The organism is Pseudomonas sp. 43A, assembly GCF_013363935.1.
Taxonomy (GTDB): Bacteria; Pseudomonadota; Gammaproteobacteria; order Pseudomonadales; family Pseudomonadaceae; genus Aquipseudomonas; species Aquipseudomonas crudilactis.
Genome location: NZ_CP054880.1, coordinates 4582005 through 4697347 on the forward strand (window position 1 = coordinate 4582005; position 115343 = coordinate 4697347).

Annotated in this window: 106 protein-coding genes and 3 pseudogenes (2 of these 109 cut by a window edge); 72 read left to right on the forward strand and 37 right to left on the reverse strand. The window is 59.4% G+C overall.

Annotated elements, in window-relative coordinates; all coding sequences use genetic code 11:
* The 3 genes in view from HUW52_RS20010 to HUW52_RS20020 are tightly spaced (at most 6 nt apart) and all read right to left on the reverse strand, a layout consistent with a single transcriptional unit that may run on beyond the window.
* Positions 1 to 398, reverse strand: the 5' portion of a protein-coding gene (locus HUW52_RS20010; protein WP_175554673.1) for a LysR substrate-binding domain-containing protein. It extends 496 nt beyond the left edge of the window; only the first 398 of its 894 coding nucleotides appear in the window; it begins with the start codon at positions 396 to 398; the stop codon falls past the left edge of the window.
* A 6-nt stretch (positions 399 to 404) separates the two neighbouring features.
* The gene (locus HUW52_RS20015) at positions 405 to 2618 is read right to left on the reverse strand and encodes a molybdopterin cofactor-binding domain-containing protein (RefSeq protein ID WP_175554674.1); all 2214 of its coding nucleotides are present in this window, start codon (positions 2616 to 2618) and stop codon (positions 405 to 407) included.
* A complete protein-coding gene (locus tag HUW52_RS20020; RefSeq protein ID WP_175554675.1) occupies positions 2618 to 3082 on the reverse strand; it encodes a (2Fe-2S)-binding protein in 465 nt (154 codons plus the stop codon). Before HUW52_RS20020 ends, HUW52_RS20015 begins: the two co-directional genes overlap by 1 nt.
* Positions 3083 to 3200: 118 nt before the next feature.
* Between HUW52_RS20020 and HUW52_RS20025 the strand changes: the two genes are divergently transcribed.
* The 9 genes from HUW52_RS20025 to HUW52_RS20065 all read left to right on the forward strand — a co-directional run bounded on the left by HUW52_RS20025 (position 3201) and on the right by HUW52_RS20065 (position 13140).
* Positions 3201 to 4124: a LysR substrate-binding domain-containing protein gene (locus HUW52_RS20025; RefSeq protein ID WP_175554676.1), complete on the forward strand. Its 924-nt coding sequence runs from the start codon at positions 3201 to 3203 to the stop codon at positions 4122 to 4124.
* A 374-nt stretch (positions 4125 to 4498) separates the two neighbouring features.
* The gene (locus HUW52_RS20030) at positions 4499 to 5428 is read left to right on the forward strand and encodes an amidohydrolase family protein (RefSeq protein WP_099758662.1); all 930 of its coding nucleotides are present in this window, start codon (positions 4499 to 4501) and stop codon (positions 5426 to 5428) included.
* A gap of 4 nt (positions 5429 to 5432) precedes the next feature.
* The gene (locus HUW52_RS20035) at positions 5433 to 6338 is read left to right on the forward strand and encodes an amidohydrolase family protein (RefSeq protein ID WP_003224037.1); all 906 of its coding nucleotides are present in this window, start codon (positions 5433 to 5435) and stop codon (positions 6336 to 6338) included.
* A 243-nt stretch (positions 6339 to 6581) separates the two neighbouring features.
* The gene (locus HUW52_RS20040; protein ID WP_175554677.1) at positions 6582 to 7967 is read left to right on the forward strand and encodes a UbiD family decarboxylase; all 1386 of its coding nucleotides are present in this window, start codon (positions 6582 to 6584) and stop codon (positions 7965 to 7967) included.
* On the forward strand, positions 7964 to 8593 hold the full coding sequence (locus tag HUW52_RS20045) for a UbiX family flavin prenyltransferase (protein ID WP_175554678.1): 630 nt from the start codon (positions 7964 to 7966) through the stop codon (positions 8591 to 8593). Before HUW52_RS20040 ends, HUW52_RS20045 begins: the two co-directional genes overlap by 4 nt.
* Positions 8594 to 8681: 88 nt before the next feature.
* The gene (locus tag HUW52_RS20050; protein ID WP_175554679.1) at positions 8682 to 9725 is read left to right on the forward strand and encodes a GTP-binding protein; all 1044 of its coding nucleotides are present in this window, start codon (positions 8682 to 8684) and stop codon (positions 9723 to 9725) included.
* A gap of 251 nt (positions 9726 to 9976) precedes the next feature.
* Positions 9977 to 11344 (forward strand): nucleobase:cation symporter-2 family protein, encoded by a 1368-nt coding sequence (locus HUW52_RS20055; protein WP_175554680.1) that lies wholly within the window; start codon positions 9977 to 9979, stop codon positions 11342 to 11344.
* A 13-nt stretch (positions 11345 to 11357) separates the two neighbouring features.
* Entirely contained in the window at positions 11358 to 12746 is a 1389-nt protein-coding gene (locus HUW52_RS20060; RefSeq protein ID WP_175554681.1) for an amidohydrolase family protein, read from the forward strand.
* Between the two features lie 202 nt (positions 12747 to 12948).
* Positions 12949 to 13140 carry a hypothetical protein gene (locus HUW52_RS20065; RefSeq protein ID WP_016983288.1) on the forward strand — a complete coding sequence of 64 codons (192 nt, stop codon included), beginning with the start codon at positions 12949 to 12951 and terminating at the stop codon, positions 13138 to 13140.
* 122 nt (positions 13141 to 13262) lie between these two features.
* Here the strand turns inward: HUW52_RS20065 and HUW52_RS20070 are convergent, their stop codons facing one another.
* The 3 genes from HUW52_RS20070 to HUW52_RS20080 form a co-directional block, all read right to left on the reverse strand.
* The gene (locus HUW52_RS20070; protein WP_175554682.1) at positions 13263 to 13895 is read right to left on the reverse strand and encodes a PQQ-binding-like beta-propeller repeat protein; all 633 of its coding nucleotides are present in this window, start codon (positions 13893 to 13895) and stop codon (positions 13263 to 13265) included.
* A gap of 31 nt (positions 13896 to 13926) precedes the next feature.
* A complete protein-coding gene (locus HUW52_RS20075) occupies positions 13927 to 15138 on the reverse strand; it encodes a helix-turn-helix domain-containing protein (protein WP_175554683.1) in 1212 nt (403 codons plus the stop codon).
* A gap of 121 nt (positions 15139 to 15259) precedes the next feature.
* Entirely contained in the window at positions 15260 to 15706 is a 447-nt protein-coding gene (locus tag HUW52_RS20080; protein ID WP_026000463.1) for an NUDIX hydrolase, read from the reverse strand.
* 438 nt (positions 15707 to 16144) lie between these two features.
* Here HUW52_RS20080 and HUW52_RS20090 point away from each other — a divergent pair, with 438 nt between their 5' ends.
* Positions 16145 to 16573, forward strand: a complete 429-nt coding sequence (locus HUW52_RS20090; RefSeq protein WP_175554684.1) for a nuclear transport factor 2 family protein — start codon at positions 16145 to 16147, stop codon at positions 16571 to 16573.
* Positions 16574 to 16750: 177 nt separating this feature from the next.
* On the opposite strand, the gene mqo is transcribed toward HUW52_RS20090, so the two are convergent.
* Positions 16751 to 18397, reverse strand: a complete 1647-nt coding sequence (mqo, locus tag HUW52_RS20095; RefSeq protein WP_016983283.1) for a malate dehydrogenase (quinone) — start codon at positions 18395 to 18397, stop codon at positions 16751 to 16753.
* A gap of 521 nt (positions 18398 to 18918) precedes the next feature.
* Here mqo and HUW52_RS20100 point away from each other — a divergent pair.
* Positions 18919 to 19350, forward strand: a complete 432-nt coding sequence (locus HUW52_RS20100; protein WP_095120253.1) for a nuclear transport factor 2 family protein — start codon at positions 18919 to 18921, stop codon at positions 19348 to 19350.
* 147 nt (positions 19351 to 19497) lie between these two features.
* Here the strand turns inward: HUW52_RS20100 and HUW52_RS30830 are convergent, their stop codons facing one another.
* Both HUW52_RS30830 and HUW52_RS30835 read right to left on the reverse strand, forming a co-directional pair.
* Complete coding sequence (locus HUW52_RS30830) at positions 19498 to 20361, reverse strand: methyl-accepting chemotaxis protein (protein WP_371929263.1); 864 nt, start codon at positions 20359 to 20361, stop codon at positions 19498 to 19500.
* Positions 20356 to 21132: pseudogene (locus HUW52_RS30835) on the reverse strand (MCP four helix bundle domain-containing protein); the annotation flags it as partial. The gene HUW52_RS30830 and the pseudogene HUW52_RS30835, both read right to left, overlap by 6 nt.
* Before the next feature lie 224 nt (positions 21133 to 21356).
* On the opposite strand from HUW52_RS30835, the gene sodC reads away from it, so the two are divergent.
* The 3 genes from sodC to HUW52_RS20120 all read left to right on the forward strand — a co-directional run bounded on the left by sodC (position 21357) and on the right by HUW52_RS20120 (position 22834).
* Positions 21357 to 21878 (forward strand): superoxide dismutase family protein, encoded by a 522-nt coding sequence (sodC, locus tag HUW52_RS20110; protein ID WP_175554685.1) that lies wholly within the window; start codon positions 21357 to 21359, stop codon positions 21876 to 21878.
* Positions 21879 to 22037: 159 nt separating this feature from the next.
* Positions 22038 to 22352, forward strand: a complete 315-nt coding sequence (locus HUW52_RS20115; RefSeq protein ID WP_016983279.1) for a DUF2388 domain-containing protein — start codon at positions 22038 to 22040, stop codon at positions 22350 to 22352.
* A gap of 80 nt (positions 22353 to 22432) precedes the next feature.
* Positions 22433 to 22834 (forward strand): hypothetical protein, encoded by a 402-nt coding sequence (locus HUW52_RS20120; protein WP_175554686.1) that lies wholly within the window; start codon positions 22433 to 22435, stop codon positions 22832 to 22834.
* Here HUW52_RS20120 and ligD read toward each other — a convergent pair whose 3' ends face one another.
* The 4 genes from ligD to HUW52_RS20140 all read right to left on the reverse strand — a co-directional run bounded on the left by ligD (position 22835) and on the right by HUW52_RS20140 (position 28719).
* Positions 22835 to 25426 carry a DNA ligase D gene (ligD, locus tag HUW52_RS20125; RefSeq protein ID WP_175554687.1) on the reverse strand — a complete coding sequence of 864 codons (2592 nt, stop codon included), beginning with the start codon at positions 25424 to 25426 and terminating at the stop codon, positions 22835 to 22837. It lies immediately after the preceding gene.
* 17 nt (positions 25427 to 25443) lie between these two features.
* Positions 25444 to 26397 (reverse strand): class I SAM-dependent methyltransferase, encoded by a 954-nt coding sequence (locus HUW52_RS20130; protein WP_175554688.1) that lies wholly within the window; start codon positions 26395 to 26397, stop codon positions 25444 to 25446.
* A gap of 11 nt (positions 26398 to 26408) precedes the next feature.
* On the reverse strand, positions 26409 to 27785 hold the full coding sequence (locus tag HUW52_RS20135) for an iron-containing redox enzyme family protein (protein WP_175554689.1): 1377 nt from the start codon (positions 27783 to 27785) through the stop codon (positions 26409 to 26411).
* A gap of 163 nt (positions 27786 to 27948) precedes the next feature.
* Positions 27949 to 28719: a tellurite resistance TerB family protein gene (locus HUW52_RS20140; RefSeq protein WP_175555715.1), complete on the reverse strand. Its 771-nt coding sequence runs from the start codon at positions 28717 to 28719 to the stop codon at positions 27949 to 27951.
* 260 nt (positions 28720 to 28979) lie between these two features.
* On the opposite strand from HUW52_RS20140, the gene pcsA reads away from it, so the two are divergent.
* Complete coding sequence (gene pcsA / locus HUW52_RS20145; protein ID WP_016983273.1) at positions 28980 to 29702, forward strand: phosphatidylcholine synthase; 723 nt, start codon at positions 28980 to 28982, stop codon at positions 29700 to 29702.
* A 124-nt stretch (positions 29703 to 29826) separates the two neighbouring features.
* Here pcsA and HUW52_RS20150 read toward each other — a convergent pair whose 3' ends face one another.
* Positions 29827 to 30639 carry a class I SAM-dependent methyltransferase gene (locus tag HUW52_RS20150; protein ID WP_016983272.1) on the reverse strand — a complete coding sequence of 271 codons (813 nt, stop codon included), beginning with the start codon at positions 30637 to 30639 and terminating at the stop codon, positions 29827 to 29829.
* Positions 30640 to 30672: 33 nt separating this feature from the next.
* Positions 30673 to 30945, reverse strand: a complete 273-nt coding sequence (locus HUW52_RS20155; protein WP_175554690.1) for a DUF4242 domain-containing protein — start codon at positions 30943 to 30945, stop codon at positions 30673 to 30675.
* A gap of 225 nt (positions 30946 to 31170) precedes the next feature.
* On the opposite strand from HUW52_RS20155, the gene HUW52_RS20160 reads away from it, so the two are divergent.
* Positions 31171 to 31632, forward strand: coding sequence for a GNAT family N-acetyltransferase (locus tag HUW52_RS20160; protein WP_175554691.1), 462 nt, complete (start codon positions 31171 to 31173; stop codon positions 31630 to 31632).
* Positions 31633 to 31649: 17 nt separating this feature from the next.
* On the opposite strand, the gene HUW52_RS20165 is transcribed toward HUW52_RS20160, so the two are convergent.
* From HUW52_RS20165 to HUW52_RS20175, 3 genes are read right to left on the reverse strand one after another with little or no spacing between them, the layout of a single operon-like run.
* Positions 31650 to 32861 (reverse strand): cytochrome c biogenesis protein DipZ, encoded by a 1212-nt coding sequence (locus tag HUW52_RS20165; RefSeq protein ID WP_175554692.1) that lies wholly within the window; start codon positions 32859 to 32861, stop codon positions 31650 to 31652.
* A gap of 37 nt (positions 32862 to 32898) precedes the next feature.
* Complete coding sequence (locus HUW52_RS20170) at positions 32899 to 33195, reverse strand: hypothetical protein (protein ID WP_175554693.1); 297 nt, start codon at positions 33193 to 33195, stop codon at positions 32899 to 32901.
* A 29-nt stretch (positions 33196 to 33224) separates the two neighbouring features.
* A complete protein-coding gene (locus HUW52_RS20175) occupies positions 33225 to 33488 on the reverse strand; it encodes a DUF2790 domain-containing protein (protein WP_175554694.1) in 264 nt (87 codons plus the stop codon).
* Between the two features lie 297 nt (positions 33489 to 33785).
* Between HUW52_RS20175 and HUW52_RS20180 the strand changes: the two genes are divergently transcribed.
* The 4 genes from HUW52_RS20180 to HUW52_RS20195 all read left to right on the forward strand — a co-directional run bounded on the left by HUW52_RS20180 (position 33786) and on the right by HUW52_RS20195 (position 39270).
* On the forward strand, positions 33786 to 34526 hold the full coding sequence (locus HUW52_RS20180) for a response regulator (RefSeq protein ID WP_016983266.1): 741 nt from the start codon (positions 33786 to 33788) through the stop codon (positions 34524 to 34526).
* A complete protein-coding gene (locus HUW52_RS20185; RefSeq protein WP_016983265.1) occupies positions 34523 to 35830 on the forward strand; it encodes a HAMP domain-containing sensor histidine kinase in 1308 nt (435 codons plus the stop codon). The genes HUW52_RS20180 and HUW52_RS20185 overlap by 4 nt, the downstream gene beginning before the upstream one ends.
* Before the next feature lie 241 nt (positions 35831 to 36071).
* Complete coding sequence (locus tag HUW52_RS20190) at positions 36072 to 38255, forward strand: hypothetical protein (RefSeq protein WP_175554695.1); 2184 nt, start codon at positions 36072 to 36074, stop codon at positions 38253 to 38255.
* Positions 38242 to 39270, forward strand: coding sequence for an NAD(P)/FAD-dependent oxidoreductase (locus HUW52_RS20195; protein WP_175554696.1), 1029 nt, complete (start codon positions 38242 to 38244; stop codon positions 39268 to 39270). The genes HUW52_RS20190 and HUW52_RS20195 overlap by 14 nt, the downstream gene beginning before the upstream one ends.
* A gap of 1 nt (position 39271) precedes the next feature.
* Here HUW52_RS20195 and HUW52_RS20200 read toward each other — a convergent pair whose 3' ends face one another.
* Both HUW52_RS20200 and HUW52_RS20205 read right to left on the reverse strand, forming a co-directional pair.
* On the reverse strand, positions 39272 to 40012 hold the full coding sequence (locus tag HUW52_RS20200; protein ID WP_016983262.1) for a DUF2063 domain-containing protein: 741 nt from the start codon (positions 40010 to 40012) through the stop codon (positions 39272 to 39274).
* A 4-nt stretch (positions 40013 to 40016) separates the two neighbouring features.
* Positions 40017 to 40856: a DUF692 domain-containing protein gene (locus HUW52_RS20205; RefSeq protein WP_175554697.1), complete on the reverse strand. Its 840-nt coding sequence runs from the start codon at positions 40854 to 40856 to the stop codon at positions 40017 to 40019.
* A gap of 413 nt (positions 40857 to 41269) precedes the next feature.
* Between HUW52_RS20205 and HUW52_RS20210 the strand changes: the two genes are divergently transcribed.
* Positions 41270 to 42316 carry a class I SAM-dependent methyltransferase gene (locus tag HUW52_RS20210; RefSeq protein ID WP_175555716.1) on the forward strand — a complete coding sequence of 349 codons (1047 nt, stop codon included), beginning with the start codon at positions 41270 to 41272 and terminating at the stop codon, positions 42314 to 42316.
* Between the two features lie 55 nt (positions 42317 to 42371).
* Positions 42372 to 43214 carry an NAD-dependent protein deacetylase gene (locus HUW52_RS20215; protein WP_175554698.1) on the forward strand — a complete coding sequence of 281 codons (843 nt, stop codon included), beginning with the start codon at positions 42372 to 42374 and terminating at the stop codon, positions 43212 to 43214.
* Between the two features lie 116 nt (positions 43215 to 43330).
* Here the strand turns inward: HUW52_RS20215 and HUW52_RS20220 are convergent, their stop codons facing one another.
* Positions 43331 to 44227: a LysR family transcriptional regulator gene (locus HUW52_RS20220; RefSeq protein WP_175554699.1), complete on the reverse strand. Its 897-nt coding sequence runs from the start codon at positions 44225 to 44227 to the stop codon at positions 43331 to 43333.
* A gap of 184 nt (positions 44228 to 44411) precedes the next feature.
* Here HUW52_RS20220 and HUW52_RS20225 point away from each other — a divergent pair, with 184 nt between their 5' ends.
* Genes HUW52_RS20225 through HUW52_RS20235 form a run of 3 tightly spaced genes read left to right on the forward strand, consistent with a single transcriptional unit; the run spans position 44412 to position 46993 of the window.
* Entirely contained in the window at positions 44412 to 45110 is a 699-nt protein-coding gene (locus tag HUW52_RS20225; protein ID WP_016983257.1) for a CoA transferase subunit A, read from the forward strand.
* Positions 45111 to 45134: 24 nt separating this feature from the next.
* Entirely contained in the window at positions 45135 to 45800 is a 666-nt protein-coding gene (locus HUW52_RS20230; protein WP_122599988.1) for a CoA transferase subunit B, read from the forward strand.
* An 11-nt stretch (positions 45801 to 45811) separates the two neighbouring features.
* Entirely contained in the window at positions 45812 to 46993 is a 1182-nt protein-coding gene (locus tag HUW52_RS20235; protein WP_175554700.1) for an acetyl-CoA C-acetyltransferase, read from the forward strand.
* Positions 46994 to 47213: 220 nt separating this feature from the next.
* Here the strand turns inward: HUW52_RS20235 and cobF are convergent, their stop codons facing one another.
* Positions 47214 to 47969, reverse strand: coding sequence for a precorrin-6A synthase (deacetylating) (gene cobF / locus HUW52_RS20240; protein WP_175554701.1), 756 nt, complete (start codon positions 47967 to 47969; stop codon positions 47214 to 47216).
* Positions 47966 to 48538, reverse strand: coding sequence for a histidine phosphatase family protein (locus tag HUW52_RS20245; RefSeq protein ID WP_175554702.1), 573 nt, complete (start codon positions 48536 to 48538; stop codon positions 47966 to 47968). The genes cobF and HUW52_RS20245 overlap by 4 nt, the downstream gene beginning before the upstream one ends.
* A 331-nt stretch (positions 48539 to 48869) precedes the next feature.
* On the opposite strand from HUW52_RS20245, the gene HUW52_RS20250 reads away from it, so the two are divergent.
* The 8 genes from HUW52_RS20250 to HUW52_RS20285 all read left to right on the forward strand — a co-directional run bounded on the left by HUW52_RS20250 (position 48870) and on the right by HUW52_RS20285 (position 57134).
* Positions 48870 to 49724: a MurR/RpiR family transcriptional regulator gene (locus tag HUW52_RS20250; protein ID WP_016983252.1), complete on the forward strand. Its 855-nt coding sequence runs from the start codon at positions 48870 to 48872 to the stop codon at positions 49722 to 49724.
* Positions 49725 to 49726: 2 nt separating this feature from the next.
* Entirely contained in the window at positions 49727 to 50371 is a 645-nt protein-coding gene (locus HUW52_RS20255) for an isochorismatase family cysteine hydrolase (RefSeq protein WP_175554703.1), read from the forward strand.
* Positions 50368 to 51699, forward strand: a complete 1332-nt coding sequence (locus tag HUW52_RS20260; RefSeq protein WP_175554704.1) for a glutamine synthetase — start codon at positions 50368 to 50370, stop codon at positions 51697 to 51699. Before HUW52_RS20255 ends, HUW52_RS20260 begins: the two co-directional genes overlap by 4 nt.
* Complete coding sequence (locus tag HUW52_RS20265) at positions 51683 to 52435, forward strand: N-formylglutamate amidohydrolase (protein ID WP_175554705.1); 753 nt, start codon at positions 51683 to 51685, stop codon at positions 52433 to 52435. The genes HUW52_RS20260 and HUW52_RS20265 overlap by 17 nt, the downstream gene beginning before the upstream one ends.
* Before the next feature lie 81 nt (positions 52436 to 52516).
* The gene (locus HUW52_RS20270; protein ID WP_016983248.1) at positions 52517 to 53866 is read left to right on the forward strand and encodes an APC family permease; all 1350 of its coding nucleotides are present in this window, start codon (positions 52517 to 52519) and stop codon (positions 53864 to 53866) included.
* 118 nt (positions 53867 to 53984) lie between these two features.
* Complete coding sequence (locus tag HUW52_RS20275; RefSeq protein WP_175554706.1) at positions 53985 to 55001, forward strand: arginine N-succinyltransferase; 1017 nt, start codon at positions 53985 to 53987, stop codon at positions 54999 to 55001.
* 61 nt (positions 55002 to 55062) lie between these two features.
* Positions 55063 to 56097 carry an arginine N-succinyltransferase gene (gene astA, locus HUW52_RS20280; RefSeq protein WP_016983246.1) on the forward strand — a complete coding sequence of 345 codons (1035 nt, stop codon included), beginning with the start codon at positions 55063 to 55065 and terminating at the stop codon, positions 56095 to 56097.
* 167 nt (positions 56098 to 56264) lie between these two features.
* Positions 56265 to 57134, forward strand: coding sequence for an oxaloacetate decarboxylase (locus HUW52_RS20285; protein ID WP_175554707.1), 870 nt, complete (start codon positions 56265 to 56267; stop codon positions 57132 to 57134).
* Positions 57135 to 57267: 133 nt separating this feature from the next.
* Here HUW52_RS20285 and HUW52_RS20290 read toward each other — a convergent pair whose 3' ends face one another.
* The 3 genes from HUW52_RS20290 to HUW52_RS20300 all read right to left on the reverse strand — a co-directional run bounded on the left by HUW52_RS20290 (position 57268) and on the right by HUW52_RS20300 (position 60501).
* On the reverse strand, positions 57268 to 57570 hold the full coding sequence (locus tag HUW52_RS20290) for a hypothetical protein (protein WP_175554708.1): 303 nt from the start codon (positions 57568 to 57570) through the stop codon (positions 57268 to 57270).
* A 403-nt stretch (positions 57571 to 57973) separates the two neighbouring features.
* Positions 57974 to 59212, reverse strand: a complete 1239-nt coding sequence (locus HUW52_RS20295; RefSeq protein WP_016983309.1) for a M20/M25/M40 family metallo-hydrolase — start codon at positions 59210 to 59212, stop codon at positions 57974 to 57976.
* Positions 59213 to 59427: 215 nt separating this feature from the next.
* Entirely contained in the window at positions 59428 to 60501 is a 1074-nt protein-coding gene (locus HUW52_RS20300; RefSeq protein ID WP_016983310.1) for a diguanylate cyclase, read from the reverse strand.
* 177 nt (positions 60502 to 60678) lie between these two features.
* Between HUW52_RS20300 and HUW52_RS20305 the strand changes: the two genes are divergently transcribed.
* The 19 genes and pseudogenes from HUW52_RS20305 (at position 60679) to HUW52_RS20395 (ending at position 82428) form a co-directional block, all read left to right on the forward strand.
* Positions 60679 to 62133 (forward strand): NAD(P)/FAD-dependent oxidoreductase, encoded by a 1455-nt coding sequence (locus HUW52_RS20305; RefSeq protein ID WP_175554709.1) that lies wholly within the window; start codon positions 60679 to 60681, stop codon positions 62131 to 62133.
* 21 nt (positions 62134 to 62154) lie between these two features.
* Positions 62155 to 63081: an alpha/beta fold hydrolase gene (locus HUW52_RS20310; protein WP_175554710.1), complete on the forward strand. Its 927-nt coding sequence runs from the start codon at positions 62155 to 62157 to the stop codon at positions 63079 to 63081.
* Positions 63082 to 63213: 132 nt separating this feature from the next.
* The gene (glcD, locus tag HUW52_RS20315; RefSeq protein WP_175554711.1) at positions 63214 to 64713 is read left to right on the forward strand and encodes a glycolate oxidase subunit GlcD; all 1500 of its coding nucleotides are present in this window, start codon (positions 63214 to 63216) and stop codon (positions 64711 to 64713) included.
* Positions 64713 to 65762 (forward strand): glycolate oxidase subunit GlcE, encoded by a 1050-nt coding sequence (gene glcE / locus HUW52_RS20320; protein ID WP_175554712.1) that lies wholly within the window; start codon positions 64713 to 64715, stop codon positions 65760 to 65762. Before glcD ends, glcE begins: the two co-directional genes overlap by 1 nt.
* A 2-nt stretch (positions 65763 to 65764) precedes the next feature.
* Positions 65765 to 66985 carry a glycolate oxidase subunit GlcF gene (gene glcF, locus HUW52_RS20325; protein WP_016983315.1) on the forward strand — a complete coding sequence of 407 codons (1221 nt, stop codon included), beginning with the start codon at positions 65765 to 65767 and terminating at the stop codon, positions 66983 to 66985.
* 88 nt (positions 66986 to 67073) lie between these two features.
* Positions 67074 to 68453, forward strand: coding sequence for a VOC family protein (locus HUW52_RS20330; protein ID WP_016983316.1), 1380 nt, complete (start codon positions 67074 to 67076; stop codon positions 68451 to 68453).
* 431 nt (positions 68454 to 68884) lie between these two features.
* A complete protein-coding gene (locus tag HUW52_RS20335) occupies positions 68885 to 69400 on the forward strand; it encodes an Hcp family type VI secretion system effector (protein ID WP_007919523.1) in 516 nt (171 codons plus the stop codon).
* Positions 69401 to 69530: 130 nt separating this feature from the next.
* A complete protein-coding gene (gene tssI, locus HUW52_RS20340) occupies positions 69531 to 71573 on the forward strand; it encodes a type VI secretion system tip protein TssI/VgrG (RefSeq protein WP_175554713.1) in 2043 nt (680 codons plus the stop codon).
* Positions 71563 to 72300, forward strand: coding sequence for a DUF4123 domain-containing protein (locus HUW52_RS20345; protein ID WP_175554714.1), 738 nt, complete (start codon positions 71563 to 71565; stop codon positions 72298 to 72300). Before tssI ends, HUW52_RS20345 begins: the two co-directional genes overlap by 11 nt.
* On the forward strand, positions 72300 to 76985 hold the full coding sequence (locus tag HUW52_RS20350; protein WP_175554715.1) for an RHS repeat-associated core domain-containing protein: 4686 nt from the start codon (positions 72300 to 72302) through the stop codon (positions 76983 to 76985). The genes HUW52_RS20345 and HUW52_RS20350 overlap by 1 nt, the downstream gene beginning before the upstream one ends.
* A 6-nt stretch (positions 76986 to 76991) precedes the next feature.
* A complete protein-coding gene (locus tag HUW52_RS20355) occupies positions 76992 to 77279 on the forward strand; it encodes a barstar family protein (protein ID WP_175554716.1) in 288 nt (95 codons plus the stop codon).
* Between the two features lie 64 nt (positions 77280 to 77343).
* Positions 77344 to 78273, forward strand: a pseudogene (locus tag HUW52_RS20360) (RHS repeat-associated core domain-containing protein); the annotation flags it as partial.
* Entirely contained in the window at positions 78270 to 78701 is a 432-nt protein-coding gene (locus HUW52_RS20365) for a hypothetical protein (protein WP_175554717.1), read from the forward strand. The pseudogene HUW52_RS20360 and the gene HUW52_RS20365, both read left to right, overlap by 4 nt.
* A gap of 162 nt (positions 78702 to 78863) precedes the next feature.
* Positions 78864 to 79265, forward strand: a complete 402-nt coding sequence (locus HUW52_RS20370) for a hypothetical protein (RefSeq protein ID WP_016983321.1) — start codon at positions 78864 to 78866, stop codon at positions 79263 to 79265.
* 157 nt (positions 79266 to 79422) lie between these two features.
* Positions 79423 to 79845: a HEAT repeat domain-containing protein gene (locus tag HUW52_RS20375; RefSeq protein ID WP_016983322.1), complete on the forward strand. Its 423-nt coding sequence runs from the start codon at positions 79423 to 79425 to the stop codon at positions 79843 to 79845.
* 250 nt (positions 79846 to 80095) lie between these two features.
* On the forward strand, positions 80096 to 80533 hold the full coding sequence (locus HUW52_RS20380) for an immunity 22 family protein (protein ID WP_256667858.1): 438 nt from the start codon (positions 80096 to 80098) through the stop codon (positions 80531 to 80533).
* A gap of 187 nt (positions 80534 to 80720) precedes the next feature.
* Entirely contained in the window at positions 80721 to 81248 is a 528-nt protein-coding gene (locus HUW52_RS20385; protein WP_175554718.1) for an SMI1/KNR4 family protein, read from the forward strand.
* A gap of 152 nt (positions 81249 to 81400) precedes the next feature.
* A complete protein-coding gene (locus tag HUW52_RS20390; RefSeq protein WP_175554719.1) occupies positions 81401 to 81871 on the forward strand; it encodes a hypothetical protein in 471 nt (156 codons plus the stop codon).
* 59 nt (positions 81872 to 81930) lie between these two features.
* The gene (locus tag HUW52_RS20395) at positions 81931 to 82428 is read left to right on the forward strand and encodes a hypothetical protein (protein WP_064392907.1); all 498 of its coding nucleotides are present in this window, start codon (positions 81931 to 81933) and stop codon (positions 82426 to 82428) included.
* Between the two features lie 39 nt (positions 82429 to 82467).
* On the opposite strand, the gene HUW52_RS20400 is transcribed toward HUW52_RS20395, so the two are convergent.
* A complete protein-coding gene (locus tag HUW52_RS20400) occupies positions 82468 to 83280 on the reverse strand; it encodes a VanW family protein (RefSeq protein WP_016983327.1) in 813 nt (270 codons plus the stop codon).
* A gap of 224 nt (positions 83281 to 83504) precedes the next feature.
* Between HUW52_RS20400 and HUW52_RS20405 the strand changes: the two genes are divergently transcribed.
* Positions 83505 to 84308 carry a glycosyltransferase family 2 protein gene (locus tag HUW52_RS20405; protein WP_016983328.1) on the forward strand — a complete coding sequence of 268 codons (804 nt, stop codon included), beginning with the start codon at positions 83505 to 83507 and terminating at the stop codon, positions 84306 to 84308.
* 340 nt (positions 84309 to 84648) lie between these two features.
* Here the strand turns inward: HUW52_RS20405 and HUW52_RS20410 are convergent, their stop codons facing one another.
* The 7 genes from HUW52_RS20410 to HUW52_RS20440 form a co-directional block, all read right to left on the reverse strand.
* Positions 84649 to 85233, reverse strand: a complete 585-nt coding sequence (locus HUW52_RS20410) for a hypothetical protein (protein WP_016983329.1) — start codon at positions 85231 to 85233, stop codon at positions 84649 to 84651.
* 85 nt (positions 85234 to 85318) lie between these two features.
* A complete protein-coding gene (locus tag HUW52_RS20415) occupies positions 85319 to 85516 on the reverse strand; it encodes a hypothetical protein (protein ID WP_175554720.1) in 198 nt (65 codons plus the stop codon).
* Between the two features lie 10 nt (positions 85517 to 85526).
* On the reverse strand, positions 85527 to 85769 hold the full coding sequence (locus HUW52_RS20420; RefSeq protein ID WP_116031342.1) for a hypothetical protein: 243 nt from the start codon (positions 85767 to 85769) through the stop codon (positions 85527 to 85529).
* 85 nt (positions 85770 to 85854) lie between these two features.
* Positions 85855 to 86922: a lipocalin-like domain-containing protein gene (locus tag HUW52_RS20425; protein WP_175554721.1), complete on the reverse strand. Its 1068-nt coding sequence runs from the start codon at positions 86920 to 86922 to the stop codon at positions 85855 to 85857.
* Positions 86912 to 89383, reverse strand: coding sequence for an FtsX-like permease family protein (locus HUW52_RS20430; RefSeq protein ID WP_175554722.1), 2472 nt, complete (start codon positions 89381 to 89383; stop codon positions 86912 to 86914). Before HUW52_RS20430 ends, HUW52_RS20425 begins: the two co-directional genes overlap by 11 nt.
* Positions 89380 to 90033 (reverse strand): ABC transporter ATP-binding protein, encoded by a 654-nt coding sequence (locus HUW52_RS20435; protein WP_175554723.1) that lies wholly within the window; start codon positions 90031 to 90033, stop codon positions 89380 to 89382. The genes HUW52_RS20430 and HUW52_RS20435 overlap by 4 nt, the downstream gene beginning before the upstream one ends.
* A 174-nt stretch (positions 90034 to 90207) precedes the next feature.
* Entirely contained in the window at positions 90208 to 91905 is a 1698-nt protein-coding gene (locus HUW52_RS20440; RefSeq protein WP_175554724.1) for a sulfatase-like hydrolase/transferase, read from the reverse strand.
* Between the two features lie 391 nt (positions 91906 to 92296).
* On the opposite strand from HUW52_RS20440, the gene HUW52_RS20445 reads away from it, so the two are divergent.
* From HUW52_RS20445 to HUW52_RS20525, 17 genes are all read left to right on the forward strand, one after another.
* Entirely contained in the window at positions 92297 to 93649 is a 1353-nt protein-coding gene (locus HUW52_RS20445) for a UDP-glucose/GDP-mannose dehydrogenase family protein (RefSeq protein ID WP_175554725.1), read from the forward strand.
* Positions 93646 to 94683 (forward strand): NAD-dependent epimerase, encoded by a 1038-nt coding sequence (locus tag HUW52_RS20450; protein WP_175554726.1) that lies wholly within the window; start codon positions 93646 to 93648, stop codon positions 94681 to 94683. Before HUW52_RS20445 ends, HUW52_RS20450 begins: the two co-directional genes overlap by 4 nt.
* Positions 94684 to 94701: 18 nt before the next feature.
* Positions 94702 to 95448 carry a sugar transferase gene (locus tag HUW52_RS20455; protein WP_175554727.1) on the forward strand — a complete coding sequence of 249 codons (747 nt, stop codon included), beginning with the start codon at positions 94702 to 94704 and terminating at the stop codon, positions 95446 to 95448.
* Positions 95448 to 96095 (forward strand): CpsD/CapB family tyrosine-protein kinase, encoded by a 648-nt coding sequence (locus tag HUW52_RS20460; RefSeq protein WP_008084477.1) that lies wholly within the window; start codon positions 95448 to 95450, stop codon positions 96093 to 96095. Before HUW52_RS20455 ends, HUW52_RS20460 begins: the two co-directional genes overlap by 1 nt.
* A gap of 21 nt (positions 96096 to 96116) precedes the next feature.
* Positions 96117 to 97142, forward strand: coding sequence for a polysaccharide biosynthesis/export family protein (locus HUW52_RS20465; protein WP_034152566.1), 1026 nt, complete (start codon positions 96117 to 96119; stop codon positions 97140 to 97142).
* A 16-nt stretch (positions 97143 to 97158) separates the two neighbouring features.
* Entirely contained in the window at positions 97159 to 98751 is a 1593-nt protein-coding gene (locus HUW52_RS20470; RefSeq protein ID WP_175554728.1) for a Wzz/FepE/Etk N-terminal domain-containing protein, read from the forward strand.
* Positions 98748 to 99839, forward strand: a complete 1092-nt coding sequence (locus tag HUW52_RS20475; RefSeq protein WP_175554729.1) for a glycosyltransferase family 4 protein — start codon at positions 98748 to 98750, stop codon at positions 99837 to 99839. The genes HUW52_RS20470 and HUW52_RS20475 overlap by 4 nt, the downstream gene beginning before the upstream one ends.
* On the forward strand, positions 99836 to 101209 hold the full coding sequence (locus HUW52_RS20480; protein WP_175554730.1) for an O-antigen ligase: 1374 nt from the start codon (positions 99836 to 99838) through the stop codon (positions 101207 to 101209). The genes HUW52_RS20475 and HUW52_RS20480 overlap by 4 nt, the downstream gene beginning before the upstream one ends.
* Positions 101206 to 102174: a glycosyltransferase gene (locus tag HUW52_RS20485; RefSeq protein ID WP_175554731.1), complete on the forward strand. Its 969-nt coding sequence runs from the start codon at positions 101206 to 101208 to the stop codon at positions 102172 to 102174. The genes HUW52_RS20480 and HUW52_RS20485 overlap by 4 nt, the downstream gene beginning before the upstream one ends.
* The gene (locus tag HUW52_RS20490) at positions 102167 to 103303 is read left to right on the forward strand and encodes a glycosyltransferase (RefSeq protein WP_175554732.1); all 1137 of its coding nucleotides are present in this window, start codon (positions 102167 to 102169) and stop codon (positions 103301 to 103303) included. The genes HUW52_RS20485 and HUW52_RS20490 overlap by 8 nt, the downstream gene beginning before the upstream one ends.
* A gap of 13 nt (positions 103304 to 103316) precedes the next feature.
* Positions 103317 to 104318: a polysaccharide deacetylase family protein gene (locus tag HUW52_RS20495; RefSeq protein ID WP_175554733.1), complete on the forward strand. Its 1002-nt coding sequence runs from the start codon at positions 103317 to 103319 to the stop codon at positions 104316 to 104318.
* Positions 104315 to 105622, forward strand: a complete 1308-nt coding sequence (locus tag HUW52_RS20500; protein WP_175554734.1) for a lipopolysaccharide biosynthesis protein — start codon at positions 104315 to 104317, stop codon at positions 105620 to 105622. The genes HUW52_RS20495 and HUW52_RS20500 overlap by 4 nt, the downstream gene beginning before the upstream one ends.
* Positions 105619 to 107541: a hypothetical protein gene (locus HUW52_RS20505; protein ID WP_175554735.1), complete on the forward strand. Its 1923-nt coding sequence runs from the start codon at positions 105619 to 105621 to the stop codon at positions 107539 to 107541. The genes HUW52_RS20500 and HUW52_RS20505 overlap by 4 nt, the downstream gene beginning before the upstream one ends.
* Before the next feature lie 68 nt (positions 107542 to 107609).
* Complete coding sequence (locus HUW52_RS20510) at positions 107610 to 108299, forward strand: N-acetyltransferase (RefSeq protein ID WP_175555718.1); 690 nt, start codon at positions 107610 to 107612, stop codon at positions 108297 to 108299.
* A gap of 4 nt (positions 108300 to 108303) precedes the next feature.
* On the forward strand, positions 108304 to 109488 hold the full coding sequence (locus tag HUW52_RS20515; protein WP_175554736.1) for a GNAT family N-acetyltransferase: 1185 nt from the start codon (positions 108304 to 108306) through the stop codon (positions 109486 to 109488).
* On the forward strand, positions 109460 to 110251 hold the full coding sequence (locus tag HUW52_RS20520; RefSeq protein ID WP_026000470.1) for a ChbG/HpnK family deacetylase: 792 nt from the start codon (positions 109460 to 109462) through the stop codon (positions 110249 to 110251). Before HUW52_RS20515 ends, HUW52_RS20520 begins: the two co-directional genes overlap by 29 nt.
* A 114-nt stretch (positions 110252 to 110365) precedes the next feature.
* Positions 110366 to 111058, forward strand: a complete 693-nt coding sequence (locus HUW52_RS20525) for a GNAT family N-acetyltransferase (RefSeq protein ID WP_016983349.1) — start codon at positions 110366 to 110368, stop codon at positions 111056 to 111058.
* Positions 111059 to 111185: 127 nt separating this feature from the next.
* Here HUW52_RS20525 and HUW52_RS20530 read toward each other — a convergent pair whose 3' ends face one another.
* A complete protein-coding gene (locus tag HUW52_RS20530) occupies positions 111186 to 111983 on the reverse strand; it encodes a class I SAM-dependent methyltransferase (RefSeq protein WP_175554737.1) in 798 nt (265 codons plus the stop codon).
* Between the two features lie 233 nt (positions 111984 to 112216).
* On the opposite strand from HUW52_RS20530, the pseudogene HUW52_RS20535 reads away from it, so the two are divergent.
* Positions 112217 to 112354 (forward strand): annotated as a pseudogene (locus tag HUW52_RS20535) (DNA-binding protein); the annotation flags it as partial.
* Positions 112355 to 112452: 98 nt separating this feature from the next.
* Entirely contained in the window at positions 112453 to 112800 is a 348-nt protein-coding gene (locus HUW52_RS20540) for a hypothetical protein (RefSeq protein WP_016983352.1), read from the forward strand.
* Between the two features lie 149 nt (positions 112801 to 112949).
* Here the strand turns inward: HUW52_RS20540 and HUW52_RS20545 are convergent, their stop codons facing one another.
* Complete coding sequence (locus tag HUW52_RS20545) at positions 112950 to 114380, reverse strand: sigma-54 dependent transcriptional regulator (protein WP_016983353.1); 1431 nt, start codon at positions 114378 to 114380, stop codon at positions 112950 to 112952.
* Positions 114349 to 115343 carry the 3' portion of a HAMP domain-containing sensor histidine kinase gene (locus tag HUW52_RS20550; protein WP_175554738.1) on the reverse strand. The gene runs 496 nt beyond the window's last position, so 995 of the gene's 1491 nt are visible here — the last part of the coding sequence; its start codon lies off the right edge, out of view; the stop codon is at positions 114349 to 114351. Before HUW52_RS20550 ends, HUW52_RS20545 begins: the two co-directional genes overlap by 32 nt.

The following is a 115343-nucleotide window of genomic DNA, read 5'->3' on the forward strand; positions in this document are numbered from 1 at the left end:
ACCTGTGCCGCCGGGGTCATTTCATGCAGACGCCAGTTGACCTGCGGATAGCGCTCACGAAACAGATGCAGGGCCTTGGGCAGCACGCCGACCATTACCGAACTGATCATGCCGATTTCCAGCTCGCCCAACTGTCCCCGTCCGGTCTGCCGCGTCAGGTCCAGCGCCCGCTCTAGCTGTTCAAATACCAGCGGCGCCTGCTCCTTGAGCATCTGCCCCGCCACTGTCAGCTCGACCCGATGATGGCTGCGCTCGAACAGCGGCGTGCCCAGTTCCTCCTCCAGCAAACGAATCTGCTGGCTCAGCGGCGGCTGGCAGATGTGCAGGCGTTCGGCAGCGCGACCGAAGTGCAACTCATCGGCCAACGCCATGAAATACCGCAGCAGACGCAAATCCATGGCGACTTACCCCAGGCTCAATGGCGTCGAACGCTGGCGCACGCCGGTCAGCGCGAACAGGGCATTGGCGATGGCCGGCACCACCGATGGACTGCCCAACTCACCGACGCCACCAGGTTTGCTCGGTTCACCGTCCAGTACGAGGATGTCGGTGGCCGGCATGTCCGACATGCGCGTGACGCGGTAGTCGTGGAAGTTGCTCTGCACCACCCTGCCCTGTTTGATGTCGAGCCGGTCGAACAACGCGTGACCAAAGCCCCACATCAGGCCGCCGTATATCTGTTCCTCGACACCGCCCGGCGAGACCGCCAAACCGCAATCGACCACGCAGGTGAGTTTCTCGACTTTCGGCTTGCCGTCGACCGTTGTCACCCGCGCGACCACCGCAATAAAACTGGTGTAACCCTGATTGGTCGCGATCCCCAGTGCCGTGCCAGGTGGCAGCGGTTTACCCCAACCGGCGCGCACGGCAGCTTGCTTGAGCACTGCCACGTGCCGTGGCCGCTCCTGCATATTGGCCAGCCTGAACGCCAATGGATCTTCACCGGCGGCATGAGCCAGTTCATCCATGAAACTTTCCACGGCGAACACATTGGGGATGAAACTCACCGAGCGATACCAACCACTGGGCACGTTGCTTTCGTGCTTGACCCAGTTCAATTCCAGATGCGGCGGACGGTAGGCGAAGTCCCACGCAGTGATCGCCTCGGTGGTGCTGTAATCCATTTTGTCTGGACGTTCGAAATAACCCGGTTCCCACTGTTCCGGCGAGGCTGGCGACACCGCGTGCAGTTGCAGCGCGCTGAGTTTGCCCTGAGCGTCGAGCGCACCTTTGACCCGATGCAAAGTGGCCGGATGATTGAACAGCGCGTGCATTTCATCTTCGCGGCTATTGAGCAATTTCACCGGCACACCGGTTTTCTGCGCCAGATACGCGACTTCAAACAACCAGTATTTGGCCTCCCGCGCACCGAAGCTGCCGCCGGAGACCAACTCATGAATGGTCACGTTGGCCTTGTCGATCCCGCACACGGTTTGCGCCGCCTCGAGTGCCGAGGACGGCACCTGCACACCGCCCCAATACGTGATTGCCTTGCCCTTGACCTGCGCGGTGATGCAGATCGGTTCCAGCGGGTTTTGCACCTTGTAGGGCATGGTGTAATCGGCTTCGATCAACTGCGCCGCGCCCGCCCATTGCCCGGCGACATCACCTTGGGTCATCGCTTTGACGGTTTGAGCTTCAGGATCACCGATGGCTAGGGCCTGAGCGCTGGCCAGTTGCTCGCTGTCAAACCCGGCCAGCGGCGAATCGCTCCACTTGATCTCCAACACTTGGCGGCCCTGCTGCGCCGCCCAGAACGTATCCGCCAATACGGCGACACCTTCCAGATTGCCGCCGAGCACATCGGGCCGCCCCGCAATCGCCAGCACTTTGCGCACGCCCGGCACTTTTAGAGCCGCAGCAGAATCGACGCTGAGCACTTTCGCCCCGACCACTGGCGCACGCTGAATCACCGCCACCAGCATGTCCGGCAATTGCACGTCGATGCTGTATTTGAAACGCCCGCAGACCTTGGCCGCCGCATCACGTTTGTGACGCAGTTTGCCGATGTACTTGAATTGCGTCGGATCCTTCAGCGTAACGTTGGTCGGCGCCGGCAGATTCGCCGCCACTGCGACCAGTTCACCATAACCGAGCCTGCGCTGGCTCGCGGTGTGAACGACCCGCCCTTCTTCGGTGACGCAACTGTCGGGGCTGACTTTCCACTGCTTGGCTGCCGCCGTAATCAACAGCGCCCGCGCCGTAGCTCCGGCCATACGCAAGCGGTCGTATTCAAGGGAAACGCTGGTGCTGCCGCCCGTTGAAAAGACCTTCCAGACCGGATGAATGTAGGTTTCGAAAAACGGATCTTCCGGGGTGATCACCTGCACGGTCATCGGGTTGACGTCCAGCTCTTCAGCCACGCACGCGGCCAGCACCGTTTGTGTGCCGGTGCCGGAATCGTGCTTGTGCACCACCAGTTTCACCGTGCCGTCAGGAAAGATGCGCACCCAGGCATTCGGTTCGAACTCGCTGGCCGGTGCCGGGGCTTTCGGGTCAGTCGCGGCGATGCCGCTCGGCAGATAGAGAGCAATCGCCAAACCGGAAGCGACTGTTGCCGCTTGCTTGAGAAAAACCCGGCGCGGCAGTTCGATGCGGGTGTCGTCGACGAGGCTCATCAGGCCTCCTTCGGCGCATTCGCCGCACGTTTGATCGCCTTGTTGATGCGCCCGTAGGTGCCGCAGCGGCAGATATTCCCGGACATCGCATTGCGGATCGAATCGTCGGTCACCGCCGCGCCAGTGTTGAGCAATGCGGCGGCGGACATGATCTGCCCGGATTGACAGTAACCGCATTGCGGCACATCTTCGGCGATCCAGGCCAGTTGCAGAGGATGAGTTTCCGTCGGCGACAGGCCTTCGATGGTGGTGATGCTGTGGCCCGCGACGGCGGCCGCCGGCAACTGGCAGGAACGCACCGCGACGCCATCCAGGTGCACGGTGCAGGCACCGCACAGGCCCATGCCGCAACCGAATTTGGTGCCGGTGAGTTTCAGTCGATCACGCAGTACCCATAACAAGGGCATGGAGGAGGACGCTTCATCCAGCTCACGTCGTTCGCCGTTAACCGTGAATGCAATCATTGTCAGGCTCCAAAAGAGCGGCCCGTCTTTGTGCGGGCCTGGTGACCGATTATTGGAACCCCGGGCAAAACGCGGCCAGCGACGATTTCTGCCAACCGCTGTAAGCAGGACTAACAACATGTACAAGCGATACCCGTCGGTGCAGTCCATGAGCGCGTTTATCCACGCGGCGCGCAGCGGCAGTTTCTCCAGTGCTGCGCGTAAGCTCGACCTCACGCACAGTGCGATCAGTCAGCAGATCCGCGCGCTGGAAGATTTCATCGGCCAGCCGCTGTTCGTGCGTGAAGGTGGCGGCAGCAATCTGACCGACGCCGGGCAGTTGTTTGCCAGTGTGCTGTCGGACGGTCTGGCGCAGATTGATCGCGCCTTGTCCTCGGTGAAAAACCGCAGCATGGCGCAACGCCTGACCCTCGACGTCGACAGTGAACTGGCGCAGAGCTGGCTCAATCCGCGCCTGCCGCAGCTGCTCGATGAACTGCCGGATTACGAGGTGACGCTGCTGTCGATGCCGCGCAGTGATCGCAGTACGTTTGAGCGAGTGGATCTGGCGTTGCGTTATGGCTATGGCGATTGGGACGACTGCGAGATGACGCAGATTTGTGGCGATCGGGTATTGGCGGTGGCTTCGCCAGAGTTGCTTGAACGCTATGGTTTGCAAGTGCCGCTTAGCCCGGCGCAGATCCTGCAGTTGCCGCTATTGGGGTATACGCGGCGGTCGTGGATTCCATGGCTGGATGCGGCCGGGATGACACCGACCGAACCGTCAGCGCGGGTGATTTTTGATAATGCGGCGAATCTGATTGCGGCGGCTGAGGCCGGCGTTGGCGCAGGGTTGGTGCGTGGATTACTGGCGGCTGATGCGTTGCGCAGTGGGCGATTGGTGGCGTTGAACGAGGCGCAGATTGCGGCGCATTACAACCTTTATGCGGTATGGCCGCATGGGCAGGCCGAACGTGTGGCGCCGGTGGTTGATGCGGTTAGGCAGTTAGTCCTGTGTACGCTTGAGAACCCTGCCCTCACCCGAGCCCTCTCCCAGAGGTAGAGGGGACCGATCGGGGAATATTGGCGAATGACACCGACGTGCACCTCCTGCTGTGAATCCATAATCGACTGGTTCTTTCAGGTCGATGTACAAGGCAAGTCACCTCCGTCGGCTCCCTCTCCCTCCGGGAGAGGGCTGGGGTGAGGGTAGCTCTTGATCTGCCCATATCGCCCAAGTATCACCACCGCGCTCAATTAATATTGTACGAACCCAACCCCCCTTTCCAATACTCGCCCTCAGCAGCCACCCACCCGGGCCGGATGCGAACAGGCGAGGGAATGCGCGTGTCTTGCGCATAGAAACGGCCGATTGCCCGGGACGTGGATGCCGAGAGCCGCAAGGCTCCCTTCCCCGCTATCAGGAGATCGACTGCAATGATCATCGATATCAGCTGCTATCCCACGGATCTCGTGGACCTCGCCTGGAGGCATGACGGTGACCCGTTCACCGGCGAGCGTCTGCTGGAGATGATGGATGGCCCGTACATGGTCAACGGCAAGCCTCGCCGTATCGACAAAGCCTTCATCCAGCCGCCGCAGGGCAACACGATTTACACCTGGACCGACGGCGACCTGACCGGCCGTGAATCCATCGACGCCTACATGGCCTACACCCTGAAAATGGTCCAGACCTACCCGGATCGTTTCATCGGTTGCTTCGTCTACAACCCGCGCTGCGGCGTGGAAAACGGCGTCGAGGCGATCGAGCGTTACGTCAAGGAACACGGTTTCGGCATGGTGCAGATGCAGGCCAACATGCACGCCTACCGTCCTGACCGCGCCCTCGACTGGGTGCGCCCATGCTTCGAGAAATGCGCCGAGCTGGGCATTCCGGTCAAGCTGCACACCGGCGACGGGCCTTACAGCATCCCGTCGGAATGGGTGCCGATGATCAAGGAATTCCCCAACGTCAATTTCATCATGGCCCACTTCGGTGTGCAGACCGGCGGCGTTTACGTCTTCGAACCGATGCAATGGGCGATGGAATTGCCCAACGTCTACTGCGAATCCGGCTGGTGCCTGCAATCGCGGATCGTCGAATTCGCCAAGGTCTTGCCGACGCACAAGATCCTCTTCGGCACCGACACGCCGCCGAACGAACCGGGCATGTGGCTGCGTCTGCTCGAAGTGCTCTGCCACGAACCGCCGCAAGGCCTGAACCTCGACGAGGACACTCTCGAAGAGTACCTGGGCAACAACACCGCGCGGATGATCGGCCTCGAGCCAACCCCGCCACCGCGTTCCGTTTCCGAAGCAGAGGCGCAACTCAAGCGCCCCGTCACCACTCAACTGGCCAGGAGCTGAACCGATGATCATCGACACCCATCTGCATCCCACCAACCTGGTCGACGAGGCCTGGCGCCACACCGGCGAACCGTTCACCGGCGAGCGCATGCTCAAGTTGATGGACGGCCCGTACATGATCAACGGCAAACCACGCCGTATCGACATGGGTTTCATCCAGCCGCCACCGGGCAACACCGGTTATCGCGACGGCAACCGCCGCGGCCGCGAGGGCGTGCGCGACTACATGTCCTACGTCGCTGAACTCTGCGTGAAGTACCCGGATCGCTTCATCGGCAACTTCAATTTCAACCCGCGCTGGGGACCGGAAAACGGTGCGGCGGAGCTGGAATTCCACATCAAGGAATACGGCTTCAAGATGCTCAAGCTGCACGCCAACATGCACGGCTATCGCCCTGATCGCGCACTCGACTGGCTGCGCCCGGCGATGAAAGTCTGCGCCAAGTACAACATCGTTGTGCTGATCCACACCGGCGACGGCCCGTACACGATTCCGACGATGTTCTACCCGATCATCCGCGAGTTTCCGATGGTCAATTTCATCATCGGCCACTTCGGTATCCAGACCGGCGGCAACTACTCGTTCGAAGCGTTCTGGATGGCCATGGACACGCCGAACGTGTACTGCGAATCGGGCTGGTGCTTCCAGTCGCGGATCGTCGAATTCGCCAAGGAGCTGCCGCGCAACAAGATCGTGTTCGGCACCGATTCGCCGCCGAACGAACCGGGCATGTGGCTGCGCGAACTTGAGGTGTTGTGCTCACCGGCGCCGCAAGGTCTGGGCATCGATGAGGATCATCTCGAAGACTACCTGGGCAACAACATCGCCCGGTTGTGCGGGATCGAACCGACGCCACCGCCCAAGGATCTGGTCGAGGCCGACATACGCCTGACCACCACATACCTGTAGCCATACACAAAACCTGTGGGAGCGAGCTTGCTCGCGAATGCGATGTGTCATTCAACAACGATGGTGACTGAATCAATGCCTTCGCGAGCAAGCTCGCTCCCACAGGGTTCGTTGCCAGAATTTAAAAGCACAGCGACTTTACAGGCACGAAGATGACCCGGCGTTCGTTCGTCCGGCAGGCCAACGGCTGGCCGCGCGATCGCCCTCTCACCCCTGCGTGCCTGCTTTTTACGAGGTGACACCATGACCCGTTCGACGCTCGGCGATTCCCAGGACTTTCACGTGTTTATCGACGCCTATCGCCGTGAGTACCCGGACGATGTGCTGACTGTCACCCAAGCGATTTCCGCCGATCAGGACGTCACCGCCCTGGTCGATGCCCTCGCCGCCCAAGGCCGCGATCCACTGCTGATCTGCGAACACGTCGGCCATCTCGGTGTGCCGGTGGCGACCAATCTGTTTGCCTCCCGAACCCGCATTGCCCGGCTGTTCGGCGTCACTGCGGCGCAACTGCACGAAACCTTCCAGACCCGCGCCAACCAGCCCATCGCACCACGCTATGTGGAGAGCGGTCCGATCCTCGATGAGGTCTTCGAAGGCGAAGCGCTGGACCTGGCGCTGCTGCCGATGCTCAAGCATTTCGCCAGCGATCGCGGCCCATACATCACTAACGCCATCATCATTGCCGAGGACCCGCTGACCGGCATCGCCAACATGAGCTATCACCGCTCGATGCGCCACGCCCGGCAAGCACTTGCGACCAGCCTGCATTCACGCGGGCATCTGTGGCGGATGTTGCAGACCGCTCGCGAGCGTGGCGAAGAACTGCGCGTGGCGATGGTCGTCGGTGCGCATCCGTTGTTCATGCTCGCCGCCGCTGCACGTTTGCCCTACGGCAGCGATGAACGCGCTGTGGCTGGCGGACTGTTCGGCGCACCGCTGGAGCTGGTGAAAACCCCGCGCTACGGCATCGGTGTACCAGCGTATGCCGAGTTCGTGTTGGAAGGTGCGATCGACCCGGCGGCCTACGCCGAGGAAGGCCCGTTCGGTGAGTTCAGCGGTTACTCCTCGGATCGTTCGACCAACAACGTGCTGCGCGTGGATACGCTGTTAAAGCGCAAAGACGCCTGGCTGGTCGACGTCATGGGCGGCCGCTACGCCGAGCACCTGACCCTCGCCCGCCTGCCGCGCGAAGCGGAAATGAGCGAGAAACTGAAAGCGCGTTTCCCCGCCGTCACCGCCGTGCATTACCCCAATTCCGGCACGCACTTTCACTGTTACGTGGCTCTGGATCAGAGTCGCGACGGCGAGGCGCGGCAGATCATGCTGGCCTTGCTCGGCTGGGATCCGTACCTGAAAACCGTGATTGCGGTGGACAGCGATATCGACATCAGCGACGACAGCCAGGTGTTGTGGGCGCTGGCCACGCACTTCCAGCCGCATCTGGATATTTTTACCGTTGATGGTTTGCCTGGCAGTCCGCTCGATCCTTCGTCGTCGGTCAACGGCACCACTTCGCGGATGGGCCTCGATGCAACTCGCGGTTCAGGGTTTGACGGGATCAAGGCGCAGCTCGATCAAGAGGTACTCGAACGCGCGCGGGTTCTGCTCAAGGGACTTCAATCATGAACCGCCAGCGGATGGTGGTAGGCATCAGCGGCGCGTCCGGCTTCATCTATGGCGTGCGACTCCTGCAATTGCTCGCCGAGCTGAACATCGAAAGCCACCTGATCATCAGCCGTGCCGCGCTGCTGACCATGGCCCACGAAACCGACTACAAATTGGCCGACGTGACCGCGCTGGCCAGCCATTATCACCGCGCCGATGACGTCGCTGCCGGAATTGCCAGTGGCTCGTTTCGTTGCCTGGGCATGGTCGTCGCGCCGTGTTCGATGCGCACCTTGGCGGAAATCGCCACCGGCACGTCATCAGGACTGATCGGCCGCGCCGCCGACGTCACGCTCAAGGAACGCCGCACGCTGGTGTTGATGGCCCGGGAAACCCCGCTGACCCTCGCCCATCTGCGCAACATGACCGCCGTCACCGAGATGGGCGGGATCATCGCGCCGCCGGTGCCCGCCTTCTATGCCCGCCCGGAAAGCCTTGCGCAAATGGTCGACCACAGCCTCGGTCGCGTGCTCGACCTGTTTGGTCTCGACTCTGGCACCGCACAACGATGGCGAGAACACCAGGGATCCTGTGGGAGCGAGCTTGCTCGCGAAAGCGTTGGAACAGTCGCCATCACTGCTGAATGACACACCGCATTCGCGAGCAGGCTCGCTCCCACAATGAAGCAGCATCACCCGAATTCAGTGTGCACCGGTCAATCAAAGGAGCCTCACCATGAACACCCCCTTCAACGCCCCAACCCGCAACACCAAAATCCCCGTGACCATCCTCACCGGCTTCCTCGGTGCCGGTAAAACCACCCTGCTCAATTACATCCTCAAGGAAAACCACGGCCGCAAAATCGCCGTGATCGAAAACGAATTCGGTGAAGTCGGCATCGACGGCGACCTCGTCCTCAGCTCGGAAACCGAAGAAATCTACGAAATGGTCAACGGCTGCGTGTGCTGCACCGCCGAGGTTCGCGAGGATCTGGTGCGCATCGTCCGCGAACTTGTCGCACGTCCCGTGCGCCTCGATCACATCCTTATCGAGACCAGTGGCCTCGCTGACCCGTACCCGGTGGCGCAGAGCTTTTTCATCAATGACCCGATCGCCGATGAAGTCGAACTCGACGCGATCGTCACCATGGTCGACGCCAAGCACATCGCCCAGCACCTGGAGGATTTGCAACTCGACGGCGTCGACAATCAGGCGGTGGATCAGATTGTTTGCGCCGACCGGATCGTCATCAACAAGGTCGATCTGGTCAGCAGAGACGAGGTGGAAGTTCTGCGCGGCAAGATCCGTGGCTTGAATGCCACAGCGGATCTGGTGACCTCGACCCATGCGCAAATCGACCTGACAAAAATCCTCGGCATCGGCGCATTTGAATGCACGCAGAAGCTGATGGAGATCGGCGCGGAACCCGAGCATCACGACCATCACGAACACCATCATGAAGAGCCGGATCACGAGCACGACCCAAGCGTGTCATCGGTGGGCATCGCCGTGGACGGCGAGGTCAACCTTATGGCCTTCCATCGCTGGATCAGCGAGCTGCGTTTCTCTCAGGCCGACAACCTGTACCGCATGAAAGGCGTGCTCGCGGTGGCCAACGAAGACCAGCGCTACGTGCTGCAAGGCGTGCACAGCCTGGTGGAATTCCGCGCCTCGACCGCGTGGGGCACGGAGCCCCGCTCAAGCAAGATCGTGTTCATCGGCCGCGACCTGGATCGCGCGGCGCTGAACCAAGGCTTCGCCGCCTGCCTGGCAGGCTGAAACAAGGCATCGGAGCCGGTGGATGGCGGCTTCGCAGCACGAATGACTGATGTTCGCCACTTGGGGCTGCACAAGTCCCTGTGGGAGCGAGCTTGCTCGCGAAGAGGCCGTCACATTCAACCTCTCAGTTGACTGACATATTGCCTTCGCGAGCAAGCTCGCTCCCACAGGGTTCCACTGTGTCCTTGAGCTGATCGGCATCAGACGAATACCCCTCTCTACCGCATAAAAACAGCCAGAGGTGTTTCCCCATGTCGTCAGCCCCATCTCCAACGCAATCCGCCGCCACCGTGCATCCCGTCGACCGCATTTTACCGGTGCGACAGATGCTCACCCTCGGCCTGCAACACATGGCCGTGTCGTACATCGGCGCCATCGCCGTGCCGTTGATTGTCGCCAGTGCCTTGAAAATGTCTCATGCCGACACGGTGGTGCTGATCAGCACCACGCTGTTCTGCTCGGGCATCGCCACCCTTTTGCAAACCGTCGGCTTCTGGAAGTTCGGCGTGCGCCTGCCGATTCTGCAAGGCGTGGCGTTCAGCAGCGTTGGCCCGGTAATCGCCATCGGCAGCAACCCGGAGGTGGGATTCGCCGGGGTTTGCGGGGCGGTGATCGGCGCGGGGATTTTCACCATGTTGATCGCGCCGTTCGTGGGCCGATTGCGGCGATTCTTCCCGCCGGTGGTGACCGGGTGCATCGTCACCGTGATCGGTTTGCAGCTGTTCCCGATTGCCTATGAATGGGTTGGCGGCGGACGCAATGCGAGCAACTTTGGCGCGCCGGCGTTTCTCGGCGTGGCGGTGGTGGTGTTGCTGACCATTTTGCTGGTCAACCGTTATGGCAGCCCTTTGCTACGCAACATGGCTGTGTTGATCGGCATGCTGATCGGCGCCGGTCTGGCCTACGGTCTGGGCATGGGCAGTTTTCACAGCGTCGAAGAAGCGCCATGGCTGACCGTGCCCTACCCGTTTTATTTCGGCTTGCCGACCTTCAGCCTGATCCCCATCGCGACCATGGTGGTGGTGATGATCGTGCAGATGGTCGAGTCGATGGGGCTGTTCGTGGCCATTGGCGACATCGTCGAAAAACCAGTGGAAGACAAACAGGTCATCAACGGCCTGCGCGCCAATGGTCTGGCCAGCACCATCGCCGGGATGTTTGCCGCGTTTCCCTTTATCGCCTTCATGGAGAACGTCGGTCTGGTGATCCTCACCGGCGTACGCAGCCGTTGGGTCGTCGCGGTCAGCGGCTTGCTGATGTGCTCGATTGCCCTGGTGCCGAAAGCCGGCGCGATCATCGCTTCGATGCCGACTGCCGCCCTCGGTGGTGCCGGCATCGCCATGTTCGGCGTGGTCGCGGCGGCGGGCATTCAAACCCTCGCCAAAGTCGACTACGAGCGCAATCGCTACAACGTGCTGATCGTCGGTTTCACCATCGCCGCCGCGCTGGTGCCGGTGCTCGCACCCACCCTGTTCAAACAACTCCCCGAGTGGTCGCAGCCGTTCCTGCACAGCAGCGTGGTTATCGCTTGCCTGGTGTCGGTGCTGCTCAACGCCGCGCTGAATGGCGTCAGCGTGCCGGAAACCACCGCCAGCAAATCCGCCTCGCACATCCTTTAGTTTGGAGCTGCCCATGACTCAACTTCAGAACATCCTGATCAAGAACCCGGTCGCGGTGATGACCGGCCTGCGCGGCCCTCGCGCGCGGGCCGGCGCCGTGGACATCCGCGTGGTCAACGGTCGCATTGGCGAGATGGCCGCGAACCTTGAGCCACAACCCGGAGAACGACTGATCGACGCACGAAACTGCGTGGTCTATCCGGGCTGGATCAACACTCACCATCACCTCTTCCAGAATCTGCTCAAAGCCGTGCCCGCAGGGCTGAATCAGGATCTGCAAGGCTGGCTGGCCAGCGTGCCCTACCCGCGCCTCAACCGCTTTACTCCGCAACTGGCGCGGATCGCTGCGCGATTGGGCATGGTCGAGTTGCTGCTGTCCGGCGTCACCACCTGCGCCGATCACCACTATCTCTATCACGCCCACGGCAGCACCGAGACCGGCGACCTGTTGTTCGACATGGCCGATGAATTCGGCCTGCGTTTCGTGCTGTGCCGAGGCGGCGCGCTGGAGTCGGCGAGCGCCCACCCGGGCTTCTCGAAAACCGCGCTGCAACCGGAGAGCCTTGAGCAAATGGTCGGTGATATCGAACGGCTGAAATCGCGGTATCACCAGGACACCCCGGACGCGATGCGCCGCGTCGTCGTCGCGCCAACTACGCCGACCTTCTCGCTGCCGCCAACCCTGCTGCGCGAACTGGCACACACCGCGCGCGGCCTCGGCTTACGCCTGCACACGCACCTGTCGGAAACGCAGAACTACGTGAATTTCTGCCGCGAGAAATACAATTGCCTGCCGGTGGAGTTCGTCGCCGAACATGAATGGCTCGGCCCGGACGTCTGGTTCGCCCACGCCGTGCACCTGCAACCGGGTGAAATCCGCATGCTCGCGCAAACCGGCACCGGCATCTCGCACTGCCCGGTGAGCAACGCCCGCCTGGGCAGCGGCGTCGCACCGGTGCCGCAGATGTACGAGGCTGGCGTGCCGATTTCCCTGGGCGTGGATGGTGTGGCCTCCAATGAGTCCGGGAGCATGGTCGGCGAATCCAACACCGCGTGGCTGATCCACCGCGCCGAACAAGGCGCCTCGGCGACCACCGCTGAAGACGTCATTCACTGGGGCACGGCGGGCGGCGCGCAAGTGCTGGGCCTCGGTGCCGTTGGCACACTTGAAGTCGGTCAGGCTGCGGATCTGGTGATCTACAGCCTCGACCATCCACGGTTCTATGGTTTTCACGACAGCGCCGTCGCGCCAGTGGTGGCGGGTGAGCCGATCACGGTGAAATACAGCTTGGTGGGCGGCAGGATCGTGGTCGACAACGGTGTGATTCCGGGCCTCGACATCGAACGCATGCGCGCCGAAGCGTGGGAAGGTGTGCAGCAACTGATGGACGTCGACGACTAACCTCGCCCCCCCTGTAGGAGCTGCCGCAGGCTGCGATCTTTTGATCTTGTCTTTTAAAAAACAAAGTCAAAAGATCGCAGCCTGCGGCAGCTCCTACAGCCGGCGTGTGGATTCGCGCGTCTTGGCTTTCTCGACTAACGTTAACACCTCATCGGATTGAGCCCCTGCCCGCAACACCGGGCTCTTGATCAAGGAGAGACTGATGACGTCGCGTCGCACCATCGAACAGACTTACCGCACCTGGTCCAGCCCGATTCTGCTGGAGCTGAAAAAACGTGAGCACCAAATGAAGCCGGTAGAGCGTCAGGCCCTTGAGAATGTCTTGGTGGAAAGAAGGCTGCTGGACATCGGCAATCCGGACGGCGTCGATCGCCGTCGAAACAGCGGTGACTGACATTCCGTTATCGCGAGCAGGCTCGCTCCCACAGGGTTTGGAGTCGTTCACAAAACTTGTGTTCAGCCGCAATCACTGTGGGAGCGAGCCTGCTCGCGAAGAGGCCCGTGCAGGCACCCTCATCATTTGGGCCGACGCACCGCCCTTACCCGTCCACTGTCACCGCCACCGCAATAAAAGCGATCCGCGCCGTCAGCTTCCAAACCCGAAACTCCCTGCCCCGCCGGCATCTTCAGCGACTCAAGGACCTCGCCATCCTGCGCATCGATATGCCGCAGCTCACTCTCATCGCCTTCCCACGTGCCATGCCACAACCCGCCATCGACCCAGGTCACCCCGGTGACAAAACGGTTCGATTCCAGCGTGCGCAGGATCTTGCCGGTCTGCGGATCAATCTGATGAATCTTGCGCTCGCGATACTGCCCGACCCATAACGAGCCATCCGCCCAGGCCATGCCTGAATCTCCGCCATTGCCCGGGGCCGGGATGGTGTGGAGCACGCGCCCCGTGGCCGGATCGATCTTGTGGATGTGGCGATCAGCAATCTGGTACAGGTGCTGGCCGTCAAAAGCGGTGCCGCCGTCGGCGCCAACCTTGATCGTGCGCACGGTTTCGCCACTGGCCGGATCCAGTGCATTGAGCTGACCGTCGCTGGCGAACCAGACCTGCTGGCCATCGAACGTCACGCCGTGAATGCCTTTGATGTCATCAAAAGGGCCGTACTCGCGAAGGATTTCTGCATTTGCGTTTTTCATGGGGGCTTCCTCGTGGATGTGTGGGGCCAGCCTAGCCATTGCCCAGCGACACCGGGAGTAACAAGATCGTCGCGAAACCCGGCATCGGCGGCGTCAGCCAGCGCCGCGCCCGGCCGACGCCGAACGCCTGCACTTTGTCCGCCCGCGCCAGTGCCTCCAACGCCCGTTGCACCTGGCGCTGGCTGTTGCCCAAAGCCAGTGCCAACGCTGAACTCGACCAGGCCTCGCCGTCGGCGAGCAAGGCCAGCAATGCCGCGTATTTGTCCTCGACCGGCAGCGTCAGCAGTGCCACGTCCTCGGCCATCAGCGCAAAGCCCTTTGGCGTCGCGCTGATGTTCGCCAGCGGCGCCAGCGCTGCACGCAAGCGGCCAATTTCGACGCGCAGGCGAGCCCGGTGTGATTCATCCGTCAGGGGCAAACGGAAGGCTTGGGCGAACAGCGTTTCACGCGCCACATCGCCCGGCCAGGCTTGCGCGAGTAACCGCGCAAGATGGAACAGCACCGGCCGCGTGGCCAGCGCCACCGTCATGCCAGCGCCGCGCACGCTATAGCGGCAGGCATCGACGATCAGCGTCGACGAGTTGAATAGCGCTTCAACCTGCGCCAGATTCACAGATTGCGCCTGACCGGCAACGATCAACCGCGCTGCGGGCGCCGCGAGCAGGTGACTGGCGTGATCGACCTCGGCGCTCAGTGCGGCGATCCCGGCCTGTTGCGCCGCAGCCTGCGCCCGAGCCAGCGCCGCGCTGGCCTTGTGTGCCTGGACCCGACGCACGGCGATCCCGGCGGCGATCAACTCATGAGCGGTACGCAGCGCCGGAGGCAGCGGCGCCGGGTCCGTTTCAGCCAGCAGCGTTTCGGCCTCCTCCAGCTCGCCGATCAACAGCAATCGGCGAATCTGCAAATAACGCGCGTGCGCCGCGTTCACGCCGTCACCGTGATCCTGCAACAGCCGCCGCGCCGCCTCCAGCGCCGTCACCGGCCAGCCCAGATCCCGCGCCGCCAGCGCCACCTCAGCCTCGGCGACCACACAACGTGCCCGCGACAGCGGCTCATTGCTGCCAAACGCCTTCACCGCGCGCTGCAACAATGCCTTGGCGCGGGGTAGATCACCGAGCTGAGCCATGGCAATTGCGCGCAGGGCCAGCGCCGGCGGGTCCTCGCGCAGAGCGACGTAGTTCAACGCGCCTAGCGGGTCACCGGCGGACAGCGCTCTGCCGGCAGCGTTGATCAGCGAATCCATGGTTCATTCATACCCTGACGACCGAATCGTCAGTTGAGTCTAATACCTGGAATGACGGTCGACGTCGCGACACATTTGACAGGGGATGGGAAACGCAGGAAGTCGAGCGCGGCGCCAGCCCTCAAGCCAGCAGTCCGGCGCTCTTCAGCAGATCGTGCAAGCCTTTCGGCACCAGAGGCGACTGCTCACTGAAGCTTGAACTGGCATGCCAACGCGCGGTGAAGGGAGCGCCGTCGCTTTCATGGCCGTCGATCTGCGAATTCGCATAGACACTGGGGTCGGCAAACGTCGCGTCATACACCTGAACGATTTCGTGACCCGGTTTGCCGTTGTAGACGAAAAGGCTTTCGAGTGTGCCGAGCAGGCGCACGTCAGTCACGGACAGGCCCAACTCCTCCTGCACTTCGCGCACGATCGCTGCGGCGCTGGTCTCGCCAAATTCAATACCGCCGCCAATAGGCCGAAAGCAGGTTTGCTGGCTGACCGGGTCACGAAACTGGTTGACCAGAATTTTGCCGTTGTGATGAAAGACACAGAGTGCGAGCGCGCGGATGCGGTGTTCGGTCATGGGCTGAAGTCCGTTTACAGGTGTGGGGCGCGGCATTTGAACATGTTTTGCGCGACACACCCGTGGACGTCACTGGAAAAGGGTCGCTTCAGACCGGAGAAATCGTTGCGAGCAGGCCGATCAGAATGGTCAGTGTCAGAAAGCCACCCAGAAAAAACGCCATCTTGTTCATGTTGCTCTCCTCAATGCTGAGCTTGCGGTGCACTGGGCGCTTCGGGATGAAGGACTGCCGCGAGTGCCGAACCGTGGGGCTATTTTGAGCGGATGACTGAGCTGGTAACAGAGGCAGATAAGACGAAAAAATACGGATCAGATGCGCATCTGATCCGCATGGGCCATGGACCGATATTCAGATCGCGGCACAAGGGTTCAATTTCGGCGTGGTTGATCTAGAGTCATTGCCGTCGCGACAACAACAAGAAAAATCCTGGAGTGAACATGACCGACCTGAACCTGCAACCCAACGTCGCCGCATCGCTGGGCAAATGGCACGAAATGATCCGCACCGGCGACCTCAGCGCCTTGCCCGGCCTGCTCGACCCGCAAGCCGTGTTCCGCTCGCCGATGGCCCACACGCCTTATCCGGGCGCGCCGGTGGTGTCGATGATCCTCAATACCGTGTTCGAGGTGTTTGAAGACTTCACCTATCACCGTGAGCTGGCGACTGCCGATGGCTTGAATGTGATTCTGGAATTCAGCGCCAAGGTGGGTTCGAAGGAGCTGAAAGGTATCGACATGATTCGCTTTGACGAGCGCGGCAAGATTGTCGAGTTCGAGGTGATGGTGCGGCCGCTGAGCGGTCTGCAAGCCTTGGGCGAAGAGATGGGCCGGCGGCTCGGTGCATATCTGGCCAAGGCAAAAGCCTGAACACCTGGGCACAGATATAACCCCGTAGGAGCTGCCGAAGGCTGCGATCTTTTGACTTTTCTTCAAGATCAAGAGATCGCAGCCTTCGGCAGCTCCTACAGGGGCGGAAAGGGCACGTGCACAAAAAAGCCCACTGACCGTCGCCGGTTCAGTGGGCTTTGTGTGTCAGGCGTCTGGTTACAGTGCCATGTCACGTGCAGCGTTTTCCTTCGGAGCTTCAGCTTTTTCAGCTGCAGGCGCGGCCGGAGCAGCCACCTGACCGATCACTGGAGGTGTCGGCAGTTCGAGGATCTTGGCGGTGTACGCCCACTCTGCAGCCACTTTGGCCGGATCGCTGTTCAGCTGAGTGCCGTAGCTTGGAACGATCTGGTGCAGCTTGGTCTGCCACTCTGGCGTTGCGACTTTGTCTTTGAAAACTTTCTGCAGCACGCTCAGCATGATCGGTGCAGCGGTCGACGCGCCTGGCGATGCGCCCAGCAGGCCGGCGATGGAACCGTCTTGTGCAGCAACGATTTCGGTGCCCAGTTTCAGCACGCCGCCAGCGGCTTCATCACGCTTGATGATTTGCACGCGTTGGCCGGCTTGCCACAGGCGCCAGTCTTCGGCTTTGGCGTTCGGGAAGTATTCCTTCAGCGCGTTCAGACGGTCTTCATCCGACAGCATCAGTTGGCCAGCCAGGTACTCGACCAGCGGGTATTCCTTGATGCCGACCTTGGTCATAGGCCAGATGTTGTGGGTGGTGGTGCTGGTCAGCAGGTCCAGGTACGAACCTTCTTTCAGGAACTTGGTGCTGAAGGTCGCGAATGGGCCAAACAGGATGACGCGCTTGCCGTCCAGAACACGGGTGTCCAGGTGCGGAACGGACATCGGTGGTGCGCCAACCGAGGCTTTACCGTAGGCCTTGGCCAGGTGCTGTTCAGCGATGGCCGGGTTATCGGTTACCAGGAACGAGCCGCCAACCGGGAAGCCAGCGTATTCCTTGGCTTCAGGAATGCCCGACTTCTGCAGCAGGTGCAGTGCACCGCCGCCCGCGCCGATGAACACGAACTTGGCGTCGGTTTCGGTTTTGGTGCCGTCTTTCAGGTTTTTGTAGCTGACGCGCCAAGTGCCGTCGGCATTCTTGGTGATGTCCTGGACTTCGCTCGACAGTTTCAGATCGAAGTTAGGCTTGGTCTGCAGGTACGTGGCGAACTGGCGGGTGATTTCGCCGAAGTTCATGTCGGTACCCAGCGGGCTCCAGGTGGCCGCGATTTTCTGGCTCGGGTCACGCCCTTCCATCATCAGCGGGACCCACTTTTTGATCACAGCCGGGTCTTCGGAGTACTGCATGCCGGCGAACAGCGGGCTCGCTTGCAGGGCTTCGTAGCGCTTTTTCAGGAACTTGATGTTGTCATCACCCCACACAAAGCTCATGTGCGGCGTGGTGTTGATGAACGAGCGAGGGTTCTTCAGAACGCCTTGCTGAACCTGCCAGGCCCAGAACTGACGGGAGACCTGGAACGCTTCGTTGATCTCGACGGCTTTCGGGATCGTTACGTTGCCTTTGTCGTCTTCCGGGGTGTAGTTCAGCTCAGCGAGCGCCGAGTGACCGGTACCGGCGTTGTTCCAGCCGTTGGAGCTTTCCAGGGCGACGCCGTCGAGGCGCTCGACCATTTCCATCGACCAGCTTGGCTCCAGCTCATTGATCCACACACCGAGGGTGGTGCTCATGATGCCGCCGCCGATCAGCAGAACGTCGACTTTCTTTGCTTCGTCAGCATTGGCGGATGTCATCCCCATCGCCAAAGCCAGACCCAGCAGGGCTGTGTTCACTTTTTTAAACATCTGTTGCACCTATGATAAAACGCCTTCCGCCCGCCGCTGTTATCAGTATGCGATCCGCTTTGATGACGCTCAGGCTCGCGTCGCAGATTCCGGCACACTTCAATTTTGACGGGTGGGCACACAAGGCCGACATGCTGCATCGACCTCAGTTAATGTCCCTTCTGAACTGACTTCTTATCATTATTGGCTCAGCTACTTGAGCGACAGGGATTCCGTCGGCCCGCCCAGAGGCAAGCAAACTGAATAAGGTCAAACCAAGTTGGCGCGAAGAATATCACGTCAGGGCAAACCCGCGCGTCTGTTCCCGACTTGAGAGTCTTTTTCCGCTCAGGGACTTATCGGCCGCCAGTCGCTGAACATGACCCTCGGATGAGTGCGCCGACTCAAATCACCCTGCATTCAAGTGTAGTTTCCCAGCGATCAAGCGCTTTTCTGCAGTGCATTATTGACGAATTTTCTGCTAGGTTGTACGACGACTGACAAACAAGTCGTCAACCCATAACAACAAGGAAACAATCTCAATGACCAAGACCCGACTGCTGATCGGCTTTCTCTGTGCCTTTAACGGTTACGCCATGGCCGCGTCTGCCCCGGCAGAAAAAGATGTCGCCCAAGCGGTGGATCATCTGACCCAGGCGATGCTGCACAAGGACATCGCCGAGTTGAACGCCCTCACCGCGCCCAACCTGACCTACGGCCACTCCAGCGGCAAGATTCAGGACAAGAAGGAATTCATCGCCGACATTGAAACCGGCAAGAGCGCGTTCAAGACCCTGGAAATGCAGAATCAGACCATCACCCTGTCCGGCGATACCGCGCTGGTGCGCCACCACTTTTCCGCGCAAGCGTTGAAGGGGACCGAGGTGATACCAACGGAGATCGAGAATTTTCAGATCTGGCAGAAGCAGGATGGCAAGTGGTTGCTGGTGGGGCGGCAGGCGTTCAAGTTCTGAGTCAGATTTACCTGGCTTGAATGGATGTTGACTGGGCTGGCCTCTTCGCGAGCAAGCTCGCTCCCACAGGAGAACGCATTCCAATGTGGGAGCGAGCTTGCTCGCGAAGGCGGCAGCCCGGCTTGCACAAATCCACTGCCCTCCCCGTTATAACCGAAACCGATCCACCGACTGCGCCAACTGCCCCGCCAGACTCGACAATTCATCGGTGGTATTTGCGGTTTGCCCGATCACACGGCTATTACCCTCGGACATCCCGGCAATCATTTCCACCTGATGGGCAATCTCGTTACTCGCCTGGCTCTGCTCGCCAATCGTGCGGGTGATGTCGTTGACCAGTTGCGTCGTGCTCAACGTCGCCTCGAGGATTTCGCGAATAGCCCGCTCGACATCCGCCGTCACCGCCATACCCTTGTCAACCTGCGCGACGCCCGCCTCCATGCTGCTGACCGCCTCGCGGGTGCTGTGCTGAATGCGCGCGACCATCGCGGCGATTTCCTGGGTAGAAGCGCTGGTACGTGCCGCCAGACTGCGCACTTCATCCGCGACCACCGCAAAGCCCCTGCCCTGCTCCCCGGCCCGGGCCGCTTCAATGGCGGCATTGAGCGCCAGCAGGTTGGTCTGGTCGGCAATGCTCTTGATTACCTGAATGATGTTGAAAATGGCTTCTGACTCCTGATCCAGCGTGCGGATCACCTGTGCCGACTGTTGCGCCGAGCGCGCGATATCGTCCATGTCGCTGACCACTTGATGAATCACACCACCGCCCTCTTTCGCCAGGGTTTCGGCTTGATTGGCCATGCTCAGGGCACGCTCGGCGTGGCGAGTGATTTCCTCGATGCTCGCGGTCATCTGGCTGGCGGCTGCGGCCATGGTGCCGGCAGCCACGCTTTGCTGCTGGCTGCTGTCGGCGACCTGATGGCAGCCCTGGCTGAGTTGTTCGCTCATGCCACTGACGCCGTGAGCATTGCGCCGCACCACGTCGATCATGTTGCGCAAGTCGCGCTGCATGGTCGCTAGTGTGCGGATCAAGCCACTGGCTTCGTCCTTGCCGGACGGCTCGGCGATCGGCTCGCTGAGGTTGCCGTGGGCGATGCTTTCGGCGATGCGACTGGCGGTCTTCAACGGCCCCATAATGCTCAGAATCACCCAGCGCCCCTGAATCAACAGCAGCACGAGGCTGGCGAGCAACACCACACCGAGCGCAACGTTGGCGCTGTGGATAGCTGATTCGGTTGCAGCGCTGGTCTGCCGCGTATTGGACTCGATCAACTCGCTCAACGCGGCCATTTGTTCTTCAAGCTGACCAAACGCCGTGTTGAAGGTGCCCAGTTCCCGTTGAGCGGCATCAGGATTGTCCAGCGCCAATCCGACGATCCGCTCGCCAGTGTTGATGTAGGTATCGAGGCCAGGCTTGATCTGCTCCAGCGCCGTGCGCAATGTCGGGTTGATCGGCAACTTGAGGTTTTCCTCGAGCACCTCGCGAAAATGCCCGGCATGCTCATTGATCGAATCGCGCACCTCGCTCGCAGTGCTGGTACTTTTGCCCAGCCCGACCAGCATCGCCGAGTAGACATCGGCGCGCAGGGCGTCGTGCATCATGTCGGCTTCCATGTGGTTGCGCAGCGCGCTCATGCTGACCGCGTTGTCGCTGACCGCCGAGGCCATCCGCTGGTTGCCGACGTAACTGACCAGACTCACGATCAACGCCGTCAGCAGACTTGTCACAATCAGCAACACTAAACGCAGTTTGATCGACACCGGGTTTTCCTCTCTCGTCACGCCCGTAAGCGCTTGTCAGCCTTCAGTTAAGCCTATTTGTGCAGGTCTGCCGCGCCAGAGCGTGTCAGCAGGTGTCGGCATGCAGACAGAATGCCGTAAAACTTTCCAATTGCGCGGAAAGTCTCACTTTTCAACGCGAGCGGACACGGCCTTCATCGCCGGTTAATGCCGGCAGGCTATTGAATCCGTCGCTCTGAACATTCGTACAGCAAAAGGAAACGCCTATGAAACGCGCATTGTGGTTGGGTTTGCTCGGCACCTTCGCCATCGGTACCGCGCAGGCGGCAATGGAAAAAATCGCCATCAATCTGGTCAGTGCCGACGGCGCGCCGCAAGCGATCGGCTCGGTCACTATCAGTGAGACCGCATATGGCCTGTTGTTCACGCCCGATCTGAAATCCCTGCCGGCCGGTGTGCACGGTTTCCACGTGCATGAAAACGGTAGCTGTGAAGCCGGCATGAAGGACGGCGTAAAAGGTGCCGCACTGGCCGCAGGCGGGCACTTCGATCCGCAGAAAACCGGCAAGCACCTCGGCCCCTACGCCGACGGCCATTTGGGTGATCTGCCGGCGGTCTACGTGACGGCTGACGGCGTCGCCAACTACCCGGTACTCGCGCCGCGTCTGAAAAAGATCGCCGAAATCAAGGGTCACGCGCTGATGATCCACGCCGGTGGCGACAACCACGCTGACGTGCCCAAACCGCTGGGTGGTGGCGGTGATCGCATGGCCTGCGGGGTGATCTGACCCGCCGTAGCCTGAAGCCGGGCAACCCACAATGGCGTTGCCCGCGTCTGTCTTGCAATAGCGCAGACTTTCTACCGTCACGGAACTCCCGCCCCCCGCGCCCCTCTCACATTATGTAGTCCTTCCCTTTTTGCTTCGCGCTTGTGGAGGAACACCGTCATGCGCAAGTTAGTGCTCGTTTCTTCTTTACTCCTATGCCTGCCGGTCGGCTCGGCGTTGGCCCGTGTTGATGCGGGTGACGTCGCCACTTCGGCCGGTGTCTCCGCGTCGCTGTACTCGACCTTCAAGGATCACAAAATGGTGATTCCAGCCCGTGACGACTTGTCTGCGTTTGTCGCCAGTGGCGGGGCCATTCGTGGGGTTTATCTTGAATCGGTGCTGCAACAGGTTCGCCAGGACAATCCTGGCATCAACGCCAGCGATGAAGATCTGGCCAACGCGATTCTGGTGCATTACGAAGGGCTGAATCAGTAGCCGTCACGGATAAAGCAGCCGATGGATGGCCGCTGACGGCGCATAGGCAAAACTGTCCGACGGCCTCTATGATGGAGGCCATGACGACTTCTGTGCCCTTGCGCTCCCCCTGCCCGCCCGGCGCCTGCATTTGCGGGCGCGACCTGTTGCTGGAGACTCCAGGTTCGGATCTGCGCATCCTGCGTCTGACTCGTGAGGAAGAGAAAGTCTTGCTGGCGCGGCTGGAAAAACTCAAAGACCTCGCTGACCTCGCACACCTGCAAAAGCGCATGTTCGAGCAATTGGGCATTCGCGTGGACGTCGCTCCCGGTTTCAATGAAGTGCGGACGATGCGCGGTATCGCCATTCAGATCGACGAGTTACCGGGCCTGTGCCGCAAGACGCGGGCGGCGATTCCGGCGGCGATTCGCCGCGGACTGGAAAATCGCCCGGACATCGCCTTCGAACTGCTCAACGCCCACGACTTGCTGCGCGACACCTGATCACTTTTTCAGACCCAAGCGTTTACGCATCTCGGCGGTAATGCTCTGGCGGGTTTTCTTCATATCAGCCCATGGCTCGTCGCCAACCTCCGCCAACCGCTCATGAACGTTGTGCACATTCCACTGATTGCCGCCCTTGATCTCGGCGACCTCCTCACGAAACAGCGGCACCGACACCGGCAATCCTTCGCGGGTGCGCGCCGCATAGGCGCAAATGGTGGTGGCGCCCAGACCGTTGCGCAGGTAATCGATAAAGATCCGCCCGACGCGGTTTTTCGGCCCGGACACTGCAGAAAAGCGGTCCGGCAACAGCTTGGCGATATGACTGACGATAGCGTGGCTGAAGTCCTTGACCTCGTCCCAGCCAAGTTTGCGGGTCAGCGGCACGACCAGGTGAATACCCTTGCCACCGCTGGTTTTGAGGAACGCCTTGAGGCCCAGCTCATCGAGCACGGTCAAGGTCAGCGCCGTCGCTTCGACCATGCTTTTCCACGGCAATGCCGGATCCGGGTCAAGGTCGAGTACGAAGCGGTCAGGCTTGTCCAGATCGACCGTGGTTGCGTTCCAGGTGTGCAGTTCGACGGTGCTCATCTGCACTGCGCCGATCAGCGCTTCGGCATTGTTGATCAACATTACCGGTTGCCCGGTGACGTCCTTGTCCAGCGTGGTGATGCCGGGGATCGCCAGGCGTTCGGCATTTTTCTGGAAGAACAATTCGCCGGCGATGCCGTCCGGGGCGCGCACCAAGGCGACCGGGCGCTCCTTGAGTTGCGGCAGGATCCACTCGGCGACGCTGGCGTAGTACTCGGCCAGTTGCATCTTGGTGGTGCCGCTGGCGGCATCGATGACTCGATCGGGGTGAGTAATGCGCACCTTGCCGTTGGCCAGTCTGAGCTGCGACGGCGCCGTGTCGGCGTTGCTCGCCGAGGCCTTTTTCGGCGGTTTCTTCGTAGACGTTTTCTTCTCTGCAGTTTTCACCGGTTTCGCTCGCTCCTCAATGATGTCCTTGGCTGGCTTATCGTCGCGCAAGCCATGGAACACGGCGTGGCGCACTGAACCGTCCTTGGTCATTTCGGCAAACGCCACCTCTGCCAAGAGCTTCGGTTTCAACCAATGCACGCCTTTGACCTCGAACCCGCTGGGTGGATTGACCACCGCCGCCTTCTTCACTTGCAAGGGTTTGAGTTGGGCCAGAATGCTTTTCAACGTCGACTCGTTGAAACCGGTGCCGACCTTGCCGGCGTAGCGTAATTCGCCACTGTCGCGATCGTGCAGCCCCAGCAACAATGCACCGAAGGCACTGCGCGAGCCCTTCGGATCGGTGTATCCGACGATCACAAACTCCTGGCGGTGTTTGCACTTGAGCTTGATCCAGTCGCCACTGCGCCGCGACACATAGGGAGAGCCGAGGCGTTTGCCGATCAGCCCCTCCATCTGCATCTGGCAGGCACTGTTGAGCAGTGCGTCCGGAGTTTCATCGAAGGCTTCGGAGAAGTGCAGCAACGGTTGTTCATGGCTGCCGAGCACCGTGGCCAGCGCCGCGCGACGTTCCTCGACCGGCACTTCGCGCAGATCAACGCCGTTGAGATACGGCAGGTCGAACAGGTAGTAGAGAATGTTGCCGCTGCTTCCACCTTCAAAAGCATTTTGCAGGGCCTGAAAGTCCGGCACGCCGTGCTCGTTGGCGACGACCATTTCTCCGTCCAGCCACGCCGATTCCAATCCCAGCGCGGCCAGGGCTGCAGCCTGTTGCGGCAACTTGTGCGTCCAGTCATGACCGTTGCGGGTGAACAGTTGCACCTGATCATGATCAATCCGCGCCATGATCCGGTAGCCATCGAATTTGATCTCGTAGCTCCACTGCCCTTCGGGTGCGCTATCGACCAGCGTGGCCAGCTCCGGCTTGAGTTGTGCCGGCAGTTTCGCCTTGTGCGCGCCGGTTAGCTTGCCGGTCGCTTGCTTGCGCGCCTTGGCCGGGGCCTTCTTCGGCGGTTTGCTTTGCTCTGCGGCCAACTTGGGCTTGGTTACAAGGGTTCGCTCGCTCAGCACGCTGTCCGGCTCGGCGACCAACACATCGTAATCATCTTGCGGGCGAGCGGCGCTGTCCTGATGCTTGATCAGAAACCAGTTCTCCTTCTTGCCCGGCATGTGCGTGCGCACCAGATTCCAGATGCCGCCGAGCTTTTCACCTTGCAGCTCGAACTTGAGCTTGCCCTTGGCGTAGGCCTTGTGCGGATCTTCCAGCGGAATCCACACACCGCGATCCCAGACGATCACATCGCCAGCACCGTAATGCCCTTCGGGGATGCTGCCCTCGAACGTCGCGTAATCCAGCGGATGATCCTCGACATGCACCGCCAGACGTTTGACCTTGGGGTCGAGCGACGGCCCTTTCGGCACCGCCCAGCTCTTCAAGGCGCCATCGAGTTCCAGACGAAAGTCATAGTGCAGGTGCGAAGCGTCGTGCTTCTGGATGCAGAACTGCAACGCGTGATCCGTTGCGGTTTCACGCCCGGAGCGCTTGACGGCGGCCGGCTCGGACGTCGCCGAGAAGTCGCGCATGCGGTTGTAGTCGTCAAGGGTTCTGCTCATTGCGCACCTGCCTTGCTTCAGCCAATTCGGGTCACGGTCAACGCCACCACGGCGATCCGGTCGACCCGTTGATAACCGGGGTTGAGCAGCTCCTCGCCGAAGACATCCGGATCAAGTTCGCGATACGTCCAGCCGAAGCGCTGTTCATCGAGTCGCGGTAACACGGTGTCGAGGAACGGATCGCGACCATCAACCATCGCCACGCCGGTGTAGAGCAACAACGAACCGCCAGGTGCCAGCCGATTCAGCGCCTGCTCGACGATGCGCAGCGACAGCCCAGCGCCCAGCGTGCCGCCACCATGGCGATAGGCGCGCTCTGCCGGATCGGCCATGTACGGTGGGTTGGCGACGATCAGGTCGAACTCACCGTCAACGCCTTGCAACAGATCACTGGCGCGCACTTCGACGTTGCCGACTTCTGCCAGTGCCGCATTGATCGCAGTCAGACGCAGCGCTGCAGGGTTGATGTCCAGCGCCAGCACTTGTGCCTCGCGACGGGCACGGCCGATCACAATCGCACCGACGCCAGCGCCACAGCCAATGTCCACCGCGCGATGGATCGACGCGAAATTCTGTTGCAGGTGAGCGTGGATCAGTTGCGCAAAACGGTAGGTGTCGGGGCCGAAAAACACCGCATCAGCAGCCTCGGTAGGGAACGCCGAATGCACGAACAGCAAATCATCCAGGCTTGACCAGCGCACACGACTTTTCAACTGACCTTCGTAGGTATCAATGACCTGAGCGTCTTGCAGCTGCCGCTGTTCATCGGCCGACAACAACCCCGGTGCGAATGGACGCGACCAGCCGAACACATCGCGCAAAGAGTCGGCCATCTGGCCCTCGTCGCGCTGGTTGACCCGTTGATGGGTCAACGGCGTCGGCGTAATAAACCGATATCCGTCTGCCAACAAGCGCCGGCCCAGTTGCAGCAGCACGAGGTCGTTGGTACAGAGTTGTTCTTCCTGATTCATCGGCGATGTCCTTAAGGCAAACGGGATTTGAGTTCGATAAAACGCCGGGTGGCGAGCAGCCCGGCCGGATGTGCATGGCGGGCCGGCGCGAGCCAGGGGATCAGAATCGCCATCTGCGCCAATCCGTCCCGACCTTGCAGCGCGGCGTTGAGCGCCTGTACGTCGGGATCCTGTTCAAGCCCTTCGATGGGCGCTGCGGGATGACTGTGCCGCCGAACAGGTTTCGCTTTATCCGACGGCGTCCAGTCGCCAGCAATCCAGTCGTGCACCAGTTGTTTTTCGTAGGCATTGAACACCCCAAACATCGCCGCACCGTCGCCCGCGATCAGTTGCCAAAAACGGCTGGCCTGCGGGTCTTCGTGGCGTTTGATCCAGCCCTTGTTCTGCAACGCTTGAAGAAAACCGGGCAATTGTTCCGGTGCAGCCAGCCACTGATTGACGGTCTGCCCTTCGAAGCGGCAGTAATCGGAGTGCATGTGCTGGGCGAATGGGCACTTGCGCTCGAGCATCGCCAGCAACTCGTGCTCTAGGTCGAAACCTTCAATGATCGCGCGACTGCCCTGCCCCAGGTCGTTGAGCCGATAACCCAGCGCTACCCGACGCAGAAATTCGCCGCGATCGGCCTCAAGCGGCAGCAGATCGAGCGCTGCCTGCACGGCTTTTTGCGCATGGCCGGTGCTGGCATTGTCGATGGTCACATGCAGGGTGAAGTAGTACGGATCGATGCCCAGTTCGCTGAGTTCGTAGCTGCTGATCAACAAGTGCAACGGCAGTTGTTCATAGCCGAGGTTGTAGCCGATCACCTCGGGCAAATAATCAGCACCACAGACGCCTAGCGCCAGTTGTATCGCGCCTTGCAGGTAGCGCTCATCAGCGATTGCGCTACTGTCTTGCAAGTCATGCTCAGCGAGCAGTTTGCGGTAAATCACCACGTGATTTTGCGCCGGATTGCCCTCGCCCAGTTCTTCCAGAAACGTGCGCAGCAAGCCTTGGAAACGCGGGTCCTGCCAGCGCGGCAACAGACCATAGAGCCAGGCTCCGTCGACCAGTTTGGTCGGTGCCACCGCTTGCAGGAAATACAGCGCCTGCGCCTTGCCACGGAAGAATTGCCGAGGCCCACCGGCCTTGCGCTGTTGCAGATAGTCGGCGTATTGCCGGGCGACATCGGCGCAATGTTCGGCTACCCACGAGTGCCACGTCGCCGGGTCTTCAGGCAGAGCATCGGTGAGTGGCGCGGCGTGTTGCAGTTGCTCCTGCAAAAACGCCTGCGCAAGGTCTTGGGGATTGTCATCGCGCAACAACGCCTCATAGACCTGCCGGATGTTCCCGGCAGCATTCATAAGATGCGGTTGTGCAGGCGCAGCTTGCAGGTGTGTCAGGACAGTCATGGCAAAATTCTCGGTCGATTGGCAGGGCGCTGTTCCACACGCCTCTACAGCAGCAGAGAGGCAGCGCCTGCGAAAAATTCAATCGACGTGAAAATTGCCCGGACGGACGGCGACGCAGCTCCTTGGCGGAGCTGCTGGTGGCAATGATTTATTTAACGTGACTTCAGGCCGTACCTTTGGCCTGTTGTTCCAGATGCACCTGCAAATCCGGGTCGATCTGCAACGCGGCTGCCAGTTCATCCAGATAACTGCGCTCGGCGTCCTGCTGGTCATCCACCAGCAGGACGCTGGCCAGGTACATTTCGGCGGCGACGGCCGGATCCCCATTGGCCGACTGCGCCACTTCTGCGGGATCCAGCGGCTTGGCGACTTCGGCGTCGAGCCATTGCTGCAACTGCGGATCATCGGTGTGTTTGCCGATTTCGCTGCTGATCAGGTGTTTCTCGGATTCATCGATACGCCCGTCAGCCTTGGCCGCGGCGATCAAGGCGCGCAGCACCGCATGGCTGTGTTCTTCAATTTCCGGGCCGGCCAGGAGGTTAGCCGTTTGCGGCGTTTGTGACGGTGCCGAACTGGCCTGGCTGCGTTGCCAGGCTTGATACGCCTGGAACGCCATCATCCCCAGCGAGGCCAGCGCCGCATAATTGGTACCACCGGAACGACTTTGCGTGCCGCCACCGCCGCCCAGCGCCCCACCCAGTGCGCCACCCAGGCCGCCACCGGCACCGCCGCCGAGCAAACCACCGAGCAAGCCGCCCAAGCCGCCAAGTCCACCGGCAGATCCGCCGCCGCTGGCCGCGCCCGAGCCGCCTCCGAGCAGACCACCCAGCAAGCCACCAAGGCCGCCCAGACCCGCACCGGCAGACGCTGAAGATTGTTGACCTGCCGAGGCCTGGCCTCGCAGCAGTTGTTCGAGCAAATCGCTGGTGTTCATGACGTCATCCTCAAGCATTGGCAGTAACTGCGTCTGGCAACGATAGACCCGTGCGGCCTTAGCGCCAGCACCGTTTGGCTGATGCTCGAAGCCCTGACGAATTTCGCCCGCGTATTTTTTCGCCGGCCAGCTAAGATTGATCAATGGTGAACCTTATCCCGGCCAGACCGGTCGATAGCTGCAACCCCGACCCGGTTTGCCGGCGCCCTTATTGTCCAAGGGTGATACCCGGCTTGCTTCACTTTCTGGAGAACGTCCCCGTGATATCGACCGTACACATCGCCAGGCTCAAAGCATGGGGCGCCCATGGTTTTACCGCGACTGGCGTGGTCACGGCCTTTCTGGCCACCCTCGCTCTGTTGGAAAACCAGCCGACCCACTGCCTGATGTGGCTGGGCGTGGCGCTGATTGTCGACGGCCTCGACGGCGCGCTGGCGCGCAAGGTCAACGTGCAATCGGTGCTGCCGAGCTTCGATGGTTCGATCCTCGATCTGGTGATCGATTACCTGACGTACGTGTTCATTCCGGCACTGTTCATCTATCGCTACGTGCCATTGCCCGACTACACCCTGCTGCTGACCGTGTCGCTGATTCTGGTGTCGTCGCTGTTCTGCTTCTGCAACGTCAACATGAAGAGCAAGGACAACTACTTTGTCGGCTTTCCGGCGGCGTGGAATGTGGTCGCGCTGTGCCTTTACATCATCGGGCCGGGGCCGTGGATCACTTTTCTGACGGTGATTGGTCTGGCGCTGCTGACGGTGACGCGGATGAAATTCCTGCACCCGTTCCGCGTGCGCCGGTTCATGCCGATCAACATTGCGGTGACGGCGATCTGGCTGCTGTGCAGTTTGTCCCTAGTGCTCAACCACCCGGTGATCAACCCGTTGGTGATGGGCTTGTGGTTGCTGATGTCGGCGTACTTTCTGGGGATCTGCATCTGGCGCACGGCGCTGGAGTGGTTTGAGCGGCCGCAGGTGAAATAGGCTCCAGAACCCAACACAAATCCAATGTAGGAGTGAGCCTGCTCGCGATAGCGTTCTTTCAACTGCATATTTTTGACTGAAAGAACGCTATCGCGAGCAGGCTCACTCCTACATGGATCTTCATTCAGCGTTTGGTGATCACCACCTCCAGATATTCACTCGGCACCACCAGCGACGCCTCCCCCGCCCGATTCAAACGATTGAGCAAATCCGCCAGATCACTCTCCAGAGCCTGCCCGCTCTCCGGCGGCAATGCCGCGAAGGCCTTGTGCACCGGCCCGTACCAATGGCGAAAGATGTCGATGAAATGCGCCGCCGAGCGATAGCGAAAGTTGAACTCACGCCGCGTCACACGCAGCAGAAAATCGCGGTCATCGAAATGTTTGTGCAGCCAGGCATCGGAGCCCCAATTCGACGGTGGCTGAGCACCGGCGGGCGGTGGCAGATGCCGGCCGAGCGTCTTGAACATCTGGCCAACAAAACCTTCCGGCGTCCAGTTGGCCAGACCGATCCGCCCGCCACGGCGACAAACCCGGCCCAGTTCGGCGGCAGCCTTGTCCTGATCCGGTGCGAACATAACGCCAAAGGTCGACAGCACGGCGTCGTAGCTCTCGTCGGCGAACGGCAACGCTTCGGCATCGGCCACTTGAAACGTCACGTCCAGATGCTCCGCGCGGGCACGGTCCTGGCCGCGCTCCAGCAGTGCCGCGACATAGTCGGTCGAGGTGACCAGGCAACCGCGCCGCGCCGCCGCCAGCGTTGCATTACCGTTGCCGGCAGCGACATCCAGCACCTCCTCATCGCAACGCAGGTCGCAGGCTTCGGCAAGGTTTTCGCCGACGATTTGCAACGTCGTGCCAATCACGGCGTAGTCGCCACTGGCCCAGGCGACTTTCTGGCGTTCCTTCAGGGCAGTCAGATCAATCGGGGTACTCATAAGAGTGAACTCCGCTGCGGGTGGGGTCGGTGATCATTCGGCCGTCGTCGGATCGATGACCGTCATCACACGCGCCACACTGTTGGCAGGAAACCCACCGAGCCTGGCGTGCTCGCGGACCTGCTCTTCGTCAGGTGCGATGTACACGCAATAGATTTTGTCAGCGGTGACGTAGCTCTGCAGCCATTGCACCTGCGGGCCGAGTTCGCGCAACACATCACAGGACGTTTGCGACACGGCTTTGAGTTCTGCTTCCGACAGCTTTCCGGCTCCTGGAATCTCGCGTTCAATCACGAATTTCGGCATGGCAACCTCGCGTTCTTTTTATGTGGCAGAGCCGGCAGTGACCCTGCTCACCCACTATCGCGCTGCTACTGGTTGGCGTCCCTGCCAATCGTCCGGCAAACCCCGAAAACTGCGGGTTTACCGATGAGTGGTGGAAATCTGTTAAGCCTCTGCAACACCTTCGAGATTGCCAGCGCCGGAGGATTGGTTTCTGATGCACGCTCGCTTCTGAAACGGACTTGTCAGATGTCACTGCAAATCGATTGGCTCGCGAATCACATGCACCACAGCGACCGTTATGCTCAATGGATCCACCAACAATTCCCCTACGAATACGTCGACCACCCGCTGGCCGAGTGGCAGCGTGAATTTGCCGAGGGCCAAGGCAATGGCGACTGGTCCTGCCTGATCGCCATGGACGGTGAACATCTGGTCGGCGGCGCGGCGTTGGCACGCGATGACCTCGCCCTGCGGCCCGATCTCGGACCTTGGCTGGCCTGCGTGTTCGTCAGCCCTGAAGCGCGCGGGCAAGGGCTGGCGGAACGCTTGATTGGCGGGATTTGCCAGGAAGCGAAAGACTGCGGCTTTGCACGCCTGTATCTGCACACACAGAACAAGCAGGACTACTACGCCAAGCGCGACTGGCAAGTCCTGGAGCGTTTTCGCGCCTGGGACAACGAACAATGGCTCATGGTGCGTGACCTCTGAGCCATTGGTTTGGCTGATCAAGCGGCAGGCGCCTTCGCCTCTTGCAGCAACTGCTGGATCATCTGCTCCTGCGCTTCGTAGCGACCTTCGCCGAAGTGGCTGTAACGCACCTGCCCCTTGGCGTCGATCAGGTAATGCGCCGGCCAGTACTGATTGTCGAAGTTGCGCCAGATCGCATAGTTGTTATCGATGGCCACCGGGTAGGTAATGCCGAGCTTTTTCACCTGATCCTTGACGTTGTCGATGATCCGCTCGTAACCGTATTCCGGGGTATGGACGCCGATCACCACGAGCCCGTCCTTCTCGTATTTCTTCGCCCAGTCTTTGACGTACGGCAGGGTGTGCTGGCAGTTGATGCAGTCGTAGGTCCAGAAGTCCACCAGCACCACTTTGCCGCGCAGGGACTCAGCGCTCAGGTCGGGCGAGTTCAGCCATTGCACTGCGCCGGCCAGCGACGGCATCGCGCCTTTGCCCTCCTCCATCGGCGAGTCCGCACGGACTTTGCTGACAAAGTAGTCGACCACTTTCGGCACGTTCTCCAACACGCTTTTTTCGACGCTGGCGACGCCTTCAGAGGAGGTCTTCGCCAATAAGGTTTTATCCAAGCCGGTGGCAATCACCGCTGCCGTCGCCAGTACCGCAACCCCGGCACCACGGCGCAACCAGCCGGTGAACGGGATCGACGGTTTCAGGCGATTGACCAAGCCGCGTCCGGTGAAAATCAGCGTGCCCAGCGACAACGCACTGCCGGCGCCATAGGCCAGCAGCAACAGGCTGGTCTGCGCGCTGGCGCCTTGCAGCATGGCGCCGGTGAGGATCACGCCGAGAATCGGCCCGGCGCAGGGTGCCCACAGCAATCCGGTGGCCACGCCGAGCATGATAGACCCCATCGGCCCGGCCTTTTTCCGCGTGTCCGGATCGAGGCGGTTGCCGAGCATCACGAACGGTCGTGTCAGCCAGTCGCCGATGCGCGCCGAGATCAGCGACAAGGCGAACACGCTCATCACGATCAACGCGACATAACGTCCGCTGTTGCTGGCTTGAATCACCCACTCACTGCTGACGACCGCCAGGCTTGAGATCAGCGCGAAAGTCAGGGCCATGCCGCCGAGGGCCAGCATTATCGAAGCGCGACTGCGCTGGGCGCCGGCAAACAGAAACGGCACCACCGGCAGGATGCAGGGGCTGAGCACGGTCAGCAGACCGCCGAGGAATGCGATGAGGTACATAGTGAGTCACCCTTGATCAATGAATGTGACGAGCCATTCAGCCGTTCTGGCTTTCCAGCCAATGGCTCTGCGGCGTACGGCTGGCGCCGTTCTCGGCAAACATCTGGCCTTGCGGTGTGTGGCTGGAACCGTCTGCAGCAAACATCTGGCCTTGTGGTGTGCGGCTGGAGCCGTCTGCTGCGATCAAGCCGTCGCTGCCCTGCTGGGCCACCGGCGTCAGTTGGAAGCAGGTATTGCTGTGGCAGCTATGCTGTTCAACCGCGGCGTTGGCGTGGGTGGCGACGCCGGCCAGGGAGAAGGCGATGGCGGTCAGCAAGCGCGATACGTTGTTCATGGTTGTTTCCTTCTATAAAGAGTGATGACTCAGTTGTCGTTGTTGCAGCCGTCGGCGAATTTGCTGTAATCGAGCACGCGGGTCTGACCGGCCGAATCGAGGTAGGTCATGCGCGCCTCGACAATCCCGCAAGCCACCGAGTTGTCCTGTTTCAGCGAGATCACTTTCTGGATATCCAGGTGGGTGCCGTAGGTGTAGGTTTGCGGAGTGACAGCGGCTTCGGCACGGGCCGACAGCGTGCAGATGTTCAGGGCGGCAAACAGGCAGGCGGCGATTACGGATTTGTTGTTCATGGCGTTTTCCTCAAGGCTTCAGTTGGGTTTGAGCCGAGGCGATCTGTGTGGGCCTCGATGGAGCCTATTTGAGGCTCGCGAGGTATCGCGTCTGTGTCAGGAACAGGCGCGTTTCAATCGCTGTGTATCCCTGCCATCGAGGGATACACAGCGATACAAAACCCTGGAAAAACCGCGTTTTTGCGTTCCCGTGTATCCAGCGATACGGCAGATACACTGCAACACAAAGGCAGGCAGGCGAGCCGCAGCAGGCTCGATACACTGCACGGCAGTCCCTTTTGATAGAGGTTTACACCGATGGATCATGTCGATCACATTCTCATCGTCGACGACGACCGCGAGATCCGTGAACTGGTGGGCAACTACCTGAAGAAAAACGGCCTGCGTACCACCGTGGTCGCCGATGGCCGGCAGATGCGCAACTTTCTCGAAGCCAACACCGTCGACCTGATCGTGCTCGATATCATGATGCCCGGCGACGATGGCCTGCAGCTGTGCCGCGAACTGCGCGTGGGCAAACACAAGGCCACGCCGGTGCTGATGCTGACCGCGCGCAACGATGAAACCGATCGCATCATCGGCCTGGAAATGGGCGCCGACGATTACCTGACCAAGCCGTTCGCCGCCCGCGAATTGCTCGCGCGGATCAACGCCGTGCTGCGCCGCACGCGGATGCTGCCGCCGAATCTGGTGGTCACCGAGGCCGGTCGCTTGCTGGCCTTCGGTCGTTGGCAACTGGACACCTCGGCCCGTCACTTGCTGGACAAGGACGGCACCATGGTCGCCCTCAGCGGCGCCGAATACCGCTTGCTGCGGGTGTTTCTCGATCACCCGCAACGGGTGCTCAGCCGCGACCAGTTGCTCAATCTGACCCAGGGTCGTGATGCCGATCTGTTTGATCGCTCGATCGATTTGCTGGTCAGCCGTTTGCGTCAGCGTCTGCTCGATGATGCGCGCGAGCCGGCCTACATCAAGACCGTGCGCAGCGAGGGTTATGTGTTCTCGCTGCCGGTCGAAATTCTCGGTGCCCCGGCATGAGCGTCAATCTGCACTGGCCGCGCACCCTCGCCTCGCGCCTGTCGCTGATTTTCCTGATTGGCCTGTTGCTCGCCCAGGCGCTGTCGTTCGGCGCGCAGTATTACGAACGTTACCAAAGCGCCAAGAACACCATGCTCGGCAATCTGGAAACCGACGTCTCGACCTCGATTGCGATCCTTGATCGCTTGCCTGCCGAAGAGCGCCCTGCCTGGCTCGAGCGTCTGGCGCGAAGAAATTATGGCTACCTGTTGAGCGAAGGCGAACCGGGCACGCCGATCGAGGCTGGTGATGTGCCGGTGGCTGTCACCTCGATCACCGAAGCCATTGGTGAACGCTATCCGCTGACCTTCACCGATATTCCCGGGCCGAAGAAACACTTTCAAGGCCATCTGCGCCTGAGCGACGGCAGCCCGGTGACCATCGACGTGCGCCCCGCCATGGTCCCGTTGTCACCCTGGTTGCCGGCGGTCTTGCTCGGTCAACTGGCGTTGATGATCGCCTGCACCTGGCTGGCGGTGCGCATCGCGATCCGTCCGCTGACCCGCCTGGCCAACGCCGTGGAAACCCTCGACCCCAACGCCCACCCGATCAACCTCGACGAAAGCGGCCCGAACGAAGTGGTCTACGCAGCACGGGCGTTCAACACGATGCAGGCGCGCATCGCCGCCTACCTCAAGGAACGCATGCAACTGCTGGCGGCGATTTCCCATGACCTGCAAACGCCGATCACGCGGATGAAACTGCGCGCCGAACTCATGGACGATTGCGCCGAGAAAGACAAACTGTGGAATGACCTCAGCGAGATGGAACATCTGGTGCGCGAAGGCGTGGCCTACGCACGCAGCATCCATGGCTCGACCGAAGAAAGCCGCCGCACCAACATGGATTCCTTCCTCGAAAGCCTGGTGTTCGACTATCAGGACATGGGCAAACAGGTGCAACTGGTCGGCAAGAGTACGGCCGTCATCGACACCCGTCCTCATGCGTTGCGCCGAGTGCTGGTGAACCTCACCGACAATGCACTGAAGTTCGCCGGCGCCGCCGAAGTCTGGGTCGAAGCCAACAAGGGCAGCCTGGCAATCACCGTCATGGATCGCGGCCCGGGCATCGCCGATGCCGAACTGGCGCAGGTGCTGCAACCGTTCTACCGCGTGGAAAACTCGCGCAATCGCGATACCGGTGGCACCGGACTGGGCTTGGCCATCGCCCAGCAACTGGCCATGGCGCTGGGTGGTTCGCTGACCTTGAGCAACCGCAAGGGCGGCGGGTTGTGTGCTGAGCTGAAGTTGCCGCTGCAACTCTGATCGGTTCCACGGCAGCTGTTTAAACGCTACCGACAGGCGCCAGTCGGTAGCCTGCACACTGCAGCGCCAATGCCTACAACCTCATCAGAATCCACTGACTGTGCGCCTTGGCAGGTGCGCTTATCGTTGTGCTGCCCGTTTCGCACTGATCACCACTGGTCGCCACTGTCAGATCTGACAGTGGCGAGCCAGCGCCGGGCTGCGGTTCCATGACGATTGGCCCAACCTGTCGAGGCGCAACATGAATCTGCTCGAATCCGTCACCCATGTGTGTAAACGACTGGCGCCGGGCGGCTGGCATTCGCTGATGCTCGCCCATGGCCTGGACCTGCTTGGCGAACCGCTGGCGGCGGAACTGGGCAAACCGCTGAACATCGACCGTTCTCTACCCGGATTCGCCGATTTCGCACTGGCCGGCAGCCGCGCAGTCGAAGCCAGCGTCCCGTCACACAGCCTGCTGTATCACGCACTGGCTTCGCCACGGGTTATCAGCGATGAGAACGGGCAAACATTGCAGCTGTTTCCCACCGCCGCTGAGATCGAGACGGTGCTCGACTATGTCTACAGCGTCAGCCCGCCCACGCTCGACAGTCTGCGCCGCAAAGCGTTGGGCGCCCCGTTGGCAATGGTCGCGTTTGCCAGTGAATATCGCTGCGCCGCCGACACCGTGCATGGCCGGCATGCCGACCTGTGTTTCTCACGCACCGGTATCGCCCGCGTCGGCACCGCCCCCGCGCGCTATGACGCAAAACTGCGCTGCTTTTTGCCGTTCGTCGACGATGACCCTTACAGCATCCGGGTAATGCCGGTGCGCTACAGCGCCTACATCGCCGTCCAACTCAAGGGCGATGCCGAACGCTTCGGACCGATGGATTTTCAGCTCGAGGTCGATCCCGAACTGGATTTCTGGGTGCCTCTGCAAAAGTTGTTCAATGGTTCGCAGTGCCTGCAAGCCATGAATCTGGCGTTAACGCTGGACAACCACCAGATCAACGAAAAACTGCGGCATATCCACTTACGCCACAGCGGCACCGGCTGGCAGGAACCGCAGATCAGCCAGCCGCCCTTCGTCGTGACCGACAATCTGGCGCATTGGGCACCAATTACAGATGTCGGCCCCGGGCTTCTGGTGCCCGAGGCCAAATCCCGGCTGGTCGAGCCGGTCGCCTATCAGGGTCAACCATTGTCCTTTGTGATGCCGGCCAACAGTGGCGGCATGATTCACGGGCGTCACCGGGTCGAGGTGGATGGCAGCATCGAAGACCTGAACGCGTACGAGAATGTCGAGGAATTGGTGCGTCAGGGCGGTTATCACGCCTTGCATTATCAGGACGGCACCGCTGATGGCTGGGTGCGGCCACGGTGTCCGGCGCTGGAAAACAGTTTGCCGACGGTAGCGGCCTACTCGCTGATCGGCCCTCCGGACTTCTATCCGCTATGCAACCAACGCAAACTGTTGCACTGGGTCAGCGATGAACCGACGTTACCGAGCACCGATCTGTGGCATGCACGACTGGAGGCGCTTTCCAACGTCCGCTACTGCGCCAATCTGCATTTGCGGGATCAATTGTTCTCCCCCGCCGATCGTGGAGTGAGCGCTATCGTCGGTCTCGCCGATCCAGCCGGCATGCTGCAGTCCACCAACACACTGCCGTCGCCATCGCGCCCGACCACTCTGCCCGACGGCGCCGCAGGGGTGTTCGGGCCTGGCTGGGAGGTCGGCTGGGTGCGCCAGCAGACCCCGGACGCTGAGTGGATCAACGTCCTCGCCGGTTATCAGATGGCCAGCCCGTTTCCCGAGGATGCGAAGATTTGCGCGGCGCTAGGTTCTTTCTGGCCCGGCGTGTCACCTGATTCGGCGCGGGTCTTCGAGCCGCGCTCGACACTGCACAGCATCATTCCGCTGACCGATCAGGAAACAGGCATGGGCGGCGATGTGGCCTGGGATGATCAGCGCGGTCCGCAACTGATCACTCAAGACGATCGGCTGATCGTCCAGTACCACGCGTACGCCCATGCCGACTACACCCAAGTGGCCCTCGATGGCCGGTTTTCCTTGAGCATGACCGGCCGCACCTCGCAAATGGCCTATCAGCATCGCGTACGGTCGATGTATCGCGTGTACCGCGTGCTCGGCGCCGCCAGCGACAAACCATTGCGCAATACCTGGCCGCTGTTGTCGTTCCTTGAAGTGCAGCGACCGAATGCCGAACTGGACACTGCGCAGGAGGAGTCCGGTCAAATCCTCGACGGCTGGGTTCAGCGCTTTTTGCTCTACAAACGCGGCGCCGTACAGAGCGCCAAACGTGATTTCAGGCTGCGCCACGTCGAGGTCGAAGAACTGGTGATCCTGCTGCTCAGCGCCGATAGGATCCTGATCAAACGCGACACGCTACCGTGGCAGGACGCCCATGAAGCATTTTGATGTGGTGATCGTCGGCGCCGGGCCTGCGGGCTGCGCAACGGCAATCAGTTGCGCCCGGCGTGGCCTGCGCGTGGCCTTGATCGAACGGCAACCGTTCCCACGGTTTCGCCCCGGCGAAAGCCTGCATCCGGGCATCGAACCGCTGCTGCAGCAACTGGGAGTCGCCGAGCAGTTGTGCGGTCGCGCGGCCCGGCGCTTCGAAGGCCAATGGGTACAGTGGAATGGTACGCCGCGTTTCAACGGTTTTGGCACCGATGACAGCGGCATCTGGCAGGGTTTTCATCTCGAGCGAGCACAACTGGACGCGACGCTGCTGGCGCAAGCCGCCGCTTTGGGCGTTGAGGTAAACCAGCCCTGCCGGGCCCGGCGGGTGCTGACTCAGGCCAACCGGGTAATCGGCGTGGACACCGACAGCGGCTGCCTTTACGCGAGCTGCCTGATCGATGCCAGCGGCGCTCGCGACTGGCTGAGCCGCCAACTCGGCCTGACGACCCATAATTGTTCTGCGCCGCTGGTTGCACGTTACGGCTACTTGCACGGCTACAACGCAGCCTATGCGACGACTGCGCACTTGCTGGCCGACCCTGATGGGTGGACGTGGATTGCCCAGGTCGGGGATCGTTTGTTGCACTGGACGCGCCTGACCTTCGAACGCAACGCTCGGTCGGTGATGCTCCCCAAGGCTTTGCAATCGCTGCCTGCGATGGGCGCCATGCGCGGCGCCGATGTGACCTGGCGCCTCACGCCGGCCGCCGCCGGTGCCGGTTATTTTCTGGTGGGTGATGCCGCCAACCGGCTCGACCCGGCGTCTTCCCACGGCGTACTCAAGGCGTTGATGAGCGGCATGCAGGCCGCGCAAGCCGTGGCAGATAGCCTGCGCCAACCGGCCTTGCAAGTGCCTGTGCAGATGCATTATCGAGAATGGCTCATCGAAGGGTTCGCACGCGATGTGGCGCAACTGCGCAACTTCTATCGTCAGCATCCTTACCCACCGTCATGGTTGCCTGCCAACTGATTCAAACGACGCTGCCGAGCACAGCGTCCTCATGCAATTGCCGCAGCAATATCGATCCGTTGTCCATGAACGCAGCGGTTGCGGCCACCCCCGCCTCCACTGCCAAAGCTTGCAACTGCCGACGGCCATCAAGGGCGGGATATTCGTCGATACGCTGCAGCAACCGCCAAGCCAGCGGACTCAGTTCGGAAAACTTCACGTTCCAGTCAGCCGTGCGTCGCACCAGTAGCAAGGTCGGTTGAGCCGGTGGCGTGGCGGGCTGATTGTCCGGATCGAGTTCATGTACCGGCCAGGCATACGCCAACGGCCAGGCCAGTGCCGAGATCTGCAGCGGGCACTCCAGCAACAGCGCCGGATCCGTCGACGACAGCGGCTGAGCATCGGAATGCTGCAAAACCATCTCGACCCATTCGTAATGCGCCAGCTCCAGCAAAAACGCCGGCCACTCACCTTCGCGCAATACCTGCGGTTGCGTGGCCAGATAGTCGAGAAACGTTTCGGCGATCTCGCCGAACTTCGGTGTCTGCGCCCGCCAGTCACGCAGGAACCCTCGCACCAGCAGGCCCCAGCGTTGCTCACCGAGGATACGGATCAACACCGGAAACGTGCCGCTCAATAGTCGCAATACGTTGTTGAACACCAGATCACGATAGACATCGACCCGCGCCGCGTTCATGTCGGCCGGCGGCGCCTGACGTTCGGGATCGCGCAGGTATCGGGTCAGGGCCCGTTGTTGCTGCATCAGGTTATCCACGATGACGTCCCCCGGCTTGCAAGTGGCGAATGGTCTGCAACTCGGCAATCAGTTCGGAGAATGCCGGGAAGTTGAAATCCCGCTCCAATAACGTTGGCTGCGCGCCAAACCGCGCGTAGGCCTCAGCCAGCAATGCCCAGACCTGCGGTTTTACCGAGGCACCGTGAGTATCGATTTTCAGTGTGTCGGACTCATCGAAATGCCCGGCCACGTGCATTCCGACCACCCGGCCCGGCTCGAGACCGGCGAGAAAGGTTTGCGCATCGAAGCCGTGGTTGATCGCGTTGACGTAGACATTGTTGACGTCCAGCAGCAGATCGCAATCAGCCTCGCGCAGCACGGCATTGGTGAAGGTCACCTCGTCCAGGTCCTGATGCGGAGCGGCGTAGTAGGAGACGTTTTCCACGGCCAGACGCCGGCCGAGAATGTCCTGGGCCTGACGGATTCGCGCAGCGACGTGGTGCACCGCCTCTTCGGTGAACGGCAATGGCAGCAAGTCATACAGATGACCGTCATCGCTGCAATAACTCAGGTGTTCGCTGTACAGCGGCACGTTGTAACGGTCGAGAAACACGCGCACTTCCTGCAGAAACTCGACATCCAGCGGCGCGAATCCGCCAAGCGACAATGACAATCCGTGGCAGGACAACGGGTAACGCTCAGCCAGTTCACGCAACGCCGCCCCATGGGCACCGCCGACGCCGATCCAGTTTTCCGGAGCGACTTCGAGAAAGTCGAAATCACCCGTGCGGGCAGCTTGCAGATCTTTCAGCAGACCACGGCGCAAGCCGAGGCCGACGCTGGGTGGCCGTGAGGAGGGCGACGTATGCATAGGATGTACCTCAGCAGTGGATTTTCCACATTTGAGCCGCCAGATGTATTACGTCTGTGTGCAGATGACCGGGCATTTGCAGCCTTGTGTATCCTGCGATGACGGCGATACACGGCGATACAGACTCACTGCCGATCAATATTGTGCGAGCGAGCCTGCTCGCAAAAGTGTCGGCACTGCCAATATAAGAACCGCCTGACATGCCGCCTTCGCGAGCAGGCTCGCTCCCACAGGACTTCAGTGTTTACAAATACAGCGGCAGTCCCGGACCGGGGCTAGACTCTTTTATGACCCAGTCGAGGGGGCCGCAGGACGTCAGCCGTGCCCTGCCCAACTCCGTGACCACCGCCCGGTGGCGCACGCCTCGACCCTCGACGCCGCCGGACCGTGATCCTGTTTCAGGAGCACACATGATGGACGAGGCGAAACTCAACCAATTCATGGGCAAACTGGTCAACGACATGGGCGGCGCGGCGATGCTGGCCAATGTCATCGTCGGCGAAGAACTCGGCCTGTACCGCGCCATGGCCGACAGCCAGCCGATCAGTGCCGATGCCCTCGCCGCGAAAACCACCTGTAACCCGCGTCTGGTGCGCGAATGGCTCAGCGCTCACGCGGCGTCCGGCTATATGGAGCACCACGATGGCCAATTCCGCCTGCCGGAAGAACAGGCGCTGGCCTTGGCCGTCGAAGACTCGCCGGTCTACGTTGCCGGTGGACTCGGCGTGGTGGCATCGTTTTTCCACGACAAAGACAAACTGGTCAAAGCCATGCGCGGCAATGGCGCCCTGCCCTGGGGCGATCACCACCCATGCATGTTTACCGGCACCGAGCGATTCTTCCGGCCAGGTTACAGAGGCCACCTGATTGCCGAATGGCTGCCGGCGCTGGACGGTGTGGTGGCCAAGCTTGAGGAAGGCGCCAAAGTCGCCGACATTGGCTGCGGTCACGGCGCCTCAACGGTGATCATGGCCCAGGCGTTCCCCAACTCGCGTTTCGTCGGCTACGACTATCACGCACCGTCGATCACTGTCGCCACCCAGCGCGCCGAGGAAGGAGGAGTCAGCAGCCGGGCGAAGTTTTTTCAGGGCTCGGCGAAAAGCTACCCGGGCAATGACTACGACCTGATCTGCTATTTCGACTGCCTGCACGACATGGGCGACCCGGTCGGTGCCGCCCGTCACGCCTATGATTCATTGAAGGACGACGGCACGGTGTTGCTGGTCGAGCCATTTGCCAACGACACCCTGGATGACAACATCAACCCGGTCGGACGGCTGTTTTACGCCGCCTCGACGTTTATCTGCACACCGAACTCGCTGTCACAGGAAGTCGGCCTCGGCTTGGGTGCGCAAGCCGGGGAAATACGCTTGCGTAAAGTGTTTGTCGAGGCCGGGTTCAAGCACTTCCGCCGGGCCACACAAACACCGTTCAACCTCATTCTGGAGGCACGCAAGTAACCTGCGCGGGTCGCGTGCTAACCTGCTGGCATCGTCCTTCCCCGGAGCGCTGACCATGCTCGACAGCCCGACCCGCGAACATCTCGACACCTTGCAAGAGGTGATGGCCGAGGGCGATTTTATCGTCCTGACCGGAGCCGGTATCAGCACGCCGTCGGGCATTCCGGATTACCGCGACAGCGACGGTGTACGCCGTGGCCGGCAACCGATGATGTACCAGGAATTCCTTGCCGCCCCTGAATCACGCCGTCGCTACTGGGCGCGTGCGATGCTCGGCTGGCCGAGGGTGCGTCAGGCGCAGCCGAATGCGGCTCACGAGGCATTGGCCGATTTGCAGCGCAGTGGGCTGATACGCAATTTGATCACTCAGAATGTCGACACCCTGCACGATCAGGCTGGCAGCCACGATGTGATCGAGTTGCACGGCAGCTTGCATCGCGTCCTCTGCCTGGACTGCGGCCAGCGCAGTGAGCGTGATTCGATTCAGCAATTGATGGAGTTGCACAATCCGTATCTGGCCGGCGTTGATGCGGTGCAGGCGCCGGATGGCGACACCCTGCTCGACCCGGCGTTCGAGGCGCGCTTTCAAGTGCCGCTCTGCCCGCATTGCGCTGGCGAGCGGATGAAACCGGATGTGGTGTTTTTCGGCGAGAACGTCGCGCAGCACACGGCGGCTCAGGCGATGGCGGCGGCAGAAAGTGCGGCGGGGATGTTGGTGGTGGGCTCTTCGTTGATGGCGTATTCGGCGTTTCGTTTGTGCCGGGTAATTGCCGATCGCGGCAAACCGTTGATGGCGATCAATCTGGGCAAGACCCGCGCGGATGATTTGCTGGATTTGAAGATTGAAGCGTCGTGTGAACAGCTTCTACCCCTGCTGACACAACGCCTCACCTACTGAAGACACAGATCCCCTGTAGGAGTGAGCCTGCTCGCGATAGCGTTCTGTCAGCCACAGCAACTCTGACTGATACTCCGCTATCGCGAGCAGGCTCACTCCTACCTGGATCGGGGCAATCAGGGAGACAGGCGTTGGCTCAGGTTCTCTTGCTGGAGAATATCGAACAACGCCTGCGCCGCCGCCGACAGTTCATTGCCCGGTTCGGTCAGCACGCCAATCGCCCGCTCCACCGAATCATCCAGCGTCAGACAGTGGGCGCCCAGCTCCTGCATCTGCTCGGCGCACAACGCCGGGACGGCACTGACACCCAGACCACTGGCGACCATCCGCCCGACCGTCGCCAATTGATGGCTCTCAAACTCTACCGGCAATTTCATGCCCCGCGCCTGCAAGTGTTCTTCGAGCATCACTCGTACCGTCGAGGGTCGCTGCAAGGTGATGAACGGCTGCTGCAACAGCGTCTGCCAGTCGATCTCGCTAAACCGGGCCAATGGCGAATCCTTCGGCACCACCGCGACGAAGCGATCCATGTACAACGGCGTGAATGTCATCGAGGTGTTTTGCATCGGCTCGAACGCCACGCCCAGTTCAACCTGACGATCGCGCACCATCTCCAACACCTGCTCGTTGATCACGTCATTGACCGTGACGTTGACGTTCGGATAGCGCGCGCGAAACGTCTTGAGGATCGGCGGCAGCAGATTACCGGCAAACGACGGCATCGCTGCCACCGTCACCCGCCCGCGTTGCAAACTGAATCGCTGACGCATTTCGTCTTCGGCGTTGTCCCAGTCGGCGATCAGACGCCGGGCCAATGGCAGCAGTGATTCGCCTTCTGCGGTCAGCGCCACATTGCGCGTGTTGCGGCTGAACAGGCGTCCGCCCAGGCCCTCCTCCAGCGCTTTGATGGTCAGGCTCAACGCCGATTGCGACAGGTGCAGGCGCTCGCAGGCCACGGCGAAGCTGAGGCTCTGGGCCACGGCGAGGAAGGCGCGGATCTGTTTGATGGTCATACTGAAGCCTCAGGATCGTCGGTGCATCGTGGGAACGATCAAGCGTTAAGCGGCAAGCCATAACGCGACTATTGAGCTTTATCAATCAATCGACCTCAAAAATCAACTTAACAAATATATCTTCCAGCGAGACACTCCAACCATTCGGCTAGCCAGCCGCCCGCAAATAATAAAAGAGGTGCATATGGCAGGTTTCGACAAGCGCGTGAGTTCCTACGAGGAAGCCCTCGCCGGGCTTGAGGACGGCATGACAGTCATCGCCGGCGGCTTCGGTCTGTGCGGCATTCCGGAAAACCTGATCGCCGAGATCAAACGCAAAGGCACCCGCGACCTCACCGTCGTCTCCAACAACTGCGGCGTCGACGGTTTTGGCCTCGGCGTGCTGCTCACCGATCGCCAGATCAGTAAAGTCATCGCCTCCTACGTCGGCGAAAACAAGCTGTTCGAAGAGCAACTGCTCAAGGGCGACATCGAAGTCATCCTGACCCCGCAAGGCACCCTCGCCGAGAAAATGCGCGCGGGCGGCGCCGGTATTCCGGCCTTCTTCACCGCCACCGGCGTCGGCACACCGGTCGCCGAAGGCAAGGAAGTGCGTGAATTCAAAGGTCGCAAGTACCTGATGGAAGAATCCATCACCGGCGACTTCGCCATCGTCAAAGGCTGGAAAGCCGACCACTTCGGCAACGTCATCTATCGTCACACCGCGCAGAACTTCAACCCGCTGGCCGCCACCGCCGGCAAGATCACCGTGGTTGAAGTCGAAGAAATCGTCGAACCCGGCGAACTCGACCCCTCGCAGATCCATACCCCGGGCATCTACGTCGATCGGGTCATTTGCGGCACGTTCGAAAAACGCATCGAACAGCGCACCATCCGCAAATAATTCAGGCTGACGGAGAACAACAACATGGCACTTACCCGCGAACAAATGGCTCAGCGCGTCGCCCGCGAAATGCAGGACGGCTTTTATGTGAACCTCGGCATCGGCATTCCGACCCTGGTCGCCAACTACATTCCAGAAGGCATGGAAGTCATGCTGCAATCGGAAAACGGCCTGCTCGGCATGGGCCCTTTCCCGACTGAAGACACCATTGATGCCGACATGATCAACGCCGGTAAACAGACCGTGACCGCGCGCATCGGCGCGTCGATTTTCAACTCCGCCGAGTCCTTTGCGATGATTCGCGGCGGCCATGTCGACCTGACCGTGCTCGGCGCGTTCGAAGTCGACGTCGAAGGCAACATCGCTTCATGGATGATCCCCGGCAAACTGGTCAAGGGCATGGGCGGTGCAATGGATCTGGTGGCCGGCGCCGACAACATAATCGTCATCATGACCCACGCATCGAAGGACGGTGAGTCCAAGCTGCTCGCCAAATGCAGCCTGCCGCTGACCGGCGCCGGCTGCATCAAACGCGTACTGACCGACCTCGCCTACCTCGAGATCGAAAATGGCGCTTTTGTCCTCAAGGAACGCGCACCTGGCGTCAGCGTCGAGGAAATCGTCGCCAAAACCGCTGGTAAACTGATCGTCCCGGATCACGTACCGGAAATGCAGTTCGCTGCCCAGTGAGGAATTCGAAAATGCAAGACGTCGTAATTGTTGCCGCCACGCGTACCGCGATCGGCAGTTTCCAAGGCTCGCTGGCCAGCGTGTCCGCCGTTGATCTGGGCGCGGCGGTGATCCGCCAGTTGCTCGAGCAGACCGGTCTGGACGGTGCGCAGGTCGATGAAGTGATCATGGGCCAGGTGTTGACCGCCGGCGCCGGCCAGAACCCGGCGCGCCAGTCGGCGATCAAGGCTGGCTTGCCCCACGCCGTGCCGGCGCTGACCCTGAACAAGGTCTGCGGTTCGGGCCTGAAAGCACTGCACCTCGGCGCACAGGCGATTCGTTGTGGCGACGCTGAGGTGATTATTGCCGGCGGCCAGGAAAACATGAGCCTGTCCAACTATGTGATGCCGGGCGCACGCACCGGTCTGCGCATGGGCCACGCGCAAATCGTCGACACCATGATCAGCGACGGTCTGTGGGATGCGTTCAACGATTACCACATGGGCATCACTGCCGAGAATCTGGTCGACAAGTACGACATCAGCCGCGAGCAGCAGGACGCCTTTGCGGCAGCCTCGCAGCAGAAAGCCGCCGCCGCGATTGAGGCCGGTCGCTTTGTCGATGAGATCACGCCGATCCTGATCCCGCAGCGCAAAGGCGATCCGGTGGCGTTCAAGGTTGACGAACAGCCACGTGGCGACACCACTGCCGAATCCCTGGCGAAACTGCGTCCGGCGTTCAAAAAGGACGGCAGCGTTACTGCGGGCAACGCCTCGTCGCTGAACGACGGCGCCGCCGCCGTGATTCTGATGAGCGCGGAAAAAGCCAAATCCCTCGGCTTGCCTGTGCTGGCGAAAATCGCCGCCTATGCCAACGCAGGCGTCGATCCGGCGATCATGGGCATCGGCCCGGTATCGGCGACCCGCCGCTGCCTGGACAAGGCTGGCTGGAACATTGGCCAACTCGACCTGATCGAAGCCAACGAAGCCTTCGCCGCACAATCGCTGGCGGTGGCCAAGGATCTGCAATGGGATCTGGACAAGGTCAACGTCAACGGCGGCGCCATCGCGCTGGGCCATCCGATCGGTGCCTCGGGTTGCCGCGTGTTGGTGACCCTGCTGCATGAAATGATCAAGCGTGATGCGAAAAAGGGTCTGGCGACCCTGTGCATCGGCGGCGGTCAGGGTGTGGCACTGGCGCTGGAACGCGCATAACCAAGAGTTCAACAGCGCACGGAGGATCCACGACATCCGCCGTGCGCTGGCAACAAAAAACCCGGTGCGACTTGCGTTGCATCGGGTGTTTTTTTGCCTGTTCGAAATGTGCTTTGAATGTGGCGGCCCCTTCGCGAGCAGGCTAGCTCCCACAAGGGAACGCATTTCAAAATGTGGGAGCGAGCTTGCTCGCGAAGGGGCCCGCCCGGTCAGCGAAAATCTATGGCTTGCGCAGCAAATACGTATCCATGATCCACCCATGCTCCGCCCGCGCAGCCTTGCGCACCCGCTCGATCTCCTCCGCGACATCCGCCAGCCTGCCGCTGATCAGAATCTCGTCCGGCGTGCCCAGGTAGGCACCCCAGTAGATCTCGGTCTGCTGATCGGCAACCTGATGATAGGAATCCTCGGCATCCAGCATCACCACCAGACTGTCCGTATCACTCACCTGCCCGGCCGCCAAACGCCGACCGGTGGTGATTTCGATCGAGTGACCGATCGTGTTCAACGGCACCTTATGCTGCGCCGCCAGCGCCTGAACACTGGTGATCCCGGGGATCACCTCAAACTCGAAGGCACACGTGCCCGAGGCCAGAATCGCCTGGAGGATGCGCACGGTGCTGTCGTACAGCGCAGGGTCGCCCCACACCAGAAAACCGCCGCACTGGCCGTCAGACAATTCGTCATTGATCAGGCGTTCGAAGGTCTGCTGCTTGGCACGGTTCAGGTCATCGACACTGGCCGTGTAGTCGACATCGCCGCGTTCGCGTTCCGGGCTGTGGGCTTCGACGAAGCGATAGTCAGGATCGTCGATGTAGCGCTCACAGATCTCACGGCGCAAGTCGATCAGCTTGTCCTTGCTCTGGCCTTTATCCATCAGAAAAAACACGTCGACCTGATTCAGCGCCTTCACCGCCTGCATCGTGATGTAGTCGGGATTACCCGCGCCGATGCCGATCACCAGTAGCTGTTTCATCGAAGTGCTCCTTTAATGTCGAGGCCCGGCAAACGCAAACGCCAGCGCCCGGTGTAGCGTAGTTCGACCATCGACAACGGTTCGACATCAATGTCATGAAACGCCGCGCCGCTCATCGCGTGGTTCAGCGCAGCACGAATGACAAACGGATGCGTCACCGCCACCACTTGTCCGGGCGTGGCTTGCAGACTGGTCAGCCATATCGACACGCGCTCGCACAACTGCGCCACCGACTCCCCGCCGTGGGGGGTTGCGTGGGAATCTTCCAGCCAGGCATGCAGCCCGGCGGCTTCCGAGCGTTGCAGATCCTTGATCGAAGTCCCGTGCCAGCGTCCCCAGTCACAATCGCGCAGCGCCTCGTCGATCTGAGCATCCACGCCAAACCACGCCGCCGTCTGGCGAGCGCGTAATTCCGGCGCACAAATCAAGCGTCGCGCGGCGTCGAAACGCTCAGCCAGTGCACCTGACGCCAAGTCGATATTTTCAACAGGCTCGTTCGTAGGAAAACACGCCAATTTCTGTGCGACGGTTCGCGCATGGCAGATCAATGTCAAACGAGTGGTCTGCACAGGCATCGCTCCGGTAGGCCTTCATGAAAATCAACGACGCAAAGCCGCTCTGTGGGCAATTGTGCCGTAAACCGAGGGTTGCGGGGCGGCCGGATAGCCACCGGCAAAAACCGGCGACGGCAGGAATACGGCAATATCTGACACTGTTGTGGGCAATGGACTACAAATCCGATCGAATTACGTGTAGCCCTTGTTACACGGGCACCGCGCCTCATTTTGGCGCCGTTTCAACACGCTGAAAAATTCACTAGACATGTAACGTCAGTTACATAAATACTGTTTTAACGGATTATGAAGCGAATTCAACACCCTCCATCCAGCAGGAGCCCGGATGCCCCCTCTCAGAGACCTGATCACCGATCCCGGCCTGGATCTTACGCCGTCGGAGCGCAAAGTCGTTCGCGCCTTGCTGGATCAGTACCCACGCAACGGTCTGGGGCCGATGGCGCGGCTGGCCGAACACGCCGGCGTCAGCGATCCGACCATTGTGCGGCTGGTGAAAAAACTCGGCTTCGGCGGTTATGCCGAATTCCAGGATGCACTGCTCAGCGACATGGACCACCGCCTGCGCTCGCCGCGCACGTTGTTGCAACCGCGCGCCCATCAGCACAAGGACGACGCCTGGAGCCACTATCTGGGCGACAGCCATCGCCTGCTGGTCGAAACCCAATCGCTGACCCAACCCGAAGACGTGCGCATTCTCACCGACTGGCTGCTCGATGCCCGGCATCAGGTGTATTGCTTCGGCGGGCGCTTCAGCAGTCTGATGGCCACCTACCTGCTCAATCACCTGCGCCTGCTGCGGCCCGGCTGCTTTGCCCTGGAAGATAACGCGCAACTGCCTGATCGGTTGTTTGATCTGCAACGTCAGGACGTCGTGCTGGTGTTCGATTACCGCCGCTATCAGACCCAGGCGCTGCGGGTCGCCAGTGCGGCGAAAAACAACAACGCGCGGGTGGTGCTGTTCACCGATATCTATGCCTCGCCGCTGCGCGAACTGGCCGACCTGATCATCAGCGCGCCGGTGGAATCGGCCTCGCCGTTCGACACCATGGTGCCGGCGCTGGCTCAGGTCGAAGCACTGATCGCCTGCCTGACCTTGCGCACCGAAAACCTCGCCGATCGCCTGGAAGGCATCGATGCGCTGCGCAACGACTTCAACACCCACCTGCTGGAGGATAAATAAGGATGTTCAGCCTTCCCCACCGCTCGCCGCGGGACTTGCCGTTTGTCACCGATCACACCGCGCTGTTGCTGGTGGACATGCAGCGTGCCTGGCTCGAACCGCAGTTCGACGCGCACCTCAACGGGCCTGACGCCGAGTATTTTCTGACCCGCGCGCACATGCAGGTGGTGCCCAACCAACGTCGCCTGCTCAGCGCTTTTCGCGAAGCGCGGCAGAACGTGCTGCACACCATTATCGAAAGCCTTACGGCTGATGGCCGCGACCGCTCGCTCGACCACAAACTCTCGGACATGCACTTGCCCAAAGGCAGCGCGCAGGCCAGGATCATTGATGACCTGACACCGGTGGAAAACGAAATCGTCCTGCCGAAGACGTCATCGGGCGTCTTCAACTCGACCAACATCGACTACGTGCTGCGCAACCTCGAAACCCGCCATTTGATCATCGCCGGCATCGTCACCGACCAATGCGTCGACATGGCCGTGCGCGACGCTGCTGATCGCGGCTATCTGGTCACGCTGGTCGAGGACGCCTGCGCCACCTACAGCGCCGAACGCCATCACGCCTGCCTGAATGCGATCAAGGGTTACTGCTGGATTACCGACACCGACACCGTGCTCGCCCGCCTGCAGGAGATGCAGCCATGAGCACGCGCCTGACGCCGCTGCCGATGACCACCCTGGTCACCACCGACCTGATCGGCATTACCCGGGGCCGCTCGTTCCCCACCGATGAGCTTGAGCATTATCAAGCGGCGGGTTGCGGCTGGGTGCCGGCCAACAGCGCGTTGACGCCGCAGGACATCATCGCCTCGACCAATCCATGGGGCGCTTATGGCGACCTGCGGTTGATTCCCGATCTGGGCAGCCGCGTCACCGTCGGCAACGGCCCGGACGCCAACGCGCCGGCGCTGGATTTTATCCACGGCGATATTCGCGAAACCGATGGCCGTCCGTGGGGCGCCTGCCCGCGCACGCTGTTGCGCGACGAAATCGAGCGTTATCGCGATGAACTGGGCTTGCAGGTCAACGCCGCGTTCGAACACGAGTTCAACCTGCACGCCGGTTTCGCCGAGCATCTGGCGTTCTCCCTCGAGGCCCAGCGTCAGGGCGCCGAGTTCGGCGGCTGGCTGCTCAGCGCCTTGCGCGCCGGCGGTGTCGAGCCGGAAATGTTTCTGCCGGAATACGGCAAGCACCAATACGAAATCACCTGCCGTCCGACGCTCGGCGTGGCGGCGGCGGATCGCGCCGTCAATGTGCGCGAGATCACCCGCGAGATCGCCCGGCAAATGGGTCTGGACTTGAGCTTTGCGCCGAAAACCGCCGCCGACGCGGTGTGCAACGGCGTGCACCTGCACGTCAGCCTGCTCGATCTGGCCGGTGTGCCGATGCTCTACGACGCTGGCACCAGCAATGGTCTGTCGAGCCTCGGCCAGCATTGGGCGGCGGGGATCCTGCATTACTTGCCGGCGCTGTGTGCGTTTACCGCGCCGACGCCGGTGTCGTACGAGCGCTTGCAGCCGCATCACTGGAGCGCGTCCTACGCCTGTCTCGGCCAACAGAACCGCGAGGCGGCGCTGCGCATCTGCCCGACCGTGACCCTCGGCGGCAAATCCGTGGCCAACCAGTTCAACCTCGAATTCCGCGCCATGGACGCCACTGCCTCGCCGCATCTGGCCATGGCTGCACTGCTGATCGCCGGGCGACTGGGTATCGAACAACGCCTAGCGCTGAACGCGATCACCGATGAAATTCCCGATTCACTCAACGACGAGCAACGCCAGGCCCGGGGCATCGTTGCCCTGCCCGCCTCGCTGGCCCAGGCGCTGGATTGCCTGCGCAACAGTGGCGCCTTCGCCGAATGGCTGCCCAAGCCGCTGCTCGACACCTATTACGCCCTGAAAACCGAGGAACTGGCGCTGACGGAACAGCTCTCGCCCGCTGACTTGTGTGAGCAATATGCACGCCTGTACTGAATCCGCCGAGCTGGGGTTGTACACCCGACCGGCCTACAACCTGAGCCGCGAAGATTCGACGCACCCGTTGATTCTGGTGTGCGAACACGCCAGCCGCTACATCCCCGACGCCCTGAACAACCTGGGCCTGGACGATGCCGCCGCGCGCGAACACATCGCTTGGGACATTGGCGCCCTGCAACTGGCCGAGCAGTTATCGGAAATGCTCGGCGTCACCCTGTTGAGCGCCAACTATTCGCGCCTGCTGATCGATTTGAATCGGCCCCGCCACGCCCCGGACAGCATTCCGGCGCAGAGCGAGATTTATCAAGTGCCGGGCAACCGCGAGCTGGCTGAAGCCACCCGCGAATACCGCCGCCAGACCCTGTTCAAGCCGTTTCACGCGCGCTTGCAAACCCTGATCGACGAGCGTGTTGCAAAGGGCCTAGCGGTACGTGTGGTGGGGATTCACAGTTTCACCCCGGTGTATTACGGCCAGCCTCGACCGCTGGAAGCCGGTGTGCTGTTCGGTCAGGCCAAGGCTTACGCGCAACGCCTGCTCGACGGTCTCGGCGAGCATCCGCTGATAGTGGCCGGCAATCAGCCGTACAAGATCGATCCGCTGGGCGACATGACCGTGCCGGTGCACGGCGATGCCCGAGGCCTCGACTCGGTGCTGATCGAGGTGCGCAACGATTTGCTGCGCAGCCCCGAAGCCGTATCGCGCTGGGCCGGATACCTCGCGCCATTGCTGTAATGAATGAAAGACTGCTGACGCTGTAAACGATGGACCGATAACAACTAAAACGACCGACTGGCTGACAAGGAGTTGCGCTTCATGGAAATTGAAGAATTCGGCTACAAGCAAGAGTTGAAACGTAGCCTGACGCTGACCGACCTGGTGGTGTACGGGATGATCTTCATGATCCCCATCGCCCCGTTCGGGGTGTACGGCTACGTCAACGCCGAGGCGCCGGGGATGGTGCCGCTGGCCTACGTCATCGGCATGGTGGCGATGCTGTTTACCGCGTTGAGCTACGGCAGCATGGCCAAGGCTTTTCCGATCGCAGGTTCGGTGTATTCCTATGCGCAGCGCGGCCTCAATCAACACGTCGGCTTTATCGCCGGTTGGCTGATGCTGCTCGATTACCTGCTGATTCCGCCACTGCTCTACGTCTACGCGGCGATGGCGCTCAACCATTTGTACCCGGACATTCCGAAAGTCGGCTTTATTCTGGCGTTCCTGGTCAGCGCGACCTTCGTCAACCTGCGCGGCATCACCTTCACCGCTCGGATGAACATCATCTTCCTGCTGGCGCAACTGGTGGTGCTGGGCATTTTCCTGTTCTACGCCTGGAATGCCCTGCACAACGGTGGCGGTAACGGCGAGCTGACCCTGGCGCCGCTGTATCACGCGGAAACCTTCAACTTCGCCCTGCTGATGCAAGCGGTGTCGATTGCGGTGCTGTCGTTCCTCGGCTTCGATGCGATCTCGACGCTCGCCGAAGAAATCAAGGGCGATCCGGGCAAGAGCGTCGGCAAAGCCGCACTGATCACCCTGGTAGTCATGGGGGTGATTTTCGTTGCACAAACCTGGATCGCCACCGATCTGGCGGCAGGCATGGGCTTCAAATCCGCCGACACCGCGTTCTATGAAATTGCCGAAATTGCCGCCGGCAGTTGGCTGGCGACCCTGACCGCTGTCGCCACGGCGCTGGCCTGGGGCGTGGCTGTGGCAATCACCTCGCAAGCCGCCGTCTCGCGTCTGCTGTTCGGCATGGCCCGCGACGGCAAACTGCCGAAAGTGCTGGCCAAGGTGCACCCGAAACACAACACGCCGTACCTGAGCATTTACCTAGTGGCGGTGCTGTCGCTGGTGATCTGCTACCTGTTCATCAATTCGGTCGACACCCTGACCTCGCTGGTCAACTTCGGCGCGCTCAGCGGTTTCATGCTGCTGCACCTGACAGTGATCAACTACTACTGGCGTCGGCAAAAGTCCGGTCAGGTCGTGCGTCACCTGATCTGCCCGGTGATCGGTTTCATCATCGTCGCGGCCATCATGTACAACATGGGCGTCGATGCGCAGAAACTCGGCCTGATCTGGATTGCTCTGGGTCTGGTGTACCTGTTCTTCCTCAACAAACTCGGCGCCAGCACCGCGCTGCCCGACCCGAGCAAAGGCTGACAAGAAAAAGAGCGGCGTCTGACAACAAATCAGGCGACCGCCGATTTATCGCGTGGAAACCGACAGTGATAGTCAGGTTCGGCGACTTTGCCGAACCTTTTGATACAGGAGTACATCCATGCTGGTCTTACGCCCAGTCGAGCAGACTGACCTGCCCCAGCTACAACAATTGGCCCGCGACAGTCTGGTGGGCGTGACCTCCCTGCCGGACGACAGCGAGCGCCTGCGCGCGAAAATCGCCGGTTCCTGTGCCTCCTTCGCCAGCGCGGCAGAGGCTAACGGCCCGGAGAACTACTTCTTCGTGCTGGAAGACCTCGACAGCCAACGGCTGCTCGGCTGCTCGGAAATTCTCGCGACGGCGGGCTTCGACGAGCCTTTCTACAGCCTGCGCAACCGCCACTTCACCAGTGCGTCCCGCGAGCTGAACATCGAACACGGCGTGCCAGCGCTGTCGCTGTGCCACGACCTCAACGACCACACGCTGCTGCGCGGCTTTCACATCGACGCCAATCTGGTGCGCACGCCATTTTCCGAGTTGCTGTCTCGGGCGCGCCTGCTGTTCATCGCCGCTCATGCACCGCGCTTTGCCGAGGCGGTGATTACCGAAATCGTCGGTTACAGCGACGAGGCCGGCAATTCACCGTTCTGGGATGCGCTGGGCAAGCATTTCTTTGACCTGCCCTACGCGGAAGCCGAACGCCTGTGCGGGCTGCAGAGCCGCACGTTTCTCGCCGAACTGATGCCGCAATACCCGATCTACGTGCCGATGCTGCCGCAAGCTGCACAGGACTGCATCGGGCGCATCCACCCGGATGGCCAGGAAGCGTTCGACATCCTTGAGCGTGAAGGCTTCGAAACCAACAGCTACATCGACCTGTTCGACGCCGGCCCGACCCTGTATGCGCGTACCGCCAATATCCGTTCGATCGCCCGCAGCCAGACCGCAACGGTGCAGCAACGACCACAGATCGATTCCCGTGGCCGTTACCTGCTGAGCAATGACGCGCTGCACGGCTTTCGCGCGATCATGGCCGAACTCGATTTCCAACCCGATCAACCGCTGTCCCTCACCCCTGCAATGTGTGCGGCGCTGAACGTGACCGATGGCAGCCCGATCCGGCTGATTGCCCTGTGAAACCCGCGCGGTTGCGCAGTCAACGACAGTGCCCGAACAGGCGCGCAGAAGGAGATACAGCATGATTGTCCGCCCGGTCAAAGTCAGCGACCTGCCAGCCTTGATGGCGCTGGTGCAACAGGCAGGCCCGGGGTTCACCACCCTGCCGGCCAACGAAGATCGCCTGTCCCACCGGGTTCGTTGGGCACAACGGGCGTTTGCCGAACAGGTGGAACGTGCCGATGCGGACTATCTGTTTGTGCTCGAAGACGACGACATGCGTGTAGTCGGCGTCAGCGCATTGGCCGGTGCGGTCGGCCTGCGCGAGCCCTGGTACAACTATCGGGTCGGGTTGACCGTGAGTTCGGCACCGGATCTGGGTATTCAACGGCAGATCCCGACGCTGTTCCTCAACAACGAACTGACTGGCCAATCGGAGCTGTGCTCATTGTTTCTTGGCCATGATCAGCGCCACGGCAGCAATGGCCGTTTGTTGTCACTGGGGCGTTTGCTGTTCGTTGCCGAATTCCCGCACCTGTTCGGCGAGAAGATGATTGCCGAACTGCGCGGCAGTGCCGATGAACACGGTTGTTCGCCGTTCTGGGACAGTCTGGGCCGGCATTTCTTTCAGATGGACTTCAGCCATGCCGATCACTTGTCGGGCCTTGGCAACAAATCGTTCATCGCCGAACTGATGCCGCGCCAGCCGCTGTATACCTGCATGCTCACCGAACAAGCCCAGGCGGCGATCGGCCAGGCACACCCGAATACCGAGCCGGCGCTGAAGATCCTCCAGGCCGAAGGCTTTACCCACAAAGGCTACATCGACATCTTCGACGGCGGCCCGGTGATCGAAGCGCCGGTGCGCAATATCCGCACCGTGCGCGAGAGCGTTGAGCTGACCCTGAGCCTCGGCAGCCCGGATGAACAGGCACCGCTGTGGCTGATTCACAACCGGCGCCTGGAAAACTGCCGCATCACCGTCGCCCGCGCCCGTCGGGTCGGCAGCAGCCTGGTGATCGACCGCCTCACCGCCAAGCGCCTGCAACTGCAACCGGGCAATTCGGTGCGTGCGGCGATGCTGCCCAATCAACAGCAACAGGCGGTGGCGGCCTGACGGTCATCACCGCAAAAAGGTAAATCCTTTCAGCAAAAGAGTCCGCGACAACCTGTCCCTTGCAAATTCGTCATGATCCTTGACCCATTCGCGTGATAGCCTTTTCATTCTTCGGCGTTGACACCTTTGTTCAAGCCTTTCCATTCCTTTGTATTGGTGGAACTCGTATGACCAGGCTTTCCCATCAAGATTTGCGCGGTAACTTCCGTCAACTGCTGGCTTCCGACACCTGCTACCACACGGCTTCGGTGTTCGATCCGATGTCCGCGCGCATTGCCGCTGACCTGGGTTTTGAAGTGGGGATCCTCGGCGGTTCCGTGGCCTCTTTGCAGGTACTCGGTGCCCCGGACTTTGCCCTGATCACCCTCAGCGAGTTCGCCGAACAGGCCACCCGCATCGGCCGCGTCGCCCAATTGCCAGTGATCGCCGACGCCGACCACGGCTACGGCAACGCCCTCAACGTGATGCGCACCATCGTCGAACTGGAACGCGCCGGGGTCGCCGCCCTGACCATCGAAGACACCTTGCTGCCGGCCCAATTCGGCCGCAAATCCACCGACTTGATCACCGTTGCCGAGGGCGTCGGCAAGATCCGCGCGGCACTGGAAGCCCGGGTTGATACGGAAATGGCGATCATCGCCCGTACCAATGCCGGCATCCTGCCGAATCAGGAAATCATCAGCCGCACTCGCCAGTATCAGGCGGCCGGCGCTGACGGCATCTGCATGGTCGGGATTCAGGATTTCGATCAGCTCGAGCAAATCGCCGAACACCTGACCGTGCCACTGATGCTGGTGACCTACGGCAACCCGGCGCTGCGCGATGACAAACGTCTGGCCGAACTCGGTGTGCGTGTGACCATTGATGGCCATGGCGCTTACTTTGCAGCGATCAAAGCGACGTACGACAGCCTGCGCGAGCAGCGGCAGATCTTTACCCAGGCGTCCGACCTGAGCGCGACCGAGTTGACGCACACTTATACCCAACCGGAGGAATACATTCTCTGGGCCAAGGAATACATGAGCGTCAAGGAGTGATGGGTTGGCCGGGCTGACGCCATCGCGATCAGGCTCACTCCTACAATTGATCAGTGTTGAACACAAATACTGTTTGCACTGAAGATCTACTGTAGGAGTGAGCCTGCTCGCGATAGCAACAGCCGCTACACCGCTAAACCGGCGTCTTGTAAGCCTCTTCCCGCTGCACCGCCCGCGCCTGAATCACATTCAGAATCGCACAGCCCTCGCGCATCAACAGATGCACCGCACTGGTCACCCGCGTCAGATCACAATCGGAAATGCCTTTGAGGTTGAGGCTGGCAAAGGTGTCGGCCAGATCGCGCACGACCACAAACCGGTGCATCGCACAGACGGCCATGTCGCTGAGTTCTGAGTGGGTATTGAGGAAGAGCACCGGGGATTCGGCGTCGTAGGTGTCGATGGGGAGGAAGCGGGGCATTACTTGGTCGGTCATAGAGTTCACTCCAAATAGGGGTCAGGTGCTGTATTCGACCGGCCAAGATCGTCGCAGATTTTTCTGCGAGCCGAGACTATAAGAGCCGCGCTCAACGGCCGCAATGAGCGCTTCTGTCGGACTTTTCGGTATTTTTTGTACGCCGTTCGCGACTTCCATTTTTCCCACAAAAGCCCCTCACCCTAGCCCTCTCCCAGAGGGAGAGGGAACCGATTGGGGGATGCTCGGGATCTACGCCGACTTGTGACACCGCGCTGAGTCCGAATTTGAGTTCGAACTGATCTTTCAGGCCGCCGCGTTAACCACAAACAACACGGTCAGTCCCCTCTCCCTCTGGGAGAGGGTTAGGGTGAGGGCAAATGCACCTGACACCCCACCCGCACCAGTCACACCACAAAACCACTCACCGTGGCTTGGCCAACTCCATAATCATCCGCGACAACAGATAAATCCGCGGCGCCACGCTCGCCACTTCGGCGTATTCCTCCGGCGTGTGAATATTGCCGCCAACAATCCCGAAACCATCCAGCGTCGGCGTGCCGACCCCGGCCGACAAACTCGCATCCGCCGCACCGCCACTGCCCTCCTCCGTCAACTTGCGGCCAATCTCGCCGTAAATCCCCTGAGCCATGGCCATTAGACGATCCGATTCGGGCGTCTGCGGCATCGGTGGCAAGCCGCGTTGCAATGAAGTCTTCACTTCGGTTTCAGGAATCAATTTGTCCTGCGACACCCGCGCCAGATCCTTCTCGATCCGGTCGAACTCCTCCGGCACCGCCGCACGCACATCAGCCTTGGCCGTGGCTTGATCGGGGATCACGTTGGTGCGATCGCCGGCCTTGAGCACGGTGAAGTTGATGGTGGTTTTCTTCGCCTCATCGCCAAGTTTGCCCAGTTGCAGAATCTGGTGCGCGGCCTCCATCGCGGCGTTGCGCCCCAGTTCCGGTGCGACACCAGCGTGCGCCGCTTTGCCCTTGACCTCGACCAGCGCCGTCGCGCTGCCCTTGCGCCATACCACCAGGCCGTCGGCCGGGCGTCCCGGCTCCAGATTGAGCGTCACGTCGTGCTGTTTGGCGGTTTTCTTGATCAGGTCGGTGGCGACGTCCGAGCCGGTTTCTTCGCTGGCGTCGAGCAGGAAGGTGATTTGCGCGTAGTCCTTGAAGTCGAGGTTTTTCAGGACTTTCAGCGCATAGATCCCGGCAACGATGCCGCCCTTGTCATCCATCACCCCCGGCCCGTAGGCGCGGCCGTCCTTGATGTGGAACGGCCGCTCGGCCGCCGAACCCTCCTTGAACACCGTGTCCATGTGCGCCATCAGCAGGATTTTCGCCTTGCCGGTGCCTTTCAGCGTCGCCAGTACATGGTTGGATTTTTCCGGCGTATTGGGCACCAGTTCGATGGTGGCGCCGAGTTTTTTCAGCTCATCGATGGCGATGTCGCTGACTTGCTTGAGGCCGGGTTCATAGCCGGAACCGGAGTCGATATTGACCAGCCGCTCCAGCAGTTTCAGCGCTTCTGGCTGGTATTGCTCGGCATCGGCGAGCACTTGTTTGTGCGGTTCGGCAAAGGCGTGGGCAGCGGAGAAAGCGAGAGACAGGCCGAGGCTGGCGGCCAGCAGGGAGCGAGAAAATGAGAACGTCATGAAGCGATCCTTGTTTCGCGTCGGGGGGACTTAAACCGTACCCGACATCGGCGCGAGGCTCTACACCGAATGCGACACTGATCTAACCGACAACACACAACCCCCTGTGGGAGCGAGCTTGCTCGCGAAAGCGGTGGATCAGTCAACATTGATATCGCCTGGCAGGACGCCTTCGCGAGCAAGCTCGCTCCCACAGGGGATCTACGGTGTAGCGGTCAAACCGAATCCAGCAATGTCCGCCGGGGCTTGTCATCGCAATTGCAGATCACCCGGTTACGTCCGCTCGCCTTGGCCTCGTACAACGCCTGATCGGCATCATTGAGCCAGCGTGTCGCGTCAGCATGCGCCGGATCGTACGCCGCCAGGCCGATACTCAAACTGACCTTCAACGCCGGATTCTGCTCATAACCCAGAATCGCGAAACGCTCACGCAACGCCTCCATCGCCTGCGCGGCGTTGAACAACGGCAGTTCCGGCAGAATCACGCAGAACTCATCTCCACCATAGCGCCCGGCGATGTCCGTCGCGCGCAGATTTTGTTTAAGTAACTTGCTCAACTGACGCAACACAATGTCGCCCGCAACATGGCCGTAAGTGTCGTTGATCGCCTTGAAGTGATCGATGTCGATCAACGCAATCGCCGCGCCCTGCTTCTGCCGCTTGCAGCGCTGAAAAGCGATCTCCAGTTGATCCTTCCAGGCGCCGTGATTGAGCAACCCGGTCAGGCTGTCGGTGCGGCTCAGGGCAAGCAATTCGCGTTTATGCCGACCGAGGGTGTAGGCCTGGCGAAAGCAGATCCAGCCCAGCGCCAACGGGTACAGCAGCAGTAACGGGAAACAGGCGTACATTTGCGCAGGCGAGGTCTGCGGAACGAATGCCGGGGCAAAGACCACCAGCCCGACGCCGACCCCGAGCAACTGCGCCGCAGAGCCTGCCAATAGAAAACGTGAACCGCCGATAGCGACGTTATTCATCGCCATCATTGAAATGGTCGTAGCAGTGGGCAACGGATTGAAATGCATGGCGGCAAGCCAAAAGCCGCCGAAAAAGGCGTCGATCAACAGATTGCGGTGTTCAGCGTGGTAAGGAACCCGGGCGCGGCGCGCCCATTGAAACGCCAGATGCGGCCAGACCAGGCCGTTGAAGAACATCAGTGCCCAGACCCACAGCGGCGGATCGAGCGAGTACATCGCCACGCTCACGCACACGAGCCCCAGAATCAACCCGAGGATGCGCGATGTATAAAGCCTCCTGGCCAATGAAAGTCCCTTTCCTCCGGTATTTCCCATAAGGACCTCGATCACGCACACCGCAGGACGGATGTGCTGGAAGTCTAACAGGGCGACGTTAAATAGCCATCACCGGCCAGCGGGCTGAATAGAGCGACATCACGGCCGCACACAGTGCAAATATTTGGCTATACATGAAAGGAGCAAAATGGAAAAACAACTATAAGAAGGAGGCCCATGCACACCTACCACGTGTTGATCATCGGCAGCGGTTTTGGCGGTCAATGTGCTGCGGTCAACCTGCTCAAAGCCGGGATCGACGATTTTCGCCTGCTGGAACGACGGGACTTCTTTGGCGGCACCTGGTGCCAGAACACCTACCCCGGCGCGGCGGTGGACGTGCCGTCGCCACTGTATTCGCTATCGTTCGCGCCGTACCGCTGGTCGCAGATGTTCGCCGGACAGGCCGAACTGCAGCGCTACACCGAGCATGTCATCGAGCAGTTCGGTTTGCGCGAACGCGTGGAGCTGGAGGCCAATGTCGAGCGCGTCGAGTGGGACGACACGGAAAAACGCTGGGCCGTGCACACCGCCAGCAAAGGCACCTTTTATGCGCAGTTCCTGATCAATGCCACCGGACCATTGAGCCAACCGGTCATTCCGCACTTTCCCGGCCGGGATCGCTTTCAAGGTAAGACTTTTCATACAAACAATTGGGATCACAGCTACGACTACCGCGGTAAACGCGTGGCCATCGTCGGCAGCGGCGCCAGTGCGGTGCAGGTGATTCCGGCGATTGCGCCACACGTCGAGCAACTGCATGTGTTTCAGCGCACGCCACACTGGGTGCTGCCCCGCGCTGATCGGCAGTTCGGGCCGCTGCAACGCTGGCTGCTCGGTCTGAAACCCGCCTACAAACTGTTGCGCTGGCTGATTTACTGGCAATTCGAAACCCGGGTCATCGCGTTCAAATATTCGAAAGCAGCGATTCACATGGTCCAGCAGCACGCCCTGCGTTTTCTCAAACGCCAGGTGCCGGACCCGGTGCTACGAGAAAAACTCACCCCGGACTTCACCATCGGCTGCAAACGGGTACTGGTGTCCAGCACGTATTACCCGGCGCTGAGCCGTCCCAACGTGACCTTGCATACCCGCGAACAAGGCATCGCTTCCATCGACGAAAGCGGCATCAACACTGAGGACGGCCAACACATCGATGTTGATCTGATCGTCTGGTCGACCGGTTACGACGCCACCGACGGGGTGATTTCCTACCCGGTCAGCGGAAAAAACGCCGTGCAACTCAGAGAGGTCTGGGCGCAATACCCGCGCGCCTATCTGGGCACCAGCCTGCCGGACTTTCCCAACCTGTTTATCGTCACCGGCCCCAACACCGGCATCGGCCACACCTCGGCGCTGTTCATCATCGAATCGCAGATGAACTACATCCTCGACTGCATTCGCACCGTGCAGGCCAAAGGCCTGCGCAGCATTGAAGTGCGCCGTGAAGCGGAACGTACCTACACTGAGATGATTCATCGAGAGATGGAGCGCACGGTCTGGAAGTCCGGCGGCTGCCACAGTTGGTATCAAAGCAAGAGCGGTCATGTGATCGCGATGTTTCCCGGCTTCAGTTTCAGCTATCACCGCTTGACCCGAGCGCTGAAACCGGCCGACCACATTCTGTCCTGAACACGTAAAAGGAAGACGTCGATGCTTTTGCTGTTTGTCGCCCTCGCGGTTTTCGTAGCCTGGAGCTGGTTGAGTTATCCGGCGGTCGGCCATTGGCTGTACGACTTGAACATGGCCATCGAGGCCAAGTTGTACAAATTGCACAAGATCGAAGTGCCGATCGCCGAGATGAGCGTCTCGACGTGGCAGGGCGGGCCGTATGAAGCGGCCAGCGCGATTCTGATGCTGCATGGCTACAGCGCCGAGAAGAATCTGTGGCTGCGCTTTTCCCGGCACTTCGTGCGCCAGTATCGGGTGATTATCCCGGACCTTGCCGGCCATGGTGAAACCGGCTTCAAGGCTGGCGGCGGCTACGACATTCCGTTGCAGGCCAAGCGCATGATCCAGTTGCTCGACGTTTGCGGCGTGGAGAAAGTCCATGTGATCGGCAACTCGATGGGCGGCTACATCGCCGCGTGGCTGGCGGCGACTTATCCGGATCGCATCGCTTCGGTGGCGCTGATCGACCCGGCGGGCGTCACTGCACCGGAGGCCAGCGACATGGAGCGGCATCTGGCGCGCGGGCATAACCCGTTTCTGATCAATTCCCGGGAAGAGTTTCGCCAGTTTTACGCGATGACCATGGAATCACCGCCATGGGTGCCGAATCTGGTGCTGGACGCCATCGCCCAGCGCTACGAACAACAACGCGATGAACTGGAGGAGATCTTCCGCGATTTTCGCGCCAGCCCGCCGATGGAGCCGAAACTCGCCGACATCAAGTGCCCGGCGCTGTTGCTCTGGGGGCGCAAGGATCGGCTGATCGACGTCAGCAGCGTGCCGGTGTGGAGCAAGGGGATTGCCAATTTGCGCGTGGATGTCTGGGACCATGTCGGGCACATGCCGATGGTTGAACAGCCGGGGAATACTGCGCGGCTGTATCGGGAATTCCTCGGAAGCCAGAAATGACACTCAACACATCCTGTGTAGGAGCTGCCGAAGGCTGCGATCTTTTGATTCTGCTTGTAAAAAACAAGATCAAAAGATCGCAGCCTCGTTTCACTCGACAGCTCCTACAAGGTGACGAGGTCTGAGGTGTAGATGAATATTCTTTATGACGAACGCCTCGACGGCCCGTTGCCGCAGGTGAACAAGGCCGAATTCCTCAAGTCATTGCAGCAAACGCTGCCAGACCTCGACATTTTGTGGCGCGAGGACGAACTCAAACCCTACGAATGCGACGGCCTCTCCGCCTACCGCACCACGCCGATGCTGGTCGCCCTGCCCCGTCGACTCGAGCAAGTGCAAACCCTGCTCAAACTCTGCCATCAGAAGAACGTCCCGGTGGTTGCCCGTGGCGCTGGCACCGGATTGTCCGGCGGCGCCTTGCCGCTGGAACAGGGCCTGCTGCTGGTGATGGCGCGCTTCAACAATATCCTGCACATCAACCCGGCCGCCCGCACCGCGCGGGTTCAACCGGGGGTGCGCAATCTGGCGATTTCCCAGGCAGCGGCGCCCTTCGGCCTGTATTACGCGCCGGATCCGTCCTCGCAAATCGCCTGTTCGATTGGCGGCAACGTCGCGGAAAACGCTGGCGGCGTGCATTGCCTCAAGTACGGATTGACCGTGCACAACCTGCTGAAAATCGAAGTGCTGACCATCGAAGGCGAACGCCTGACCCTCGGTTCGGACGCCCTCGATTCAGCGGGTTTCGATTTACTCGCGTTGTTCACCGGCTCCGAAGGATTGCTGGGGATCATCACCGAAGTCACGGTCAAACTGCTGCCCAAACCTCAGGTCGCGAAAGTCCTGCTGGCCAGTTTCGATTCAGTGGAAAAGGCTGGCCGTGCGGTCGCCGAAATCATCGCGGCGGGGATCATTCCCGGCGGGCTGGAGATGATGGACAACCTCGCCATTCGCGCCGCCGAAGACTTTATTCACGCCGGTTACCCGGTCGACGCCGAGGCGATTCTGCTGTGCGAACTCGATGGCGTCGAAGCCGATGTCCACGACGATTGCCAACGGGTGCGCGAGGTCATGACCGCCGCCGGCGCCACGGAAGTGCGTCAGGCCCGTGATGAGGCCGAGCGCGTGCGCTTCTGGGCCGGGCGCAAAAATGCTTTCCCGGCCATCGGCCGTTTGTCACCGGACTATTACTGCATGGACGGCACCATTCCGCGCCGCGAGTTGCCCGGCGTCTTGCAAGGCATCGCCCGCCTCAGTGGAGAATACGGTTTGCGCGTGGCCAACGTGTTCCATGCCGGCGACGGCAACATGCACCCGCTGATTCTGTTCGACGCCAATCAACCCGGCGAACTGCATCGCGCCGAAGCCTTGGGTGGCAAGATCCTCGAACTGTGCGTGCAGGTCGGCGGCAGCATCACCGGCGAACACGGCGTCGGCCGCGAGAAAATCAATCAGATGTGCGCGCAGTTCAACAGCGACGAACTGAGCCTGTTTCACGCGGTAAAAGCCGCGTTCGACCCAAAAGGCTTGCTCAACCCCGGCAAGAACATTCCGACCCTGCACCGCTGCGCCGAATTCGGCGCGATGCACATTCACGCAGGGCAATTGCCCTTCCCCGAACTGGAGCGCTTCTGATGGCCGATGTCGACGCCGCCAGCGCCCTGCTCGATCAGGTCAACGAGGCCCGGGCCAACGCCACGCCGCTGAAAATTCAGGGTGGCAACAGCAAAGCGTTCCTCGGCCGCGAGGTGGCCGGCGAAGTGCTCGACACCCGCGCCCACTGCGGCATCGTCCGTTACGAGCCGACCGAACTGGTGGTCACAGCGCGCGCCGGCACGCCTCTGTCCGAACTGCTGGCGGCGCTGGATGCTGCCGGACAAATGCTGCCCTGCGAGCCGCCAGCGTTCGGCGAAGGCGCAACGGTTGGCGGCATGATCGCCACGGGTCTGTCCGGCCCTCGGCGGCCGTGGTCTGGCTCGGTGCGCGACTTCGTCCTCGGCACGCGGGTCATCACCGGACTCGGTCAGCACCTGCGTTTCGGCGGCGAAGTGATGAAAAACGTCGCCGGCTATGACCTGTCGCGGCTGATGGCCGGCAGTTACGGCTGCCTTGGCGTGCTTACCGAAGTATCGCTGAAAGTCCTGCCGAAACCCCGCCAGTGCCTGAGCATTCGCCTCGACATGGAATGCGCGCGGGCACTGGCGAAGCTTGCCGAATGGGGTCAGCAACCGTTGCCAATCAGCGCCGCGTGCCACGATGGCCAGAGCCTGTATCTGCGTCTTGAGGGCGGCGAAGGCTCGGTGACGGCGGCGCATCAACGCCTCGGGGGCGAGCCACTGGATTCAGGGTTCTGGCGCGATCTGAATGAGCAGCGTCTAGGGTTTTTCAACGAAGGTCTGCCGCTGTGGCGCTTGTCGTTGCCGAACAATCTCGGGCCACTGGATCTACCCGGCGAGCAATTGATCGACTGGGCCGGTGCACAACGCTGGCTGAAATCCGACGTTGAGCACATTCATATCCTCGCTCAGGAACTCGGCGGCCATGCCACCTGCTTCACCCACGGCGCCAGCTCTTCGCCGTTCCAGCCGCTGGCCTGGACACTGCTGCGTTATCACCGGCAACTCAAAGCGCAGCTCGACCCGCAAGGGCTGTTCAATCCCGGGCGGATGTACGCGGAGTTCTAGCCATGCAAACCACCCTCAGCGAACAATCGCGACAACTGCCCCGCGCCGCCGAGGCGGAGAAGATTCTGCGCACCTGCGTGCACTGTGGTTTTTGCAACGCGACCTGTCCGACCTATCAATTGCTCGGTGATGAACTCGATGGCCCGCGCGGGCGCATCTACCTGATCAAGCAAGTGCTCGAAGGCGCACCCGCGACGGCGCAGACACAACTGCATCTGGATCGCTGCCTGTCGTGCCGTAACTGCGAAACCACCTGCCCGTCCGGCGTCGACTATCACAACCTGCTCGACATCGGCCGCGCGGTGGTCGATCAAGCAGTGCCGCGTCCGGCGGCGCAACGCCTGTTACGTGAGGGCTTGCGCGCATTGGCGCCGAATCCGGGATTGTTCAAAGGTTTGTTGCGAGTGGGCACGACGTTTCGGCCGCTGTTGCCGCGAATGCTGGAAAGCAAATTGCCGCAGCACTTGCCGGTTAACAGCTCGCGCCCTGCCCCCCGGCATGCCCGTCGCGTGTTGTTGCTTGAAGGCTGCGTACAACCGGGGTTGTCGCCAAACACCAATGACGCTACGGCGCGGGTGCTGGATCGCTTGGGCATCAGTGTCACCCCGGTGGCCGAGGCCGGGTGTTGCGGCGCGTTGGACTATCACCTCGACGCCCAGGCCAAAGGCCTCGACCGCGCGCGTCAAAACATCGATGCCTGGTGGCCGCACCTGCAAAACGGTGCCGAAGCGATTGTGCAGACCGCCAGCGGTTGCGGCGCATTCATCAAGGATTACGGGCATTTGCTGGAAGACGATCCGCTGTATGCAGCCAAGGCCCGGGAAATCAGCGAGCGCACGGTGGATCTGGTGCAGATACTCGCGCAGGAACCGCTCGAACAGATCTGCGCTGCCACTGAACGGCGGGTTGCCGTGCATTGCCCGTGCACGTTGCAGCATGCGTTGAAACTGGGCGGTGCGGTGGAAGCTGTGCTGACGCGCTTGGGTTTCAATCTTACCGCCGTGCCCGACGGCCATTTGTGCTGCGGCTCGGCGGGCACGTATTCGTTGACGCAACCGGCGTTGGCCCGGCAACTGCGCGACAACCGCCTCAATGCGCTGGAAAGCGGCCGCCCCGAGCTGATCGTCACCTCCAACGTCGGCTGTCAGAGCCATCTGGGCAGCGCCGGGCGCACTCGGGTGATGCACTGGATCGAACTGGTGGATCAGTCGTTGGCAGAATGAAGTTCGTAGGATTCTTCGTTTGCCCGCGTGCGAGAAGGCTGCGATCTTTTCCCTCATCCATTCCGTGACCGTGGCAGGAATTTTTTTCATGACCGTGCAGCCGTTCATCAGCCCCGACCTGATCCGCCAACGCTTCTCCAAAGCGATGTCCGACATGTACCGCGAGGAAGTGCCGTTGTACGGCGCGCTGATGCAGTTGGTCGAGCAAACCAACCGCGAGGTGCTTGCACGTCAACCGGATATCGCCCGGCAACTCGACAGCACCGGCGAAATTCAGCGGCTGGATATGGAGCGCCATGGCGCCATCCGCGTTGGTACTGCGACGGAACTGGCCACCCTCGCCCGCCTGTTTGCGGTGATGGGCATGCAACCGGTGGGTTATTACGACCTGACCCCGGCGGGCGTGCCGGTGCACTCCACAGCGTTTCGCGCGGTGCATGAAGAGGCGCTGCAAGTCAGCCCGTTTCGGGTGTTTACGTCGCTGTTGCGCCTCGAGTTGATTGAGGATGCGCAACTGCGGGCCTTTGCCGAATCAGTGCTGGCCAAGCGTTCGATCTTTACCTCGGAGGCGTTGCGCCTGATCGCGCAAGCTGAAAACGCGGGCGGACTGAATGAAAGCGAGGCCGAGGCATTCGTCCTGCAGGCACTGGAAACCTTTCGCTGGCATCACAGCGCCACGGTTACCGCTGCGCAATATCAAACTTTGAGCGCCCAACACCGTTTGATCGCCGATGTGGTGGCGTTCAAAGGCCCGCACATCAATCACCTGACGCCGCGCACGCTGGACATCGACCGCGTCCAGGAACAGATGCCAGCCCATGGCATCACCCCGAAAGCCGTCATCGAAGGCCCGCCGCGCCGGCAGTGCCCGATCCTCTTGCGCCAGACCAGTTTCAAGGCGCTGGACGAGCCGATCGCCTTCACCGATCAAAACCAAATCCGTGGCAGCCACAGCGCGCGTTTCGGCGAAATCGAACAGCGCGGCGCGGCACTTACGCCCAAAGGCCGGGCGCTGTATGACCGCTTGCTGAATGCCGCGCGCGATGAACTCGGTGACTTCCCCAACGAAGCCAACGCCGCACGCTACAACGCGCTGATGGCTCAGCACTTTGGCGAATTTCCTGACAGTGTCGAGGGTATGCGTGAACAAGAACTGGCGTACTTTCGCTATTTCGCCACGGAAAAGGGCCTGGCAGCGGTAGGGCTTGGGCAGTCATCTTTGGAGGACTTGTTGCGCGATGGTTATGTGAAAGCGGAACCGTTGGTGTACGAAGATTTCCTGCCGGTGAGTGCGGCGGGGATTTTTCAGTCGAACCTTGGGGATGCGGCGCAGGCGCATTATGGCGAGCATTCCAATCGGCAGGCCTTCGAGCAGGCGCTGGGGCGCGCGACCATTGATGAGTTGCGGTTGTATGCGGCGACGCAGCAGCGTTCGATTGATGAGTGCCTGACACAACTTACGCGTTGAAAAATCAAAAGATCGCAGCCTTCGGCAGCTCCTACAGGAAAAATACATTCCAAATGTAGGAGCTGCCGAAGGCTGCGATCTTTTGATCTGAAAATCTTGAAGCAGCCGCCTCGACCAAATGATGGCGCGTAGCCATTGTGCGCAAGAAGTTGCGCACTTGTTTTGCAAAAAAGCCTGATAAAACCGCTGGGAGCCACGTCGCACAAGGCCTGCAGCCAAGTGCGCAAGAAGTTGCGCAGTACTGCGCAACTTCTTGCGCACTTTTGCATTCGGCGCGCGCTTTATTTCGCACAAGCGCCTGAAAAATCAGACAAACACCCCGGCCCGCATGGCCCGCACAATTGTTGGCACGCTCCTTGATAACAGTCAGGCACCCACCGGGCGATTTCGCCTCCCGGGCACCTTAAATTATTCCGCAAGGAGAGCACCCCATGGCAACACCAGCGTACATGTCGGTTACCGGCGAAAAACAAGGCCTGATCACTGCAGGCGCTTTCACCGCTGACTCCGTAGGCAACACCTACCAGGAAGGCCACGAAGACCAGGTTATGGTTCAGGCTTTCAGCCACGACGTGATCATCCCGCGTGACCCACAATCCGGTCAGCCAACCGGTCAGCGCGTTCACAAGCCAGTCGTGATCACCAAGGTCTACGACAAGGCTTCGCCTCTGCTGCAAGCCGCTCTGACCTCCGGCGAGCGCATGAGCGAAATCGTTATCCAGTGGTTCCGTACTTCTGCTCAAGGTACCCAAGAGCACTACTACACCACCAAACTGGAAGACGCGATCATCGTCGCCATCAACAACAAAATGCACAACTGCCAGGATCCAGGCAACTCGCACTTCACCCACCTGGAAGAAGTGCAGTTCACCTACCGTAAAATCACCTGGACCCACGAAGTATCCGGTACTTCGGGTTCCGATGACTGGCGTGCTCCAGTCGTTTAATTACGGCTGATCGTTACAAGCATCGGCCAGCTCTGCTGGTCGATGTTGTTTTCGCCCTCCAGAATTTCGCGTAAGTTGAGCCGTTTTGCGGTCGTCAACTCACGCCGCTGTACAGCACGAGGAACAAGGGATGTTCGCGCCGGCCAATGAAACCCATTTTGCCCTGACCATCGAAGGTCTTTCTGCTGACTTTCAGGTATTCACCCTGCAAGGTCGCGAAGCCATCAGCCAGCCTTTTGTCTTTGAGGTGGAGCTGGTCAGTGAGCAGCCGTCGCTGGACCTCGAAACCCTGCTGCACAAACCGGCCTTCCTGCAACTGTCGCCCGACGGCAGCGGCATCCATGGCCAGATCTACCGCGCCGCGCAAGGCGATTCCGGCAAACGCCTGACCCGTTACTCGGTGACCCTGCGTCCGCAATTGTCTTACCTCGCGCATCGCGTCAATCAGAGGATCTTCCAGAACCTCACCGTGCCGAAAATCATCGGCAAGGTCCTCGAAGAGCACGGTATCCAAAGCAACGCCTACGAATTCAAGACCGGTTCGATCTATCCCGAGCGCATCTACTGCGTGCAGTACGATGAATCGGACCTGCATTTCATCCAGCGCCTGTGCGAGGAAGAAGGTATCCATTACCACTTCGAACACACGGCGACGGCGCACAAACTGGTGTTCGGCGATGACCAGACGGTGTTCCCGAAACTCAAGCCAGTGGCCTATCAGCAAGACTCCGGCATGGTCGCCAGCGACCCGGTGATCAAGCGCTTCGACCTGCGCCTGGAAACCCGCACCAGCCGCACCACCCGCCGCGATTACGACTTCGAAAAACCACGCCTCACCCTCGAAAGCGAAAACCGTGGCGACGCCCTGCCCGACCTTGAAGACTACGATTACCCCGGTCGCTTCATCGACCGCGAGCGCGGCAAACACCTGGCCAAACGCGCCCTCGAACGCCATCGCAGCGACTTCCAGCTCGCCGAAGGCAAAAGCGATCAGCCGTTGCTGGTCAGCGGCCACTTCCTCGCCCTGACCGCGCACCCGAAAGCCAAATGGAACGACCTCTGGTTACTGACCGAAGTCCTCCACGAAGGCAAGCAACCGCAAGTCCTCGAAGAGTCGGTAACCAGCGACACCACTGCACTCAAAGACGATTTCCATCAGGGCTATCGCAACCGCTTCCAGGCCACGCCGTGGGACGTGCCCAACCGCCCGCCCCTGCGCCACCCGAAACCGCGCATCCTCGGTAGCCAGAGCGCCGTGGTCACCGGCCCGAAAGGCGAAGAGATCCATTGCGACGAATACGGCCGCGTCAAAGTGCAGTTCCACTGGGACCGCGAAGGCCAGGCCGACGACAAAACCAGCTGCTGGCTGCGCGTCTCCAGCGCCTGGGCCGGCGCCCAGTATGGCGGCATCGCCATCCCACGCATCGGCATGGAAGTGCTGGTCACCTTCCTTGAAGGCGACCCCGATCAACCGCTGATCAGCGGCTGCCTGTACCACAAGGAAAACACCGTCCCCTATCCACTGCCGGCGAACAAGACCCGCAGCACCTTCAAGACCCTCAGCTCGATGGGCGGTGGCGGCTACAACGAACTGCGCATCGAAGACAAAAAAGGTCAGGAGCAAATCTACCTGCACGCCCAGCGCGACTGGGACGAAAACGTCGAGCACGACCAGAAAATCCGCGTTGGCAACGAACGCCACGACACCGTCGAAAAGAACAGCTACAGCGAATTCAAGGCCGAAGAACACCACACCGTCTACGCCGACCGCAAAGTCGAAACCCGCGCCAACGACCACCTGACTGTCGGCGTCAATCAGCACATCAAGATCGGCACCGGCCAGTTCATCGACGCCGGCCAGGAAATCCACCTCAGCAGCGGCATGAAAGTGGTGATGGAAGCCGGTGCGGAGCTGACCCTGATCGGCGGCGGTAGCTTCATCAAGATCGACGCCGGCGGCGTGACCCTGAGCGGCCCGGTGATCAACATGAACTCCGGCGGCAGCCCAGGGAGCGGCACTGGCGCCGCCCCGCTGATACCCGGCATCCTGAAACAGGCCGACGCCGACAAGGCCGGCCAGGTTCTGACCCCAGCCCAGATCAACACCCTCAAACGTAACGCGCCATTCTGCGAAGAATGCGAAAAATGCAAGGCAGGTGCCTGTGCCATCTGATCGAATTACGCCCAAGGATTGGCTGGCGCAACAGCCGTTGCAGACTGGCGAGCGTTTGTATCTGGTTATTAGCGCGGCGAGTGATTCCGACGCACTGAAAAACCTCTATCTCACCGAACCCACCGCCCAGCTCATCCCGATCTGGGGCGGCACGCCCTACTCCACCTGGCAACCGGTGATGCCCTACGTCACCGAGCTCAAAGCCAATTCGGCATTCTTGCCGTGGATCGCTGAAACCGATGCTCTCGATTGGGGATGGTTGGCGGTGTCGCGTTCCGAGCCGAATGAAGTGTTCGAGCATCTGCGCAGTCTGACGCAGGTGAAGATGCCGGACGGGACCGAGGTGTTTTTCCGGTTTTGGGATGGGCGGCATATCTATCCGATTCTGCATGGGCTGGGGGAGAAGGCTGGGGAAGTGATGTCGATGTTTGAGCGGTATCTGATTAATGGGCAAGCGCTGGAGGTTGGGACGCGGGTTGTGCCGAAGGTGAAAGATTGGCCGTGGTGGGAGGTGCCGAAGCCGTTACTGGATGGCTTAGCCAAGGAAAATCCGACGACGCTGATCAGCAACTTGATGCAGTGGCTGGAAGAAGACCGTCCGGACATTTACACCGCTTGGCCCGAAAACAACCTGAAGCTGAAAATCAGCCGTTTCGTGCGCCGTCCGGACGCACCGAAAAACCTTAAAGAAGCACTGTTAAACCACCTGATTCTGGAGCAAGGCTGATGGTCGCAAAGGAACGCATTGCCTTCGTTGACAACCAACTGAAGAATTTCAAGAACAGCCTGACGATTTACCAGAAGCAAACCCATTCCTGGTACGCAAGTCTGGCTGATGAAGTCAGCCACAAGACCGATAAACCTTCCCTGCTGGGTATGGAACGGATCCTCAAAGCCGGCAGATCCTCGACCGCGGTAAGCATGACAGATGACAATTTCAGCGTCGTGGCTCAATGCCCGCTGAAAGGCCCTATGCTGATCGAGAGCAAATTCGAATCTCTTTATGATATTCCCGTGGGGAATATTGAAGTCGAGATCGTTCCAGAGGGTGGCGGCGCCATCAACAAGGTCAAGCTTGATGCTCAGGGTAAAGCCAGTTGGTCAGGTGGGGTCCCGGGTAAAAAATACGTAATCCGTGTTCATAACGAAGTAACGCCAGCGCAGATTGACACACTGTTTGACTCGTACAAGGGACTCAACAGTGAACTCGAAGGTTTTCTGCGCAACAAATGGACCGGGCCTGGCGGATATCGCCAGCAGTGGTCAAGCCTATCTCTTTCCGGCACGGTCATGGCTATTGGTAGCGGCATCCTTGACGGTGGTTGGGAGGCAATTAAAGGCGTTTGGGATGGGATCAAACTTGTCCTGGATATCCTTCAGGACCCCGGCAAGTTTGGTAAAAAACTCGGCGAAGGTGCACAAGAGCTTATCGAAGTAGCAAAAACCGCCCCTGAAGTCATGAAAAAGGCCATGCTTTTGGCCAGTGACGAAGCAGCGCTTTTCCTGATGATGCATACAGCGGTTATTTGGCTGGCTAGCTTGCCCCCAATGAAAACAGCAGGTGATGCCGCGAAAATGACTACGGCGGCAGTCGTCGGCATTGCCATCGATATCGTCATCTCGATCGTTTTGACGGTGGCCGCTGAAGGAACTGGCCTGATTTATCTGGTCGCACGCATAAAGAAATATGGAGAAATCGTCCTCAACGCCGTAGTTAATTTTGTTAAGTCGATCTTCGAAATTATTAAGGGCTTCATGGCATACGTTACCAAGTATGTTCCAGTTGCGGCGCGCGGAATAGGAAGGCAGATTAAGCAAGGAACAGTGCAAGTTCGCTTCGATGGAAAATCGAATGCTCGGATAGGAACTGCGGCGCACGCTGACGATGCATCTAGGCAAGCCACGACCCCCGCTAATAAAAGCGCGGAGCCTGTGTCCTGTACGCGCGTCGACAAGTGCCCGGTTTCGATGGTTACCGGCGAAGAGTTATTGACGCTGACCGACGGTCAACTCGACGGGCTACTGCCATTTGAGTGGACGCGTCTCTACAGAACCAGCGCGGTGGAAATCGACTGCGGCTTGGGTTATGGCTGGAGCCATGCCTTGGCTCATCGCATCGAAATCAATGGCGATGAAGTCACCTGGACCGACCACGAAAACCGCTCAACCCCCTTCCCACTTCCAACCGAACAACGCCCGGCCATCACCAACAGCCTCTCGCGCGCGGCAATTTTCCTCGGTGACGATCCATCGGAACTGATTCTGGCCCAAGCCGGCAAGCGACCATCGTTCTACCACTTCCGCTTTAACAGCAAAGGCGCCACCCTGATCGCCATTAGCGACAGCTATGGCAATAGACTGCACGTCACACGCGATATCCATGGTCGTATCAAACGCCTCGACAACGGCGCCGGTCGCGCCTTGCTTCTGCGCTACGACCGAAAACACATCGTCGCGATCGACTATCAGCAGTTCCTGCCCGCGGATAATCTGGAAGACGCCTGGAATACGGTGCAAACGCTGGTCACCTACAGCTATGACACTCAGCATCGTCTGATCGAGGCGAAGAACGCGGCCGGTGAAGCCGAACATTATCGCTACAACGAACAGCACGTCATTCTCGAGCGGCAACTGGCGGGCGGCGCTGCGTTCTACTGGGAGTGGGAGAACGAAGGCAAACTGTCTCGTTGCACACATCACTGGGCCAACTTCTCGCAGATGGAGGCGCACTACGCCTGGGATGACAAAGGCAGCGTGACTGTCACCAACGCCGACGGCAGCGAAGAGGTTTACACCCACGACGACCAAGCGCGACTGATCAGCAAGATCGACCCGGACGGTGCCGAGCATCTCAAGGCCTACAACGACAAAGGCCAATTGATAGCGGAAAAGGATCCGTTGGGCGCCGTCACCGAGTACCGCTACAACGACAACGGCTTGATGACTGCCGTCATCCCGCCGGAAGACGAAGCCACCACCTACGAATACATCAACGGTTTCGTCAGTGATGTCCATCGCGGAAAAGCCAGTTGGAAGTACCAACGCAACCGTCAGGGCGATATCACCCAGCAAATCGACCCGGACGGCAATGCCACGCTATACAGCTACGATCCTCAGGGCCGCCTGCTGGAGATTCGCCACCCGGACGGCAGTCGCCATCAACTCGGCTGGAACAACCTCGGCCAGTTGCTGGAAGAACGCCTGCCCGATGGCGGCCAGCGCAAGTATCGCTACGACGCGCTGGGTCGGCAGATCACCCGCCAAGAAGAGTCCGGCGCCATTACCCAATACCAGTGGGACGCAGCTAATCGCCTCGCTCAGGTCACGCTGCCGGGCGGCGCAACCCGTGCGTTTACCTATAACGCCTACGGTAATGTCACCGCTGAACGCGATGAACTCGGCCGCATCACTCGGTACGAATACGCCGACAACCTGCATCTGGTCTGCCGCCGCATCAATCCGGACGGCAGCCAACTTCGCTATCGCTATGACAACTCTCGTCTGCTGCTGACTGAAATCGAAAACGAGCGCGGCGAGCAATACCACCTCGACTACTACGCGAACGGCCTGATCCAGCAGGAAACAGGCTTCGACGGTCGTCGCACGGCTTACGAGTATGACCTCAACGGCCAACTGCTGAAGAAAACCGAGTTCGGCGACGATGGCAGCGAACTGGTCACTGAGTATCAGCGCGATGCGGCTGGCCGGCTGCTGGTGAAAACCCTGGCCGATGGCGAAGAAATCCACTACAGCTACGACGCCCTCGGTCGCCTCGTAAACGTCGATGACGGCAACTGGCCGCTCGCCTACAAATACGACCTGCAAGACCGCCTCATCGAAGAACACCAAGGTTGGGGCACCCTGCGCTACGAGTACGATAGCGTTGGTCAGCTCAAACACTGCCGCCTCCCTGACGGCAGCAAACTCGATTACCGTCACCAACCGGGCGGACAACTGAGCAGCATCGACCTCAATGGCTCGCGCCTGACCTCTCACCAGTTCAGTGCTGGGCGCGAACAAAAACGTCAGCAAGGTTTGCTGCTCAGCCAATACCAGTACGACGAACAAGGCCGCCTGCAAGCCCACACTGTTGGCCAGCGAGACAAGAACCTGTTCCAGCGTCGTTATAATTACGATGCCAACGGCAACCTCGCTGGCATTGATGACAGCCGCAAAGGCAATCGCAGCTACCACTACGACCCGCTCGATCGACTCATCAGCGTGCGCGGTGCTACTCCGGAAAGCTTCGCCCATGACCCGGCGGGCAACCTGCTGGGCCAAAGCAATGAAGGCACAGCAAACCTCGCCAACGTCAAAGGCAACCGCCTGCTGATGCAGGGTGATCGTCACTACGAGTACGACGCGTACGGCAACCTGAGTCGCGAACGCCGTGGCACAGGACAGAAACTCGTCACCGAGTATCGTTACGACTGCCAGCACCGCTTGATCGGCGTTAGCCTACCGGGTGGCAGCACTGCAACCTACAAGTACGATGCCTTCGGTCGACGTATAGAAAAAACCGTCGACGGCCACACCACTGAATTCCTGTGGCAAGGCGAGCGCTTGATCGCTGAAAGCGCCGAAAACCGCTACCGCAGTTACATCTATGAACCGGGCACCTTCCGTCCGTTGGCCATGCTCGATGGCGAAGGCCCACGTAAAGCCACGCCGTTCTATTACCAACTCGACCACCTCGGCACACCGCAGGAGCTCACCGACTACAGCGGTGAAATCATGTGGTCGGCGAAGTACCGAGCCTACGGTAATCTCGCCGCGCTGGACGTCAGCGAGATCGATAACCCGTTGCGGTTCCAGGGTCAGTATTTCGATGCCGAGACAGGGTTACATTACAACCGGCACCGCTACTACAATCCGGGAACTGGACGGTTTTTGACTCCGGATCCGATCAAACTTGCAGGTGGTTTGAATAGCTACCAGTACGTGCCGAACCCTACGGGGTGGGTGGATCCGTTGGGGCTAGCAAGTAAAGAGTGTGATGAGCCTGAACCCTATAACAACTCCGCTCATAACGCCGCCAAATACGAAGCCATGAAGCGTGATCTTAGAACGACTGAGGCTGCGAATCCCTTAGTCGAAAGTTTGCGGGCCACTGGTGATCTTCCCCCAAATTACGTTACAAAAGCTCAGGCAACACAAAGCGGATGGAAAAAAGGTAAAGCAGTCAACAATAGCGTTCCTGGCGGGCAGCTAGGCGGTGATGTTTTTTACAATGATACAAACGTACTTCCTTCAGCCCCCGGCCGAACCTGGTATGAAGCTGACGTCGGTCTCAATAACACGATGTCGCGGAGCAATCAGCCGGGGACCAGGCTACTCTACTCAGATGACGGACTCCTCTACATAACTAGTGATCATTACGAAACTGTTACCCCTATTGGAAAGTGGAAGTGAATCAAAATGATAGTTGAGCTTGATGGATTGTCCATCTCATCTGAGCAAGAATTCCATAAGCGGATAGCGTCTGCTTTTTCTGTTACTCAATACTATGGAAATAATCTTAATGCGCTTTGGGATCTACTCAGCACCGATGTAGAGCGCCCAATTGAATTAATTTGGACAAACTCAAAACATTCAGAAGAACTAATGGGCGACTCATATAGAAAAATATTAATTATTCTTGATCGAGTCAAAACTCAAGATGAAAACTTTGGACTGGATGAGAAATTTAGTTACCAACTGAAATAGTAAAGCTGTAAACGGGGAGCAGACCACGTTTTATTTTGTCTGAAGGTGGTCTGTCCCTGAATAACACCGCAGCTACATCTACGAACCTGGCAGTTTCCGCCCATTGGCGATGCTCGATGGCCCACGTAAAGCCACGCCGTTCTATTACCAACTCGACCAACTCGGCACACCGCAGGAGCTCACCGACTACAGCGGTGAAATCATGTGGTCGGCGAAGTACCGAGCCTACGGTAACCTGGCAGCGCTGGACGTCAGCGAGATCGATAACCCATTGCGCTTCCAGGGTCAGTATTTCGATACCGAATCAGGATTACATTACAACCGCCACCGCTACTACAATCCGGGGACTGGACGGTTTTTGACGCCGGATCCGATAAAGCTAGTCGGTGGATTGAACGGTTACCAATACGTGCCGAATCCAACGGGCTGGGTAGATCCGCTAGGTTTAAATTGTACGCCAGGACAATGTCCTGATGCCGAACCTCCCAAATGGACTGAAAATTCAGTATTTAATAAATACCCAAAGAAAACGGTCATAAAAACCTCTGGGCCAGAGGAACAAGCCGCTTTCCTACAAGAACATTTGCCTGGACTGCCTAAGGAGCAGGCTCAAATGATCCTTGAACAATCGTATAAAAAAGGAACGTCCGTTGTCATCGGCGGAAGTCGAGTAAGGGGGGACAGTCACCCCGGTAGCGACTTGGATGTTGGATTCGGAGATGTCAATGCAAATAAAGCCGGCAAAATACTTAAGGACCTTAAAAAATCATTTGAGGGAAAGGAAGGCTTTTTGTCGCTCGAAGAAACTAAAATCGCGCCGGGCAACAAAACTGCATCCATTGAAGAAATAAAATCTCCAGAAGAATTTTTCCAACGCTCAGGTAAACGTTCTGAGCAGGATCAGAAAGCAGGTGAAGCTTATAGACCATCAGGTTCAATAACGCTTAAAGAGGATGGTACGATCACGCTAATACCACCTGGAGAACTTCCATGATATTTAAATCAGCCGGCACAGAAGTCAATCTAAACACGGTCACTTACAGGAGCCTTGGCTTCGGTGAGAAATCAATTCTCGAAACAAAAAAATACGAAATGACGATAAACAACGATGAGTTCCCGGAAAACTTCATCAACCATGCAAACTCATTTATTGCCGAATGCAAAATTGATGACTCTGAGCAAGGCTACGCTGACATTCCCGAACTAAAAAAAATAGGTTATCCAACCTTTAATGAAATTTTAAACGACCATCACAATTTGGCTGCCAGCCTTATAAAAGATTATCTTTACTTCGAGCTTTTTTACTTCTTATTCCCCAACTCAAGAGAGCTTAAGGTGGTTATTAACAGCATCGAAGACATAAAATCAGATGGAAGATCAATTACAATCACGGGCGACACGTATCCAGTTCAGAAAACTTAGAAAATCAAATCTACAACTCAAAGGAGAAAAACTACAATTGCAATGACAAAAAAACAGAAAAGGGGAGAGATTTATTTTCTACAAGCTGAAAATAAATCCGCCCCTTTTTTCTGTATTATTGGAATCTTTGCCTGTCTAACGCGCGAGAACTGGAAATCCTCAATGAACTGCCTAGAAAAAGAAATCGACTCGGCATTAGCAGAGCAGAACTTAGCGCATGAGAAAGTACGCAACAATGAACTAGCCAAATTGATCGCCAAGCTAACGAGATCATTTTTTTCTTCTGAGACAAAGAGCCTCGACCCTTTCTACTTGAAGAACCCCCAGAAAAAACACAACCCAGACTTCTGGAAAAAAGTAGACACTCTCGAAAATTTTGAAAACCCCTTACTAATAGTTCAAGACAGTAAGATTCACGCTTGGAAACTAGCAAACTCTGCAGATCTTAAAACGCTATTTTCCGAAACGACTGGATTCCCATTCTGGATAGTCGACGACAACTTCAAAGTGCTAATCTATATGGATGATCATGATTGCGTTCATACCAGCGATAGCACTCAATAAAAACAAATCGACTCCAGGTAATTGAAATAAATAAAACGGGGACAGACCACAACTCCTTATTTTAAACGGGGCAGATCACAGTTTTTTTACATCCATAATCTGCCACTTGGGAACTCTCCTCTTTCTCGCTATTTAACGTGATCCGTCCCTGAACAACATGAACAGCAAGATTTACGAAAAATATAACTACTGGCTTGGACCGAATGAAGACTCAAATTGGAATGAGTACATTACTGAACAGGTAGCTCATGGAGTTTTAGGAAAATTTAACGCCATGGACTGGCAACAACTTAATGAATCAATTCTTTTAAAAGAGGAATACTGGCAAGAAAGAAGCGCTGCTGCTCTGGGAGAGTTGCGATCGCCCGAAGCGATAGAGATTTTAAAAAAACTTCTTGACTCTACGTTCTCCGAGGTAGCAGTCACCGCAGCTTCCGAACTTGATTGGACTGAAGCATTTATTGAGGAAAAATACTCTAATAAAATTCAGCGAATCATAGATAATCTACCCGATGAAGAAATTGATTGTTACCCTGAACTCAAAAACCTACTAAAAAAATCACAAAACCAAGGTTCCTAATAAAGACGACAAAAAAGGGGACAGATTTATTTTCTACAAACTGAAAATAAATCTGTCCCCTTTTCTGCTGAGCAGATCTATGAGCTACGGACCGCGATTGCTGAAGTGAAATTTGTGAACCCTACTGGTCATCATGGGGGCAAAGGGTCCACAAAAGCACATAAGGAAACACTTAAAATAATTGACAATTCGAAAGATTACGGCGAGTTCCGACAGGGCCTCAATGAGTGGGCGGGTCGGAGGTTAGAAGGTGGAGTTGACTCTCTCCCATCCGGCCTTAAAAATTGAGGAGAAAAAGATGAGTAATAAAAAAACAGTATCAATTTGGACTGCAAACGCCGACTGGCAGCAATCCACTCTTCGGGAAATAGTGACGCCTGCCTATTCTGACGATGGAGAATCTCTAGGATCGGAGTTCAGCAATGCATTTTCTCTGGGCTTTATTGACGACGACTTTATTGAAACTGATATCGTAAAGCCAACTAAAAATTTGGAAAAAGCAATCGAGGATTTTTCTTATGACTCCGACATCATCGCTGAAATAAAAAAGAAAAACCTCTCTATCTCACCTGAAAAAACAAACACTATTATTGCAATTTATAATTGTGCTTATAAAGGAAAAACCACAGCTTCCATATTACGAGGCATCGAATTCACATATCGAGGTCAGTTTGAATATCAAGATTAGGACACATGAGACGCAACCGATAAAGAAAAAAGGGGATGGAGTTATTTTCTACACGCTGAAAATAACCCTGCCTATTTTTCTTTTTGACAAACCCCAATTAGAGCCTGTAGCTGAGGCATATGGAAAATATGGCGAAGCGTAAACGGGGGACAGATCACGTTTTCTTTTTCTGAAGGCGGCCTGCACTATGAGCTGCAATTTTTCGCGTTGTAAAAGTGGTCCGCCCCTGATTGATCATTCAAGAAAAAGTCCCGCGATATTGGAAAGACCGTGCAGCGCAGGCCGCAAAATGATACCGACCAAATTAAAATTACTAATTGAAAATCAGCCGGGTAATACCCTTCGAACAGACAAGCAATCAGTTACCGAGGCTTTAAAACAGCTAAACATAGACATAAATAGCGAACTCGCAGAGTTTTTTTTAAACTACACAATAACTTTTTTTAAAAGCAGTTCTTCTGATGAAGAATTGTGTGACATCGCCGACCCAAGCAACGAAATCGAAATCGGAACAAATTTCATCCACGAAGTATGGGAGCTACCGGAAAACCTTGTCTGCCTCACCAACATTCAAGGCGAAGGCTGTTACTTGTATGACATAAATAGCGGCGAAGTTTTAGACTTCAGCCTTGCTAACCGAGATGATTTCCTAGCTGGTAAAACACAGCAAAAATGGGCTAGCTTCTTTGAGTTTTTGATTTGGTACTTATCTTAAACCTCACACCATTAAAAATCTTTAAAAAAGGAGCGAACCAAACGAATAAAAAGACAAAAAGGGGACAGATTTATTTTCTACAAACTGATAATAAATCCACCCCCTTTTCTCCCCAGCGTCATTGAAAATTTTGATGATTGGAAAAAGTTTCTATGAAAACCACCTTTGAAACAGCTTTAGAACTTCATGAAACATCTGTTTTCTTCAAAGGCAATGGGAAATATTTTGCCCGCGGCTCCGACTGGGGAGACCATCTCTTCGTTAGCAACTGGCAGGAAATGTGCGGAGTTTTAAAACATCAGCAATCAGCACAACACCTGCTGACAACTATATTTGAGAATTATGCAGAACACTTAAAAGAAGATTATTCAGATGCAGAAGGATTGCTTTCAAACATAAGCGCTTACTACACCCTTAAAAACAAAATCGCTTTTCTGTCGGACAACAACTACGACTTAGTCGAGAGCCTTGACGAAAAAAGCAAAAGCAACATAGGGAAATTATTCCGTCTCCTTAGACAGCACTACGACATAAAAAACGAACTCTTGCCAAGATACAAATTTAATGATGAGATCAAGCGATTAAAACTCAAAGGCTGTCTAATTGACCTCGAACACCTTTGAGCAAGATATTTAATGTGACTACCTCATACCACCGTAAGCTCGATACTTGACCAGTCCTCATGAATAAACATCAGATCACTCTAGCCAATGGATGGACAGCAACCTTTGATAACAACGGTGAATTCCGTATGGGAGCCGAAGGTTGGAGCTTGTCTTTGCAAGGGCCGGACGGCAGGAATATTCATTACTTCGCGGACCAGATCATTCTGGTCAACGATGACGACGGCACCCAGGCAAATTCATGCCTGCGCCTATCTACTGATGGTGTTTACGGTTATTTGAGTACAGCCGTTGATAGCTGCTGGGTGATCGATTTTTCGCGATGCATGATCGCTCCCCATCGGGTAAGCATCTATCACTACCATGACGCCTACGATGAAAGCGTCGCAGCTTACGAGCAGCCGGCCTTCAAACGCGCGAGGCAATACATCAGCGTTGTTGGAAAGTACATTTATCTGACTTTCCCTCTAACCAAAGATGAGGACTTTCCCAAGGTATGGGAGGAGTACCTCTCGATACGCAGACGCCAGCTGGATGAGTTGTATTTCAGAAACTGATCAAAGGGCGCCATCGTCAGCGAAGCGCTTTCACGCGCCCTATCCGATCAACTCATCTGCCACGTCATACTTAACCACCACCCGATTCCGATACAACCTCACCCGCTCCACCAACTCCCCAACCTGCCCCTTCTCCCTCACCTCCCGCCAAATCTCATTCTCCCGATACACCCGCGCACCCTCCCGCACAAACCGATGCGCCTCTTGAAACACGTGATAGCGATATTCCCTCACCCGATCACACAACAACTCCCCTTCGAGTTGCGTCTCGCCGACGTTCAACTTCAGCTGAAAGTGCCGATCCGTCGGGTTGTGCAGCACCAGATCAACGTAGTTATAGAAAATCGCCGCCCCGGACCCGAACGGCAGCACCCGCCCCTCATCTGGAAACGGGTCGAAGCTGTGGTTGGAACGCTCGACCACCACCAGCGGTGAATGAATCGCCATCCAGTGGACCAGGTTGCTCAGTTGGCAGATGCCGCCGCCTACCCCGCGTCGAGCCTCGCCGAAAGACAGTTCCATACCTTCAACGTAGCCGCGCTTCAAAGTCGGGCGGCCGACGAGGCGGCAGAAGGAGAAGTGTTCGCCGGGGGCGATGATGACGCTGTCGATGGCGGCGACGGCGAGTTTGAGGTTGATGACTTTGTTGTGTTGCAGAGCGAGGTCGGAGTCGCCGAGTTTGCGGATGAGTTTTGAGGTGTGTTTGAGGTAGCGAAATGGCAGGCGCTCGGCCGTGGTGACGGGGCGTGCATAGCGTTTGCTGGAACAGCGCCAGGCAATCTGGCGGAACAGTCTTTTTTGCCACACGCGCAGCCAGTAGAGGGCTGGGTGGTAGAGGGAAAGTGGTTTCATCCGTGACACAACGGCGTGCGCCGTTTCTTCCTTGAGCCGTGAAAGGGGCGCGCATTTTATCCGGTAATGACTGGCAGCACCCCATGCATTTCATAAGATCAGCAGCCTCTCCTCGGCATACATCTACCGTCACATCCGCAAATTAAGGTTCGCCTAAGGTTGCCTCGCTACGATCGCGGCCACGAAACCCTGATGCCCTTGAATCGCAGATGAGTCCTTCCGACATGAAAGCGTTTGATTTACCAACCCAGCCAGCGTCGAATTTCAGCCTTGTCTTGGTAAATTACAAAACCCCGGACATCACCCGAATGTGCCTCGAGCTTTTGCGTGAGCACGTCCAGGAGCAACGCATTCCGGTGTGGGTGGTGGATAACGATTCGGCGGATGCGAGTCTCGATTACTTGCGTTCGCTCGACTGGATCAACTTGATCGAACGGCCTTCGCCGGGCAAGGAAGTCGGCCATATTGCGCATGGCAAGGCACTGGATCTGGCGCTGGAAAAAGTCGACACCGATTATCTGTTTCTGTTGCATACCGACACCTTTGTCTACGACAAAGAGGTGTTTGCCATGATGATGCGTGAATGCACGAAAAACCCGGATATGGCCGCAGTCGGTTGTGTAGAGCAACTCAATCGCGGGGTTGTTCGTGACACTTGGCGGTTAACTTCGCGTTTTTGCAAGCACTATGTTCGTAAAGCGAAAGTGCGTCTGGGTCTGCGTTCGAAAATGCCAAGACCCTACAAAGAAACTCATCTGAAAAGTTTCTGCACATTGTGGAATGCGCGCTTGATGAAGTCCCAAGGCTTGCACTTCTGCATGGATGAGCAGGTGCCCGGTTATGCGCTGCAAGATCGCATGAGCAGCCTGGGCTATGGCATCAAGTTCCTGTCGCCGCGCAAGATTTTCAGCTATCTGGATCACATCCAGTCAGGAACTGTCGCCGCTGCAGGTACTTACGGGAAAAATCACCGCAGGACGAAAATGTATCAGGCGACATTGAAGCGCTTTCAAGGGCAGCAAGCCTGACGCGCAAACCTAGGTTTAATTCACTGCAAACAAAAAGGGCGACTATAAAGTCGCCCTTTTTGTTTGCAGAAATTGTATACAACCACTCCGAAGAGGTGTTCGCCCAGTGTAATGGCCTGGCAATCCATGCACCGGTAAAGAGCCCTGACACTGGGCGAACGGGAGGGATTTTAATGGAAGTTGGCAGATATGTCCTCATGCTTAAACATGAAATTTATGTACCAGAAAGTTAAAAAATGTGCGCCACCGATATTTACCGGGAAACTTCCGACAGACTTTTTTATATGATTGTTCTCATACATAAAGCTGTACAAGAACAATCATTCTGTAGAGCTAATACTCAACTTTCGTGTTGACTGGTCACTTTCAAGATATCGGTGTAAGTGACAATAACGCTCTGCCCTTCTTTCAGATCTTTCAGTTTGGCTTGAATTTCAGGCTTTTTCACGTCGAGGACTTTCGACACGCCCGCCGGATTTTGCAGGGTCACCTGATTTGTCTTCAAATCAATTTTGGTGATTTTCAATTGCACCTGAACCTGACGATACGCTTCGCCACCGGGGTTATCGCTGCCCGGAGCCTTACGCAGTTCACCGGTACGTTCGGTGGTGCCAGGCAGACCTTTATCCACATCGGTGTCGAGGTAAGCGGCGACAGAACGCTGAACCTGAATGTTGACCTGATCGCCGGGCTTGAGATTGGCGAGGTTTTTCGCCTTATCAGTGAGCTGAACGTGAACCGGCTTGCCTTCGGCACCTTCAAGCACAACCTGATGGTTGGCGGCATCGACGGAGATCACTTTGGTGATGACCTGATCTGCTTCAACAGTGGCAGACAGCGGAATATCGGCAGCCATGGCGCCGAAGCTGGTGGCGGACAGTACGGTTGCGAGGGTGATGGCCTTGGCCAGTGCGTCGAGCTTCATAATCAATACTTTCCCTGTGATGAATGGCAGCGCTCGCCGCCGAATCGACTTCGGCGGCGAGCGTGCCACTGAGCATAGACGCAGTTCAGGGCTTGGCTTTGGTTTGTGACGGCGAGGTTTGTTGCTTGGCGGTGTCCTGCGCGGTGGATTCGCCACTGGGCGTGCCCTTCCCGCTATGTTGACGTTGTTCGGGATCGGTGGGCCGCAGGGCGTCGTTGTCGCGTTCGGTTTCGCCCGGTGGCCGGGGTTCGTCGGGGTGTTCACCTAGGGTGATGGGTTTCATGGGGCTGTCCTCAGGCTTCAGGGTCGTCGAGTTCACGGGTGACGTTGATCGCGGGAGAGTCCTTGTGCAGGTCATCGGCCTTGGCGCGCAGGATCTGCCATTGCTCAAGGTCGATGGCGCCTTGGCCGAGCAAGTCGTCGGCGATGCGTTGCAGGTCGAAATAGTGCGCGTCGGGGGATTGCTGCCAGTAGGTCTGGTCGTCGAACAGGCGCTGCCAGGTCGTCATGTCTGGGGGTTGCAGGTCGTCGCTCATGGCAAATCCTCGACAGGTTTCTCTGTAGAGGACAACACAGCAAGCCGAGTTCAAACCAAATCTTTGTAAGAGTTGTGGTGAGCCTTTAGTAGCCGGTCATTTCCAGGTAGCCCTGGCCAGGATGGCTGCCGCTGATGTTTACCGGGCCTTCCCAATAGGGGATGCGCAGGTTCATCCAGGCGTTGGGGTTGAGCGCATCGAGGGTGATGTCGAGGTGTTTATCGGGGATGCTGATCGACCATTTCACCGGCATCGCACGGCCGGCAACTTTTGCGGTGTCCTGCGGGACCAGTTCGATCTGCTCGCTGCGCAGGGTTTGCGTCTGACCGTCAGCAGCAATCCAGGTACCGGTGAGATACGGCGCGCCGTCCTTCTGGCGCATGCGATAGAGCATCACGTGCTCGCCACTGTCCAGATGCAGGGAAAACCAGTCCCAACCGGTTTGATTGGCGGTCAGCGGCTGGCTGCTCCATTCGCGATCGAGCCACGCGGGGCCACTGACGGAGTAGCTCTGACCGTCGATCTGCAACGTTCCGCTGGCCTGGAAAAACGGCTGGCTGTAGTAATAAGAAGCCTGACCCTCTTCGGATTTCTGGCTGAACCCCTTGTCGCCCTGCAATACCAGCGGGCGGCTGGAAGTCAGGTGCAGTTGATAGGCGAAATCCTTGTCGCGAGCGCTGAGTTGCAGGTCGCTCAACGGATCCTGCGCCTGACTGGCAAACCGCCAATCATCAATCCACGCCTCGAACGGCGCCAGTTGCACACCCGCCTGCCCCACTCCGCCTCGCGCATAGCGTTCAGCCGCGTGATGCACCGTGCTGGAAGTCACCGCCGCATGTCCCAGCCAAACCGTCTGATTGCCCCACCCCGCCGTCTCCGCCACAGGTTTCAGCGCACTGCGAAACAGCGTCCACTGCACGCCGAACTCATTGCCCTGCTGATCCTTGAGATTGGCGGTGACGTACCACCACTCAATGCGAAAACCGTCATGCGCCCCGTGATCGGCCGGAAAACTGAACACCCGTCCCGGCACCACCGGCGTAAACGCCAACACCTGATTGCCCATCCCGGCGAAGCCCTTCTGCTCCGGCGCCGATTGATCGCAACCACCGAGCAGCAACAAAACCATGAGCACAACGAAATTAATCCTCATGGGCAAATGTCCTCAGCAGGTCCGCCGGTTGCGTGCGGTACAGCGAATACAACGGCCATGCCGAGGCCAGTAACGTCGCCAACAACGCCAACCCCATCAACTGCAACAATTGCCACGGAAACACCCGCAGCGGCAACCGCCAGCCAAACGCTTGCACGTTGATTACCGCGTCCAGACACCACGCCAGCGCGATCCCCAGCGGCGACGCCAACACCAGCGTCAGTACCGCCAGCAGCCAGGTCTGACCAAGATTGAGCAGCATCAATTGCCGTCGCGTTACGCCCAGCGCCCATAGCGGTGCGAGTTGGCCGAGGCGGCTTTGACTTTGCGTCAGCAGGCTGATGAACAGCGCCACGCCAGCCACCGCCAGGGTCAAACTGTTCAGCGCCGCCGTCGCCGCAAAGGTCCGCTCGAAGACTTGCACCGACCAGCCCTTGAGCCGCGCCTGATCGACGATGCGGCTGTCATCGAGTTGAAAGCGCGCCTGCAAGCTGTTCAACAACGCCGGAATGTTCTGCGGTTCGATGCGCAGATTGAAACGGTTCGGCGTCAACTGCGGCCAGCCGCGCAGCAGGTGGTTGATGTTGACCAGCAAGTGCCCCTTGGGATTGCCGTAGTCGGCGTAGATGCCGACGATGCGCGGCGACCACGCACCATTCGGCGCAGGAATCGTCAGTCGATCGCCCGCCCGCACCTTCAGCCGACGCGCCAGTTGTTCGCTGAGCATCACCGCATCGTCGGTGGCCAGATGCGCCCACGGGTCGCTGCCACTGACATCAAGCAACGGCCAGTGCTGGCGATAATGCGCGTGATCGATGATGCCGAACACCTCCGCCGGCCAGCCTTGCAACGTCACCGCGACCTGCCAGTTGGGCAGCACTGCCGCAACATTCGGCTGCTGCTTGAGCCAGCTGTACATTTCCCGCGACTGTGCCGGATTGCTCGGGTTGATATACAGCTCGGCGCTCAAGCGTTGTTCGAGCCAGTCATCAAAGGTCTGGCGAAAACCGGCGGTCATGCTGCCGGCACCGATGTTGGCGGCGAGCGCCAAAAGCAACGCCATCAGCGCCAGACTCAGTGCCGGCAATTGCTGACGGCAATCGGCGAGAAACCACTGGCCGAGCACCGAGCGACTGCGCCCGAGCAACTGGTTCAACAGCGCGCTGAGCAACACCGGCAGCGCCAATGCGGCGCCGATCAGCAACCCGGCCATCAGGACAAAACCGCTGGCCAGACTGTCGCCCCAGATCAATGCCGCCAACGCTATCATCGCCAACAGTACCGCCAGCCAACCTTGTCGACGCAACCAGCGCGCATATTGCTGATGCCAGGCTTGCGGATCGGCCACGGCCAGCAACGGCAGGCGCGCAGCACGCAACAGGCTATTGGCCCCGGCGAGCAAGGCGCCGAGCAGGCTCAAACCGATGCCGCTGAACCACCACCAAGGGCTCAGACGCAACTGCCCCGCCACTTCCGCGCCGTACAAACCGCGCAGGCTGGCGGCGACGTCCGGCAGCAACACACTGGCGAGCCAATAGCCGCTGATCACGCCGAGCAGCCCGCCGAGCAGCGCCAGCGCACCCAACTCAACGATCAGGCAAAAGATCAACATCCGCGCACTGACACCGCAGGCGCGCAGCGTACGCAGCAAGCCGCGACGTTGCTCAAGAGCCAGCCCAATCGCGGCGTGGACGATGAACAAGCCGACCACGAACGAGAGAAATCCCAGCGCATCGAGATTGAGGTGAAAGCTCTCCGTCAGTCGCGCCAGATTGTTTTCCTCACCGCTGCTTTTTAGCTGCAACTGACCTTTGAACACGGCAGGCAACTCGGCGTGAAAATCCTTGGGCAGCAACAGCCGCGACAATTGCCCGGGCTGTTCCAGCCGGGTTTGTGCGACGCCGATGTCCACCAGCAACACGCCCGGCGCCATGTCCTTCTGCGCGAGCAGCGGTGGCAGTTTCAAGCCATTGAGCGTTTGCGGCGTGTCACCTTCGCGTAGATTCAGCGCCTGCAAGGTATCCGGGGAAATCCACGTATTTCCGGGCGGCGTGAAAAACTCGACAACACGCTCGATCGGCAGCGCCTGACCGGCCACCGCCGAATCGGCCGGCAGCGACACCGGTTCGATGCCCATCAATTGCAGCCGCTGATTGTCGAAGCCCTTGAGCAGCACCCGACCTTGCAGCACTGGCGACACTGGCCAACCCTGTCGGCGCAGATCAACGAACCATTGTTGCGGGAATGTTGCCCCGTTCGGCGTACCGAGACTGGCCTGTGGTTCGCCGCCGATCAATTGGCTGGCCCGCGCATAACTGTCACGCGCCTGACTGTTCAGCGCTTCGACGCCAGTCAACAGACTGGTCGCCAGCCACAACCCGGTCAGCACACTGAAAAACTGCACCGGATGACGCCGCCAATGGCTGAGCAGCGCACGCAGGGTCTGACGGAAAACGATCACGTCAGCCGCCCGCTGGACAACACCACTCGCTGCGCCAAGCGGGCCGCGACTCGCGGGCTGTGGGTGACCATCAACAACGTGGTCGGGGTGTCATCGAGCAATTCCAGCAACAGCCGCAGCACTTCGTCACTGGTCGCCTCATCGAGACTGCCGGTGGGTTCATCGGCCAGCAGCAATTTCGGCTGCGAGGCCAATGCCCGGCCCAACGCGACCCGCTGCTGCTGACCACCGGAAAGTTGCTCGGGATAACGCTTGAGCAAATCGCCGAGGCCCAGACGCTGCACCAGATGTGCCTGCCAACGCGGCTCATGGCGCCCGGCCAGACGCGCCTGAAACGCCAGATTGTCCTCGACGCGCAAACTGCCGATCAGGTTGAACTGCTGGAACACCAGACCGATTTCTGTGCGCCGCCAGTTCGCCAGTTGCGCCTCGTTCATGTTTTCCAGCCGATGCTCGCCGCTGCGAATGCTGCCGCTGTCGACTTTGTCGAGACCGGCCATCAGGTGCAGCAAGGTGCTTTTGCCGCTGCCGGACTCGCCCATCAGCGCAAGGCTACTGCCGGGCGCCAGTGTCAGGTCGACGCCTTGCAGCACCGGCAATGGGCCTTGCGGGGTGAGATAGCTTTTGAAGACGTTTTCAACACGAAGCATGCCGCCACCTGATCGGTCAGTGTGGGGCAAGGATAGCGGATGCCGATGACAGACCTGAATCTCGCGTTAAAGCAAATGGCCCCTTCGCGAGCAAGCTCGCTCCCACAGGTTGATCGCGCTCCAAAGGTGGGAGCGAGCTTGCTCGCGAAAGCGTCAGCCCGGACAAGCTGAAGCTCACTGTCCCGCCGCGACATTCGCCGGCGCCTGCGATGGCGTGACAATGCTGCCCAGATCAATGTGCTTCCACTCAGGCTTGGCCCCCAACCGCGCATTGAAGCGGTAGTTGAAGGTGAATTCATCCGCCGTCGCGACACTCAGTGGCTTGCCATAAACAGCCTCGATCCCCGCCAGGTCGTAGCCCATCAACTGCAGCAGGGTCGGGAAGATGTTGTAGTGACTGGAACGATCCTTGTTCGCCGCCAATTGCGCCGACCAGTCCAGCGTCTTCAGATCGCTGCCAGAAATCACCACCAACGGCACCAGGCCCTCCTCCTCCACCGGATCGCCCCCGCAGTGGGTGTTCAAGCCCGGATTACCGCGCTCATGCAAATCCTGGCCATGATCAGACGTATAGATCAGCAACGCATTGTTCAGATTGCCCTGAGCGAACACCCGCGCAAAAAACTCGCCGACGTTCCACAACACGGTGTTCTTGTAGGCATTGCGGTACAGCACCCAGTCATCCGGCTGACCATTGAAACCGTTGCGTTCGCCGGTATCGGCCACCTCGGTGAACTGCCCGCGCGGCAAGGTCGGGCGGTAGGCCATGAACGCATCGGGATATTTGTCGTGCACCGGGAAGTGCGCGCCGACCTTGTTGATCACCACCAGCTCCGGCGTGTCATCGTTGAGCAATTCGATCAGCTTCGCCGCTGCCGCCATGTCGCGATCGCGCACGCTGGTCTGATCGAATTGCACGAACTGGTCGATGTCCTTCTTCTCGGTATCGGTCATCAGGTTCTGCAGATTGCCGGCGGTGCGCTGGGCGTCGATGTACACGGTGCGCAGCCCAGCCTTCTTCGCGTACTGCCAGATCGACGGCAACGTGCTGTTGATGCGCATGTAGTCGGCGCGGGTGCCGCCGTAGCGCAGGGTTACGTTGGTGTCGGCGCTGCAATTGGCGATGGACGCCGCGTAGCCGTAATTGAAGATGTCGACGCCGGGACGCGCCTGTTTGAGGTTGCTGTGCACACCGAACGGCGCGTTGATGTCGAGGTAATTGCCGGAAATGCTTTCGTCGATGATCAGCACGATGTCATGGCCGACAGCTTGCGAGGTGCGCGCCAATGTCACCGGTTCGCGCGGGCCGACGGTGTTGTGCAGCGCTTCATAGGTGAACAGGTTCAGGTAGGCCAGCGGCGTGTACATGATCGGCAAGCCGCGGGCGCCTTCACCGGCACGCAAAAACAGCACGGCACTGAGCAGCAACACGCCGCACAACGGCGCCGCCACACGTAAGGCGTTGGGAATGGCCAGACCATGGCGTGGCTTCAGACCGATGCCGAACAGCAACAGCAAACCACTGAGGGCGCCGTGCAGGATCGCGTCTCGATACTGGTAGGCCGCTTCCTGAATGAAACCGCCGGAATACACCAGAGAAACGAAGCTGCTGTAGCTCAGGTAATCCGCGGTGACGCGGGTGTACACATCGAAAAATACCGCAGAGGCGAACATCGCCAATGCGAATAAATGTCGGATGAGGGTTTGCCTTATATACGCCGTTAGATATAACGCTAAAGTAAGCGCCAAAAACATCGCGCCAAAAAGAAGTACAGCAGAACCGAAGCCGATAGCATTTAACCGATCAATGTAATATTCGGAATAAAGCAGCAAATAAATAACTAAAAGCAGTTCTTTCAGGTATCGAAACATGGCAATTCCGGTCGGGCGAAACCGTAAAGGGTCAAGAGTTTGTCGGTCAAAATCTGACACTAGCACCCGGCCATCAAAGCGCAAGAAATGGCTGAATTTCTGGCAAAGCGTCAAAAAACCGTTGACTCAAATCTGACACACTCAAGTTGCTGAAAGCCTTTAAATTCGCGGCTTTCGACCGTCCATCGTTTTCTTTGAAATGTGAAAAAAGCGTCAAGCACGGGACAAATCCAGCAATAGCAAGCACTTGATGGCCAATCGCCCCCAAAATTGGGGCTGTTATACAGGTGCAACATGTCATTTTGCTGACACGCTTTTCAAACCCTGCGCTATACCCCTTTTGACAGTCTTATTTTGAACTTCTTCTTTTCGCTCTATCGAGGGTGCGCAGATGGACGTGAGCGTATTTGGCACGGGCTATGTTGGATTAATACAAGCCGCCGCACTTGCAGATGTCGGTCATCGCGTTTTATGCGTGGACATTGACCCGAACAAGATTAAACAACTGCAACAAGCGGTGCCGCCGATTAGCGAGCCAGGTTTGTCCAGCACACTTGAGGAGAACATCAAGGCCGGCCGTCTGCTGTTCAGCACTCAGGCCAGCGATGCAGTCGAGCATGCCGAACTGATCTTCATCGCCGTCGGCACCCCAGCCGATGAGGATGGCTCTGCCGACCTCAGTCACGTGCTCAACGTTGCCCGACAAATCGCCTCGCACATGGAAGCCGATCGCACCCTGATCATCAAATCCACGGTGCCGGTCGGCACGGCGGATCAAGTGCTCGCCACCGCCAACAGCGAACTGCAACGCCGCGACAAGACCGGCCTGATTGTGCGCGTGGTCTCCAACCCGGAATTCCTCAAGGAAGGCAGCGCCCTCGCCGACTGCATGCGCCCGGACCGGATCATCGTCGGCACCCGTGACGACGCAGCTCGCGAGCAGATGAGCGAGCTGTACGCGCCGTTCTGCCGCAACCACGAAAAACTGATGTTCATGGACAACCGCAGCGCCGAGCTGACCAAGTACGCCGCCAACGCGATGCTCGCCACGCGCATCAGCTTCATGAACGAGTTAGCCAATCTCACCGAACTGCTCGGTGCCGACATCGAAGCGGTGCGCAAAGGCATCGGCTCCGACCCGCGCATCGGCTACCACTTCATCTATCCGGGCTGCGGCTTCGGTGGCTCGTGCTTTCCCAAAGACCTGCGCGCCCTGCTGCACACCGCCGAACACAACGGCATGCCGCTGAAACTGCTGCGCAGCGTCACCGACGTCAACGACCTGCAGCGGCACATCCTGTTCAGCAAACTCAAAGCACAGTTCCCCCAAGGCCTGGCGGGTAAGTCGATCGCGATCTGGGGCCTGGCTTTCAAACCGAACACCGATGATATGCGCGAAGCGCCGAGCCGCTATCTGATGGACGCACTCTGGGCTGAAGGCGCCAGCGTGCAGGCCTACGACCCGGAAGCGATGTCCGAGTGCCGACGCATTTACGGCTATCGCAACGATCTGCACCTGTGCGCCACCCGCGACGACACCCTCGAAGACGCTGATGCACTGGTGATCTGCACCGAGTGGAAAAACTTCCGCGTGGTCGATTTCGAACTGCTCGCCGAAAAGCTGCGTTCGAAGGTAATCATCGACGGGCGCAACCTGTACAACCCGGAACAAGTGGCGGCCGCCGGCCTGCATTACAGCGGTATTGGCCTGCGCCACATTGCCCCTGAAGGGCTGCGGCCATGAAGATCCTGGTCACCGGTGCGGCCGGTTTCATTGGTGCCCATTGCGTACTGCGATTGCTGCGCGACGGGCACTCGGTGGTCGGTCTGGACAATTTCAACGCCTACTACGACCCGCAACTCAAGCACGACCGCGTGCAATGGGTGCGCGAGCAGGTCGGCGATTTCCAGCTCGCCACGGTTGACCTGGCCGATGCCTCGGCCATCGAAGCACTGTTTGTCCGCGAACGCCCACAAGTGGTGATCCACCTCGCCGCGCAGGCCGGGGTGCGTTATTCGCTGGAAAATCCACGGGCGTATCTGGACAGCAACCTCAATGGTTTTCTCAACATTCTCGAGAGCTGCCGGCATCACCCGGTCGAACACTTGATTTACGCCTCGTCGAGTTCGGTGTACGGCGCCAATCAGCACACGCCTTACTCAGTGAAGGACGGCGTCAATCACCCGCTGTCGCTGTACGCCGCGACCAAGAAAGCCAACGAGCTGATGGCGCACAGTTACAGCCACCTGTTTGGCATCCCCTGCACCGGCCTGCGCTTTTTCACCGTGTACGGGCCGTGGGGCCGGCCGGACATGTCGCCGATCCAGTTCGCCCGGGCGATCAGCGAAGGCGAGCCGCTGAAGCTGTTCAATTACGGCGAACACCAGCGCGATTTCACCTACATCGACGACATCATCGAAAGCATCGCCCGCCTCATCGATCAGCCACCGCAGGCCAATCCGCAATGGGATCGCGAGCAGCCCGACCCGGCCAGCAGCATGGCGCCGTGGCGGCTGTTCAACATCGGCGGGCAGCATCCGGTGGAATTGAAAACCTATCTGGCGCTGCTGGAAAAACACCTTGGCCAGAAAGCCATTGTCGAGCTGTTGCCGCTGCAACCGGGCGACGTGCTCAACACTTGCGCCGAGGCCAGTGATCTGGCCCAGGCCACCGGATTTCAGCCCCGGATAGAGCTGGATGAGGGACTTGAACGCTTTATCGCCTGGTTTCGCGACTACTACCCCACTGCCTATCGCGCACGCGCCGTACGCGGCTGAATTAATGCGGAGGATTTTATGACTGGACATGAGAAAGGTGTGCCGATCCAACAAATGCGCCGCGACAAGCGCGTGGATCCCGAGCACCGAATGCGTCTCGACGCAGCGATTCATCGCCAGGGTCGTGGCTGGTTCACGGGCCGCGACGGCGGCCGGCCATGGCAGCTGTCACGCACCAATCGCGTGGTCGCTTGCCTGGGCGCGCTGCTGATCCTTGTGATGATCTCGCCACTGCTGCTCGGTCTGGCACTGGTCATCAAGTTCAGCAGCCCTGGTCCGGTGATGTTCGTACAGAAACGCACCGGCTACCGCGGCCGCAAATTCGGCATGTACAAATTCCGCACCATGGTCGCCAATGCCGAAGACTTGAAAGAATCGCTGCGCCACCTGAACAAACACGGCGCCGACGCCATCGATTTCAAGATCGACCACGACCCGCGCATTACCCGCATCGGCGGTTTCCTGCGGCGCACCAGCCTCGATGAATTGCCCAACCTGATCAATGTAGTGACCGGCGACATGCGCCTGGTCGGCCCGCGTCCGACCTCGTTCAACGCCTACCGCTACAAGGATAACCACCTTGCCCGTCTGGCGATCTACCCCGGCATGACCGGCCTGTGGCAGATCTCCGGACGCAGCAATATCGACTTCGACCAGCGCGTTGAGTTGGACCTCAGCTACATCGCCGAGCAGAGCCTTTTGCTTGATCTGAAGATTCTGTTGAAAACCCCCTTCAAAGTATTCAGCGGCCACGGAGCAAGCTAATGGACGGTTCAACCAACAAAAGCCTGAGCATTGCCAACCCCAGCGAATCGAACCTGACCTCGACCGTGCTGGATCTTGATCTGCGGATCCTGTTCCTGACCGCCGCCAACCCCGGCGCAGGCACCACCACCAGTGCGCTGGCGCTGGCCAGCCAACTGGCGCAAATGAGCAGCGGCCAGGTGCTGCTGGTCGACGCCAGTCAGTCGGCGAGCAACCTCACCCAGCAACTGAACCTGAGCAAGGAGCGCGGCCTGCGCGATTTGCTGTTCAACCCGGACAACCCGCCGCTGTTGCAGGACTGCGTGGTGCAGGTGTCGAGCCTGCCCTTCCATGTGCTGCCCAACGGCCGGCCGATCCGCACCATGGAACACCTGACCGCCGAGCGTCTGAGCCCGTTGCTTGATCAACTGGGCAGCCAGTACCGCTTCGTGGTGATCGACGGCGACGCGGTGTATTCCGCCGCCGACACGCTGGTGATCAGCACCCAGGTCGATGGTGTGGTGTTTGTCGTGCGCGCCGAAGACACCCGCTGGGAAGTCGCCCAGGCCGCCGTGCAACGTCTGACCCAGGCCGGGGCGAAAGTGGTCGGTAGCGTGTTCAACCGGCGTAAGTACTACATGCCCAAATGGCTTTACAAAAACCTCTAAGCGAACGCGAAGGATGACGCCATGAACGCCAAGATTCTTGTGCTGCTGATGCTGCCGCTTGCAGGCTGCTCGAGCACCTCCGAAACCCAGAACATGCCGGTGAATATTCTCACCGCCACCCCGGCCAATGCCCAGGCCACCGATATGCCGAAGATCGAGCAGACCCTGCGTCCGCAGGATGTGCTCGACGTGATCTTCCATATCAGCACCAGCGGCTCGGACGCTTACCGCGTGCAATCGGGTGACCAGATCGGCCTGAACTTCACCGCCGCCAGCCAGCTCAATGGCAATCAGCTGGTGCTGCCGGATGGCACCATCGAACTGCCGGGCGCCAACACCTCGGTGAAAATCGCCGGGCTGACCAGTGATCAGGCGCGCGAAGAAATCCAGCGCGCCTATCAGCGCAAGCAACTGTTCCAGCCCAACCGCAATCAGTTGACCGTGCAGATCATCAGCCCGCTGACCAATGAGCAGAACCTGAAAAGCGCGCTGAATCACCCGGCCACCGGCATGAGCCGCGAGATCACCGTCGGCACTGACGGCTACGCGAGTTTCCCGGAAATCGGCGCCGTGCCGCTGCAAGGCATGACCGTCAATCAACTGGAAACCTTCCTCAACCAGAAATACGCGCAACTGCCGGGCCGGATGACCGTGGACGTGCTGCTGAAATCCACCGCCGGCAACGAAATCTATGTGCTCGGCGAAGTCGGCCAGCCGGGTTCCTACCCGATCCGCCGGCCGGTTTCGGTACTTGAAGCGCTGACCCTGGCCCGTGGCACCAACGTCAAGGCGCGTCTGGATTCGGTGGTGATCATGCGTCGCAACGGCAATCAGGTGCAGGCCGTGCATTACGACGTCGAAAAAGCGCTGTCCGGCGATGCCTCGCAAATCGCTTACCTGCAACCGGACGACATGCTGTTCGTGCCAAAAACCAAATTGGCCAGCGCCGGCGAACTCGCCCGGCAATTGGCTGACGTGGTGCTGTTCCAGGGCGTCGGGTTCAGCTTCGGCTACCGCGTCGACAACAAAGACAGCAACAACAACTGACTCTCAGGTGACCGACATGAATCCAAAGGAAAACTACCTGCATGAGTTCTTCAGGATCTTCTTCGCCAACAAGCAACTGGTGAAACGGGTCTTCCTGATCTTTGCAGTCATCGCCCTGCTCCTGCCGCTGGTGCTCAAACAGAGCTTCGATATCACCGCGCAGGTCATCGTGCAGTCGAAAAAACTCTCTCAGGGTGACGCCACCACGTCGCTCACGGTGGACAACGCCACCTTCATTCCGCCGTCGCTCGCGGACATGGAAACCGAGAGCAATATCCTCCGTTCGCCAGCACTGATCCGGCAGACCATCAGCGAACTGCGCGACAAAGGTGAATACACACCTTCGCCGGGCATCTTCAGCAAACTGGTGGCCGAGCCGTTCAAGCGCTACGTCAGTTCGCCGCTGCGCCAGTACGTGATCAACCCCGTGCGCAACGTGCTTGGACTTGAGACTGATCCGGTGCGCGACACCGCGCTCGACGCGCTGACCCAGCAAGCCATCGACAGCCTGAAAATCGAGACCTTGCCCGGCTCCAACGTGATCTCGATCGTCTACAGCTTCCCCGATCCGCATCAGGGCACAACGTTTGTTTCAGCCCTGCTGCAGAACTATCTGTTCAGTCGTCAGGCTTTGCAGTCGATCGACTTGCCGCAGTCCTTCTACGAATCGAAGAAGCACCTGTATCAAGTGCGCCTCGACGGCCTGGAAGGTAACCGCCAAGCCTTGCTGGAAAGTGTCGGCTCATCGGATCCGAAGGAGGAAATCACCTTCCGCCTCAACGCCATCAACACCGAAGAACAAGCGCTGAACCTGTATCAGGATCGCCTGTTACAGAGCCAGCGCTGGCTCGAATACCTGAAAACCGCGCTGGCCGCCGCCAGCAATAACAAACTCAACGACTACACCTTCCCCTACACCTTCACCACCACCGTTGACAACGTGGCGTTCGAGGATCGGGAAATCAAACAGATGGGCGAGCAACTCACCACCCAGGTCAGCCGCTACATGAATGACCTGGCGGTGTTCCAGCCTGGCAGCGAACCGATGCTGTTGACCCGCGAGCAGATTGCCCGCACCCGTGGCCAGTTCCTCAAAGTGGTGAGCAACCGCATCCAGGAACGCACCGCCGATCTGGCCGTGGTCAAGCAAGTGATCGAGCAGAAAACCGCACGCATCGCCGAGTTCAAGAACCGCATCCACGAGTTGCAGCAGACGCAAAGCAAGCTGCGGCAGATGGACACCGAAATCGATGCGCTGCACGCCGCGTTCTCGACCTACGCCCAGCGTTTCGCCGAAAGCAGCACCACCGGCGCGCTCAACGACGATCTGTCCAACGCCCGGGTGCTCAGCCCTCCGTTCGAACCGACCGAAGCGGCGTTTCCGAAACCGGGCCTGATCATTCCGTTCGGCTTGTTCACCGGGTTGCTGTTGGCGATTGCCCTGGTCTACGTGCGTGAGTTCTTCGACCACCGCTTCAAACACCCGGCGCAAATCAGCCACGAGCTGGGCGTACCGGTGCTGTTGGTGATCAACGACCAGAACACGCTGCCGAGCAATCCGCACAAGAACTGGACGGTGCCAAGCTTCCTGCACTGGGTGCGCAATTGAGCACCGCATCCTCCCCGACTGCCGCGCTGCCGATCATTCATTTGCTCAGCAGCGGCGGCTTCTATGGGGCCGAGCGGATGTTGCTGGATCATTGTCTGGCGACGCCGGGGCAGCATCAGGTGCTGTTTCTCGACGCGCCGCCAGAATTGATCCAACGCTTTCGCGAGGCCGGGGTGGACTGCCGCGGCTGTGCCGGGCTTGGCGAATTACTCCGGCACTTGCGTCAGCGTCGCGGGGAAAAACCGCTGATTAATACGCACAACTTCAAGGGGCTGTTATTCGGTTGGGTCGGCGCGACGCTGTTGCGCCTGCCGCTGGTGATTACCCAACACGGTTTCACACCGCGCAGCCGCAAGCAGAAGTTCTACACCTGGCTGAGCCTGCAACTGTGCCGCACCGCATCGGTGGACCGGGTGGTCTGCGTGGCGGAAAGTATCGCCGCGCTGCACCGTCAGGCCAGCGTCCGTGCGGAGAAATTGCAGGTGATCCCCAACGGTTTGCCGGCCGCTGTGGCGCTGGTGCCGGACGCCGATCGGCAACGCTGGCTGGCCGGTTACGTCGGCCGTTTGAGCAGCGAGAAAGGTCCGGATATTTTTCTCGACGCCTTGATCCCGCTGTGTCATCAGCATCCGCAACTGGATGCGGTGATGCTCGGCGATGGCCCGGAACGCGAGGCGTTGCAGGCGCGGATCGACAGCGCCGGTCTGCAACAACGGATTCGTTTGCCCGGTTACCAGATCGCCATGCAACCGTGGTGGCAACAACTCGATGCGCTGGTGATCAGCTCGCGCACCGAAGGCACACCGATGATTTTGCTCGAAGCGATGCAGGCCGGGGTGCCGGTGGTGGCCTTCGCGGTCGGCGGGATTCCCGATGTGCTCGAACATCGGCACAACGGCTTGCTCGCCGCGCCCACCGACAGCGCCGCCCTCGCCCGCCAGCTCGACACGTTGCTGAGCGAGCCGAAACTGGCCCGGCAACTGCGCGACAACGCAAAACGCACACAACAGGATCGCTACGACCTCAAGGCGCTCGCTGAGCGCTGGTCGCAGCTGTACATCCGCACGGCACGGGAGGCACGCGCATGATTTTCCCGCTCTCGATCGTCAGTCTGCTCGGTCTGGTCTGCATCGGTTTGCTGGCCAGCCCTTATCCGTTTCTGGCGCCGGGGGCGGTGCTGGGCCTGGTGGGTTTTGCGGTGTTGTACCGCAAGCCGACCTGGGGCCTGCTCGGCATCGCCGCACTGGTGCCGTTCGAGGGTTTCTTCAAGGACACGTCGTTCTCCGGCAGCAAGCTCATCGGTGCTTCGCTGGCGGTGATCCTGATGCTGCAACTGGCGCTGCACCAGATTCCGTCGGAGCGACTGCGCAGCAATATCTGGCGCTTTCTGATCTGGTTCATGGTGCTGTACTTCCTGAGCCTGCTCAACACCGGTGACCTGGGCATGTCGCTGGGGCATCTGCGTGAACTCAGCGTCGGCCTGATCCTGTTTGTCATCACGTTGTTGATCGGCCGCGAGCTGAACCTCGATCTGTTCGCCCGCCTCGTCACCCTCGCCGTCAGCACCACCTGCGCGATGGCGATGTTTTCGACCAAATTCCAGGATCAGGGCCGCGCCGCCGGACTGCTCGAAGACCCCAACGCGTTCGCTCTGCTGATCGCCTTTGCCGTGCCGATGGGATTGTTTCTGGTGATTCGCAGCCCGAACCTGTTGCATCGGTTGTTCTGGGGCGGTTGCTGCCTGCTGCTGTTGGGCGGGATGACCAAAACCGAGTCGCGCTCGGGTCTGGTGGTGTTGGCCTTGAGTCTGTTGATCGGCTGCTGGCACTACCGCACGCAACTGACCCGAATTCGCCCACGGCATCTGGGTTTCGCCATGCTCGGCGCGGCCATCGTGATTCCATTGGCGATCTACGCAATGCCCGCCGGGTATCTCGCGCGCATCCAGTCGCTGAGTGTGTTGAGCGCCGGCGCCAAGGGTCACAACGACGAATCCCTCGGCCGCCGCGCCTCGTACATCGTCGTCGGCAGCCAGATGATCCGCGAGAACCCGCTGCTCGGCTCCGGCCCCGGCACGTTCCCGCTTCACTACGCGACCACCGGTTACGCCAAGGCGTTTTCCGCCAACCGCAAGATCGGCGATCTCTATCGCCGCGCGCACAACACCTACCTGGAAATTTTCAGTGAATTGGGCGTGCCTGCCGGGCTGTTGTTCGTCGGCATGCTCGGCCTCGGTCTGTACAACCTGATTCGCGCTCGGGCGGCGTGGATGTTGCGCGGCAATTCGTATCAGACAGATCTGATGACCCACCTGGGTGTGAGTTTTCTGTCGCTGACGCTGTTCCTGATGTTCCTCAGCGCACCGAACCAGAAATACGTGTGGATCATGCTCGCGCTGACCAGCGTCCTGCGCCTGAAAGCCGAACAGGCGCCATTAGCGATGGAGGCGAAGGCATGAGCCGGATCAGCATCGTTATTCCGATGTTCAACGAGGCCCGACACATTGGCCGAACCCTGCTTGCAGCGCAAAAAGCCGCACACGCGGCCAATCTCGATTGCGAGTTGATCGTGGTCGACAACGGTTCGACCGACCAGGGCCCGCACATTGCCCGCCAATTCGGTGCGCAGGTGCTGGTGCTGCCGGGGTTGTTGATCGGTGCTCTGCGCAACCGCGGCACGGCCATCGCCACCGGTGACTGGCTGGCCTTCATTGATGCCGACATTGAAATGCCGGAGAACTGGCTCAAGCCGTTATTCGACATTGAAGGCAGCGGCCAGGCCGATGTCTTCGGCCTTGATCTGCACACTCCTGCCGAAGCGCCGTGGTACGCCACCGCCTGGCAACGTCGTACCTCGCGCGCGGCTTCGCAAAACGCACACGCGGTGGACTGGCTGCCCAGTGCCAACCTGCTGATGCGTCGGCGCTGGTTCGACAAGGTCGGTGGTTTCAACGAGAGCCTGCGCACCGGCGAGGACAAGGAATTCACCCTGCGCCTGCATGAACAGGGCGCGCGGCTGCTGTCGATCAACGATAACGTCGCCCTACACTGGGGTTACGAAATGAACTGGCGCGAATGGATGGGCAAGGAAATGTGGCGTCAGGGCAGTCATCTGCAACTGCTGCGCACCCACGGTTTCAGTCTGCGCCTGCTGCGCTTTCCGATGCTGTCGCTGCTGGTGTGGTTGCTGGACTTTCTGGCGATTTCGGCGTTGCTCGATGGCTTCCCCCATCACGCGGTCGTCATGGTCACGCTGACATTGGTACCGGGGCTCGTCCTCAGCCTGCGCCAAAGTGCCAAACATCGGGACATCGGTTTGACCCTGCAACTGTGGGGCCTGCACTGGGTGCGTCTGCACCTGGCCGGCGCCGCGTTCATTTTGAGTCTGTGTCATTGGAACGCCAGGAGGCCTGCCCGTGGCTGAATTCATTTTCTGGATGTGCCTGTTGCTGCCGGTCTACGCCTATATTGGCTACCCGCTGCTGCTGTCGATTCTGGCGCCGCTGTTCCCGGCATGGCGTCACACACCGGCACCGCCATTGAACGTCAGCATCGTGATTGCCGCGCACAACGAGGCACGGCACATCGAGCACAAGTTGCGTACGTTGCTGGCGCAGGATTATCAGCCGGCCTCTCTGCAGATCATTCTCGCCAGTGACGGTTCGACCGACGACACCGTGGCCTGCGCACACAAGGTCGTTGACCCGCGTATCACCGTGCTCGACCTGCCGCGCCAGGGCAAAGCCGCCACACTGAATGCGGGTGTAGCGCTGAGCACCGGCGACATTCTGGTGTTCACCGATGCAGACAACCAATGGTCCCGCGAAACCCTCGGCTACTTGCTTGCGCCGCTGAATGATCCGCAAGTCGGCGGCTGCGCCGGGCACATGGTGATTCCGGTCACCGGCGGTGGTTTGAGTGTAGGTGACAGCCTCTATCGGCATTACGAAGGCTGGCTGCGCCGGGTCGAGAACCGCACCGGCTGCATGGTCTCCGCCGACGGCGCCCTGCTCGCCCTGCGCCGCGAGTTGTTCCAGAACGTGCCGGCCGAGGTCAACGACGATTTCTTTATCAGCACCTGCGCACCGGTCGCGCACAAACGCATCGTCTATGTGCCTGAGGCGCAGGTGATCGACCACGGCGTCGATGAGGCGGACAAGCAATTCCGCCGCCGTCAGCGCGTCACCGTGGGTGGTTTGCAAAGCCTGGCCCAGCGCCGCGAGCTGCTCAATCCGCTGAAATATGGTCTGTACTCGATCGCGTTGATCAGCCACAAACTGATCCGCCGCCTGGCGCCAATCCTGTTGCTACCGCTACTGCTGAGCAATTTCTGGCTGTGGGACGACCACGGTTTCTATCGCCTGGCCCTGATCGCGCAATTGTTCGGCTATGCCATCGCGATTGCCGGGCTGCTGGATTCGCAACACCGTTTGCCGAAACCCTTCCGCCTCGCCGCGTTTCTGTTGGTTACCCTCGCTGGGATGAGTCTTGGCCTGTGGCAGTTCCTGCGCGGTCAGCGGTATGCCCAGTGGAATCCTGAACAGAACCGTTAAGAGGAACGAAGCCATGGCGATCAAACAATTACTCAAACGCACCAGTGGCTGGCTCTATCTCAACTCTTCAGTGGGCCGCAACCAGTTGCAGGGCGCCGGGGTGATTCTGATGCTGCACCGGGTGCTGGCGAACGACCGCGCCGCCGACCTGCCGCACCGCAACGAACTGTGCGTCGGGCCGAAAGCTTTCGAGCATTTGCTGGTGTGGCTGCGCAAACATTTCGATTGCGTACCGCTGATGGAAATTCTTCAGCCCAATTCGCTGCGCACCGAGCGCCCACGGGTGGCGCTGACCTTCGATGACGGCTGGCGTGATAACGCGGTCAACGCCTTCCCGCTGCTGCAAAAACATCAGGTGCCGGCGAGCATTTTCCTCTCCACCGATTTCATCGGCAGCCGTCAGCGTTTCTGGTGGGAAAGCCTCGGCGAAACCCTGTGGGGCAGCCATGGAGACAAGGCGCGGATGCACCTGATCGAATGTCTCCATGCCCTGCATCACCCGTTGCCGGTGCTGCTCGATGACATCGACGTCGACCGCCGCAGCCTGGCGCTGCTGCATTACCTGCAAAGTCTGAAGTCGATTGACCCGCAGGAGCTGGAACGGCTGACCGATGAATGCCCGCAAGAGTCGCAACCGCAGGCGCTGGACTGGCATCAGGTGCGCGCGCTGGAAGCCTCCGGCCTCGTGCGTTTCGGCCCGCACGGTGCGAGTCACTCGATCCTCACCGGCCTCGACGATGTGCGCCTGAGCGAAGAAATCAGCCGCAGCCGCGATGCCCTGCACAACGGCTGCAACCGGCCATTGCCGGTGTATTGCTACCCCAATGGCGACAATGATGACCGCGTGCGCCAACAGATCGCCAGCCATGACTACCCGTTTGCGCTGGGCACCGGCACCGGCATTTATCGCGGCGAAGGCGATCCGCTGAACCTGCCGCGCTTCGGTGTCAGTCAGCGCACCGCGCGTAATCCGGAGTTGCTGTCGTGGCGAATTTTTCGCGGGGCGCGGCCATGAGCCGAGGTAACTATCTCAAGCATCTGGCGCTGAGCATGGGCACCAAACTGGCGATGATCGCCCTGCGTTTGCTGCGCAATGTGTTGCTGGCGCGGATTCTCGGGCCAAGTGAACGTGGCTTGTTTGCCTTGCTCAGCACGCTGCCGGACCTGATCAGCGCCGCCACCAGTGGCGGGCTGAATTCGGCGGTCGGTTATCAGGCGGCCAAGCAGCGGCCGATGGGCTTGTTGCTCAGTCAGGTGTTGGTGTTCGGCTGTTTGCTGGCGGCGCTGTTGACCTTGTTGGTGGTGGCGCTGGTGCGTGAGTTTGGCACTGAGCTGGATGTGACGGTGCAACTCGGCTTGCTCGCCTGGCTGTTGCTGCTGGCAGTGCCGCTGACCGTACTGAAAAGCGGCTTGCTGACGCTGCACAACGCCTCCGGTGGTGTGGTTGCGTTCAACGCCTTGCGTCTGGTTGAATCGCTGGCGCCGCTGTTGCTGTTTCTCGCGCTGTTCTGGATGTGGAAAAGCGCCGCCCTCGAAGCCGCATTGATCAGTTGGCTGGCCGGCATCAGTCTGGTGGTGCTGGTCGGTTGGGTCTGGCTCAAACGTGCGCAACCGTTGCAACTGCAATGGGACCGCGCCAGCCAGAACGAACTGTTGCGCTACAGCGCGCGCAGTCATCCCGATCTGCTGTTCCAGCAAGTGATCCTGCGCTCGGATTATCTGTTTATCGGCGCCCTGCTCGGCAGCACCGCCCTCGGTCATTACGCCATGGCCAGCGCGGCCGCCGAACTGCTGCTGATCGTCCCGGAAGCGGTGACCACACCGCTGATGAAACGCCTGTTGCAACAGGACGAAGGCATGGACAAGGTCACCCCGCTGGCCCTGCGCCTGACCGCTACGGTGATGCTCGGCGCCTGCCTGAGCATGGCGGTGATTGGTGAATGGCTGATCGTCACCTTGTTCGGTGCGGCGTACCAACCGGCGTATCCGGCGCTGCTCGCATTGCTGCCGGGGCTGTTGGGCCTTTGCTATGCGAGCATCCTGCGTCTTGATTTGCTCGGCAAGAATCGCCCCGGCACGGTGTCGTTGCTGATGGGTCTGGGGGCGCTGCTGAATCTGGCGCTGAACCTTGTGTTGATTCCCGCCTACGGGATTGTCGGCGCGGCGGCAGCGTCGTCGATTGCCTATCTGGCAGTGACCGTGGCGATGCTGGTGCTCTACTGCCGTTTGAGCGGCGTACCGTTCTGGCAAACCCTGATCATTCTGCCGCGCGACGTCACACCCATGTGGCTGATGCTGCAACGCCGGAAAACCGCATGAAAGGCCTGGCCCTGCTGTTCGGTCTCGGCCTGTCGCTGGACGCCGTTGCCGCGTCGATGCGTTGGGGCGACATTCGCGACGGCAGCCTGTACCTGCAAGCGGATCGCCCGGACACGGTGACGGTGCGCTGGACACCGGCGTGGCAGGCAGACGCCAACGAAGAGCATCTGTATCTGCTCGATGGTCAGGGCAAACTGGCGGCAGATCGATTCATCAAGGCCAGTGAAGTGCGTGGCAGTCAGAGCTGGCCATTGCTGCCCGGCGCGAGCAGTTATCGGCTGGAAATTCCTGGCTACAGCTTTCGCAATTATCGCGTCGAACATGACGAGCGCACGGTCGCGTTGTTCGCGCCGGCGAAAGTGCATTTCAGCGTCGACACCCGCAACGGCGACGAGTTGTATTTCAAGGTCGCGCCGGGTGAGCACGCGGTGCTGGCCGGCAAGTTTCACGGAGGTGTCAGCGGATTGCAGGCACAGCGGGTCGGCGATGATCAGCAACTGACGCTAGCGCTGAAACCCTATCGTGCCTATTGGCAGTTCGATCAGGTTGCCTTGCCCGTCAGTGAACGCGAGCAGGTCTGGCGTCTGCGTCTGCAAGGCAGCGGCAAGGCAGCGTTCTGGCTCGATGGCACGGCCAATCTTTTCGCACAGAACCCGCAGCAACTGAAAGCGCTGCGTGAAGACGCCGGTCAGACGCGTCTGGTGCTGCACGACAAAATCCTCGGACGCACGCCGGATCTGGGCATCGCCCTGCCCTACGTGATGCCGCCGCCCGCCAGTCATGCTGCGCTGGATGCGCTGAAACCGACCGCCGCGAGTTACTACAGCTTTGTTGATGTGACGGCGAAGAATCCGCATTTCGAAGACGCGTTCCGCCGGGTGTATCAGGAGCGCTTCGGCATCAAACAGGACATCACCCTGCTGGCCGGCAGTCAGCGTCAGGCCGATCTGCGCGCCGATGTGCAAAGCAACAGCGGCCTCGATGCATGGCTGGCCAGCACTCGCACGCTGGGCGGCAAAGGCACGCACTACATTGGTTTTGCCGACGAGCCGAACCTCAATTACTCCAGCTACGCGCAGTATCAAGCGATTTTCGCCAGCATGGCCCGGCAGGTGCGCAGTGATCCGGCAAATGCCAAGGCTGGCGTGCGCATTGCCATGCCGGCCAGTTCGCGACTGGTCAACGGGCCGTTTGCCAACAACGCGGCAGACAAACGTGGCATCGACTGGGCGCGGCGTTTACTCAGCGAATCCGGCGATCAGGTCGACGCGCTGGCGTGGCACGAATGGATGATCCGCGACCTGCTCGCCACCCGCGTCTACCGCGACAGCGTACGCCGCGCTGCCGAACTGGTCGGCCTCGACAGCAAGGGTCAGCCGCGCAAAGCCTTGCTGCTCGACCAGACCAACATGTCCAGCGGCTCCAGCCTGAGCCCCTACGATCAGGAAACCCACTACGCCTCACTGTGGTGGGCGTCGGTGGTGATCAACGCTTCGCAGGACGGCTTGCTGAGCATGCTCAACTGGTTCCAGGCCGCCGATGAGCCACAGTATCCCAAGGGCATGTTGCGGGTCTCGGCCGATGAGCAACGCTTCGAGTTGAAACCCGTTGGTCTAGCCCAGCAGTTCATTGCCCAGCACTGGCTGCATCGGGTGCTATGGCTGGAAAACGATGCCTTTGAAGTCGATGTGCTGGCGATGGCCGGCGACGATCAACGTGGCTTGCTCGGGGTGAACAAAGGCACGCGCTTGCAGCGTGTCGACTTGAGCGGTGCCAAATGCCCGCTGAACAACGGCGCCCTGCGCTACTTCGGCGCCGACAACCGCAGCCGCGACGCGCCGTTTGCCTGCCAGGACGGGCGTGTACGTTTCGAGCTGCCGGGGCAAACCCTGTTCGCCCTCAGCTGGAGCGCTTCATGAACCGTCCGTTGATGTTCAGTCGCGCGGGTTTCTGGCCGCGCGATGCCTCGTCATCAGGAGCCAAGACCATGAACGTTGTGCAAAAACTCAGTCAACACATCAAGCAGAAAGGCCTGCGCGCCACCCTCGCCAAAGCGTGGAAACACTACGTTTTTTCCCATCAGGAACTGTTGTGGATGGAACGCGATCTGGTCAGCCCGGTGCCACCGCACAGCCTCAAACCCTACCCGCCACTGCGGGTGGTGAAGATCACAGCGGACAACGCCAGCGCCTTCGCCCGCTACTTCGGCGACCGCGTCGGCACCATGGCCGAGCTGGCCAACGAAGGTCACACCGGGCATATGCATCTGGACGATCAGGGCGACGCGGTGGCGTTTATCTGGGGCAGTTCGCGGGACTATTTCGACCGGCACTATTACGGCTGCATGTTCCCGGTGAAACCCGGCGAGTTCTTCGAATTCGGCGGTGAGCTGACCCGCGCCTATTGGGGCACCGAGCTGTCGGTGGATCTGCAACTGGAGTTGTGGAAAGCCATGGCCGCGCAAGGTTGCGACAAGGTTGTCGACGTCTGCGAATTCCACAACATCCCGGCGCTCAAGCTGCACCTGCGCATGGGCTATACCGAGCAAAACCGCATCATGAATGTGTACACCCTGTTCGGTCGCTGGCGCTTCTACCGCGAAAGCCGCTACAGCGGCTCGCGTCTGGATGCGCTGCGCAAACCTTCCCGTCCACCCGTAACAGCCACGGCGGCCTGAGTCTATGGTGACGCGATTCGAATGGCGCACATCAATGTGCGCTGCCGATTTCCCCGAAGCGGCGTATGAAGCGCTGCGCCTGCGGGTGACGGATCACACGCCGTTCAACCACCTCGGTTGGTTGTGCGCGGCCGAACAGGCTATTGGCGAGGGTGAGCGCCTGCTCATTCTGCTGGGTTGGGAAGCGGACGAATTGCGTCTGTGTCTGCCGCTGGTGACGAGTCGCGAGCGCTTTGCCGGCGTGCCGTTTCGGGTGCTGCATCACTTGGGGTATCCGCTGGCTGATCGCTTGGCACTGCTGTCTTTGCTTAGCGGCGAAGACATGCGCCAGGCGCTGAACGTGATTTGCCAACGTCTGCCCCACGCGCTGTTGCAGCTGAATGAATTGTCCGAGCCTGCCGGTGAAGAAAGCGCGCTCACTGAGTGGATGGCGCGCAGCTCTACGGCGGAACGGCGCTTGAGTTGTCGGGTGCCGGTGCATCTGATCAGTGAAGCCGATCATCAGGAAGTCTCCGGCGACCCGCGTTACAAACTGCGTCGAGCGCGCAAGCGGATTGCTGCGTGCGGTGCCGAGGTGCGGCGAATCATTCCCGATGCGTTGAGCATGGGCCCATTGCTGCAAACCATCAGCGAAGTCGAATCGGTGAGCTGGAAAGGTGACGAAGGCGTGGGGATTTTTGCCAGCGAACGCAGCCGCCAGTTGATCGAACGCGCCTTCACTGCCCTCGCCGGCCAAGGCCTGGTGCGCGTAGTGACGCTGGAACTGAACGGCCGCTGCATCAGCTACCGCCTCGGCCTGCTCGAACAGGGTCGACTGTACGATTACAACCTCGCCTTCCTGCCGCAATACGCTGATCTGGGCAGTGGTCGAGTGCTGCTGGAGGAATGGATTCGCTGGGGGCTGGAAGATAACTGGCGCTGGATCGATGCCTCGCGGGTCAGCCTGGAAAACTCCAGCCATCAACTGCACGAGCGCATGACCGGGCAACTGGAGCACTGGCGCTGGAGTTTTTATTCCTGGCGGCCGAGTGGCCTCATTCTTGGTTTCGGCCTGCGCCTGTGGCATCGACTTAAACCGCACGTACAAACGTGGCGGGCACGCCGTGCCGGGCAAGCCAAACCTGTATTGAAACCTGTCGCGATCACCACGGAGGGCGAACATGCCTCGCCAAGTCATAGTCAACGCTGACGATTTCGGCCTCAGCCCAAACGAAAACGCAGTGATCTTCGCTGCATTTCAGGCCGGGGTCATCAGTTCTGCCACCGCCATGGCCAACATGCCGGCGTTTGAATCCGCGTGTGCCATGGCGCGGCATCCGACGTTGCAAGGTCGTGTCGGCCTGCACTTCAACCTGACTTACGGGCGCCCGCTGAGCCAGGCAATCCTGGCCCGTCGCACCTTCTGCGATGACTTCGGCGTGTTCGATCTCAGCCTGCCGCGTCACAGTTTTTGGTTCGCGCGCGAAGACCGTGATGCGGTGCGTGAAGAGTTGCAGGCGCAGTGGCAGCGTTGCGTCGATCACGGTATGCGTCCCAGCCATATCGATTCGCATCAGCACGTGCACAACATCTGGCCGATCGGCGAGATCGTCGCGCGGTTTGCCGCGCACCAAAGGGTGCCGGTTCGACTGGCGCGCAATCTGGGGCAAAACCTCAATCTGCCCAAGCGCGTGTTCAAGGGTTTGCTCAACTGGCGACTGCAGAGTCTGGCCGGTGTCACCGCCGACTATGTATGCACACCAATCGACCTGCGCAACGACTGCGCGCCGACCGACGGCGTGCTCGAAATCGTTGCTCACCCAACGCAACTCGGCGCCGATTTTGGTGACGCCTATCTCAACCCGGAGGAATCCCTGAGCCGCGTGCTAGAGCAGCGGCTGGCGGGTATCCCACGGGTTTCCTACACCGATCTGAACAAGGATTTTCTACGCGGCGCTACAGCACTCGATTGAGTTACATACCTTGCAATACATTCGAAGATGGCACTTTGAAATGAATTGGCAAGGCTGATCTATACCCACAAAAGCACCATCCACAACACCCGGGCTTCGGCCACGGAGGGCATCATGAGCGTGATCGAAAAACTACAAGAACGCATCCGTCAGAAAGGCCTCGGCCGTACCTTCAGCACGTTGTGGAAACGCTACGTGTTCTTCCATTGGGAGCTTTTGTGGATGGAGCGCGACCTGGTCAGCCCGGTGCCGCCACACAAATTGCGTCCTTATGACGGCCTGCGCAAAGTCGACATTACGCCGGAGAATGCCATCGCGTTTTCCAAGCATTTTGGTGACCGCGTGCAGACCATGGCCGAACTGGCCACTGAGGGTCACACCGGGCACATGTACCTCGATGCTGACGGCCACGCTGTCGCGTTTATCTGGGGCAGCATTCGTGATTATCACGACCGTCACTATTACGGCTGCACCTTTCCGGTGAAGCCTGGCGAGTTCTTTGAATTCGGTGGTGAGATGACCCGTGCGTATTTCGGCAGCAGCCTGTCGGTGGACGTGCAGGTGGCGCTGTGGGAGGCCATGGCAGCGCAAGGCTGCAACAAGGTGGTGGACGTGTGCGAGACGCACAATATTCCGGCGCTGAAGCTGCATCTGCGCATGGGTTACCACGAGCAAGGCCGCGTGATGCACGTTTACTGCCTGTTCGGGCGCTGGAAGTTTTTCCGCGAAACGCGGTATGAGGGTTCGCGTCTGGAAACGCTGCGCAAACCGGGGCGGCCGGTGGTGAGTGCGGCGGCGCAGGCTTGATTCAACTCTGAAATATTCAGCGGCAGTGATGCCGTCATCGCGAGCAGGCTCACTCCTACATTTGAAATGCATTCCCCTGTAGGAGTGAGCCTGCTCGCGATGAGGCCGCTAGCCGCGCTGATTATTTTCAGACCTTGCTGGCGATGAGGGTAAAACACATCGGCATCTGCGCTTCCTGATTCAGATACCGGTCATAAACCTCTTCCCGATTCGAATGCGCATACTCCTTGAAGTGCGCAATGTTCAGCCCGGCCGCAATGGCAGCGCTGAAAATGGCGCCAAGGTTATGCACAAACCAATACGACTTCGCCGCCGGCTGCTCAACCTTGCCGACATAGACAATCGGCTCTTCCTGCACAAACGGCTCGGCGCGAAAGTACGAACTGGCGAGCCGGTACGGATCTTCAGCGTCGGGATCGACCATTTCCAGAAACGGATGGGTTTCGTAGATCACCAGTTTGCCGCCCGGTTTCAGGGTCGAGGCGACGTGGCGGAAAAACTCGCCGATGTCCGGCATCCAGTTCAAAACACCAATGGTGATCAGCGCCACATCGAAGCGATTGTGCAAGGACGCTGGCAAATGATGAATATCGCTTTCGATGAACTCGGCGTTGTGCGGTGAACGCTTGTTCAGCTCGCGGGCCTGCTCAAGAAACGCCGCCGACTGATCGACACCGACCACGCTTCTGGCACCGAGCGCAAACAGCGACAGACTCTCACGGCCGTTGTTGCAGCCCAGTTGAATCACCTCTTTACCGTCAACCTCCAGCAACCCGCTCAACGTCTCATCAAGGCAAGAAAAATCCGCCTGCGCGACCTCGCCGAGCAACGCCTGCCAGTCAGGCGAATCCTGGTGATGGCGGGCGGAATCGTTCCACGCCTGTCGATTGCTTTCGATGGCGGTTTTATTGTTGGGCACTTCCATGGCGCACTCCGGACGATGCTCGTGATTGACCGGATCCGAGTCTAGATCAGCCCGGCAATTGCGGTTGTTGCAAACTTGTAAGCTCCTACATACCAGGGTGTTCTTGCCTACAAATGTCGGCGAATTATCAAAACAGATAAAGGACACGGCTGACTATTCAACTCTGCTCACGTGGATACCCTCACAAAGCGCAGTCATCCGACGTGCACAAAAATGGCTAAGGAGGTTTAACCATGAGCCAGACTTTGACGAATTTCGACGTGATAGCACTGCTGGACAGTGACGAAGCCATCAACGAATACCTGTCCCAGGTTCTTGCAAATGGGGATAACGAAGAGTTTCTTCGCGCAATCGGCTATGTGCTCAAGGCCTACGCACAACCGGGGCACGTGATCAATCACCCGGTTGCTTGAATGCAGGGCAGCTATAGTTAATAGCCTTGGGGAAAACCGCACTCGCAGGTGCCGCCATGCATATGCTCGCTCGGCTGTTGTTGACTGGCTGTCTGCTTGCTGCCACACAGGCGCAAGCGCTGGACAGCAATTTCAATTATTACGGGCCCAACCAGCCCTTCGCCCACCCTGCCCCGTATTCACTGAGTTCCACGCCGCCCAAGCCTTACGACGATACCGCGCCGCAGGATTTTGTAGTGCTTCCGGGTGACCATGAATTCTCCGATTCGCAGTTGCCGACCGTGGCGGATGCGACGGTGCGGGTGTTTATCCGCACGTACGATGCCGAGCGCGGGATTTATGTGAATGACGAGGTGCTGGATCCGGGTTGTTTGCTGGAGTGTTTGAGTCGGCAGCAGCATTGATTCTGACGACCAAGTATTAACCAGACACCACAAAACCCTGTGGGAGCGAGCTTGCTCGCGAATGCGGTGTGTCAGCCAACATCAAAGTGACTGATCCACCGCTTTCGCGAGCAAGCTCGCTCCCACAGGGGAAATGCGGTGCGCCTGGGTTACCACTGCCGTTTATCGGGCCGGGCGAGGCCGAGTTTTTCGATGCGGTAGCGCAGCATGTCGCGGCTCAGGCCCAGCAGGCGCGCGGATTTGGTGACGTTCCAGTCGGTCTTGTCGAGCATCTTGCGCACCATGTCGCGCTCGACTTCCGGCAGGTTCATCGATTCGGTATTGCTCGCCGGACGCGGTTCGTAGTGCATCGGTGCTTCATGAATATGCAGCGGCGGCTCGTCGACCAGGCTCATGCACACGTTGAGCTGATGCGCGGCGATGGTGTCGCTCGGCGCCAGCAGCACGGTCTGTTCGAGCATGTTGCGCAGTTCGCGCACGTTGCCCGGCCAGGTGTAACTGAGCAGCAACTCTTCGGCCTGCTGACTGAAATGCAGATTCGGTTTTCCGTAGCGTTTGCCATGACTGGCGAGGAAGTGCCGCGCCAGCGACAGAATGTCATCGCCCCGTGCATACAGGCGCGGCACCTTGATCGAGATGATCCGCAAGCGGAAAAACAGATCGCGGCGGAATTTGCCCTGCTGCACCATCTGTTCAAGATTGCAGTTGGTTGCGCTGATCACCCGCAGATTGACCTTGCGCTCCTTCACCGAGCCGACCCGGCGAATGGTGCGGTCCTCCAGCAACTTCAAAATCTTTGCCTGCAACAGCAGGTCCATTTCACCAATCTCATCGAGAAACAGCGTGCCGCCATCCGCCGCTTCCACCAGTCCGACCCGGCGATCCTTGGCGTCAGTGAACGCGCCCTTCTCATGACCGAACAGCTCCGACTCGACCAGATTCGACGGGATCGATGCGCAGTTGAATTCAATGAACGGCCCCTTGCTGCGCGGGCCGTCGAAGTGCAACGCCCGGGCCACCAGTTCTTTGCCGGTGCCGGTCTCGCCTTCGACTAAAACCGGCGGCAGATCGGTGTTGGCCATGCGTCGCTCGGCGTCGAGCAACTGGCCGATGGTGTTCTTCAGGTATTGCATCGGCGCCGAATCACCAATCAGCGCCTGCACGCCGGATTTCTGCGCCTCGCGTTCCTGATAGAACGACAGCGTGCGCTCCATTCGTTCGGTGGCCAGGGCCTTGTCGAGCAGCAGTTTGAGTTCCTGCAGCGCGACCGGTTTGGTGACGTAATGAAAGGCGCCCTCCTTCATCGCCACCACCGCGTCTTCGACATTGCCGTAACCGGTCATCATGATCACTTTCAGATCCGGCGCGCTGATGCGCAGCTTCTGGATCAGATCGTGACCACTCATGCCCGGCAGCGAGTTGTCGGTCAGCACAATGTCGGGCATGAAGGTTTCCAGTTGCGCCAGCGCGTCTTCGGCCGAATGGCAGACGGTCACCTCGAAGTCCTTGCGCTCCAGGTAGGTCTGAATATTCTCGGCCAGCAGTTCGTCATCCTCGACCAGCAGAATGCTGTGTTCCATATTCCCCTCCCGATGCCACTTTGAAGTTGAGACTGACGCGGGTTCCTTCCTGCTCGCGGCTGGTCAGCACGACCGAACCTGCGAAACGCTCCATGATGCGTTTGACCAACGCCAGGCCAACCCCGAGGCCGCCCTGTTTGGTGGTGAAAAACGGTTTGAACACCAACAGTTGCTGCTGCGCGCTCATGCCCTTGCCGGTATCGCTCACGGTCAGGCGCACGCTGTCGGGCTGCAGCGATTCGAATTCGACGCTGAGCACACCGCCCTTGGGCATGGCTTCCAGGGCATTGGCAAACAGGCTATTGAGTATTTGCGTGAGCAACACCTTTTGACTGACGACCGGCGCGCAGTTTTGCGGACTGAATCGCACTTCGACGCCACTGCGTTTGATCAATGCATCAAATGCGCCAAAGGTGTCTTCAACCGCCATCACCAGATCCACCGCCTCGCCGTCGTCGTTCATCGGCCGCAGCGATACCAGCAATTCGCGGACCCAGCGCGACATGCGATCGACCTGGCTGATGATGTCGCCAATATTGCGCTGCGCACCGGGGCTAGCGATTTCCTGGGCCAGTTCGGCGCTGGAGCGAATGGTCGCCAGCGGATTGCGCAGGCTGTGCGCGACCGCCGATGACATCTCGCCGAGGGCAACAAAAGTTTCGTTGCTGATCAGTTGTTGCTGCTGGCTCTGCAGCAACTTCGCGGCGCGGCGGACGATCCAGAACAACGCCAGAAAAATCGCCGCGCCACCGAAACACGTCGCTGCCCAGATCGAGGCAAATCCACGGTCGATGCGGTCGACCAGATCTGCCGGTTCCTTGTAGATCTCGACCATGGCGATGACTTTGCTTTTGTCGGCGTTGAACATCGGGATGTAGTTCTCGATGAACAGGTATTTCGGTTCGCGCAGCAACTGCTGCTCGGGCTTCTCATCGTCGATCTTGTGGTAACTGGAGGACACCG

Coding starts and splice junctions, on each gene's coding strand:
- HUW52_RS20015 (WP_175554674.1), bottom strand. CDS start 2,618: ATGAGCCTCGTCGACGACACCCGCATCGAACTGCCGCGCCGGGTTTTT.
- HUW52_RS20020 (WP_175554675.1), bottom strand. CDS start 3,082: ATGATTGCATTCACGGTTAACGGCGAACGACGTGAGCTGGATGAAGCG.
- HUW52_RS20025 (WP_175554676.1), top strand. CDS start 3,201: ATGTACAAGCGATACCCGTCGGTGCAGTCCATGAGCGCGTTTATCCAC.
- HUW52_RS20030 (WP_099758662.1), top strand. CDS start 4,499: ATGATCATCGATATCAGCTGCTATCCCACGGATCTCGTGGACCTCGCC.
- HUW52_RS20035 (WP_003224037.1), top strand. CDS start 5,433: ATGATCATCGACACCCATCTGCATCCCACCAACCTGGTCGACGAGGCC.
- HUW52_RS20040 (WP_175554677.1), top strand. CDS start 6,582: ATGACCCGTTCGACGCTCGGCGATTCCCAGGACTTTCACGTGTTTATC.
- HUW52_RS20045 (WP_175554678.1), top strand. CDS start 7,964: ATGAACCGCCAGCGGATGGTGGTAGGCATCAGCGGCGCGTCCGGCTTC.
- HUW52_RS20050 (WP_175554679.1), top strand. CDS start 8,682: ATGAACACCCCCTTCAACGCCCCAACCCGCAACACCAAAATCCCCGTG.
- HUW52_RS20055 (WP_175554680.1), top strand. CDS start 9,977: ATGTCGTCAGCCCCATCTCCAACGCAATCCGCCGCCACCGTGCATCCC.
- HUW52_RS20060 (WP_175554681.1), top strand. CDS start 11,358: ATGACTCAACTTCAGAACATCCTGATCAAGAACCCGGTCGCGGTGATG.
- HUW52_RS20065 (WP_016983288.1), top strand. CDS start 12,949: ATGACGTCGCGTCGCACCATCGAACAGACTTACCGCACCTGGTCCAGC.
- HUW52_RS20070 (WP_175554682.1), bottom strand. CDS start 13,895: ATGAAAAACGCAAATGCAGAAATCCTTCGCGAGTACGGCCCTTTTGAT.
- HUW52_RS20075 (WP_175554683.1), bottom strand. CDS start 15,138: ATGGATTCGCTGATCAACGCTGCCGGCAGAGCGCTGTCCGCCGGTGAC.
- HUW52_RS20080 (WP_026000463.1), bottom strand. CDS start 15,706: ATGACCGAACACCGCATCCGCGCGCTCGCACTCTGTGTCTTTCATCAC.
- HUW52_RS20090 (WP_175554684.1), top strand. CDS start 16,145: ATGACCGACCTGAACCTGCAACCCAACGTCGCCGCATCGCTGGGCAAA.
- mqo (WP_016983283.1), bottom strand. CDS start 18,397: ATGTTTAAAAAAGTGAACACAGCCCTGCTGGGTCTGGCTTTGGCGATG.
- HUW52_RS20100 (WP_095120253.1), top strand. CDS start 18,919: ATGACCAAGACCCGACTGCTGATCGGCTTTCTCTGTGCCTTTAACGGT.
- HUW52_RS30830 (WP_371929263.1), bottom strand. CDS start 20,361: ATGCAGCGCGACTTGCGCAACATGATCGACGTGGTGCGGCGCAATGCT.
- sodC (WP_175554685.1), top strand. CDS start 21,357: ATGAAACGCGCATTGTGGTTGGGTTTGCTCGGCACCTTCGCCATCGGT.
- HUW52_RS20115 (WP_016983279.1), top strand. CDS start 22,038: ATGCGCAAGTTAGTGCTCGTTTCTTCTTTACTCCTATGCCTGCCGGTC.
- HUW52_RS20120 (WP_175554686.1), top strand. CDS start 22,433: ATGACGACTTCTGTGCCCTTGCGCTCCCCCTGCCCGCCCGGCGCCTGC.
- ligD (WP_175554687.1), bottom strand. CDS start 25,426: ATGAGCAGAACCCTTGACGACTACAACCGCATGCGCGACTTCTCGGCG.
- HUW52_RS20130 (WP_175554688.1), bottom strand. CDS start 26,397: ATGAATCAGGAAGAACAACTCTGTACCAACGACCTCGTGCTGCTGCAA.
- HUW52_RS20135 (WP_175554689.1), bottom strand. CDS start 27,785: ATGACTGTCCTGACACACCTGCAAGCTGCGCCTGCACAACCGCATCTT.
- HUW52_RS20140 (WP_175555715.1), bottom strand. CDS start 28,719: ATGAACACCAGCGATTTGCTCGAACAACTGCTGCGAGGCCAGGCCTCG.
- HUW52_RS20150 (WP_016983272.1), bottom strand. CDS start 30,639: ATGAGTACCCCGATTGATCTGACTGCCCTGAAGGAACGCCAGAAAGTC.
- HUW52_RS20155 (WP_175554690.1), bottom strand. CDS start 30,945: ATGCCGAAATTCGTGATTGAACGCGAGATTCCAGGAGCCGGAAAGCTG.
- HUW52_RS20160 (WP_175554691.1), top strand. CDS start 31,171: ATGTCACTGCAAATCGATTGGCTCGCGAATCACATGCACCACAGCGAC.
- HUW52_RS20165 (WP_175554692.1), bottom strand. CDS start 32,861: ATGTACCTCATCGCATTCCTCGGCGGTCTGCTGACCGTGCTCAGCCCC.
- HUW52_RS20170 (WP_175554693.1), bottom strand. CDS start 33,195: ATGAACAACGTATCGCGCTTGCTGACCGCCATCGCCTTCTCCCTGGCC.
- HUW52_RS20175 (WP_175554694.1), bottom strand. CDS start 33,488: ATGAACAACAAATCCGTAATCGCCGCCTGCCTGTTTGCCGCCCTGAAC.
- HUW52_RS20180 (WP_016983266.1), top strand. CDS start 33,786: ATGGATCATGTCGATCACATTCTCATCGTCGACGACGACCGCGAGATC.
- HUW52_RS20185 (WP_016983265.1), top strand. CDS start 34,523: ATGAGCGTCAATCTGCACTGGCCGCGCACCCTCGCCTCGCGCCTGTCG.
- HUW52_RS20190 (WP_175554695.1), top strand. CDS start 36,072: ATGAATCTGCTCGAATCCGTCACCCATGTGTGTAAACGACTGGCGCCG.
- HUW52_RS20195 (WP_175554696.1), top strand. CDS start 38,242: ATGAAGCATTTTGATGTGGTGATCGTCGGCGCCGGGCCTGCGGGCTGC.
- HUW52_RS20200 (WP_016983262.1), bottom strand. CDS start 40,012: ATGCAGCAACAACGGGCCCTGACCCGATACCTGCGCGATCCCGAACGT.
- HUW52_RS20205 (WP_175554697.1), bottom strand. CDS start 40,856: ATGCATACGTCGCCCTCCTCACGGCCACCCAGCGTCGGCCTCGGCTTG.
- HUW52_RS20210 (WP_175555716.1), top strand. CDS start 41,270: ATGGACGAGGCGAAACTCAACCAATTCATGGGCAAACTGGTCAACGAC.
- HUW52_RS20215 (WP_175554698.1), top strand. CDS start 42,372: ATGCTCGACAGCCCGACCCGCGAACATCTCGACACCTTGCAAGAGGTG.
- HUW52_RS20220 (WP_175554699.1), bottom strand. CDS start 44,227: ATGACCATCAAACAGATCCGCGCCTTCCTCGCCGTGGCCCAGAGCCTC.
- HUW52_RS20225 (WP_016983257.1), top strand. CDS start 44,412: ATGGCAGGTTTCGACAAGCGCGTGAGTTCCTACGAGGAAGCCCTCGCC.
- HUW52_RS20230 (WP_122599988.1), top strand. CDS start 45,135: ATGGCACTTACCCGCGAACAAATGGCTCAGCGCGTCGCCCGCGAAATG.
- HUW52_RS20235 (WP_175554700.1), top strand. CDS start 45,812: ATGCAAGACGTCGTAATTGTTGCCGCCACGCGTACCGCGATCGGCAGT.
- cobF (WP_175554701.1), bottom strand. CDS start 47,969: ATGAAACAGCTACTGGTGATCGGCATCGGCGCGGGTAATCCCGACTAC.
- HUW52_RS20250 (WP_016983252.1), top strand. CDS start 48,870: ATGCCCCCTCTCAGAGACCTGATCACCGATCCCGGCCTGGATCTTACG.
- HUW52_RS20255 (WP_175554703.1), top strand. CDS start 49,727: ATGTTCAGCCTTCCCCACCGCTCGCCGCGGGACTTGCCGTTTGTCACC.
- HUW52_RS20260 (WP_175554704.1), top strand. CDS start 50,368: ATGAGCACGCGCCTGACGCCGCTGCCGATGACCACCCTGGTCACCACC.
- HUW52_RS20265 (WP_175554705.1), top strand. CDS start 51,683: ATGCACGCCTGTACTGAATCCGCCGAGCTGGGGTTGTACACCCGACCG.
- HUW52_RS20270 (WP_016983248.1), top strand. CDS start 52,517: ATGGAAATTGAAGAATTCGGCTACAAGCAAGAGTTGAAACGTAGCCTG.
- HUW52_RS20275 (WP_175554706.1), top strand. CDS start 53,985: ATGCTGGTCTTACGCCCAGTCGAGCAGACTGACCTGCCCCAGCTACAA.
- astA (WP_016983246.1), top strand. CDS start 55,063: ATGATTGTCCGCCCGGTCAAAGTCAGCGACCTGCCAGCCTTGATGGCG.
- HUW52_RS20285 (WP_175554707.1), top strand. CDS start 56,265: ATGACCAGGCTTTCCCATCAAGATTTGCGCGGTAACTTCCGTCAACTG.
- HUW52_RS20290 (WP_175554708.1), bottom strand. CDS start 57,570: ATGACCGACCAAGTAATGCCCCGCTTCCTCCCCATCGACACCTACGAC.
- HUW52_RS20295 (WP_016983309.1), bottom strand. CDS start 59,212: ATGACGTTCTCATTTTCTCGCTCCCTGCTGGCCGCCAGCCTCGGCCTG.
- HUW52_RS20300 (WP_016983310.1), bottom strand. CDS start 60,501: ATGGGAAATACCGGAGGAAAGGGACTTTCATTGGCCAGGAGGCTTTAT.
- HUW52_RS20305 (WP_175554709.1), top strand. CDS start 60,679: ATGCACACCTACCACGTGTTGATCATCGGCAGCGGTTTTGGCGGTCAA.
- HUW52_RS20310 (WP_175554710.1), top strand. CDS start 62,155: ATGCTTTTGCTGTTTGTCGCCCTCGCGGTTTTCGTAGCCTGGAGCTGG.
- glcD (WP_175554711.1), top strand. CDS start 63,214: ATGAATATTCTTTATGACGAACGCCTCGACGGCCCGTTGCCGCAGGTG.
- glcE (WP_175554712.1), top strand. CDS start 64,713: ATGGCCGATGTCGACGCCGCCAGCGCCCTGCTCGATCAGGTCAACGAG.
- glcF (WP_016983315.1), top strand. CDS start 65,765: ATGCAAACCACCCTCAGCGAACAATCGCGACAACTGCCCCGCGCCGCC.
- HUW52_RS20330 (WP_016983316.1), top strand. CDS start 67,074: ATGACCGTGCAGCCGTTCATCAGCCCCGACCTGATCCGCCAACGCTTC.
- HUW52_RS20335 (WP_007919523.1), top strand. CDS start 68,885: ATGGCAACACCAGCGTACATGTCGGTTACCGGCGAAAAACAAGGCCTG.
- tssI (WP_175554713.1), top strand. CDS start 69,531: ATGTTCGCGCCGGCCAATGAAACCCATTTTGCCCTGACCATCGAAGGT.
- HUW52_RS20350 (WP_175554715.1), top strand. CDS start 72,300: ATGGTCGCAAAGGAACGCATTGCCTTCGTTGACAACCAACTGAAGAAT.
- HUW52_RS20355 (WP_175554716.1), top strand. CDS start 76,992: ATGATAGTTGAGCTTGATGGATTGTCCATCTCATCTGAGCAAGAATTC.
- HUW52_RS20365 (WP_175554717.1), top strand. CDS start 78,270: ATGATATTTAAATCAGCCGGCACAGAAGTCAATCTAAACACGGTCACT.
- HUW52_RS20370 (WP_016983321.1), top strand. CDS start 78,864: ATGAACTGCCTAGAAAAAGAAATCGACTCGGCATTAGCAGAGCAGAAC.
- HUW52_RS20375 (WP_016983322.1), top strand. CDS start 79,423: ATGAACAGCAAGATTTACGAAAAATATAACTACTGGCTTGGACCGAAT.
- HUW52_RS20385 (WP_175554718.1), top strand. CDS start 80,721: ATGAGCTGCAATTTTTCGCGTTGTAAAAGTGGTCCGCCCCTGATTGAT.
- HUW52_RS20390 (WP_175554719.1), top strand. CDS start 81,401: ATGAAAACCACCTTTGAAACAGCTTTAGAACTTCATGAAACATCTGTT.
- HUW52_RS20395 (WP_064392907.1), top strand. CDS start 81,931: ATGAATAAACATCAGATCACTCTAGCCAATGGATGGACAGCAACCTTT.
- HUW52_RS20400 (WP_016983327.1), bottom strand. CDS start 83,280: ATGAAACCACTTTCCCTCTACCACCCAGCCCTCTACTGGCTGCGCGTG.
- HUW52_RS20405 (WP_016983328.1), top strand. CDS start 83,505: ATGAAAGCGTTTGATTTACCAACCCAGCCAGCGTCGAATTTCAGCCTT.
- HUW52_RS20410 (WP_016983329.1), bottom strand. CDS start 85,233: ATGAAGCTCGACGCACTGGCCAAGGCCATCACCCTCGCAACCGTACTG.
- HUW52_RS20415 (WP_175554720.1), bottom strand. CDS start 85,516: ATGAAACCCATCACCCTAGGTGAACACCCCGACGAACCCCGGCCACCG.
- HUW52_RS20420 (WP_116031342.1), bottom strand. CDS start 85,769: ATGAGCGACGACCTGCAACCCCCAGACATGACGACCTGGCAGCGCCTG.
- HUW52_RS20425 (WP_175554721.1), bottom strand. CDS start 86,922: ATGAGGATTAATTTCGTTGTGCTCATGGTTTTGTTGCTGCTCGGTGGT.
- HUW52_RS20435 (WP_175554723.1), bottom strand. CDS start 90,033: ATGCTTCGTGTTGAAAACGTCTTCAAAAGCTATCTCACCCCGCAAGGC.
- HUW52_RS20440 (WP_175554724.1), bottom strand. CDS start 91,905: ATGTTTCGATACCTGAAAGAACTGCTTTTAGTTATTTATTTGCTGCTT.
- HUW52_RS20445 (WP_175554725.1), top strand. CDS start 92,297: ATGGACGTGAGCGTATTTGGCACGGGCTATGTTGGATTAATACAAGCC.
- HUW52_RS20450 (WP_175554726.1), top strand. CDS start 93,646: ATGAAGATCCTGGTCACCGGTGCGGCCGGTTTCATTGGTGCCCATTGC.
- HUW52_RS20455 (WP_175554727.1), top strand. CDS start 94,702: ATGACTGGACATGAGAAAGGTGTGCCGATCCAACAAATGCGCCGCGAC.
- HUW52_RS20460 (WP_008084477.1), top strand. CDS start 95,448: ATGGACGGTTCAACCAACAAAAGCCTGAGCATTGCCAACCCCAGCGAA.
- HUW52_RS20465 (WP_034152566.1), top strand. CDS start 96,117: ATGAACGCCAAGATTCTTGTGCTGCTGATGCTGCCGCTTGCAGGCTGC.
- HUW52_RS20470 (WP_175554728.1), top strand. CDS start 97,159: ATGAATCCAAAGGAAAACTACCTGCATGAGTTCTTCAGGATCTTCTTC.
- HUW52_RS20480 (WP_175554730.1), top strand. CDS start 99,836: ATGATTTTCCCGCTCTCGATCGTCAGTCTGCTCGGTCTGGTCTGCATC.
- HUW52_RS20485 (WP_175554731.1), top strand. CDS start 101,206: ATGAGCCGGATCAGCATCGTTATTCCGATGTTCAACGAGGCCCGACAC.
- HUW52_RS20495 (WP_175554733.1), top strand. CDS start 103,317: ATGGCGATCAAACAATTACTCAAACGCACCAGTGGCTGGCTCTATCTC.
- HUW52_RS20500 (WP_175554734.1), top strand. CDS start 104,315: ATGAGCCGAGGTAACTATCTCAAGCATCTGGCGCTGAGCATGGGCACC.
- HUW52_RS20505 (WP_175554735.1), top strand. CDS start 105,619: ATGAAAGGCCTGGCCCTGCTGTTCGGTCTCGGCCTGTCGCTGGACGCC.
- HUW52_RS20510 (WP_175555718.1), top strand. CDS start 107,610: ATGAACGTTGTGCAAAAACTCAGTCAACACATCAAGCAGAAAGGCCTG.
- HUW52_RS20515 (WP_175554736.1), top strand. CDS start 108,304: ATGGTGACGCGATTCGAATGGCGCACATCAATGTGCGCTGCCGATTTC.
- HUW52_RS20520 (WP_026000470.1), top strand. CDS start 109,460: ATGCCTCGCCAAGTCATAGTCAACGCTGACGATTTCGGCCTCAGCCCA.
- HUW52_RS20525 (WP_016983349.1), top strand. CDS start 110,366: ATGAGCGTGATCGAAAAACTACAAGAACGCATCCGTCAGAAAGGCCTC.
- HUW52_RS20530 (WP_175554737.1), bottom strand. CDS start 111,983: ATGGAAGTGCCCAACAATAAAACCGCCATCGAAAGCAATCGACAGGCG.
- HUW52_RS20540 (WP_016983352.1), top strand. CDS start 112,453: ATGCATATGCTCGCTCGGCTGTTGTTGACTGGCTGTCTGCTTGCTGCC.
- HUW52_RS20545 (WP_016983353.1), bottom strand. CDS start 114,380: ATGGAACACAGCATTCTGCTGGTCGAGGATGACGAACTGCTGGCCGAG.